This is a genomic window from Acinetobacter baylyi DSM 14961 = CIP 107474 (genome assembly GCF_000368685.1).
Classification (GTDB): Bacteria; Pseudomonadota; Gammaproteobacteria; order Pseudomonadales; family Moraxellaceae; genus Acinetobacter; species Acinetobacter baylyi.
This window is the reverse complement of sequence record NZ_KB849626.1, coordinates 347,818-463,160: the sequence shown is the minus strand read 5'-3', so window position 1 is coordinate 463,160 and position 115,343 is coordinate 347,818. Positions and strand designations below refer to the sequence as shown.

General features: G+C 41.1%; 118 protein-coding genes, 3 tRNA genes and 3 pseudogenes (1 of these 124 running past the window's edge). 43 read left to right on the top strand and 81 right to left on the bottom strand.

The features are described from left to right. A protein-coding gene (locus F952_RS06405) for an MFS transporter (protein ID WP_004924224.1) crosses the window boundary here: on the top strand, positions 1 to 1,074 show its 3' portion. The gene continues 213 nt to the left of window position 1, outside the view; 1,074 of the gene's 1,287 nt are visible here — the last part of the coding sequence; its start codon lies off the left edge, out of view; its stop codon occupies positions 1,072 to 1,074. Between the two features lie 263 nt (positions 1,075 to 1,337). Here F952_RS06405 and F952_RS06400 read toward each other — a convergent pair whose 3' ends face one another. Together F952_RS06400 and F952_RS06395 are read right to left on the bottom strand one after the other, a co-directional pair. Then, on the bottom strand, positions 1,338 to 1,979 hold the full coding sequence (locus F952_RS06400) for a fumarylacetoacetate hydrolase family protein (protein ID WP_004924219.1): 642 nt from the start codon (positions 1,977 to 1,979) through the stop codon (positions 1,338 to 1,340). Positions 1,980 to 2,013: 34 nt separating this feature from the next. After that, entirely contained in the window at positions 2,014 to 2,511 is a 498-nt protein-coding gene (locus F952_RS06395; protein WP_004924215.1) for a YcxB family protein, read from the bottom strand. 189 nt (positions 2,512 to 2,700) lie between these two features. Here F952_RS06395 and F952_RS06390 point away from each other — a divergent pair, with 189 nt between their 5' ends. Next, entirely contained in the window at positions 2,701 to 4,005 is a 1,305-nt protein-coding gene (locus F952_RS06390) for a hypothetical protein (RefSeq protein WP_004924212.1), read from the top strand. 84 nt (positions 4,006 to 4,089) lie between these two features. On the opposite strand, the gene F952_RS06385 is transcribed toward F952_RS06390, so the two are convergent. The 3 genes from F952_RS06385 to F952_RS06375 all read right to left on the bottom strand — a co-directional run bounded on the left by F952_RS06385 (position 4,090) and on the right by F952_RS06375 (position 6,118). After that, positions 4,090 to 4,166, bottom strand: a tRNA-Arg gene (locus tag F952_RS06385). A gap of 94 nt (positions 4,167 to 4,260) precedes the next feature. Beyond that, positions 4,261 to 4,596, bottom strand: coding sequence for a hypothetical protein (locus F952_RS06380; RefSeq protein WP_004924209.1), 336 nt, complete (start codon positions 4,594 to 4,596; stop codon positions 4,261 to 4,263). Positions 4,597 to 4,858: 262 nt separating this feature from the next. Further along, positions 4,859 to 6,118 carry a GAF domain-containing sensor histidine kinase gene (locus tag F952_RS06375; RefSeq protein ID WP_004924206.1) on the bottom strand — a complete coding sequence of 420 codons (1,260 nt, stop codon included), beginning with the start codon at positions 6,116 to 6,118 and terminating at the stop codon, positions 4,859 to 4,861. Positions 6,119 to 6,856: 738 nt separating this feature from the next. Between F952_RS06375 and F952_RS06370 the strand changes: the two genes are divergently transcribed. Continuing rightward, complete coding sequence (locus F952_RS06370) at positions 6,857 to 7,927, top strand: hypothetical protein (RefSeq protein WP_004924204.1); 1,071 nt, start codon at positions 6,857 to 6,859, stop codon at positions 7,925 to 7,927. A gap of 181 nt (positions 7,928 to 8,108) precedes the next feature. On the opposite strand, the gene F952_RS06365 is transcribed toward F952_RS06370, so the two are convergent. After that, positions 8,109 to 8,185, bottom strand: a tRNA-Arg gene (locus F952_RS06365). An 11-nt stretch (positions 8,186 to 8,196) separates the two neighbouring features. Continuing rightward, positions 8,197 to 8,286, bottom strand: a tRNA-Ser gene (locus F952_RS06360). 263 nt (positions 8,287 to 8,549) lie between these two features. Here F952_RS06360 and rnr point away from each other — a divergent pair. From rnr to F952_RS06345, 3 genes are all read left to right on the top strand, one after another. Then, positions 8,550 to 10,967: a ribonuclease R gene (gene rnr, locus F952_RS06355; RefSeq protein WP_212749854.1), complete on the top strand. Its 2,418-nt coding sequence runs from the start codon at positions 8,550 to 8,552 to the stop codon at positions 10,965 to 10,967. Between the two features lie 402 nt (positions 10,968 to 11,369). Continuing rightward, positions 11,370 to 13,409 (top strand): M3 family metallopeptidase, encoded by a 2,040-nt coding sequence (locus tag F952_RS06350; RefSeq protein ID WP_004924197.1) that lies wholly within the window; start codon positions 11,370 to 11,372, stop codon positions 13,407 to 13,409. Between the two features lie 35 nt (positions 13,410 to 13,444). Then, entirely contained in the window at positions 13,445 to 13,654 is a 210-nt protein-coding gene (locus F952_RS06345; protein ID WP_004924192.1) for a YheV family putative zinc ribbon protein, read from the top strand. A 44-nt stretch (positions 13,655 to 13,698) separates the two neighbouring features. Here the strand turns inward: F952_RS06345 and F952_RS06340 are convergent, their stop codons facing one another. The 5 genes from F952_RS06340 to F952_RS06320 all read right to left on the bottom strand — a co-directional run bounded on the left by F952_RS06340 (position 13,699) and on the right by F952_RS06320 (position 18,992). Then, positions 13,699 to 15,897, bottom strand: coding sequence for a TRAP transporter large permease subunit (locus F952_RS06340; RefSeq protein WP_004924188.1), 2,199 nt, complete (start codon positions 15,895 to 15,897; stop codon positions 13,699 to 13,701). A 159-nt stretch (positions 15,898 to 16,056) separates the two neighbouring features. Then, on the bottom strand, positions 16,057 to 16,638 hold the full coding sequence (gene rrtA, locus F952_RS06335; protein ID WP_004924185.1) for a rhombosortase: 582 nt from the start codon (positions 16,636 to 16,638) through the stop codon (positions 16,057 to 16,059). Positions 16,639 to 16,723: 85 nt separating this feature from the next. Further along, on the bottom strand, positions 16,724 to 17,809 hold the full coding sequence (locus F952_RS06330; RefSeq protein WP_004924183.1) for a hypothetical protein: 1,086 nt from the start codon (positions 17,807 to 17,809) through the stop codon (positions 16,724 to 16,726). A 546-nt stretch (positions 17,810 to 18,355) separates the two neighbouring features. Then, a complete protein-coding gene (locus F952_RS06325; RefSeq protein WP_004924179.1) occupies positions 18,356 to 18,742 on the bottom strand; it encodes a hypothetical protein in 387 nt (128 codons plus the stop codon). Then, positions 18,735 to 18,992, bottom strand: coding sequence for an FAD assembly factor SdhE (locus F952_RS06320; protein WP_004924176.1), 258 nt, complete (start codon positions 18,990 to 18,992; stop codon positions 18,735 to 18,737). The genes F952_RS06325 and F952_RS06320 overlap by 8 nt, the downstream gene beginning before the upstream one ends. A 188-nt stretch (positions 18,993 to 19,180) precedes the next feature. Here F952_RS06320 and F952_RS06315 point away from each other — a divergent pair, with 188 nt between their 5' ends. Next, the gene (locus F952_RS06315) at positions 19,181 to 20,353 is read left to right on the top strand and encodes an acyl-CoA dehydrogenase family protein (protein ID WP_004924173.1); all 1,173 of its coding nucleotides are present in this window, start codon (positions 19,181 to 19,183) and stop codon (positions 20,351 to 20,353) included. A gap of 64 nt (positions 20,354 to 20,417) precedes the next feature. Here F952_RS06315 and F952_RS06310 read toward each other — a convergent pair whose 3' ends face one another. The 30 genes and pseudogenes from F952_RS06310 to F952_RS06165 form a co-directional block, all read right to left on the bottom strand. Further along, complete coding sequence (locus tag F952_RS06310; protein WP_004924170.1) at positions 20,418 to 21,914, bottom strand: flavin-containing monooxygenase; 1,497 nt, start codon at positions 21,912 to 21,914, stop codon at positions 20,418 to 20,420. Positions 21,915 to 22,079: 165 nt separating this feature from the next. Then, the gene (gene rplQ / locus F952_RS06305; RefSeq protein ID WP_004924167.1) at positions 22,080 to 22,457 is read right to left on the bottom strand and encodes a 50S ribosomal protein L17; all 378 of its coding nucleotides are present in this window, start codon (positions 22,455 to 22,457) and stop codon (positions 22,080 to 22,082) included. An 18-nt stretch (positions 22,458 to 22,475) separates the two neighbouring features. Then, a complete protein-coding gene (locus F952_RS06300) occupies positions 22,476 to 23,483 on the bottom strand; it encodes a DNA-directed RNA polymerase subunit alpha (RefSeq protein ID WP_004924164.1) in 1,008 nt (335 codons plus the stop codon). Positions 23,484 to 23,501: 18 nt separating this feature from the next. Next, a complete protein-coding gene (gene rpsD, locus F952_RS06295; RefSeq protein WP_004924159.1) occupies positions 23,502 to 24,125 on the bottom strand; it encodes a 30S ribosomal protein S4 in 624 nt (207 codons plus the stop codon). 12 nt (positions 24,126 to 24,137) lie between these two features. Further along, a complete protein-coding gene (gene rpsK, locus F952_RS06290) occupies positions 24,138 to 24,524 on the bottom strand; it encodes a 30S ribosomal protein S11 (RefSeq protein WP_001040166.1) in 387 nt (128 codons plus the stop codon). Between the two features lie 19 nt (positions 24,525 to 24,543). Continuing rightward, positions 24,544 to 24,900 (bottom strand): 30S ribosomal protein S13, encoded by a 357-nt coding sequence (rpsM, locus tag F952_RS06285; RefSeq protein WP_004924153.1) that lies wholly within the window; start codon positions 24,898 to 24,900, stop codon positions 24,544 to 24,546. Positions 24,901 to 25,006: 106 nt separating this feature from the next. Beyond that, positions 25,007 to 25,123: a 50S ribosomal protein L36 gene (rpmJ, locus tag F952_RS06280; RefSeq protein WP_000867907.1), complete on the bottom strand. Its 117-nt coding sequence runs from the start codon at positions 25,121 to 25,123 to the stop codon at positions 25,007 to 25,009. 20 nt (positions 25,124 to 25,143) lie between these two features. Then, positions 25,144 to 26,463 carry a preprotein translocase subunit SecY gene (gene secY / locus F952_RS06275; protein ID WP_171056932.1) on the bottom strand — a complete coding sequence of 440 codons (1,320 nt, stop codon included), beginning with the start codon at positions 26,461 to 26,463 and terminating at the stop codon, positions 25,144 to 25,146. 45 nt (positions 26,464 to 26,508) lie between these two features. Continuing rightward, a complete protein-coding gene (rplO, locus tag F952_RS06270) occupies positions 26,509 to 26,949 on the bottom strand; it encodes a 50S ribosomal protein L15 (protein ID WP_004924144.1) in 441 nt (146 codons plus the stop codon). 3 nt (positions 26,950 to 26,952) lie between these two features. Continuing rightward, positions 26,953 to 27,129, bottom strand: coding sequence for a 50S ribosomal protein L30 (gene rpmD, locus F952_RS06265; RefSeq protein ID WP_004924142.1), 177 nt, complete (start codon positions 27,127 to 27,129; stop codon positions 26,953 to 26,955). Between the two features lie 6 nt (positions 27,130 to 27,135). Continuing rightward, positions 27,136 to 27,633 carry a 30S ribosomal protein S5 gene (gene rpsE / locus F952_RS06260; RefSeq protein WP_004657688.1) on the bottom strand — a complete coding sequence of 166 codons (498 nt, stop codon included), beginning with the start codon at positions 27,631 to 27,633 and terminating at the stop codon, positions 27,136 to 27,138. Positions 27,634 to 27,635: 2 nt separating this feature from the next. After that, on the bottom strand, positions 27,636 to 27,986 hold the full coding sequence (gene rplR / locus F952_RS06255) for a 50S ribosomal protein L18 (protein WP_004924139.1): 351 nt from the start codon (positions 27,984 to 27,986) through the stop codon (positions 27,636 to 27,638). A gap of 14 nt (positions 27,987 to 28,000) precedes the next feature. Next, positions 28,001 to 28,534 carry a 50S ribosomal protein L6 gene (rplF, locus tag F952_RS06250; protein WP_004924134.1) on the bottom strand — a complete coding sequence of 178 codons (534 nt, stop codon included), beginning with the start codon at positions 28,532 to 28,534 and terminating at the stop codon, positions 28,001 to 28,003. A 13-nt stretch (positions 28,535 to 28,547) separates the two neighbouring features. After that, positions 28,548 to 28,943 (bottom strand): 30S ribosomal protein S8, encoded by a 396-nt coding sequence (rpsH, locus tag F952_RS06245; RefSeq protein ID WP_004924132.1) that lies wholly within the window; start codon positions 28,941 to 28,943, stop codon positions 28,548 to 28,550. 12 nt (positions 28,944 to 28,955) lie between these two features. Beyond that, positions 28,956 to 29,261 carry a 30S ribosomal protein S14 gene (gene rpsN / locus F952_RS06240; RefSeq protein ID WP_004924130.1) on the bottom strand — a complete coding sequence of 102 codons (306 nt, stop codon included), beginning with the start codon at positions 29,259 to 29,261 and terminating at the stop codon, positions 28,956 to 28,958. 9 nt (positions 29,262 to 29,270) lie between these two features. Then, complete coding sequence (gene rplE, locus F952_RS06235; RefSeq protein ID WP_004924127.1) at positions 29,271 to 29,807, bottom strand: 50S ribosomal protein L5; 537 nt, start codon at positions 29,805 to 29,807, stop codon at positions 29,271 to 29,273. Between the two features lie 15 nt (positions 29,808 to 29,822). After that, a complete protein-coding gene (gene rplX, locus F952_RS06230) occupies positions 29,823 to 30,143 on the bottom strand; it encodes a 50S ribosomal protein L24 (RefSeq protein WP_004924123.1) in 321 nt (106 codons plus the stop codon). Positions 30,144 to 30,152: 9 nt separating this feature from the next. Beyond that, positions 30,153 to 30,521 carry a 50S ribosomal protein L14 gene (rplN, locus tag F952_RS06225; protein ID WP_004924120.1) on the bottom strand — a complete coding sequence of 123 codons (369 nt, stop codon included), beginning with the start codon at positions 30,519 to 30,521 and terminating at the stop codon, positions 30,153 to 30,155. A 90-nt stretch (positions 30,522 to 30,611) separates the two neighbouring features. Beyond that, positions 30,612 to 30,869 (bottom strand): 30S ribosomal protein S17, encoded by a 258-nt coding sequence (gene rpsQ / locus F952_RS06220; protein ID WP_004924117.1) that lies wholly within the window; start codon positions 30,867 to 30,869, stop codon positions 30,612 to 30,614. Beyond that, positions 30,866 to 31,063: a 50S ribosomal protein L29 gene (rpmC, locus tag F952_RS06215; protein ID WP_004924115.1), complete on the bottom strand. Its 198-nt coding sequence runs from the start codon at positions 31,061 to 31,063 to the stop codon at positions 30,866 to 30,868. Before rpmC ends, rpsQ begins: the two co-directional genes overlap by 4 nt. Further along, positions 31,063 to 31,476: a 50S ribosomal protein L16 gene (gene rplP, locus F952_RS06210; RefSeq protein ID WP_004924112.1), complete on the bottom strand. Its 414-nt coding sequence runs from the start codon at positions 31,474 to 31,476 to the stop codon at positions 31,063 to 31,065. The genes rpmC and rplP overlap by 1 nt, the downstream gene beginning before the upstream one ends. Continuing rightward, positions 31,416 to 32,232 (bottom strand): annotated as a pseudogene (rpsC, locus tag F952_RS06205) (30S ribosomal protein S3). Before rpsC ends, rplP begins: the two are co-directional and overlap by 61 nt. A gap of 1 nt (position 32,233) precedes the next feature. Continuing rightward, on the bottom strand, positions 32,234 to 32,563 hold the full coding sequence (gene rplV / locus F952_RS06200; protein ID WP_004754247.1) for a 50S ribosomal protein L22: 330 nt from the start codon (positions 32,561 to 32,563) through the stop codon (positions 32,234 to 32,236). A gap of 11 nt (positions 32,564 to 32,574) precedes the next feature. Then, the gene (gene rpsS, locus F952_RS06195) at positions 32,575 to 32,850 is read right to left on the bottom strand and encodes a 30S ribosomal protein S19 (protein ID WP_004775885.1); all 276 of its coding nucleotides are present in this window, start codon (positions 32,848 to 32,850) and stop codon (positions 32,575 to 32,577) included. Between the two features lie 13 nt (positions 32,851 to 32,863). Continuing rightward, on the bottom strand, positions 32,864 to 33,688 hold the full coding sequence (gene rplB / locus F952_RS06190; protein WP_004924105.1) for a 50S ribosomal protein L2: 825 nt from the start codon (positions 33,686 to 33,688) through the stop codon (positions 32,864 to 32,866). A gap of 11 nt (positions 33,689 to 33,699) precedes the next feature. Next, positions 33,700 to 34,020: a 50S ribosomal protein L23 gene (gene rplW, locus F952_RS06185; RefSeq protein ID WP_004924102.1), complete on the bottom strand. Its 321-nt coding sequence runs from the start codon at positions 34,018 to 34,020 to the stop codon at positions 33,700 to 33,702. Beyond that, positions 34,017 to 34,619 carry a 50S ribosomal protein L4 gene (gene rplD, locus F952_RS06180; RefSeq protein ID WP_004924100.1) on the bottom strand — a complete coding sequence of 201 codons (603 nt, stop codon included), beginning with the start codon at positions 34,617 to 34,619 and terminating at the stop codon, positions 34,017 to 34,019. Before rplD ends, rplW begins: the two co-directional genes overlap by 4 nt. 11 nt (positions 34,620 to 34,630) lie before the next feature. Then, a complete protein-coding gene (gene rplC / locus F952_RS06175) occupies positions 34,631 to 35,269 on the bottom strand; it encodes a 50S ribosomal protein L3 (protein ID WP_004924098.1) in 639 nt (212 codons plus the stop codon). A gap of 59 nt (positions 35,270 to 35,328) precedes the next feature. Next, complete coding sequence (rpsJ, locus tag F952_RS06170) at positions 35,329 to 35,640, bottom strand: 30S ribosomal protein S10 (RefSeq protein ID WP_004725677.1); 312 nt, start codon at positions 35,638 to 35,640, stop codon at positions 35,329 to 35,331. A 263-nt stretch (positions 35,641 to 35,903) separates the two neighbouring features. Further along, positions 35,904 to 36,635 (bottom strand): type 1 glutamine amidotransferase, encoded by a 732-nt coding sequence (locus tag F952_RS06165; RefSeq protein WP_004924096.1) that lies wholly within the window; start codon positions 36,633 to 36,635, stop codon positions 35,904 to 35,906. Positions 36,636 to 36,804: 169 nt separating this feature from the next. On the opposite strand from F952_RS06165, the gene F952_RS06160 reads away from it, so the two are divergent. After that, complete coding sequence (locus F952_RS06160; RefSeq protein ID WP_004924093.1) at positions 36,805 to 37,998, top strand: PLP-dependent transferase; 1,194 nt, start codon at positions 36,805 to 36,807, stop codon at positions 37,996 to 37,998. Positions 37,999 to 38,021: 23 nt separating this feature from the next. After that, entirely contained in the window at positions 38,022 to 39,560 is a 1,539-nt protein-coding gene (locus F952_RS06155; protein WP_004924089.1) for a helicase HerA-like domain-containing protein, read from the top strand. An 89-nt stretch (positions 39,561 to 39,649) separates the two neighbouring features. Here the strand turns inward: F952_RS06155 and F952_RS17125 are convergent, their stop codons facing one another. Continuing rightward, a complete protein-coding gene (locus tag F952_RS17125; RefSeq protein WP_004924085.1) occupies positions 39,650 to 39,778 on the bottom strand; it encodes a hypothetical protein in 129 nt (42 codons plus the stop codon). Between the two features lie 95 nt (positions 39,779 to 39,873). On the opposite strand from F952_RS17125, the gene F952_RS06150 reads away from it, so the two are divergent. The 5 genes from F952_RS06150 to F952_RS06130 all read left to right on the top strand — a co-directional run bounded on the left by F952_RS06150 (position 39,874) and on the right by F952_RS06130 (position 44,178). Continuing rightward, a complete protein-coding gene (locus tag F952_RS06150; RefSeq protein WP_004924083.1) occupies positions 39,874 to 40,773 on the top strand; it encodes a LysR family transcriptional regulator in 900 nt (299 codons plus the stop codon). An 85-nt stretch (positions 40,774 to 40,858) separates the two neighbouring features. After that, positions 40,859 to 41,623 (top strand): globin domain-containing protein, encoded by a 765-nt coding sequence (locus tag F952_RS06145; RefSeq protein ID WP_004924080.1) that lies wholly within the window; start codon positions 40,859 to 40,861, stop codon positions 41,621 to 41,623. Positions 41,624 to 41,726: 103 nt separating this feature from the next. Continuing rightward, positions 41,727 to 42,155: an RrF2 family transcriptional regulator gene (locus F952_RS06140; protein WP_004924077.1), complete on the top strand. Its 429-nt coding sequence runs from the start codon at positions 41,727 to 41,729 to the stop codon at positions 42,153 to 42,155. 84 nt (positions 42,156 to 42,239) lie between these two features. Next, a complete protein-coding gene (gene yihA / locus F952_RS06135; RefSeq protein WP_004924074.1) occupies positions 42,240 to 43,094 on the top strand; it encodes a ribosome biogenesis GTP-binding protein YihA/YsxC in 855 nt (284 codons plus the stop codon). A 136-nt stretch (positions 43,095 to 43,230) separates the two neighbouring features. Then, positions 43,231 to 44,178: a metal-dependent hydrolase gene (locus F952_RS06130; protein ID WP_004924071.1), complete on the top strand. Its 948-nt coding sequence runs from the start codon at positions 43,231 to 43,233 to the stop codon at positions 44,176 to 44,178. A gap of 85 nt (positions 44,179 to 44,263) precedes the next feature. On the opposite strand, the gene F952_RS06125 is transcribed toward F952_RS06130, so the two are convergent. Together F952_RS06125 and F952_RS06120 are read right to left on the bottom strand one after the other, a co-directional pair. Beyond that, a complete protein-coding gene (locus F952_RS06125) occupies positions 44,264 to 45,505 on the bottom strand; it encodes a dicarboxylate/amino acid:cation symporter (RefSeq protein ID WP_004924068.1) in 1,242 nt (413 codons plus the stop codon). Positions 45,506 to 45,586: 81 nt separating this feature from the next. Further along, on the bottom strand, positions 45,587 to 46,459 hold the full coding sequence (locus F952_RS06120) for an acyl-CoA thioesterase (RefSeq protein ID WP_004924066.1): 873 nt from the start codon (positions 46,457 to 46,459) through the stop codon (positions 45,587 to 45,589). A gap of 286 nt (positions 46,460 to 46,745) precedes the next feature. Between F952_RS06120 and plsB the strand changes: the two genes are divergently transcribed. Beyond that, positions 46,746 to 49,310, top strand: coding sequence for a glycerol-3-phosphate 1-O-acyltransferase PlsB (plsB, locus tag F952_RS06115; RefSeq protein ID WP_004924064.1), 2,565 nt, complete (start codon positions 46,746 to 46,748; stop codon positions 49,308 to 49,310). Between the two features lie 44 nt (positions 49,311 to 49,354). On the opposite strand, the gene F952_RS06110 is transcribed toward plsB, so the two are convergent. Continuing rightward, positions 49,355 to 50,344 (bottom strand): putative solute-binding protein, encoded by a 990-nt coding sequence (locus tag F952_RS06110; protein WP_011182733.1) that lies wholly within the window; start codon positions 50,342 to 50,344, stop codon positions 49,355 to 49,357. A gap of 131 nt (positions 50,345 to 50,475) precedes the next feature. Further along, the gene (locus F952_RS06105) at positions 50,476 to 51,291 is read right to left on the bottom strand and encodes an SDR family oxidoreductase (protein ID WP_004924059.1); all 816 of its coding nucleotides are present in this window, start codon (positions 51,289 to 51,291) and stop codon (positions 50,476 to 50,478) included. 23 nt (positions 51,292 to 51,314) lie between these two features. Here F952_RS06105 and recG point away from each other — a divergent pair, with 23 nt between their 5' ends. Continuing rightward, positions 51,315 to 53,360 carry an ATP-dependent DNA helicase RecG gene (gene recG, locus F952_RS06100; protein ID WP_004924056.1) on the top strand — a complete coding sequence of 682 codons (2,046 nt, stop codon included), beginning with the start codon at positions 51,315 to 51,317 and terminating at the stop codon, positions 53,358 to 53,360. After that, complete coding sequence (locus tag F952_RS06095) at positions 53,347 to 53,988, top strand: ComF family protein (protein WP_011182736.1); 642 nt, start codon at positions 53,347 to 53,349, stop codon at positions 53,986 to 53,988. Before recG ends, F952_RS06095 begins: the two co-directional genes overlap by 14 nt. Positions 53,989 to 53,991: 3 nt before the next feature. On the opposite strand, the gene F952_RS06090 is transcribed toward F952_RS06095, so the two are convergent. Together F952_RS06090 and F952_RS06085 are read right to left on the bottom strand one after the other, a co-directional pair. Next, positions 53,992 to 54,390 carry an NUDIX hydrolase gene (locus F952_RS06090; protein WP_171056891.1) on the bottom strand — a complete coding sequence of 133 codons (399 nt, stop codon included), beginning with the start codon at positions 54,388 to 54,390 and terminating at the stop codon, positions 53,992 to 53,994. Positions 54,391 to 54,408: 18 nt separating this feature from the next. Next, complete coding sequence (locus tag F952_RS06085) at positions 54,409 to 54,993, bottom strand: LOG family protein (protein ID WP_004924043.1); 585 nt, start codon at positions 54,991 to 54,993, stop codon at positions 54,409 to 54,411. 158 nt (positions 54,994 to 55,151) lie between these two features. On the opposite strand from F952_RS06085, the gene F952_RS06080 reads away from it, so the two are divergent. Next, a complete protein-coding gene (locus F952_RS06080) occupies positions 55,152 to 56,165 on the top strand; it encodes a magnesium and cobalt transport protein CorA (RefSeq protein WP_004924041.1) in 1,014 nt (337 codons plus the stop codon). 51 nt (positions 56,166 to 56,216) lie between these two features. Here F952_RS06080 and F952_RS06075 read toward each other — a convergent pair whose 3' ends face one another. The 8 genes from F952_RS06075 to dxs all read right to left on the bottom strand — a co-directional run bounded on the left by F952_RS06075 (position 56,217) and on the right by dxs (position 64,966). Further along, entirely contained in the window at positions 56,217 to 56,510 is a 294-nt protein-coding gene (locus F952_RS06075; protein WP_004924038.1) for an STAS domain-containing protein, read from the bottom strand. Between the two features lie 13 nt (positions 56,511 to 56,523). Beyond that, the gene (locus F952_RS06070) at positions 56,524 to 57,156 is read right to left on the bottom strand and encodes an MlaC/ttg2D family ABC transporter substrate-binding protein (protein WP_004924035.1); all 633 of its coding nucleotides are present in this window, start codon (positions 57,154 to 57,156) and stop codon (positions 56,524 to 56,526) included. Between the two features lie 18 nt (positions 57,157 to 57,174). Continuing rightward, positions 57,175 to 57,846 (bottom strand): outer membrane lipid asymmetry maintenance protein MlaD, encoded by a 672-nt coding sequence (gene mlaD, locus F952_RS06065; RefSeq protein WP_004924032.1) that lies wholly within the window; start codon positions 57,844 to 57,846, stop codon positions 57,175 to 57,177. Further along, a complete protein-coding gene (mlaE, locus tag F952_RS06060; RefSeq protein WP_004924030.1) occupies positions 57,846 to 58,622 on the bottom strand; it encodes a lipid asymmetry maintenance ABC transporter permease subunit MlaE in 777 nt (258 codons plus the stop codon). The genes mlaD and mlaE overlap by 1 nt, the downstream gene beginning before the upstream one ends. Next, positions 58,619 to 59,437 (bottom strand): ABC transporter ATP-binding protein, encoded by an 819-nt coding sequence (locus F952_RS06055; protein WP_004924027.1) that lies wholly within the window; start codon positions 59,435 to 59,437, stop codon positions 58,619 to 58,621. Before F952_RS06055 ends, mlaE begins: the two co-directional genes overlap by 4 nt. 379 nt (positions 59,438 to 59,816) lie before the next feature. After that, positions 59,817 to 61,727, bottom strand: coding sequence for a DEAD/DEAH box helicase (locus F952_RS06050; protein WP_004924024.1), 1,911 nt, complete (start codon positions 61,725 to 61,727; stop codon positions 59,817 to 59,819). A 378-nt stretch (positions 61,728 to 62,105) separates the two neighbouring features. Then, positions 62,106 to 62,936, bottom strand: a complete 831-nt coding sequence (locus F952_RS06045) for an inositol monophosphatase family protein (RefSeq protein WP_011182742.1) — start codon at positions 62,934 to 62,936, stop codon at positions 62,106 to 62,108. A gap of 116 nt (positions 62,937 to 63,052) precedes the next feature. Beyond that, positions 63,053 to 64,966: a 1-deoxy-D-xylulose-5-phosphate synthase gene (dxs, locus tag F952_RS06040; RefSeq protein ID WP_004924019.1), complete on the bottom strand. Its 1,914-nt coding sequence runs from the start codon at positions 64,964 to 64,966 to the stop codon at positions 63,053 to 63,055. A gap of 301 nt (positions 64,967 to 65,267) precedes the next feature. Between dxs and ribA the strand changes: the two genes are divergently transcribed. The 3 genes from ribA to F952_RS06025 all read left to right on the top strand — a co-directional run bounded on the left by ribA (position 65,268) and on the right by F952_RS06025 (position 67,342). Beyond that, positions 65,268 to 65,870 carry a GTP cyclohydrolase II gene (gene ribA, locus F952_RS06035; protein ID WP_004924006.1) on the top strand — a complete coding sequence of 201 codons (603 nt, stop codon included), beginning with the start codon at positions 65,268 to 65,270 and terminating at the stop codon, positions 65,868 to 65,870. A gap of 114 nt (positions 65,871 to 65,984) precedes the next feature. Further along, the gene (gene hemF / locus F952_RS06030) at positions 65,985 to 66,923 is read left to right on the top strand and encodes an oxygen-dependent coproporphyrinogen oxidase (protein ID WP_004924005.1); all 939 of its coding nucleotides are present in this window, start codon (positions 65,985 to 65,987) and stop codon (positions 66,921 to 66,923) included. A 212-nt stretch (positions 66,924 to 67,135) separates the two neighbouring features. After that, the gene (locus F952_RS06025; RefSeq protein ID WP_004924004.1) at positions 67,136 to 67,342 is read left to right on the top strand and encodes a hypothetical protein; all 207 of its coding nucleotides are present in this window, start codon (positions 67,136 to 67,138) and stop codon (positions 67,340 to 67,342) included. A 42-nt stretch (positions 67,343 to 67,384) separates the two neighbouring features. Here F952_RS06025 and F952_RS06020 read toward each other — a convergent pair whose 3' ends face one another. The 5 genes from F952_RS06020 to F952_RS06000 form a co-directional block, all read right to left on the bottom strand. Further along, complete coding sequence (locus F952_RS06020; RefSeq protein ID WP_004924001.1) at positions 67,385 to 68,029, bottom strand: MBL fold metallo-hydrolase; 645 nt, start codon at positions 68,027 to 68,029, stop codon at positions 67,385 to 67,387. A 15-nt stretch (positions 68,030 to 68,044) separates the two neighbouring features. Further along, on the bottom strand, positions 68,045 to 69,067 hold the full coding sequence (hemH, locus tag F952_RS06015; protein WP_004923997.1) for a ferrochelatase: 1,023 nt from the start codon (positions 69,065 to 69,067) through the stop codon (positions 68,045 to 68,047). Positions 69,068 to 69,125: 58 nt separating this feature from the next. Then, positions 69,126 to 70,163, bottom strand: coding sequence for a DUF4062 domain-containing protein (locus tag F952_RS06010; RefSeq protein WP_004923995.1), 1,038 nt, complete (start codon positions 70,161 to 70,163; stop codon positions 69,126 to 69,128). Between the two features lie 106 nt (positions 70,164 to 70,269). After that, positions 70,270 to 71,148, bottom strand: coding sequence for a glutamate racemase (gene murI / locus F952_RS06005; protein WP_011182746.1), 879 nt, complete (start codon positions 71,146 to 71,148; stop codon positions 70,270 to 70,272). A 46-nt stretch (positions 71,149 to 71,194) separates the two neighbouring features. Next, positions 71,195 to 71,806: a DUF1285 domain-containing protein gene (locus F952_RS06000; RefSeq protein ID WP_004923983.1), complete on the bottom strand. Its 612-nt coding sequence runs from the start codon at positions 71,804 to 71,806 to the stop codon at positions 71,195 to 71,197. 185 nt (positions 71,807 to 71,991) lie between these two features. Here F952_RS06000 and F952_RS05995 point away from each other — a divergent pair, with 185 nt between their 5' ends. After that, on the top strand, positions 71,992 to 73,704 hold the full coding sequence (locus F952_RS05995; protein ID WP_004923981.1) for an electron transfer flavoprotein-ubiquinone oxidoreductase: 1,713 nt from the start codon (positions 71,992 to 71,994) through the stop codon (positions 73,702 to 73,704). Positions 73,705 to 73,791: 87 nt separating this feature from the next. On the opposite strand, the gene F952_RS05990 is transcribed toward F952_RS05995, so the two are convergent. Continuing rightward, entirely contained in the window at positions 73,792 to 76,068 is a 2,277-nt protein-coding gene (locus F952_RS05990; protein WP_004923978.1) for a hypothetical protein, read from the bottom strand. A 237-nt stretch (positions 76,069 to 76,305) separates the two neighbouring features. Between F952_RS05990 and F952_RS05985 the strand changes: the two genes are divergently transcribed. Next, a complete protein-coding gene (locus tag F952_RS05985) occupies positions 76,306 to 78,129 on the top strand; it encodes an acyl-CoA dehydrogenase C-terminal domain-containing protein (RefSeq protein ID WP_004923975.1) in 1,824 nt (607 codons plus the stop codon). Positions 78,130 to 78,170: 41 nt separating this feature from the next. On the opposite strand, the gene F952_RS05980 is transcribed toward F952_RS05985, so the two are convergent. Beyond that, positions 78,171 to 78,821 (bottom strand): hypothetical protein, encoded by a 651-nt coding sequence (locus tag F952_RS05980; RefSeq protein WP_227499411.1) that lies wholly within the window; start codon positions 78,819 to 78,821, stop codon positions 78,171 to 78,173. A gap of 302 nt (positions 78,822 to 79,123) precedes the next feature. On the opposite strand from F952_RS05980, the gene F952_RS05975 reads away from it, so the two are divergent. Beyond that, entirely contained in the window at positions 79,124 to 79,393 is a 270-nt protein-coding gene (locus tag F952_RS05975) for a PspC domain-containing protein (protein WP_004923967.1), read from the top strand. Positions 79,394 to 79,461: 68 nt separating this feature from the next. On the opposite strand, the gene F952_RS05970 is transcribed toward F952_RS05975, so the two are convergent. Both F952_RS05970 and F952_RS05965 read right to left on the bottom strand, forming a co-directional pair. Then, a complete protein-coding gene (locus F952_RS05970) occupies positions 79,462 to 80,580 on the bottom strand; it encodes an HPP family protein (protein ID WP_004923953.1) in 1,119 nt (372 codons plus the stop codon). A gap of 85 nt (positions 80,581 to 80,665) precedes the next feature. Then, the gene (locus tag F952_RS05965; RefSeq protein WP_004923950.1) at positions 80,666 to 81,646 is read right to left on the bottom strand and encodes a CE1 family esterase; all 981 of its coding nucleotides are present in this window, start codon (positions 81,644 to 81,646) and stop codon (positions 80,666 to 80,668) included. 172 nt (positions 81,647 to 81,818) lie between these two features. Between F952_RS05965 and glyQ the strand changes: the two genes are divergently transcribed. The 4 genes and pseudogenes from glyQ (at position 81,819) to F952_RS05950 (ending at position 86,089) form a co-directional block, all read left to right on the top strand. Further along, complete coding sequence (gene glyQ / locus F952_RS05960; RefSeq protein WP_002044989.1) at positions 81,819 to 82,796, top strand: glycine--tRNA ligase subunit alpha; 978 nt, start codon at positions 81,819 to 81,821, stop codon at positions 82,794 to 82,796. Continuing rightward, entirely contained in the window at positions 82,796 to 84,865 is a 2,070-nt protein-coding gene (gene glyS, locus F952_RS05955) for a glycine--tRNA ligase subunit beta (RefSeq protein WP_004923947.1), read from the top strand. The genes glyQ and glyS overlap by 1 nt, the downstream gene beginning before the upstream one ends. Positions 84,866 to 84,994: 129 nt before the next feature. After that, positions 84,995 to 85,072, top strand: a pseudogene (locus F952_RS17170) (SEC-C metal-binding domain-containing protein); the annotation flags it as partial. A gap of 12 nt (positions 85,073 to 85,084) precedes the next feature. Then, positions 85,085 to 86,089, top strand: coding sequence for a hypothetical protein (locus F952_RS05950; protein WP_004923942.1), 1,005 nt, complete (start codon positions 85,085 to 85,087; stop codon positions 86,087 to 86,089). A 181-nt stretch (positions 86,090 to 86,270) separates the two neighbouring features. Here the strand turns inward: F952_RS05950 and F952_RS16850 are convergent. Together F952_RS16850 and F952_RS05945 are read right to left on the bottom strand one after the other, a co-directional pair. Beyond that, positions 86,271 to 86,555: pseudogene (locus tag F952_RS16850) on the bottom strand (YciI family protein). 67 nt (positions 86,556 to 86,622) lie between these two features. Further along, positions 86,623 to 87,525, bottom strand: a complete 903-nt coding sequence (locus F952_RS05945) for a DMT family transporter (protein WP_004923932.1) — start codon at positions 87,523 to 87,525, stop codon at positions 86,623 to 86,625. A gap of 108 nt (positions 87,526 to 87,633) precedes the next feature. On the opposite strand from F952_RS05945, the gene F952_RS05940 reads away from it, so the two are divergent. The 3 genes from F952_RS05940 to F952_RS05930 all read left to right on the top strand — a co-directional run bounded on the left by F952_RS05940 (position 87,634) and on the right by F952_RS05930 (position 89,637). After that, entirely contained in the window at positions 87,634 to 88,509 is an 876-nt protein-coding gene (locus F952_RS05940; RefSeq protein WP_004923931.1) for a LysR family transcriptional regulator, read from the top strand. Positions 88,510 to 88,587: 78 nt separating this feature from the next. Next, on the top strand, positions 88,588 to 88,977 hold the full coding sequence (locus F952_RS05935) for a hypothetical protein (protein WP_004923930.1): 390 nt from the start codon (positions 88,588 to 88,590) through the stop codon (positions 88,975 to 88,977). 168 nt (positions 88,978 to 89,145) lie between these two features. Further along, the gene (locus tag F952_RS05930; RefSeq protein WP_004923929.1) at positions 89,146 to 89,637 is read left to right on the top strand and encodes a hypothetical protein; all 492 of its coding nucleotides are present in this window, start codon (positions 89,146 to 89,148) and stop codon (positions 89,635 to 89,637) included. Positions 89,638 to 89,640: 3 nt separating this feature from the next. On the opposite strand, the gene F952_RS05925 is transcribed toward F952_RS05930, so the two are convergent. Continuing rightward, positions 89,641 to 90,603 (bottom strand): 2-hydroxyacid dehydrogenase, encoded by a 963-nt coding sequence (locus F952_RS05925; RefSeq protein ID WP_004923928.1) that lies wholly within the window; start codon positions 90,601 to 90,603, stop codon positions 89,641 to 89,643. 324 nt (positions 90,604 to 90,927) lie between these two features. Here F952_RS05925 and F952_RS05920 point away from each other — a divergent pair, with 324 nt between their 5' ends. Next, complete coding sequence (locus tag F952_RS05920; RefSeq protein ID WP_004923926.1) at positions 90,928 to 91,506, top strand: hypothetical protein; 579 nt, start codon at positions 90,928 to 90,930, stop codon at positions 91,504 to 91,506. Positions 91,507 to 91,590: 84 nt separating this feature from the next. Here F952_RS05920 and F952_RS05915 read toward each other — a convergent pair whose 3' ends face one another. Then, positions 91,591 to 92,856, bottom strand: a complete 1,266-nt coding sequence (locus F952_RS05915; RefSeq protein WP_004923924.1) for a hypothetical protein — start codon at positions 92,854 to 92,856, stop codon at positions 91,591 to 91,593. Between the two features lie 160 nt (positions 92,857 to 93,016). Next, entirely contained in the window at positions 93,017 to 93,865 is an 849-nt protein-coding gene (locus F952_RS05910) for an aldo/keto reductase (protein ID WP_026056917.1), read from the bottom strand. 210 nt (positions 93,866 to 94,075) lie between these two features. On the opposite strand from F952_RS05910, the gene F952_RS05905 reads away from it, so the two are divergent. Both F952_RS05905 and F952_RS05900 read left to right on the top strand, forming a co-directional pair. Beyond that, positions 94,076 to 94,846 carry a class I SAM-dependent methyltransferase gene (locus F952_RS05905; protein WP_004923921.1) on the top strand — a complete coding sequence of 257 codons (771 nt, stop codon included), beginning with the start codon at positions 94,076 to 94,078 and terminating at the stop codon, positions 94,844 to 94,846. 24 nt (positions 94,847 to 94,870) lie between these two features. After that, entirely contained in the window at positions 94,871 to 95,425 is a 555-nt protein-coding gene (locus tag F952_RS05900) for a hypothetical protein (protein WP_004923920.1), read from the top strand. A gap of 42 nt (positions 95,426 to 95,467) precedes the next feature. Here F952_RS05900 and F952_RS05895 read toward each other — a convergent pair whose 3' ends face one another. Both F952_RS05895 and F952_RS05890 read right to left on the bottom strand, forming a co-directional pair. Further along, complete coding sequence (locus F952_RS05895; RefSeq protein ID WP_004923917.1) at positions 95,468 to 96,028, bottom strand: hypothetical protein; 561 nt, start codon at positions 96,026 to 96,028, stop codon at positions 95,468 to 95,470. Between the two features lie 120 nt (positions 96,029 to 96,148). Beyond that, positions 96,149 to 96,619 (bottom strand): Holliday junction resolvase-like protein, encoded by a 471-nt coding sequence (locus F952_RS05890; RefSeq protein ID WP_004923915.1) that lies wholly within the window; start codon positions 96,617 to 96,619, stop codon positions 96,149 to 96,151. 120 nt (positions 96,620 to 96,739) lie between these two features. Between F952_RS05890 and F952_RS05885 the strand changes: the two genes are divergently transcribed. The 4 genes from F952_RS05885 (at position 96,740) to yccS (ending at position 101,856) form a co-directional block, all read left to right on the top strand. Further along, positions 96,740 to 97,384 carry a ParA family protein gene (locus F952_RS05885; protein WP_004923912.1) on the top strand — a complete coding sequence of 215 codons (645 nt, stop codon included), beginning with the start codon at positions 96,740 to 96,742 and terminating at the stop codon, positions 97,382 to 97,384. Positions 97,385 to 97,510: 126 nt separating this feature from the next. Beyond that, positions 97,511 to 98,623 carry an AI-2E family transporter gene (locus F952_RS05880; RefSeq protein ID WP_004923909.1) on the top strand — a complete coding sequence of 371 codons (1,113 nt, stop codon included), beginning with the start codon at positions 97,511 to 97,513 and terminating at the stop codon, positions 98,621 to 98,623. Positions 98,624 to 98,918: 295 nt separating this feature from the next. Then, the gene (locus tag F952_RS05875; RefSeq protein ID WP_004923906.1) at positions 98,919 to 99,530 is read left to right on the top strand and encodes an NAD(P)-dependent oxidoreductase; all 612 of its coding nucleotides are present in this window, start codon (positions 98,919 to 98,921) and stop codon (positions 99,528 to 99,530) included. 175 nt (positions 99,531 to 99,705) lie between these two features. After that, positions 99,706 to 101,856 carry a YccS family putative transporter gene (gene yccS / locus F952_RS05870; RefSeq protein ID WP_004923901.1) on the top strand — a complete coding sequence of 717 codons (2,151 nt, stop codon included), beginning with the start codon at positions 99,706 to 99,708 and terminating at the stop codon, positions 101,854 to 101,856. 53 nt (positions 101,857 to 101,909) lie between these two features. On the opposite strand, the gene craA is transcribed toward yccS, so the two are convergent. Then, on the bottom strand, positions 101,910 to 103,139 hold the full coding sequence (craA, locus tag F952_RS05865) for a chloramphenicol efflux MFS transporter CraA (RefSeq protein ID WP_004923900.1): 1,230 nt from the start codon (positions 103,137 to 103,139) through the stop codon (positions 101,910 to 101,912). Positions 103,140 to 103,625: 486 nt separating this feature from the next. Between craA and F952_RS05860 the strand changes: the two genes are divergently transcribed. Together F952_RS05860 and F952_RS05855 are read left to right on the top strand one after the other, a co-directional pair. Continuing rightward, positions 103,626 to 104,246: an NAD(P)H-dependent oxidoreductase gene (locus F952_RS05860; protein WP_004923895.1), complete on the top strand. Its 621-nt coding sequence runs from the start codon at positions 103,626 to 103,628 to the stop codon at positions 104,244 to 104,246. Then, a complete protein-coding gene (locus tag F952_RS05855; RefSeq protein ID WP_004923892.1) occupies positions 104,243 to 104,560 on the top strand; it encodes a putative quinol monooxygenase in 318 nt (105 codons plus the stop codon). Before F952_RS05860 ends, F952_RS05855 begins: the two co-directional genes overlap by 4 nt. 95 nt (positions 104,561 to 104,655) lie before the next feature. Here F952_RS05855 and F952_RS05850 read toward each other — a convergent pair whose 3' ends face one another. The 4 genes from F952_RS05850 to F952_RS05835 all read right to left on the bottom strand — a co-directional run bounded on the left by F952_RS05850 (position 104,656) and on the right by F952_RS05835 (position 109,513). Then, a complete protein-coding gene (locus F952_RS05850) occupies positions 104,656 to 106,203 on the bottom strand; it encodes an anti-phage dCTP deaminase (RefSeq protein WP_004923889.1) in 1,548 nt (515 codons plus the stop codon). Between the two features lie 380 nt (positions 106,204 to 106,583). Continuing rightward, complete coding sequence (locus tag F952_RS05845; RefSeq protein WP_004923886.1) at positions 106,584 to 107,390, bottom strand: SDR family NAD(P)-dependent oxidoreductase; 807 nt, start codon at positions 107,388 to 107,390, stop codon at positions 106,584 to 106,586. A 243-nt stretch (positions 107,391 to 107,633) separates the two neighbouring features. Beyond that, the gene (locus F952_RS05840) at positions 107,634 to 108,005 is read right to left on the bottom strand and encodes a hypothetical protein (RefSeq protein WP_004923884.1); all 372 of its coding nucleotides are present in this window, start codon (positions 108,003 to 108,005) and stop codon (positions 107,634 to 107,636) included. A gap of 98 nt (positions 108,006 to 108,103) precedes the next feature. After that, positions 108,104 to 109,513 carry an FAD-binding oxidoreductase gene (locus F952_RS05835; protein WP_004923881.1) on the bottom strand — a complete coding sequence of 470 codons (1,410 nt, stop codon included), beginning with the start codon at positions 109,511 to 109,513 and terminating at the stop codon, positions 108,104 to 108,106. A 267-nt stretch (positions 109,514 to 109,780) separates the two neighbouring features. Between F952_RS05835 and serA the strand changes: the two genes are divergently transcribed. From serA to F952_RS05820, 3 genes are all read left to right on the top strand, one after another. Further along, positions 109,781 to 111,013: a phosphoglycerate dehydrogenase gene (gene serA, locus F952_RS05830; RefSeq protein WP_004923879.1), complete on the top strand. Its 1,233-nt coding sequence runs from the start codon at positions 109,781 to 109,783 to the stop codon at positions 111,011 to 111,013. Between the two features lie 92 nt (positions 111,014 to 111,105). Beyond that, complete coding sequence (locus F952_RS05825; RefSeq protein ID WP_004923876.1) at positions 111,106 to 111,993, top strand: EamA family transporter; 888 nt, start codon at positions 111,106 to 111,108, stop codon at positions 111,991 to 111,993. Between the two features lie 78 nt (positions 111,994 to 112,071). Continuing rightward, complete coding sequence (locus F952_RS05820; protein ID WP_004923873.1) at positions 112,072 to 112,956, top strand: EamA family transporter; 885 nt, start codon at positions 112,072 to 112,074, stop codon at positions 112,954 to 112,956. Between the two features lie 15 nt (positions 112,957 to 112,971). Here F952_RS05820 and F952_RS05815 read toward each other — a convergent pair whose 3' ends face one another. The 3 genes from F952_RS05815 to truB all read right to left on the bottom strand — a co-directional run bounded on the left by F952_RS05815 (position 112,972) and on the right by truB (position 115,258). Beyond that, complete coding sequence (locus F952_RS05815; protein ID WP_004923871.1) at positions 112,972 to 113,421, bottom strand: hemerythrin domain-containing protein; 450 nt, start codon at positions 113,419 to 113,421, stop codon at positions 112,972 to 112,974. Between the two features lie 148 nt (positions 113,422 to 113,569). Then, a complete protein-coding gene (locus tag F952_RS05810) occupies positions 113,570 to 114,340 on the bottom strand; it encodes a sulfite exporter TauE/SafE family protein (RefSeq protein WP_004923863.1) in 771 nt (256 codons plus the stop codon). Between the two features lie 12 nt (positions 114,341 to 114,352). Next, the gene (gene truB, locus F952_RS05805) at positions 114,353 to 115,258 is read right to left on the bottom strand and encodes a tRNA pseudouridine(55) synthase TruB (protein ID WP_004923859.1); all 906 of its coding nucleotides are present in this window, start codon (positions 115,256 to 115,258) and stop codon (positions 114,353 to 114,355) included. Positions 115,259 to 115,343 lie beyond the last annotated feature (85 nt).

The window sequence follows — 115,343 nt, the reverse complement described above, 5'->3', positions numbered from 1 at the left end:
TTTCATATAAGCCCAGGTACAAGTGCACTGGCATTGTCATTAACCACAGGTTTTCTGGCTTTTTCTATTGTGCTATCCAGTGCTTTCTCTCAAGCGTTGGGACGTAAAGGCTTAATGTTTGTTTCTATGGCATTGGCCGCACTACTCAATATTATCTGTGGCTGGGCACCCAACTGGCATCTACTTCTTATTGCGCGTGCGTTACAGGGCTTTGTCATTGGTGGTGTACCAGCTGTTGCCATGGCATGGATTGCTGAAGAAATTGAACCTGCACATCTGGGCAAAACCATGGGCTTATATATTGCAGGTACTGCTTTCGGTGGCATGATGGGCCGTGTAGGAATGGGTTTACTCACCGAATATTTTTCATGGCGAGTCGCATTGGGAATTCTAGGAACGTTGTGTCTGGTTTGTGCGATTGGATTTTTATGGTTACTGCCCAAGTCACAAAATTTTATTGCCAAAAAAGGTTTACAGCTTCGCTTTCACTTATCTGCATGGAAAAGTCATTTACATCATCCGCGATTACTGCGTATTTATATGATTGGTTTTTTGATTACCAGTATTTTTGTTACGCTGTTCAACTATGTGAGTTTCAGACTTTCAAATGCACCTTATCAGTTAAGCCAGACACAAATCAGCCTGATTTTTCTTTCTTATAGCTTAGGTATGATTTCTTCGTCTCTTGCAGGCTCACTGGTCGATAAGCTTGGACGTAAAGCGGCCATGTTGCTTGGCTTCGGATGTATGTTAATTGGTATTTTACTCACGCTATATACTGGATTATTTGCAATTATTTTAGGAATTGCCGCGATTACCACGGGTTATTTTATTGCACATGCCATTGCCAGCAGTAGCGTAGGACTTGAAGCCAAACAAAGTAAGGGTTATGCAACGGCGCTTTATCTTTTATTTTATTATTTAGGTTCAAGTATTATTGGTTCTGTAGGAGGGTGGTTCTGGCAATATGGCGGCTGGCATGCTGTCGTATATTTAACCCTGACCCTAGTGGTGATCGCAATGATGATTGTTTTATTCGCTCCAAAGTCTCATACAACTTCGATAGTACAATAACCCATTTAATAGAATACCTGATGATACGTATTTCTCATCTTGATCGTCTGGTACTGACTGTCGCGAGTATTAAGCATAGCTGTGAGTTTTAGTTGTTATCGAAGATGGTCCTATTTACCGAACAGGCGCTCTGGAAAACATCGTGACGATTTATATCCGTGATCCAGATTAAAATCTCATAGAGATATCCAATCATATAGACCTATAAAAGCAAAATGGCCTGTTAACAATACAGGCTATTCATGCAAAAACGGATCACAACATTATTCATGTACAAAGGTGTTCCACACAAATTGCTGGGTTTTACCATGAAGCGTCATTTTAAGCTGATCGCCGTGATGCAACGGCCCTACACCTGCTGGTGTGCCTGTCATGACCACATCGCCCGCTTCGATGCTAAATGCCTGACTAATATCACACAGGTATTCACCAATGCTTAAGAGTAGATATGCTGTATCGCCTTCCTGACGTAACTGATCATTGATATGAAAGGTATAGGTCACATGCTTCCAGTCTTCAATTTCACTCACATCAACCCAATCTGCCAATACACATGCACCATCAAATGCTTTACAACGCTCCCACGGATGCCCTTTACTTTTCAAGTCATCTTGTAAATCCCGCAAAGTCAAATCCAATCCCATCGTTACGGCGCCAATTGCAGCTAAAGCTTTTTGGGGGTCTGTTTCATTTTTAAGAGGCTGGTCAATTCGTAGAGTCAACTCACACTCAAAATGGCAACTGCCATGTTTGGTATTCCATTCAATGCCCTGTTCCAAACCAATTAAACTACTCGGTGGCTTAATAAACAGGACTGGACGATCTGAAATCGCATTGCCTAATTCTTTTGCATGTGCAGCATAGCTTCTTCCGATACAAATAATTTTTGATGGACGTGTATTCATCAGATTTCCTTTTATGCTGGTTTATTTTAATCAATTACGATTTAAAGGCATTTTCAAATTTGGTTTTATCCGAAGTATCAGCTAATGCGCGCTTCGGTACAATCACAACAGTACGATTTTTTAATTCAATCATATAAGTCAATTTTCCAACTGCGAAATGTGCAACATCGGAATATGTAAATTGCTGCTTACGTCCTGTGGCATAAATCTCAAAACGATCCTGATATAAATCAATCCCCTGTTCGCTTTTACCAAATTGATATTTTACAAACTGACGTTTGAACATCATGGGCAAAAACCAGTAACGCATTATAATTTGTAAAATCAGGAAAAAAACACCGAGGCCCACATAATATCGTCCGACACCATCCAGCCCCAAATAGAAACCCCAGATAATGATCGCAAGACTGATCACTGGCGTAATAAAACGCGTAAATAGTTTCTTCCCAAAAGTTGCCAGCGTAAAACCATCTTGAGATTCTTCTAAATTCAGGTGATAACGCACAGAAACGGCAGGTTTAAGTTCTGACATAAGGTGTTCAACATAGATGACTATTACGCCCAAAATAGTACACCACTTCAGTCCTTTTATTTAAGCGCTGATCACAAATGATGAATATTTTACAAATCATCAGCATTAATCGGGTTTTACATTAAATGGCTTTCTTTCAGCATGAAATGGTTTTAAATAAACCAATATTAAAAAATAAAGAGAACGTTTATGCGTAGCTTTGCCCATGGATGTGGCTTACTTTTATCCTTATTTATCTATACTTCTATCGCGCATAGCCAACTGATTGAATGGAATGATACTATTCCCAGCAGCCTGACTGTATTTCAACAAGATCCTCAGCAACTGGCCAGTCTTGCCCTAGACAATATCGTAATCTTTGCCCAGCCCTCGACCCAGATTACCTTACCCACTAAAAAAGATCATCCGAAACAAAATGTGCAGTTTGTCAGTGCCGCAGTGGTTTTACCTGTAAGTACGCAAGACCTTGCCAAAGTTCTCACCGACTATTCTCATTATGTTGGGCTCTTTCCCACCATCAAATCTGCCAAAGTTGAAGAAGCAAGTGCAAACGTAAGCCGAGTGAAATACAAAGTACAAATTCCAACGCCAATTCCAGTCCTTAACTTTAATGAAAATGTGACAATGCAACATCAACTAGGGAAAAATAGCTTAGCCAGCTTAATGATTGATTCACCTGTTCCTTACAGTATGGGAAAATTTGAATGGTTTAGTCTTGGGCCTCAAAAAACACTACTGACCCTCACACAGTGGAGTGATCTTAATCAGATCAAAGGATTTGTGCTTGGCAAAATACTCTCTACAATTCCAGATGTAAAATTGGGTGCTCCTGTGGCAAGTAACGTGTTTATTTTGGAGTCATTACAACAAAAATGGAAAAAACCTCAGATAAAAGTACTTAATATTCATCAGCTTCCATCTCCTCAACTCAGTCCAGCTCAGGTTCAGAAAATTAGTCAAATCAGCCGTAACACAGGGTATCCTGTATCATTTATTCAACCTATTTGTAGCGTGCCTTATCCGCATGGCACAGAGCCGATGCGCTTCACTACCAGCTATCAATATTACCCTCAAACACCTCAACAACTACAAAAATGGCTTCATCCAGATTCATTTCAAACTCTTTTTCCTCGTCAAATTAAAAAGGTCGAATTATCTTCAATGAGTACCCATGTTGAAGATGCGAGTTTTCGGGTCACTGTAGGTTTAGGAATCATTAATATTCCCTTTAATTTCAAAATGCGCTTTGAACAACCTGATGTCGGTCAGAGCGATTTCACCGCAACTGGTGGCGATCTACGCTTTGTGAAAGGCTCGATGCAAACTCTTGCTCAACCATCTGGGAGTTTATTTAAAATGACCAGTGCAGCGAAAATTGATGCAAAAGCACCATTTTTATTGCGCGCTATGCGCAGTTTGCCTTATCACGACATCCTGCCTGCGGCGAGCGGTAATACAATTTTTAGCTTAAAAATAAAAGAAAAAATGAAATAATATTGAAAGAAAAATAGATTATTTTAGGCACAAAAAAACCACTTACAATAAGTGGTTTCTTTTCAACTCTTATCGAGTTTAAATTGGTGCGCTCAGAGAGATTCGAACTCCCGACCCCTTAGTTCGTAGCCAAGTGCTCTATCCAGCTGAGCTATGAGCGCATCGTGAGGCGTATTATAGAGAAGTCTATGCAGATGTCCAGACTTAAGCTCAAAAACAATGATCAAATGTCTATAAATTCAGCATATTTAATCATTACTGAATAAGCAGTTTTTCACACATCATTATCGAGCTCCGAGCTTCGTTTTGCTCAGTCTGACCGAGTTGCTGAAATTGTGACCATACTTTACGGGCATAACGCTGCTTAAATTTAGGTTTTTGTAATGCATACTCTGGATAAGAATGTTTATGAATTTTATCCATTTCTTCTAGAATCTGTTTTTGATCTATTTGTTGTTGATTCTGAATAGCGAGACACAATAAGGCGCGATAATCTTCGTATTGAGCAGGTGAAGGCTGCCAGATTTTATACGCCATAAAAGTAATAATGACTATCACACAAGTGATCGCTATAGATTTAATTAAGGACATATAACAAGATCTTTTCAAATAATATCAAACAAAGCATGACAAACACTGAAGCCAGCCATGCTTATATTAATGTAAAACCAGAGATGTACGACAAACTTAGAGACTGAGAGAAAGCCCTGCCAAGCTGTGAATATAGGCTTAAAAAGTCAATGCTATGCTTTTTTAACAGCTAAACAGGTGAATTCACTTTCATGCTTTGAATACATACCTACTGATAGAACAGCATCCTATGTACTAAACATCGAAATCATGATGCTATCATTCACGCAATATTTTTAAAATCTGCATTTAATGCAGCTTTATAATCAACATTGATCGGAAGTTGAATAACAAAAGTACTGCCTACATCTTTTTCAGTTTTAACACTCAAACTCCCATGATTCTTTTCGATAAACTGTAAACACAATAGCAATCCCAAACCTGATCCCTTCTCACCATCAGTTCCTTTTTCACTACGAATCTGCTTACGTAAATTAAAGTTGTTGAAAGATTCGTCTGACATTCCCACACCGGTATCACGAACACTAATTTCGACATGATCTTGAGCCGTATGTGCAGTTAAATAGATTTTTCCACCGTGCGGCGTAAATTTAAGTGCATTGGAAATTAGATTCTGAAGAACAGACAACATCATGTTAAAATCGACAAAACAGTGTAAATCAGTCTCGATATCACATTCAATTTGAATGTTTTTTTTCTGTGCAACCGCCTGAAGAATTTCACAAACATCTGTCATCAATTCAGGCATATTAATCGATTGAGGATTGTAAACAATCGCTCCTCCTTCTGACATTGCCCATTGTAAAAGATTTTCCAGAAGCTTAAATGTCGCCTGTGCGGTACTACGCAAATAACCTGCAATATCCCGAATACCTTGCTCGTCTAATGTTTCAATTTCTGTTTCTAAAACATCAGAAAATCCTAAAATACCGTGAAATGGGGCACGTAAATCATGAGCAATAATTGAAAAGAACTTATCTTTACTTTCATTCAAATACTGTAGTTCTTGATTTTTCTTTTGAATTTCCAGATTGGATTTACGCAGTTCAAACTGCTGAACCACTTGCACAGCTAGCACGGACAATGCCTTATATTGATCTTCACTTAATGTACGTGGTTTTGAATCTACCAAACATAACGTTCCAAGATTAAATCCATCACTTGTCGTTAAAGGCGCCCCCGCATAAAAGCGAACAGCTAGCTCCCCTTGAACAATCGGATTATCATGAAATCGTTCATCTAGTAGCGTATCTTCAACAACAAAAATCTCTTTTTGTAAAATGGCATGACTGCAAATACTATATTTACGATCTACCTCGCCTCGTGGCACACCATGTGAAGACTTAAACCAGCTTCGGGTTTCATCAATAAGACTGATAATCGAAACTGGAGCATCACAAATTTTTGATGCAAGTTCTACTAAATCATCCAAACATTGCTCCGCCATGGTATCCAAAATATGATACTCACTTAAGGCATGTATCCGTCCCAATTCATTTTCAGGGAGTTCTGCTTCTATCATGATTAGTCCGATTAGGGTTGAGCCGAGTCAAGTTCGTATGAACCATGTTATTTATGTCTTTTATTTTTGCTAAAGTATTTAAGACGACTTCAACATTATTTGAATGTATTACAACGATTTATAAACAGTATGTATATATCAAATACGTAATAAAAGTAACTTTTTTTTACATTTATTTGCACAGGCACATGAATTTATTTCATTCAAAAATGAATAGACATTTTGTGATTTACTTTAGATAAGAGCTCAAATAAATAGCAACACATCGAAATATTAAATCCACCAACAACAAAATACGCAGCAGAACTACATTTAACGTACCCCACGCATCAATCAAAAACCTACAGTTCAAACATTTTTATTTTCAAAAAATTACATTTAAAAACAATTCTAAATTTATGAAACTGACCGAATTGACAAAAATTAATGACTACTAAATTTTCTTTTTCTGATTACTTCGATAAATTTAAGAAACGAAATACTGTCGAATATGCATAATTTTCCAACATATCGATTTATTTTATATTAACTGCACAACATTTCTTCCTTTATAAATTGACCTTTAAGACAAATCCTTAATGATTTTCGTAAAGTTGACTGTTTTAGTCTGATAAATAATACTAATTCATGGTTATAACAATAATCGAGATACCTATCTCAATAACCAGTTAAAACAAAATGAATCAAACATTTAATGAACAAACACGCAAAAAAATTCACAAAAGGAAAATTTAAATCATGTTACTAAAAAGCCTCGTTTCATCGATTTCAAAAGTTACTCAAGATCTAGGTAACGTTATTTCAACTCAGTCTGCGCTTTCCTCGGAAGGCTCCTTACAGCTTTCACTTACTTTATCTGCAACAGCCAATTCACTCATTAATAATCTAACATCTTCATCTTCAACAATAAAAACCATTATCGATGGCTTAACAGACAATTTACATAGCACCCCTTTAGAAACAGTCACAGACCTGTTGGGTGGACTCACTGGTGGTATCAGTACAGGAGATAATCCTCTTTCTGCCATTACCACACCCTTACAAACAGGTATTGATGTATTGCAGGGGGTTGAATCATTAAAAACCGATGTAATTAACTCCGCAATCGACACACTGGCAGATGCAGGAATTAGCATCTTGCCTCAGGCCGAACATCAGATTTCAACGCTTGCTGATTTAGGTACCCTCACTTTTGAAACCTCTCGTGATACCGTCAACGGTACACTTGATGCTGTTTCTGCTGTGGTTGATCTCAATCCTCAAGGGGTCAGTACCGCATTGACTGGTGTCGTGGGTACATTGGTTGAAAATGGTTCAACCGCTGCCAATCTATTGAGTGGTTTATCTGGTGGGCTCGAAGGTAATCCGCTTGAAACTGTCACCGATCTATTGGGTGGAATCACTGGTGGCACCAATGGTAATCCACTTGAAGCAGTTACCGATCTACTCGGTGGACTGACTGGCAATGTTGATACAGGGCTTTTAGATGATTTAACCGGATCATTTCATGGGCTGATCGATATTGGTGAAACACTGGTATTAGATAGTACAGAAATTGTTGCAGATGCATCACATGCTCTCCTCAATACCTTTGAAAGCGCAGCGGACAGTACAGTAAACCTCGTCTCGTCTTTGCTAGATAGCGTAACACTCTCTACAGAAGGTGCAAATAGCCAGCTTGGTGTTGTTAATGATCTGCTCAGCAATCTAACTTCATCGCTCAGCAATGTCAGCCATACTTATCAAGTACCAATCTCTGTTCCAAACGTATTGGATCAGCTTCTCGAAAATCAGTTATCTACAGTTTAAACTCACCCTAAACACAAACGCCGTCTATATGAATGTAGACGGCGTTTTATATGCTTAATTTTTTTAAAATCCAGATACAGACTAAAATGTTTATTTAGAACAAACCCATCACGTCAAAGCCCATTATTTACCCAAATAACAAGCACAAAAAAACCGCTATTAAGCGGTTTAATGTTCAAGTTGGTGCGCTCAGAGAGATTCGAACTCCCGACCCCTTAGTTCGTAGCCAAGTGCTCTATCCAGCTGAGCTATGAGCGCATTAAGTAAAGTGGCGGTGAGAGAGGGATTCGAACCCTCGGTACAGTTACCCGTACGCATCCTTAGCAGGGATGTGGTTTAAGCCACTCACCCATCTCACCGTAACGAGCCGCCATAATACAAACTAAAACTATTCACTGCAAGTCATGACCTCTAAAATTTCCGAGTTTTTTATCCAATCATCTATTTTTTAAACAAATTCACGTATATTTCAAAGTTTTTTCTGGTTATGAGTTGATAATATAGTCCAATGTTCCGAGATTTTCGGTTCGAACAGGCATAACACAATCTTGCAATCCATCACGTGCAGTCTGTGATTGTATGACGTATGCTAAACTTATCTTCTATTATGAAGCCAAATGAAATTATGAAAAACTGGATCGATCCTGAAGCAAAAGCGGAAGCTGAACGTTACGATAATCCTATTCCTAGCCGAACTCTTATTCTTACTACATTAGAACAACTTGATCTGCCACAGTCGCATGCCGAGCTGGTCGATCACTTTGATATTCATGATCAAAAAAGTATAGATGCTTTAAGCCATCGCCTGATTGCCATGGTACGCGATGGGCAACTGTCTAAAGATGGTTTTAAATTTCAGCCGATTGGTGAACAACCTACATTTGATGCAACGGTATATATCAATAATAAAGGTTTCGGTTCTGCACATATTGATGGGCAAAATGATTTGCTCCTGCCAGAACGTGAATTACGCCTAGTCTTTAATGGTGATCGTGTTAAAGTTCGTCAAACCTCAGTCGATCGTAAAGGTAAAGCTTGGGGCTTTATTACAGAAGTAACGCAACACCGCGTTAAGCAGTTGATTGGTAAACTGGCTGTGCACGAAGGTGAATATTTCTTGCAGCCAAGCGCGCCCAATGCACATCAGCCCATTCCTCTTGAAAAAGAACTTATTGAACATGCTCAGGCCAAGGTAGGTGAGAATTTACGTGTTGCGATTGATGATTATCCAACACGTGAAGAATTCTCGACAGGTCATATTATTCAGTCGATGTCTGATAAAGCCGATACGGAAATTATTATTCCACAAACCATTCTGGAATTTGGCTTACCTTATGAATTTCCAGAAGAAGTGGTGAAAGATGCCGAAAGCTTTAAAGAACCATCGAAAAAGGATATTGAAGGACGTATCGACTTACGTGATTTGCCTTTGGTCACCATTGATGGTGAAGATGCACGTGACTTTGATGATGCTGTTTATGCCGAAAAACGTTCAGGTGGCGGTTATCGTGTTGTGGTTGCAATTGCAGATGTCAGTCATTATGTACGTCTTGGTAAGCCTTTGGATGATGAGGCCCAAGAACGCGGTACATCCGTTTATTTCCCGCATTTTGTCTTGCCTATGCTACCAGAAGCATTATCCAATGGCTTATGTTCTTTAAATCCGCATGTTGATCGCTTATGTATGGTGTGTGATCTCAAGCTGTCACGTGCTGGACGGGTTATGAGCTACGAGTTCTACCCTTCTGTGATGCATTCAAAAGCACGCCTGACCTATACACAGGTCGGTAACTATTTTGATGGACAAACAGATGCCATTCCAGATGATAAAAATATTCAAAAGTCTTTAAATACGCTATTCCAACTCTATCAAACACTCAAAGGTTTACGTGCCAAACGTCATGCGATGGAGTTCGAAACCATCGAAACCTATATGACGTTTGATGAATTAGGTGGTATCAAGGAAATTCTGCCACGTACGCGTAATGAAGCGCATAAACTGATTGAAGAATGCATGCTGCTTGCCAATGTTGCAGCGGCAGAATTTTCCCTCCAGCATGATATTCCAATGCTGTATCGCGTGCATGAAGCACCAGAGTTTTCACGGATTCAAAAAGTGAAGGACTTTGTCAAACTACTGGGTTTACCTTTCCCAGATCAGCCGACTCAGGCAGATTATCAGCGCGTGATTGAAGCGACCAAAGACCGTATTGATGCACCAAGTATCCATGCAGTGTTATTGCGCTCAATGATGCAAGCTTACTACGGCGCCAAAAATGCAGGACATTATGGTTTAGCATACGAGGCTTATACCCACTTCACCTCACCAATCCGCCGTTATCCAGATTTGTTACTACATCGTGCAATCAAAGCTCATCTTCAACAAAAACCATATCCACTTTCTGGTGCAGCACTAGATGATGCAGGTGAACAATTTTCCCGTACCGAACGTCGTGCCGATGAAGCATCACGTAGTGTGACCACTTGGTTAAAATGCCATTATATGAAACAGCATCTTGGCGAAGAGTTTATTGGAATCATCAGTGCTGTTACCGAATTTGGCTTGTTTGTTACGCTTAAAGATTTATATGTAGATGGCATGATTCATGTCAGTCAGTTAGGTGATGATTTCTTCCTCTATGACCAAGCCAGTCAGAGCCTGGTCGGTCAGAATCGTGGCCAGATTTTTGGCTTGGGTGATGAAGTTAAAATCAAGGTTGCAGCTGTTAATCTAGATGAGCGTAAAATTGATTTCGAACTGATGCAGCAGATTACACATGCGGGGCGTGTCATTCGCCAGAAAGCACCGCGTAGCTCTAAGACTCAAGCAACAGAGCAAGTCTTTAATGTGCCAAGTGAAACCACCTCTACGCAAGAACGTGACACACGCAAAAAAGAAAAGTCAAAGAGCAAGCCAAGTTCTTATGCTAAAAAATCGGCAAAAAAATCTTCTCCTGCATCGGTCAGTAAGCCCGTAAAAGAGAAGAAAAAAGTCAAAGTTAAGAAGAAAAAATCAAATGCCAAACCTAAAAGTGAATGATCCAACTCAATCACTTTAGACGCATTTGAATTTAAAGAGATGACTGCCGTTTAATCATGAATTAGACGGCATTTTTATTAAGTTATGTTGATATCTAAATAATAATCACATGAATTTTAAATAAAATCTTACTATTTTCATTTATCTATATTCTGGTAAAAATCATCTATAACTTATTGGTCGTAAAAATGATTTACTCAGAGATGAGTATTTAGATAACAAATATCAATACACCCTAACCTCAAGAGAAAAATTGATTGATTTAAAAGCAAGACATCAACCACCTTGCGTTGTTAAAAGCCACAATCTTATAAATTTTAAAAAAGAAAAACAGGATTGCTTGATTTCCACATCCAGAACCCTTACATCTAATGATAAGTTTAAAATTTGATGACAAGCACAATGACCTTAGAAAAAGCAACCTTACCTGTTCCACAGTTTGATCAGATTCAGCTTGATCAACTTAAACAGGACATCGAGAAAAGTATTCATGCAGGTCAAGCATTTCTCAATCACTTAGAACAAGCTCCGCAAGATTTCGCTTCACAGCGCAAAACCATTGAACAGCTTGATACGCTTGAAAACCAGATGAGTGAATCTTGGGGGGTACTTTCACATTTAAATGCAGTCATGAATAATCCCCAAACACGTGAAGTGTATCAGGAGTTATTACCTCACCTAAGCGCCTACTATACGCAACTTGGGCAACATACCCCGCTTTATCAAACTTATCAGCAAATTCATGATAGTACCGAATTTTCAAGCTTATCGGCTGCACAACAAAGTGCCATTCGTTTAGCTTTGCGTGATTTTAAACTTTCGGGTGTGGCACTTGAAGGCGATGCAAAAAAACGTTATGCCGAAATTTCAGCGCGTTTATCACAGTTGTCTTCAGACTTTTCTAATCACGTACTCGATGCCACACAAGCTTATTTCAAGCCATTAAGTGAAGATCAACTCAAAGGCTTGCCACAGAGCAGTATCGAACTGTTAAAACAATATGGTCAACAACGTGAACTGGATCAGCCCGTTGCAACACTAGATATTCCTGCTTATCTGGCAATTATGACCTACGCAGAAAATCGTGAGCTACGTGAGACACTCTATAAAGCATATACCACACGTGCTTCCGATGAGTCTGACCACAAAGAATATGACAACACGGCGATCATGGAAGAAATTCTAAGCCTGCGCCAAGAAATGGCTCAGCTCCTTGGATTTGATAATTTTGCCGAATATTCTCTTGCCAGTAAAATGGCTCCAGATGTTCAAACTGTACATGATTTTCTGGTCGATCTGGCAGAACACGCACGTACGCCAGCATTAAAGGAAATCAATGAACTGAAATTGATTGCCCAACAAGATGGTGTTGAGCAACTACAACCGTGGGATAGTGGTTATTATTCAGAAAAGCTCAAACAGCAACAATTTAATCTGTCACAGGAAGCATTAAAACCTTACTTCCCTGCACCTAAAATTATTCAGGGTCTATTCCAGATCGTTGATCGCTTATATGGTGTTCAGATTGTAGAACGTGAAGCACCGCTCTGGCACCCTGATGTTCATTATTATGAACTTGAAGATCAAGGAAAAGTCATTGCAGGATTCTACTTTGATTTGTATGCACGTAGTGGAAAACGTGGTGGAGCATGGATGAGCGGTTTCCGTTCACGCATGCAAACGGCACAAGGCCTACAAAAACCAATTTGCTATATGGTATGTAACTTTACCCCGCCTGTCGGTCAACAACCTGCTTTGCTCACACATGATGAAGTCAATACTTTATTCCATGAATTTGGTCATGGCTTACATCATATGCTGACCGAAGTGGATAATATTTCAGTTGCAGGAACACATGGCGTGGCATGGGATGCCGTCGAGTTGCCAAGTCAGTTTATGGAGTTCTGGACATGGGATAAAGACAGTCTCGACCTCTTAAGCGAACATATCGAGACGCATGTACACCTACCAGAAGAGTTACTTAACGCTTTACTTAATGCACGTTTTTTCCAGTCTGGTATGCAAACCTTACGTCAAATTGAATTTGCATTATTTGATCTCACTATTCACGCCAAAAACCCAGCATTGAACAGTAGTGGCATTCAGAATGTTTTAAATGATATCCGCACACAGTTTGCAGTATTGCCAACCGCAACATATAACCGTTTCCAACATAGTTTTAGCCATATTTTTGCAGGGGGCTATGCAGCAGGTTACTACTCTTACAAGTGGGCAGAAGTATTGGCAAGTGATGCTTTTGATCGCTTTGAAGCAGAAGGTATTTTTAATACACAAACTGGTGCTGAGTTCCGCAAGGCAATTTTAGCCGTAGGAGGTAAAGATACTGCACTGGATGCCTTCGTCAACTTCCGTGGTCGCGAACCCAAAATTGATGCCTTGTTGCGTCATCAGGGTTGGACGAATGACCATCAAAACGCTTAGACTAAATGGCATTAATGAATAAGGATGAAACAGCCATGAAACGCAGATTCATTGCAGGCGCGAAATGTCCAAAATGTGGTGCAATGGATCGGGTAGTTATGCTGACGACTGCTGAGCACGAGTGGATTGAATGTATTGAGTGTGATTATACAGAGAACAGACCGACTCATATCGAAGCGCCAGATGTACCTACGGTAGCAGATGAAGTGGGTGTCATCCAGTTTAAACCCCGATCTAAATCATAAAAATAAAAAAAGCACCTTTGGGTGCTTTTTTTATATCGTAATCGCTATGAATACCAACCGAACATTTTAAAGATGTACGGTGCAAAGGTCACAATCATCAAGGCTGGGAATAACACCATAATCGGTAACAACCAGCGTTCATAACGGTAATAAAAACTGGTGTACTTTTCTTTGGCCTCCTGATCGGCAGCAGAAACCTCTTCATCTCCGACTGATAGCCTGGTCAGCAAATGGTTCAATGCAACTGGCGGCGTCACATAGCCCAGCTCAAAGGCAACCAACACAATCATCCAGAAATGAATCGGATGGATTCCATTTTCGTAGGCAACAGGTGCAATCGTTGCTGCCACCAAAATCACTGCCCCAAATGGGTCAGTACACATTCCAATCAGCGCAAGCAACATCGCAATAAAGAACAATGAAATTGTAATACTGCCCAAGTGAGTTGGTAAATATTCAACGATTTCTGTGCGTTCAATTAGGCCACCGACACTGGCAGATAAAGCCATTAAAATAATTAATGCCCCAATATGTCCCACTGTTTCTGCGGTAGCAAAATGCATTGACTTGGCAAAACCACGACGATATTGCGTACTTTGTGCACCATGTTCACGTAAAAATGGAGAATTCTGTTCATGCTCCTTGATCAAGGATTCATGCTCAGCCATGACTGGAGTCGATTTAGGCTGTTTTCCAAGTTTGTCATAGAAAATAATCGCAATCAGAATCAGTGGTAGAATCATGGGCGCGGTGAATTCATTCATGCCAGTATCTAGTGCATATTTGTAGAATACCAGTACCACAACTGTGATCAACACGTAAGGAATCACTGGCACACAGGCACGTAGCATCTTTGGCACAGCAATCCGTGGCGAATTCACACGGAATTTAGTCTCTGCCAGAAGTAACGAAACCCCCAAGAAAATAAATGCCGTTAGCCAGAAAACATAAAAACCATGATCGAATAACTCATCAGAAGTGACATGACGGCTATCAAGCATGGCAATCAATACCACCAATAGACATGGACGAATCACGACACCTAAAGAACCTGACATTGCCGAAACCGCCAATGCATACTGACGACGTGCGCCAGAATTCCAGACCTCTTTATAAATAATCGCACCCGCCGCGATCACGAAAATTCCTGAAGCGCCAGTATATGCAGTTGGAATTGCAGCCGCCAATAAGATTAACCATGTTAGTGTTTCTGGTGCCAGATTCCATGGACGTAAAATATCCAAGAACAGATCCATTACACGGGTTTGGGTCAGCAACATCCCTGCCCAGATAAACAACGCCAAGTTCAGGAAAATACCTGAGAACTCCACAAGAATACCCAGATAGATCCCCTGACCCATTGGATAATCCATAAAGAAGGTAAAAGCCAGACCTGTCAAAATCGACATGAAAGCGTAGAGCGGCACACTAAGTAAGGCCAGACCGAAATTGCCTCCTGGCTGTGCAGTCTTAGGAATTCTAAACAACTGAAATACGCTAATCAGCGTTAAAGCTGCAAATAGAGTAATCCAAAGCCAAGAGATCACCAAGGTTTCTGTCGTTGCTGTAACGCCAGAATGAATTAATGAACGATACTGGCTGATGGTTGACATCGTCAACAGGCCATTACCAATGATCATCGCAACAGAATAAACAATAAAATCAATTTTGGTTTTTGGGCTACGCAACCCAATATGATGAATTTTTAGGCTTGCTGTAATCGCAGCAAAAAACACCATGATCAGCAGGAAAATCGTTCGGTTTTCACTTCCGAATTTAAAAATTGCAAAAAAACCAGTTTCTAATGTGCGATAAGCCCGTAGTGTTGGATGTTTATCCAGATGCGCAATCGCTTTATCATAAAACTGATATTTTTCTTCACACAGTTGTTGTGCCGCCATCAGAGAAGCGCGAACATCCTGTTCAGATGCTGCACCAAAGAAATCAGCAAACTCATCATTTTTGTTTGCCTTCATTTGTTGCTGTACTTGGGCATCAATATTGGGATGGCGTTCGCAGGTTGGTTTTTGTGGTTCTGCGCGCAGGAAGGAATATTGCATTCCTGTGGTCTGATCACCATAGAGTTGCTCACCCATTCGCAGCAACTGCCCATGAATCATTTCACCTGTACCAACAATTAACGTCAGTAACAGTAAAATCAGGATGGCAAATGTCGAAATCCATTCATTCCAGATATAACCTAGAAACCCTAGGCCAGATCTTTGTTCTTGATTTTCTTGCATATCTGTTCCACTTTTTTGATTTTCACATTTATCTATCAATAAATATGATGTCCTTGGCAATCGGTTGATACCTTTCAGCCATTCTTTTATTGATGTATCTTTGCAATAAACGACATAGTGAAAGAATGACTTGAATCATTTTTTTCTAGGTTTATTTTGTCAACTTACTCTCACTTTGAGTTTAATCCAGCATAAATAGACAGATCCCGCCAAAGCACCACTCAAAGCCCCGAGCAAATGTGACTCTATCAATACAGGACTTCCTATCAATTGAGCTGTGCCTGTATTTCCAAATGTATTTTCCCAAACGATCTTGGCGATGACCAAACCTAGTACCAAACCTGCAAAGTTTCTTTCTTTTTTATATTTAAGAGAAACTAAAGCAACAGCAACATATAGACCATGCAACACACCAGAAAAACCTGCATATGCACTGATATATGGCATAAACCAATAGAAACCCAGGCTAATGATCGGAGAAATACATAAGATTAAAATTAGCAATTGCCAATTTTTGCTCTGTGGAAAAATAAATGGCAAACAAGCAAATGCCAGCATATTTAATACAAAATGCATCCATCCCACATGCACCCAATGCGCTGTCCAAAACCGCCAGAACTGTTGTGGTAAATCTTCTCGCCAATAGATAAAGCGATCAGAGAAGACTTGCATACATGCAGAAATCGAGGCACACCATGCAATAAAAATAATTCTCGAAATGAGAAAATGATCTTTATTCATTTAGTTCATCTCCCTATTACATCGTGTGCCCCGCCTTACGATCATGATGATTTTATGAGCGTAAAACTATGTTCTACTTTATTTTTTATTTTGCAGCTGTCTTGTCTGATGCAGCGGGTTCACTGGCAGCCCCACCATCAGAATTAAATAAATCCTCAAGTTCTGATGATTTATTCTGCTCATCCCAGAACGTGCTCATACCACCATCCTCTGTACGAATACCAGTATGTTCAGTCCAATAGCGATCAGAGATACCTTGAATCATGACACCAGCCATAGCATCCAATAGCTTGAAGTCTGGATTTACAGGTTTGTCATCTGCACGCGACGCATCGTAGGTTTTTAGGGCATCTCGAATTTTTGAATCATCGCCACTTGCCTGAGCAGCAACCGCATAAAGTGCATGTGAGAGACGCACACCCTTTTGTTCACCAATTTGTACAGATTGTTTCAAGGTGACATAAGGATCTGGCTTGCCATCCCCTGCACCAGGCAGAAGAGTCCAGATCACAGCACGAGTCGCATTGGGTACGCCCCAGTATTTATTGTTATCCAGACACGTCATACTGCGTTCCACAATACCTGCGATATCTTTGGGTACGTTGACTGCACCACCAGAATTAATATCGTTCGTCACGGCCTGTAAACCGCTGATCAAACCTAACATATAGATGGTCTGGTCCAGATCATTACGCATGGTTGGACAAGAATCCCCCAAGTGGTATTTGTATTTGGTTTCCCAACGTTTGGCAAAAAGTTGATAACCTGAGTATTGACGCTCAGCTGCAACAGCCGCCCAACGTTTTTGCTCGATTCGGGCATCTTGTGCTTCCGAAACCTGACCTGCTTTAGAGGCACGCAGGTAACGCAACTCTTGTTCTAAGGCCTGATTTTCAGCACACATCCCTGAAGCAGCGTAAAGCAAAACAGCCATGCGTGTCGGATCAGCACCCATATCTTTAGTTGACATCACCACAGGCGTCAAGCTACTTCCAGAATTACAAATCATATCGACATCATCCATTTTCAGGATCGGAGGGACGATATGATTTTCACCAAAGTTTAACGCGATATTGGCACCGGATTTAATCACATATGAACATCCGGATAATACAGATGTTGTAATCACAGCAACGGTCAATCCTCGACCGAGTTTTAGCAAATTCGACATTGTCTCAATCCTCGAGGTAATTTTATTTTTCCTTTTCGCTGTACATTAGCAGATGGGTTATTCCAATAAAAGAGTAATTACTCTAATTATAGTTTTATACTTTGACATAAATAAATAACAAATGATTGGCACTTTCAACAGAAATACATAAATTTTAGGCAAAAAAAAGTAGCATTGCGACGGTTCAGCACATGCTACTTATAAACTGGTAAAATCTAGAGCCTCAATGAAGCTGTCGTTGTTGTATATAATCCTTGAGTACAGTTCCCACGCGTCCTACGATCACTACGAATAAAAACGCAATGACTGGAAACAACCATGTTGGAATATCGACCATTTTCGGCCTCCTTCACACCTAGCGTTGTTGGTAAGATCACTTTAGCGGAGAAATAAGATTGAATCAGAAAAAATTGTCCAACAATTCTCATTTTTTAATTTTTTTATGCATTTTGACCAGACAATATATCTAATTGAACGATTATTTTTTTTAAATTATTGATATTAAAAATATTAAATAAAATATCTTTTTTTAAGATTGTTTAACAATCAGAGTAGTTTAGTCATGACTTTTAATCGTTTCCATTCTTGTTGACTCACCTGATCACACCAAATGATGAGCGATAACGATGGATTCTGACTATAAATGATCATATAAATCTGATGATCAATTAATCGATCAAGCTGAAACGAATAGACTTTTTCTCGCTCAACATACTGTAAAGACCATGTTTTTTGGTCAAGCTGTTCAATGGTATTGATTTTTGGTTGTCTACAAAAAAAGAAATAGCCAATCAATGCAGAAACACAAATAGCGCACCAAATCCAGAAATTGAACAGCCACCACATCATACACAGCATCACCAATAAAAGCGTGAGCTGAAACAAAATAGCAAGCTTACTCTGTTTCAGCTGGAAGCGAAGCTGATTAGCCATGCACATAATGCTTGAGTTTCTGAATCAATTGCTTTAACTCAACCTGTGGTGGTTCACTTACTTCCATAAACCAGTCCAGTAAATCAGGATCTTCCTGTGCAACCAATTCAGCAAATAAGGCTTTTTCTGATGCTGGCGCTGTTAAATAATAGTTTTTAACGTAAGGATCAAAATAAACATCAATTTCTTTTAAACCACGTCGTGCACGATAAATTACTTTCCGCTCTTCTAAAGTCAATTCTTCAGACATCTCAACTTCTCTCTCTATTAAAGCGTAAATAGTTTAACCGAAGCACATTCAAAATTTGAATTGATTTTAAAGTTATTGACCGAATTCATCATTTAAAGATTTGAATTGAGCATTCTTCACATTGTGTCAACCACCTGAATTCGCTTTTACTGCAATCATATCTCAAACAAAAAATAAAGGACCGATACATGCAATCTGGAGCTATTCGCCCAATCGACTCTATGCTGGGACGCAATCTATTTTCAGAAGAGCATCATGCTTTTCGTGATACTGTCAGAAAATTTTATGAAAAAGAAGTGGTTCCCAATATTGAAAAATATGAAGCACAACAACATGTAGATCGTGATTTATGGAACAAGGCTGGCGAATTGGGATTATTGTGTACCACTATGCCCGAGCAATATGGTGGCTCTGGGGTAGATCGTCTTTACAGCATGATTTTAATTGAAGAACAAGCCTATGCGATGGATTCAAGTACAGGCTTTTCTTTACACTCCGATATTGTGGCCAATTACATTCATAATTTTGGTAACGAAGAACAAAAACAAAAATGGTTGCCTAAAATGGCAACGGGAGAAGTCGTGACAGCCATTGCGATGACAGAACCAGGAACAGGCTCAGACTTGCAAGCAGTACGAACCAGCGCTGTACTTGATGGCGATGAATATGTCATCAATGGCTCTAAAATTTTTATTACCAATGGCTATCTGTGCGATATGGCGGTTGTAGTATGTAAAACAGGAAATACAGACAAAGGCTCTGCCAATTTATCGTTGATTATTGTGGAAGCTGATCGCGCTGGATTTAATAAAGGCAAACCTCTTAATAAAATAGGAATGAAAGGTCAGGATACTTGTGAACTTTTCTTCGATAACGTCCGCGTTCCGAAAGAGAATCTTCTTGGTATGGAAGGTATGGGTTTTATGATGCTAATGAAGGAGCTGGCATGGGAGCGCATGTTAGTTGCAATTATCTGCCAAGCTGGCGCTGAAGCAGCATTTGCACATACTGTACAATACACCAAAGATCGCAAAGCATTTGGCAAACCAATTGGGACTTTTCAAAACACGCGCTTTAAATTGGCCGAGCTAAGAACCGAGATTGATTTTTGTCGTGCCTATTTAGATCGATGTATGCAACTACAACTTGAAGAACAACTCGGCATTGATGCTGCTGCTGCCGCTAAATATAAAATTTCAGATATGTTTTCGAAAGTTGTAGATGAATGTTTACAGTTACATGGTGGTTATGGCTATATGCTGGAATATCCGATTGCACGTGCCTATATCGATAATCGTGCGAATCGTATCTATGCTGGCACCAATGAAATTATGAAAGAATTAATTTCTCGAACCCTTTAAAAGTTAAGTTTTCATAAACAAAAAAAGGAGCTTTGTTTAAGCTCCTTTTTTTGTTTAGCTCAAGTTAGGATACTAATTTGGGTTTTGTTTTACGCTCAACCGTGTCTGTTTTCTTGTCAAAGTGTAGTACACCATCATCAAAACGAGCATTTTTAAGTGCTTTACGATCAGCTAGATAATTATTGGTCACTTTCCAAGGTGCATGCTTACCCTGTTTTGGCATCACATTGGCAGCACGAGCAATATAACCTGAGGTTAAACTCCCCATAACCGTATCTTCCATCAATTCAGTTTGATCACCTTCAGGAATTACCTCGTCATAACCCTGTTTATCCATATAGTTTAATAAACGACAAATATAATCTGCCGCTACATCGACCTTTAATGTCCAAGAAGCATTGATATAACCAATGATCATCGCCATATTTGGTACATCACTGACCATCACCCCTTGATAAAGCATCGATTTAGATGTATCTAAAGGCTGACCATCAATTGTGCCTTTAATTCCCCCTAAAATCTGGATCTCTAAACCAGTCGCGGAAACCACAATATCAGCATCAAGATGTTTACCAGATTTCAACTGAATACCTGTCTCAGTAAATTTCTCGATCTGATCGGTTTCAACGCTTGCTTGTCCAGAGCGCAAAATCTTAAATAAATCACCATCTGGCACAACGCACAAACGCTGATCCCATGGGTTATAGCTTGGTGTAAAGTGTTTCATATCCACTTTACCTTTCAATTGCATCTCAATCGATTTCAATAAGAATTTGCGTACCAGTTTAGGCTGCTTTTGTGATAAAGTATAGATACCACGCTGTACACCGATATTGCGGGCACGTGTGAGTTTATATGCAAGATCCTCAGGTAAAACTTTGCGCATTTTGTCATAGACAAAATCAATCGATGGAATCGATGCGATATACGTTGGAGAACGCTGCAACATCGTGACATGTTCTGCCCCACCTTTCGACATTGCTGGAACTAGAGTAATTGCAGTAGCTCCACTGCCAATAATCACAACTTTCTTACCAACATAATCCAAGTTTTCAGGCCAATGCTGTGGATGAATAAATTGTCCTTTAAACGCATCTTTATTTGGAAAATCAGGCTCAAAACCTTGATCGTAATTGTAATAGCCCGTACAACCCACAATAAAATTGGCGATCCACGTCTGTTTTTTCTGCGCGGCATCTTCGATTTCTACATACCATTTTTTAGATGCAGTATCATAGTTTGCAGCCAGTACACGATGTTTAAAATGAATTTTCTTTTTTAAATCATATTCATCAACAACTTCACTCAAATAGCCTTTAATTGACGAGCCAGAGGCCAATACATTTGGACTTTGCCACGGTTTAAAATTAAAACCAAAAGTCGACATATCAGAATCAGAACGAATCCCAGGATAACGAAACAAATCCCAAGTCCCACCAATATTTTCACGACGCTCAATAATCTCGAACTGGCGTTGAGGGGCATCTTTAGAAAGATGTGCAGCAATCCCAATACCCGAAATCCCTGCACCTACAATTAAGATATCAATGTGCTTTTCCATATTGTTTTTATAACCTTGAGAACAATTCTATTTTATTAAAACACAAATTTGACAATACACAATGTCAAGTTTAATCCATTTATCGGTTTTTTATGTCAGTACAGGACAAAATCACAGGCATAAAAAAAGATCGGTATTAAACCGATCTTTTTCTGAATAAGAATCTTATTCTGCTGAAGTGTTTACTTCGCGATCTACAAGCTCTACGTAAGCCATAGGTGCTGCATCACCAGCACGGAAGCCCGCTTTAAGAACACGTAGATAACCGCCGTTACGTTCTTTGTAACGAGGGCCAAGTACGGTAAATAATTTACCTACAGTTGCAGCTGAACGAGTACGAGCAAACGCTAAACGACGGTTTGCTACAGTATCGTTTTTCGCTAGAGTGATTAAAGGCTCAGCAACACGACGTAATTCTTTTGCTTTAGGCACAGTTGTTTTGATTAACTCGTGCTCAAACAATGAATTCGCCAAGTTTTGGAACATCGCTTTACGATGGCTGCTTGTACGGCCTAATTTCACACCACTATTACGATGACGCATGGTGATAGTCCTACTTAATTAACGGCTGCGATAGGCAAAGCGATCGTCCATGCGTAAACTAGCAGGTGGCCAGTTTTCTAAACGCATGCCGAGTTGCAAGCCTTTCGAAGCTAAAACATCTTTAATCTCAGTCAACGATTTTTTACCTAGGTTTGGAGTTTTTAACAACTCAACTTCAGTACGTTGAACAAGATCACCAATGTAGTAAATATTTTCTGCTTTCAAACAGTTAGCAGAACGAACAGTAAGCTCTAGATCATCTACTGGACGAAGCAAGATTGGGTCAACTTCTTCACGAGGTTCTTGAGCCACTGGAGCTTGATCTTTCTGAAGATCAACAAAAATTGCAATTTGTTGTTGCAAGATTGTTGCCGCTTTGCGGATTGCTTCTTCAGGATCTACAGTTCCATTGGTTTCAAGATCAATGACCAGTTTATCAAGATCGGTACGTTGTTCTACACGCGCATTTTCAACGGTGTAAGATACACGTTTGATCGGGCTATAAGAAGCATCTAACTGTAGGCGACCTACCGGACGAGTTTCTCCTTCCGGGAAACGCGAGTCAGAAGTTTCATAGCCACGACCTTGAGATACTTTTAGGCGCATTTTGATTGAGCCTGAAGCACTCAAAGTACCAATAAGATGTTCTGGATTGACCACTTCAACATTATGAGGCAAACGAAGATCAGCGGCAGTAATGTCGCCTGGCCCTTGTTTCTCCAATGTCAAATATGCTTCATTTTGATCGAACAGCTTAATAGACAATCCTTTAAGGTTCAGCAAGAGCTCGACGATGTCCTGCTGCAAGCCTTCTAAAGTACTGTACTCGTGCTCGACGCCTTCTATTTCAACTTCAACCACAGCAGCGCCAGGCAAAGAAGACAATAGAATGCGACGTAAAGCATTACCTAGAGTGTGACCAAAGCCACGCTCTAAAGGTTCCAGAATCACTTTTGCCGAGGTCCCGCTCACCGCTTCGACCTTGATCGCTTGCGGAGTTAGAAACTCGTTTGCAGTACGCGTCATTTATTGCTACCTCAAGGATTATTTAGAATACAATTCTACAATCAAGCTTTCGTTGATTTCAGCAGGCAAATCAGAACGATCTGGCGCAGCTTTGAACGTACCTTCAAGCTTAGAATGATCGACATCCATCCAAGCAGGAATACCACGTTGAGCAGCTAATTCAATTGCGTTTTTAATACGTAATTGTTGTTTAGCACCTTCATGCACTGCAATCACATCACCCGCTTTTACTTGAATAGACGCGATGTTTACACGACGGCCATTTAAAGTAATAGAACGGTGACTTACCAACTGACGAGCTTCTGCACGTGTAGAACCAAAACCCATGCGATAAACGACGTTATCGAGGCGGCTTTCAAGCAATTTCAACAAGTTTTCACCTGTTGCACCTTTAACACGAGCTGCTTCTTTATAGTAATTACTAAATTGACGCTCTAACACACCGTACATACGACGTACTTTTTGTTTTTCACGTAATTGTAGTGAATACTCAGATTGCTTACCGCGAGCTTGGCCATGTTGACCAGGCGCTTTCGCATGTTTTTTAGTTTTGACGTCAAATGGTTTAACGCCAGATTTAAGCTGCAGGTCTGTCCCTTCGCGACGAGAGAGTTTGCATTTTGGACCAATATAACGAGCCATGAATGTTTCTCCTTACACGCGACGTTTTTTAGGTGGACGGCAACCGTTGTGAGGGATTGGAGTCACATCGGTAATGCTGTTGATCTTATAACCCACTGCGCCTAATGCACGAACCGCAGACTCACGACCTGGACCAGGACCTTTTACAAGGACGTCTAGGTTTTTCAAACCGTAATCCAAAGCTGCTTTACCAGCAACTTCAGCAGCTACCTGAGCAGCAAACGGAGTTGATTTACGTGAACCACGGAAGCCTTGTCCACCTGAGGTGGCCCAAGCCAATGCATTACCTTGACGATCGGTAATCGTAACAATGGTGTTATTAAAAGACGCGTGAATGTGTGCAACACCTTCAGAGACGGTACGGGTGACCTTCTTGCGTGTGCGAGTATCTTTAGCCATCTTTTAGCTTCCAGAAATCTTACTTTTTAATCGGTTTGCGCGGACCTTTACGGGTACGTGCGTTAGTTTTGGTGCGTTGTCCGCGGACAGGCAAGCTGCGACGATGACGAAGGCCACGATAGCAACCTAAATCCATTAAACGTTTAATGTTCATGGAAATTTCGCGACGTAAGTCACCTTCGGTTGGAACCTTAGCAACTTCTGCACGAATCGCATCAAGCTGAGCATCATCCAATTCACGGATTTTTGTAGTTGGACCAATACCTACAGCAGCTAAGATACTCTTAGCAGTGTGGCGACCAACACCAAAAATGTACGTGAGGGAGATAACAGCATGCTTGTTATCCGGAATGTTTACACCGGCAATACGAGCCATTCACTTTCTCCAAAAAGGCAGTAGATAATCAACCGCCCCACAAAAAATCTTTGAGGGGCGGATATTAACCTAATTAGCCTACTGAAATCAACAGGTCTTGATCAGATTAACCTTGACGCTGCTTATGACGAGGTTCTGCGCTACAAATTACGCGAATAACCCCATTACGACGGATAACTTTACAGCTACCACAAATTTTCTTTACAGAAGCTTGTACTTTCATGATGAAACCTCTAAGTGCGCTTATCCCTTAGGATGAGCAGTCGTTTTTCTCATTAACGATTGATTATCATATTGATGCGAGGTCAAATGTGCTTGCAATTGGGCCATAAAGTCCATCACCACAACCACTACAATCAGTAAAGATGTTCCACCCAAATGGAATGGAATACCAAACGAATTTTGTAGGATCATTGGCATCAAACACACAACCGTAATATAAATCGCACCAATAAACGTCAAACGATTAAGAATATGATCTAAATAACGAGCCGTTTGCTCACCTGGGCGTATACCAGGTACATATGCACCGCTACGTTTTAAGTTTTCTGACACTTCTTTCGGACTAAATACCAATGCCGTATAAAAATAACAGAAGAAAATAATTAACGTACCAAAGAGCATTAAATACAACGGCTGTCCAGGCGATAACACGAGTGCCAAATCTTGCAAGCTACGCTTTACAATACCCGCATTTGGATCTGCACTACCTAGCCATTGCCCCAAACTCGCTGGAAATAATAACAGTGAGCTGGCAAAAATAGCTGGAATAACCCCTGCCATATTAATTTTTAATGGCAAATGAGTTTGCTGTGCAGTAAATATCCGACGACCTTGTTGCTTTTGTGCGTAGTTAACAGGAATACGACGTTGTGCTTTTTCAATAAACACAATTGCCGCAAGTACCGCGAGTGATAATAATGCAAATACGACAATTCCAATTAAACTGCCCTGTCCATTTTGAACAGATGTAAAAGCCTGAATCACTTGGTTCGGTAAACCTGCAACAATTCCTGCAAAGATGATCATGGAGATACCATTACCGATACCACGTTCGGTAATTTGCTCTCCCAACCACATCAGGAACATTGTTCCAGCAACCAAAGAGGTTACTGCTGGAATATAAAATGCCAAGCCTGAAGTCAAGGTAATGCCTTGACTGATCAGACCAGCACACATCCCCACACCTTGCACAAGCGCAAGTAATAAGGTGCCATAACGCGTGTACTGATTAATTTTACGTTTGCCTTGCTCGCCTTCTTTCTTCAAAGCTTCTAGCGAAGGAACCACTGTAGACATCAACTGCACGATAATCGATGCAGAGATATACGGCATGATTCCCAATGCTAGAATTGACATACGTTCCAATGCACCGCCAGAGAACATGTTAAATAAACCCAAGAAAGTACCTTCATTGGCTTTAAAAAAACGTGCTAGCGCTACATTATCAATACCCGGCAACGGAATATGCGCTCCTAGTCGAAAGACCAACAATGCGCCAATCAAGAACATTAATCGGCGAATAATTTCACGGTATTTCACATGAAATGGCTGTCCTTTCATCATGTTGACATGACCTGAAGAACTAGGAGACATAGACACTCGGCATTACTCCTCGACTTTACCGCCAGCAGCTTCGATTGCAGCTTGAGCGCCTTTAGTCAAAGCAACACCTTGCACAGTAAACGCGCGAGTTACTTCACCAGAAAGAACAACACGTGCACGAACTTGGTCACGACGAACAACGTTCGCAGCTTTCAAAGTTTCAAGGCTAACGATTTCGCCTTCCACTTTGTTGAGTTCAGATAAACGTACTTCAGCAGTTTTCAAAGCGATTTGACTAGTGAAGCCGAATTTAGGCAAACGACGATAAATCGCAGTTTGACCGCCTTCAAAGCCTGGACGTACACCACCGCTCTTACGTGATTTTTGACCTTTGACACCACGGCCACCAGTCTTACCAACGCCAGAACCAATACCACGGCCCAAACGACGGTTGTCACGTTTTGCACCTTCTGCAGGCGCAAGCTCATTTAAACGCAGAGTCATGGTTTACTCCTCTACACTAACCATATAGTAGACTTTGTTGATCATACCACGGTTTGAAGGAGTATCTTGTACTTCTACCGTATGACCAATACGACGCAGACCTAAACCTTGTAGGCAAAGTTTGTGATTTTTCAAACGATGCGATGCAGATTTGATCTGGGTAACTTTAATCGTTTTCATGATTGATTACCCTTGAATTTGTTCTACTGAAAGACCACGTTTTGCAGCAACTTTCTCAGGAGAAGTCATATCACGCAAACCTTTAAAAGTCGCGTTTACTACATTCGCAGCATTCGTAGAACCATAACATTTAGCAAGTACGTTATGTACACCAGCAGCTTCAAGAACGGCACGCATAGCACCACCAGCAATTACGCCAGTACCTTCTGAAGCAGGTTGCATGTACACACGGCTTGCGCCATGACGAGCATTCACAGGGTGTTGTAGAGTCGTACCCGCAAGGTCAACTGTAATCATGTTACGACGAGCAGCTTCAAGTGCTTTAGAAATAGCAGCTGGAACTTCACGTGCTTTACCACGACCAAAACCTACACGGCCATTTCCATCACCCACAACAGTTAATGCTGTGAAAGAGAAAATACGACCACCTTTAACAACCTTGGCTACACGATCAACGGCAACCAGCTTCTCAACGAGACCTTCGTTTTGTTCAACTTTCGCCATGATTAGAACTCCAAGCCGCCTTCACGGGCAGCATCAGCCAAGGCTTTGATACGACCATGATATTTAAAACCAGAACGGTCAAATGCAACTTTAGTAACACCAGCTGCTTTAGCACGTTCAGCAATTAAAGCACCTACTTTAGTAGCCGCTTCAACGTTACCAGTAGTACCACTACGCAATGATGTATCCAAAGTAGAAGCTTGCGCTAAAACTTTGCCACCATCTGCTGAAATAACTTGTGCATAGATGTGACGCGGCGTGCGGTTTACACACAAACGAGTCGCACCCAATGCACGGATGTGCAAGCGTGTGCTTTTCGCACGACGCAAACGGGATTGTTTCTTTTCGTTCATAAGAACCTCGCGCCTTATTTCTTCTTAGCTTCTTTACGAAGAACAACTTCATCCGAATAACGAACACCTTTACCTTTATACGGCTCTGGTGGACGGTATCCACGGATTTCTGAAGCAACTTGACCTAGTAACTGCTTGTCTGCAGACTTCAAAATAATTTCAGTCGCAGTTGGAGTTTCAGCAGTTACACCTTCAGGAAGGCTGTAATCGATTGGATGAGAAAAACCAAGGTTAAGGTTGATACTTGTACCTTTAACCGCAGCTTTATAACCTACACCGATCAGTTGTAACTTACGTTCGAAGCCTTCGCTAACACCTTTAACAAGGTTGTTTAGCACAGCGCGAGCAGTACCAGCTTGCATCCAAGCGTCTTTAGACTCTTTAACTGGAGCAAGTTGAAGTTTACCTTCTTCCTGTTTAAGCTCGACCAGCGCATGCAGGTTGAAAGACAATGTACCTTTAGTGCCTTTCACTTCGACCTGCCGGCCGTTCTGAGTAACTGCTACACCATTCGGCACAGTTACTGGGGCTTTAGCCACACGAGACATGAGGAATCACCTATTAAGAAACAAAAGCAATAACTTCACCACCGATACCTGCAGCACGTGCAGCGCGATCAGTCATGATGCCTTTGCTTGTAGAAACAATTGCAATACCCAAACCTTGCTTAACGCTCGGAATTTTATCTTTACCGCGATATTGGCGAAGACCAGGACGGCTTACGCGCTTCACAGTTTCGATAACTGGTTTGCCTTCAAAATATTTTAAAGTCAAAGTTAAAGTCGCTTTAGCTTCTTCTTGAGCAACTTCAACGTTAGAAATATAACCTTCTTGTTGAAGTACATTTGCAATTGCAACTTTTAACTTAGAACTTGGCATAGAAACAGTTTGTTTCTTCGCCATTTGTGCGTTACGAACACGTGTTAGCATGTCGGCAACGGTATCTTGCATACTCATCTGTATCGCCCCTTACCAGCTTGCCTTAACAACGCCTGGTACATCACCCTGCATTACTGTGTCACGTAGTTTATTACGGCTTAAACCGAACTTACGGAAGTAACCATGAGGACGACCAGTCAAACCACAACGGTTACGAAGACGCACAGGAGATGCATTACGTGGCAATGCCTGTAATTTCAACATCGCATCAAAACGCTCTTCGTCAGTTGCATTTACGTTTGCAATCGTTGCTTTTAATTCAGCACGTTTTGCAGCGTATTTAGCAACAGTTTTTTCGCGTTTTAATTCGCGATTAATCATACCTTTCTTAGCCATATCGACCTCTTATTTGAACGGGAAGCCGAATGTACGCATAAGCGCACGGCCTTCGTCATCGGTGCGAGCAGTAGTAGTGATAGTAATATCCATACCACGAATACGATCAATCTTGTCAAAATCGATTTCAGGGAAAACGATTTGCTCTTTCAAACCCATCGAGTAGTTACCACGACCGTCGAAAGATTTCGATGAGAAACCACGGAAGTCACGGATACGAGGGATTGCGATTGAGATCAAACGGTCCAAGAATTCGTACATTTGTTCGCCACGTAAAGTAACTTTACAACCGATTGGCCAACCATCACGGATTTTGAAACCTGCGATTGATTTACGTGCAAGTGTAACCACTGGTTTTTGACCAGCGATCAATTGCATGTCTGCTACAGCACCATCCAATAATTTCTTATCAGTTGCAGCTGCACCAACACCCATATTTAGAGTGATTTTTGTAATGCGAGGAATTTCCATCACATTCTTAATGCCAAGTTCCTGTTGTAACTTAGCTTTAAGTTCTTCATTGTAACGTGTTTTAAGTCTGGCCATTGCCGTTTCAACCTATTACTTCGCTACCGCCACTGATTCACCATTTGACTTATAAACACGAGTTTTCGCGCCATTTTCGTCAACTTGGTAACCAACACGGTCAGCCTTTTGGGTTGTAGCATTAAAAACTGCCACGTTTGAAATATGAAGCGAAGCTTCTTGAGTAACGATGCCGCCTTCAGCGCCAGTTACACGATTCGGCTTTTGATGCTTCTTCACTAAGTTAAGGCCTTCAACCTTAACGCGGTCTTCAGAAACAGACAGAACAGTACCCTGTTTGCCTTTTTCTTTACCTGCGATCACGATAACCTGATCGCCTTTTTTAATCTTAGCCATGATTGCCTCTTATAGAACTTCAGGAGCCAATGAAATAATTTTCATGAACTGTTCAGTACGAAGTTCACGAGTCACTGGTCCGAAAATACGGGTGGCAATCGGAGCTTTGTTGTTGTTTAACAATACAGCTGCATTGTCATCAAAACGGATTACAGAACCGTCTGGACGACGAATACCGAACTTAGTACGTACTACAACAGCATTCATCACGTCACCTTTTTTAACACGGCCACGTGGAATTGCTTCTTTAACAGTAACTTTAATAATGTCGCCAACAGAAGCATAACGACGATGTGAACCACCTAGTACTTTGATACATTGTACGCGGCGTGCACCACTATTGTCTGCTACGTCGAGCATACTTTCGGTTTGAATCATTGCCCTACTCCAAAACCGAGCAACACCGGTCGCAATTTCGAAAGGCTCAAAGAGTACTCGAAATTGACCGATGATGCAACAAGAACGTAATTACTCAGCAGCTACTTCAACTACTTCCACTAAAGTCCAAGCTTTAGTTTTAGAAATTGGGCGGCTTTCTTTGATGGTCACTAGGTCGCCAAGTTTAGCAACATTGTTCTCATCATGAGCGTGTAATTTTGTTGAACGGCGGATTGATTTGCCATACAACGGGTGTTGAACGCGGCGTTCGATAAGGACAACAATAGATTTGTCCATTTTGTCGCTTACGACTTTGCCGGTTAACGTGCGGACTGTTTTTTCACTCATTGTCCGTTCCCCTGTTTTTCGGTAAGGAGTGTCTTGATACGAGCAATGGTTTTACGAGCAATTTGCACTTCGTGCGATTTACCCAATTGACCAGTCGCTTTTGCCATACGAAGACGGAATTGGTTAAGCTGTTGCTCATCAAGCAAAGCTTTCAACTCTTCTACCGACTTTTCACGTAGATCTATAGTTTTCATTACATTACCGTCCGAGTCACGATAGTGGTTTTAAACGGAAGTTTAGCAGCGGCAAGCTTAAATGCCTGAGTTGCCAACTCATCGTTCACACCTTCAATTTCGTACAGGATCTTACCTGGTTTGATCTCGCAAACCCAGTATTCCACATTACCTTTACCGTTACCCATACGTACTTCTAATGGTTTTTCGGTAATTGGTTTGTCTGGGAATACGCGGATGAAGATTTTACCACCACGCTTAATACGACGGCTAATGGTACGACGCGCAGCTTCGATCTGACGTGCAGTCATACGACCACGTTCAGTCGCTTTAATCGCAATCGAACCAAATGATACTGTACTACCACGATGTGCTAGACCAGTGTTACGGCCTTTTTGCACTTTACGGAATTTGGTACGTTTAGGTTGCAACATGGATTATTCTCCCTTGTCAGCAGCACGGTCTGAACGACGACCACGACGCTCTTGACCTTCACCACGACCACGACCGCGTTTAGCTGGACGTTCTTCTTGTGGTGCAGGGTTCATGACTTGTTTCATGCCACCTAAGATCTCACCACGGAAAATCCAAACTTTAACACCAATCGTACCGTAAGTTGTTTCAGCACGCATAGTTGCATAGTCGATGTCTGCACGAAGTGTATGCAAAGGTACACGACCTTCACGATACCATTCGGTACGAGCAATCTCTGCACCACCTAAACGGCCAGAAACTTCAACTTTGATACCTTTCGCACCAGCACGCATTGAGTTTTGTACCGCACGCTTCATTGCACGACGGAACATTACACGTTTTTCCAATTGAGAAGCAATTGCTTCAGCAACTAGACGCGCGTCTAAATCTGGACGATCGATCTCATTGATGCTTACTTGCGCAGGAACACCCATGATGTTGGTAAGTTCGCGCTGTAATTTTTCAATATCTTCGCCTTTTTTACCGATCACGATACCAGGACGAGCAGTGCTAATAGTAACTTTAGCAGCGCCTGTTGGACGTTCGATAAGAATATTGCTCACCATCGCGCTCTTAAGTTTTTTAGTTAAAAACTCACGAACTTGAAGATCTTTAAGCAAGTATTCAGCGTATTGTTTCGGATTCGCATACCAGTTAGCGTTATGACGTTTCACAACACCTAGGCGGATACCGATTGGATGAACCTTCTGACCCATATCAAACCCCTACCTTAACGGTGATGTGACAAGTACGCTTAGTGATACGATCTGCACGGCCTTTAGCACGTGGCATAATACGTTTAAGGCTGATGCCTTCATCAACGTAAATCGTAGACACCTTAAGGTCATCAACATCTAAACTGTTATTGTGTTCAGCATTTGCAATTGCAGATTCCAAAGCTTTTTTCACCAAAACTGCAGCTTTTTTGTTGCTGAAGTTTAAAATGTTAAGCGCGTGAGCAACAGATTTGCCACGGATTAGGTCTGCAACCAAACGTGCCTTTTGTGCCGAGATAGCGGCACCGCGTAATTTAGCAGTTACTTCCATCATGACACCTATTAACGTTTAGACTTCTTGTCAACACCGTGACCACGATAGGTACGAGTTGGCGCGAATTCACCGAGTTTATGACCAACCATATGCTCAGTTACAATTACTGGAACATGGTTACGACCATTGTGAACAGAAATTGTTAAACCAACAAAGTCTGGAAGGATCATTGAGCGACGAGACCAAGTTTTGATCGGCTTACGGTTGTTCGCAGCAACAGCTGCTTCAACTTTAGCGAACAAATGCGCGTCGACGAATGGACCTTTTTTTAATGAACGAGGCATTAGTCAGATTCCTTTACTTGACGCGACGATCGCGAATAATCATCTTAGTCGTACGCTTATTGGTACGTGTCTTGTACCCTTTCGCTTTTTGACCCCACGGGCTTACAGGTTGAATACCTTTGTTACGCCCTTCACCACCACCATGCGGGTGATCTACTGGGTTCATCGCCATACCACGAACGGTAGGACGAACACCACGCCAGCGCGACGCACCAGCTTTACCCAATGAACGAAGGTTGTTTTCTTGGTTAGAAACTTCACCAATTACAGCGCGGCATTCAACATGGATTTTACGCATTTCGCCTGAACGTAGACGAACAATCGCGTAAGAACCATCACGACCCAACAACTGAACAGAAGTACCAGCAGAACGTGCTAATTGAGCACCTTTACCGATTTTAAGTTCAACGTTGTGAAGTGTAGAACCGATTGGCATGTTACGAAGTGGCAAGCAGTTACCTGGACGAATTGGAGCATCGTTACCAGACTGTACTTTATCACCAGCGCGAAGGCCTTTAGGTGCGATGATATAACGACGTTCACCGTCAGCATACTTCAACAATGCGATGTGTGCGGTACGGTTAGGATCGTATTCAATACGCTCTACAACTGCAGGAATACCATCTTTGTTACGTTTGAAGTCTACAAGACGGTAATGCTGCTTGTGACCACCACCAACGTGACGAGTGGTAATGTGACCGTTGTTATTACGACCACCAGTACGTTTTTTAGCTTCAACCAATGCTGCAAAAGGCTTACCTTTGTGAAGGTGGCTATGAACCACTTTTTCAACAAAGCGACGCCCTGGAGACGTTGGTTTGCATTTTTGAATAGGCATAATTTTCGTCCTTATTCCGCTGCGCTTTCAGCGGTATCGCCCAAGTCAGCCATTTCAACATCTTGGCCAGCTTTCAGGGTGACGTATGCTTTTTTAACATCAGAACGACGTCCTAATGTTTTACCAAAGCGCTTAGATTTACCTTTAGTGATCGTCGTGTTTACTTTAAGCACGTCTACACCAAAAAGTTTTTCAACTGCTTTTTTGATTTCAAGTTTAGTTGCATTAATATCAACTTTGAACACTTGAACACCAGCAGTTTCACCTAAAACTTGTGCCTTTTCTGAGAAGACTGGTCCTTTTAGGACTTGATAGATACGTTCGTTGTTCATCCGAGTTCTACCTCAATTTTCTTAGCAGCAGCTACAGACATCACAACTTTATCGAACGCGATCAAGCTAACAGGATCGATTGCAGTTGCATCAACCACATCTACATGTGGAAGATTACGTGCTGCAAGATATAGATTCTCATCTACAGCATCAGTCACGATTAATGCACGAGCAGCATTCAAGTCGTTCAGTTTAGCAAGCAATTCTTTAGTTTTAGGAGCTGCAACAGCAAACTCTTCAACCAATACAAGACGATCTTGGCGAACAAGTTCAGCTAAGATACATTGCATTGCACCGCGGTACATTTTACGGTTTACTTTTTGAGACCAGTCTTGTGGACGAGCAGCAAATGTTTTACCGCCGCCAACCCAGATTGGGCTACGAATAGAACCAGCACGTGCGCGGCCTGTACCTTTTTGACGGAATGGCTTCTTACCACCACCAGATACTTCTGCACGAGATTTTTGAGCACGAGTACCTTGACGACCACCAGCTAAGTAAGCGGTAACCACTTGATGCACAAGAGCTTCGTTAAATTCACGTCCAAAAGCAACTTCAGACAACTCAACAGCAGAGCCGGAAACAGTTTTTAAATTCACGTTATTTCCCCTCAGGCCTTGATCGTAGGACGAACGATAACGTCGCCACCAGTAGCACCAGGAATCGCACCTTTAACAACGAGAACTGAACGCTCTGCATCGATAGATACAATTTCAAGACCTTGTACTGTTACGCGTTCGTCACCTAGGTGACCGGCCATTTTTTTGCCTTTGAACACGCGTCCAGGAGTTTGGTTTTGACCTGTAGAACCTAAAACACGGTGAGAAACTGAGTTACCGTGAGTCGCGTCTTGGGTACGGAAGTTCCAACGCTTAACACCACCCTGGAAACCTTTACCTTTTGATTGACCAGTTACGTCAACAACTTGACCCACTGTGAACAAATCAACACCAATTGTACCGCCAATTTCACGGCCTTCAAGCTCAGCTTCAGTTACACGAAACTCTTTAACCAAACGACCAGCAGCAACACCCGCTTTCGCAAAGTGACCTTTCTGAGCATTGGTTACGCGAGATTCGCGACGTTCACCAGTTGTAACTTGAACAGCTTGATAACCATCAGTTTCAAGCGTTTTAATTTGAGTGATACGGTTAGGATCAACCTCAATCACTGTAACAGGCACAGAGACGCCGGCATCTGTAAAGATACGGGTCATACCGCACTTGCGGCCGACTAAACCAATAGCCATGTGTGTAACCTCTAAAAAAGCAGCTTAATTAATGCCAGGCACTAATTAACCCGAAAGCCTTAACCCAATGCGATCTGAACATCAACACCAGCTGCAAGATCCAACTTCATCAACGCATCAACAGTTTTGTCTGTTGGTTGAACGATGTCGATCAAACGTTTATAGGTGCGGATTTCGTACTGATCACGCGCATCTTTGTTCACGTGCGGTGAAGTAAGAACGTTGAAGCGTTCGATGCGAGTAGGCATCGGGATTGGACCACACACTTGTGCGCCAGTACGCTTAGCGGTTTCTACGATCTCTTGAGAAGATTGATCAATCAGACGATGATCAAAAGACTTAAGACGGATACGGATTCTCTGGTTAGACATACCAGTAAACTCCAAGCCAAAATATATAAAGAATCACCATTGACGCACCTCACCTAGTGGTAAGTGTCAAAGGCAGTGAAAATCACTAAGGTCACGATCGATGCCGCGACTGTCATGCATTTACTACACTCTTGGTAGCAAATGCCCCATAATTTGGGGTGGCTCATTATAACGATTGTTTAAGTCTTATGCAATTCTATTTCACATTTTTTTAAGGATGATTGCTGTTTTTATTTTTCTAGCGCTCATCTAAAGTTTTCTGGTTACGATGCTTCAAGTACGTACTCTATGGCTTGATTAAGTAATTGGTTACCTTCTTGAAAATAGGTTTTATTGGTTTTTTTTAATTCTGCCAGTGAAGGCAACACATCGCCTTTAAATACTTCAATTTGATCATCATTGTCTAAAAACATCTCTAATGTTTGAGGTGTGATTTCAGGATGAAACTGAAAACCTAAAACATTTTTTCCTATCTGGTACATTTGATTTCGACACATTTGGTTTTCTGCCAAGTGAACAGCACCTTTGGGAATTTCAAAACACTCGCTATGCCACTGTAATACCTTGAGTTGATCGGGCAACTGAAAACAGTTTTCAGGAATGTTTCTCACGCGTTGAACGGTTGTCCAGCCCAATTCGTAATACGCACTATGACTCACTGCTGCACCTAATGCATTGGCAATAAGCTGCCCGCCCAAACACAACCCAATCGCGGGTTTACCTGACGCCAAATAACGTCTAAGCCAACGTTTTTCAATCTTGAGCCAAGGATAATTGGCTTCATCGTTCACGCTGATATTTCCGCCCATGATAATCAATAGATCCACATCTTCGATATGTGGAAGTGCTTCAATTTCGAGAGGCAGGTCAACAGGTAATGCAAAAAACTCTGTCGCTGTAATCTTTGCGTTATGTGACTTTAGAAAATCATAACAACTTCCGAATCCTTCACCAGCAATGTGCTGAAAATAATGCACTTTTAAATGCGATTTCATGTAAGGCAAACCTATATTTTTGTTAGAATCACCTACTTCCTTTGCAAGAATGAAGCCAACTTAAATACAAATAACGACTTTCAAAAAAAAATTAACAAATCAGACTAAAACTGGCGCAATCATTTATTTTTTTTTACATTAGTCAAAATTCCATTTAGATATTTGCACCATGTTAGATGATAAAAAACCACAAACTTCGTTAATTCATGCGCCAAGAAAAGCCCCACAATACATTCACAGCATTCAACCTCCCTTGTTTCGTGCATCTACCATTATTTTTCCTACTACAGCGCACCTTTTTGATCGGCATTGGAGCGATCCTTATGATTATAGTTATGGAACACATGGCACACCCACAACCTTTACTTTAGGTGATCAATTGGCTGAAATTGAAGGGGGACAATATTGTTTACTTGCACCGAGCGGCTTATCTGCAATTAATCTGGTCAATTCAACTTTTCTAAGTCATGGCGATGAAGTCTGGGTACCAGATAATATCTATGGCCCGAACATGGAACACCTAAACAATTTGCGACAACGCTATGGCATTCAAGTTCGTATCTACAATCCAATTGATGCAGAATCGTTTATACCTTCAGAGAAAACCAGGCTACTCTGGCTTGAAGCTGCTGGTTCAATTACGATGGAGTTTCCTGATTTAATACAACTTGTTCGAAAGGCACAGGCAGCACAGGTACTCACAGCATTAGATAATACCTGGGGTGCAGGATTGGCCTTCAATGCCTTCGACTTTTCTAATGAGCATCTATCAGTCGATATAACCGTACATGCTTTAACAAAATACCCAAGCGGTGGCGGTGATATTTTGATGGGTAGCGTCATAACACGCGACAAGAATTTGTATCAACAACTCTTTAAAATTCATGCCAATCAGGGAATCTGTGTGTCGGGCGACGATACCGCACAAATTATTCGCAGCTTGGCGCATATGCGTCTGCGCTATCAGCAGCAAGCTGAAAATGCACAGAAACTATTGGAGTGGCTTCAACAACAACCGCAATGTATTCAGGTTTTACATCCCGCCGCATCAAATAGTCCTGGACATGATTACTGGAAGAGCATCTGTAAAAATGGTCAAAGTGCTGGATTGGTGAGTGTGATTTTTGATCCAAAATATGATTTGGCTGCAATCCGTCGCTTTTGTGATGCCCTAAACTTGTTTAAATTAGGTTTTAGCTGGGGTGGTCCTGTGAGCTTGGTCATGCTATATGACTTAAAACAGATGCGAATATTGAACAATACACATTTACAACAAGGCTTACTGGTTCGATTTTGTGTAGGACTGGAAGATCCAGAAGATTTAATACAAGATATTCAAAACGCACTACAACAACTCGAATAGAGACAACAATACAGGAACAGCTTATGGGTACACCAATCATCATTGCAAAAAAAACCAATGATATTCAACAGGATATTATTTTACATTCTGAATTTGCCAATCGTCATGGTTTGATTGCTGGTGCAACGGGCACTGGTAAAACGGTGACGTTAAAGGTGATGGCCGAGAGTTTTTCACGGATTGGTGTGCCGGTATTTTTGGCCGATGCCAAAGGGGATGTGTCCAGTATTGCCAAAGCAGGTAGTGATAATCCTAAGTTTGATGCACGAATAAAATCATTGGGTATAGAGAGCATTCCGTTTGCAGCATCTCCAACTATTTTTTGGGATTTATTTGGTGAGCAAGGACATCCTATCCGTACCACTATTTCAGAAATTGGCCCACTCCTCCTTGCCCAAATGCTGAATCTTAATGATACCCAAGAAGGCGTGTTATCGGCGCTATTTAGAATTGCCGATGATCAGGGATTGTTATTGATCGATTTTAAAGACTTAAAAGCGATGCTGAGTTATGTCAGTGAAAATGCAGCTGACCTCAAAGCAGAATACGGCAATTTATCACCTGCCAGCATTGGGGCGATTCAGCGTAATTTACTCGCATTAGGCGATCAAGGTGGTGAACAATTTTTTGGAGAACCAAGTCTGAATATTCTTGATTTTATTCAGACTGACAGCAACGGCCATGGTTACATTAATGTATTGGCCGCAGATAAACTCATGAATACGCCAAAACTGTATGCGACTTTTTTATTATGGATGCTTTCAGAATTATTTGAACAACTACCTGAAGTAGGTGATTTAGACAAACCTAAACTGGTGTTTTTCTTTGATGAAGCCCATTTGCTATTTGATAATGCCAGCCCTGCCCTACAACAAAAAATTGAACAAGTAGTACGTTTGATTCGCTCCAAAGGTGTTGGTATTTACTTTATTACCCAGAATCCGCTGGATTTACCTGAAAGTGTCTTAGGGCAACTGGGCAATCGAGTACAACATGCGTTACGCGCCTTTACCCCTAAAGATCAAAAAGCGGTGAAAACAGCAGCAGATACCTTTAGAGCCAATCCAGAATTTAAAGTGGACCAAGCCATTACCGAACTGGCGGTGGGTGAAGCTTTAATTAGCTGTTTGGATGAGCAAGGCACGCCGCAAATAGTAGAACGTGGTTGGGTCATGCCGCCCTATTCTTCGTTTAGCCCACTGAGTCCTCAAGAACGACAAGCATTCATGGCACAAAGCATTGTAGCTGGTGTGTATGAAAATGCGGTGGATCGAGACAGTGCTTATGAAATGCTGCAACGAAAAGTCAATGAAAGTACAGCGCAGCAGCAGGCACAAGCTGAAGCAAAACAACAAGAGGCCAATGCCAAACAGCAAGCAAAAGAACAAGAGCGCTTAGCACGAGAGCAGCAAAAAGCCGAAGAAAAGGCCCAACGTGATCGAGAAAAACTGACTCAGGATGTGATTGGCACTTTTGCAAAAAGTGCGGCACGAACTCTTGGAGGTCCGACAGGTCAGAAACTGGTACGAGGCTTGTTAGGTTCTTTATTTGGAAAGCGCTAAGTCGTCGCGTATGCAGAGCTTCTTTAATAAGGAGAGATTCTCATTAAAGAAGCTTTTTTTATTTTCACTATCTTATGTGGATAGTTAAATTAATCCGTGTATTGAAGTGTTGACTCATTTGAAGCATCTCGATGTGTCTTGAGTACATGTCTGTCATATTGATTTACCAGTAAGAAAACAATCAATACCAAAGCCACCACTAGAAGTTTATTGCGCATGCGATTGTCCTAAAGCTTTTCTTAGGAGCTAGCATATAAAAACCTTTTGATCTCATCTAATATAGAAAAATCCCCCATCTATCTCATTTTTAGATATGTCAACTTTAAAGCAATTCCGCTATTTCGTTACTATTGTAGAAACTGGAAGTTTCATTGCTGCTTCTGAACAATTATTTATTGCTCAATCCGCTTTGAGTAGACAGATGATGTTGCTTGAAGATGAGCTTGGCTTTCTAATTTTTGATCGAAGTGAGAAAAAAATAAAGTTGACCACTGCGGGGGATCAATTTTATCGAGATATCAAGAAACAACTTTCAGCGCTTCAAAATACAATTCTCTCCGCTCAGAATCTTGCTAAGGGTAAAGGACGAATCTTTAGAATTGCGCATTCGAGTAGCGTAATACTCAACCAAGATAAACTGAAGCTATTTAAGCAGTTATGTATTGAATACCAGATCGAGATTGAAATTGAGACACTCGCTTCAGAATTACAGGTTGAAGCTATTGAAAATGGTAGCTTGGATATCGGATTTATCCGTCCACCTGTTTTAGCGTCTCTCGAACATCTAAATCATCAAACTGTTTACAGCAGCAAGCTTTGTGTTGCGGTATGCATGGAACAACCAGCATTAAATCAACAAAAAGTGAAACTGTCTGACTTAAAAGATATTCCTTTTGTTTCAATGCCACATAGTGACCGTGGAGGTTTGAGTTATTTAGCTGCCAATTTATGCTTAAGTCATGGTTTTTCACCGCAACCTGCATTGATTCGTTCCAGAAAAATTACTCAACTCCAGTTAGTTTCACAAAACCTTGGCATATGCATTGTGCCTCAAGATTTTGAAAGTGTACTTCCTAATAACGTGCGTTTAATTGAACTCGATCATGAATCACGTTTTTCTCCTGTAGTTTTGCTATGGAAAAAAGAAACCGACTCACTACTGCAATGCTGTGTCGAAGAGATATTTAAATCTTTCTATGATTCAAAAGCTTAAATCAAAGTATTAAAGATGCATTGCAAATACATCTTATAAAATGTATTTTGAATATATCTTATAAAGCCAGACAAAAGGTCTCGCCATGACACCACAACAAATTGAACTCGTAAAATCTACCGTACCTGTACTACGCGAACATGGCGTAACACTCACCAGCTATTTTTATAATCGCATGCTCAACAATCACCCTGAATTAAAAAATGTGTTTAATTTAGATCATCAAAGCACAGGGCGACAACCTCGTGCGCTGGCCGCCGCAGTACTGGCTTATGCTGAACATATCGAACAACCTGAAAAATTAGCCAAAGCAGTTGAACGGATTACCACCAAGCATGTCAGCCTAAATATCCAGCCAGAACAATATGCAATTGTGGGTGAAAATCTTCTACATTCGATTAGTGAAGTATTGAACGTACCGTTCGAATCAGAATTGATTGAAGCGTGGAAACAGGCTTATTTACAACTGGCAGATATTTTAATTGAGGTAGAAAAAGAGAAATATCATCAACTTGCCAAACAGGATGGCGGCTGGACTGGCTGGCGTAGCTTCAAGATCATTGCAATTCAAGAACAATATGAAGGCAAATGTTTTAAGATTTCAGCAACAGACCAACAGGCTATACTCGCTGCAACGTTAGGAGAATATATCTCTGTGAAAGTGCATGTGCCAGAAAAAGAACTCGATCAGCCTCAACAATTTAACCTGAATACTACGCAAGCTGATGATCATTATGAGTTTGTGGTTAAACCAGAACCTGCACATAGTGACTATGATGTCGCAAATATTTTACTAAATCATTATAGTCTAGGTGATGAGGTGATGGTTTCTGCACCCATTAGAAACTAATTTCAGTTTTTATGATCTGATCATCATCAAAATATGGCTTGGAAGTTTCTTTAAAGATACTTTCAAGCTAAGATTATTTTTTGAATCATGATCTTTGCTCTCTATGCAACTGAACAAATTTACAGATTATGCCTTACGGATTCTGATGTATGTCTCGCGTCCAAGTGAAACACCTTACACAATTGCAGATATTGCCAATGACCTGCGCGTCTCACAGAATCATTTAGTCAAAATTGTACATTTTATGGGAAAGCAAGGATGGATTATTACCACACGTGGTAAAGGCGGTGGATTAAAACTCAATCCTAAAGCGCTCGATTTAAAATTAGGTGATATTGTACGATCCCTACAGGGCGATCATCAAATCGTAGAATGCCATACGCCACCTTGTGTATTACGCTCCCACTGTGGTCTTAAAGGCATTTTAGATCAGGCACTTGAGCAATTTTATCAATCACTTGATCAATATCAACTTAAAGATGTTCTAAGAGCACCTCCTACCTATTCACCCATTGCTTTTCTTTCACTTTAAACAAAATCAATCACTCAGATTCGCTTGATGTAACGACTTCCTTTATAATGCTCTGTGTATTTATTGATTAAAAAGTTAAGCTCTATGCATCGCTATGCGAAATCCAAAGACACCAAAGCCAAACTCGCACCTAAACAAAAAATTAGTTACGAGAAAAAAGCTGATCCTGCGATTACAGAGTATTCAGTCAAATCACTGAATTGGTTGCGTAAAGCTGAATTTTTAATGAGTGCCCCAAAGTTGTCGTTATGTGTGGAAGACACAGGCTATGAAATTGCTTTTGCGGGACGCTCTAATGCAGGTAAATCTAGTGCGATTAATAGCCTGACCAATCAAAAACAACTTGCACGTGCCTCTAAAAAACCTGGTCGTACGCAAATGATTAACTTTTTTAGTTTGGGCAACCCCGATCAACGTCTGGTGGATTTACCAGGTTATGGTTATGCAGCCGTTCCAGAAGACATGAAACGTATCTGGCAAAAAGAATTAGAAAATTACCTTATTCATCGCCAAAGCTTACAGGGCTTGGTTTTGCTCATGGATATTCGTCATCCTTTACAACACTTTGATACCATGATGTTAGAGTGGGCGCATTCACGTAAACTGTTTGTTCATATTTTACTGACCAAAGCCGATAAATTAAATCGTGGCCCAGCCAATCAGGTATTATTGGATGTAAAACAAACTTTGAAAAAAATGAAGCTGAGTTTTTCGATCCAACTGTTTTCATCTTTGAATAAACAAGGGCTAGAAGAACTCGCCTCAGTTATGGCAGGTCGCTTAAACTATACCTTAGACAAAACTTTAGACTTTGATCTTGATGCAATTCCTGAAGCAACTGAAGATGATCTGAATGATGAACTCATGGATCAAGATGAAACATCTGAATTCAATACTGAAAATATAGATGACCATCTGGATCAAGAACCAAAAATATAAATAAAAAAGCCTTGTCTAACAAAATTCATCACATATTGACACTCGAATGTCCTAAATTGCTAATAACTATTTAGGACATTTTTTTATACTTAAATCATAAAGTGTGAAATCACCAAAGAAAAATTAGGACATTGTGATGAAGTTACTTGCTAAATTAAAGCGCAGTCGGATTGGATCGTCTATTCAATATCACATCAAACCACGTAAAGTGAAATTTGAATGGCAAGAAACCCCTGTCGACTGGATTCCAAATCAGCCATTTGCCAGCTACTTTATTAATGAGATTAACAATATTCTTCCAGCAGGTGAGTTTTGGTTTTGTCGTTTGTACAATCGTGTTTTACCCAGAATCACAGATGAAAAATTAGCTGAAGATGTTCGTGCTTTTATTCGTCAAGAAGCGATGCATGCTCAAGCACATGTTTCGGCGAATAAAGAATACTTAACTGTGCGTAATATTGATATTCAGCGTAATCTTGACATTATGGATTTCTTGTTTGGAAAGTTACTCGCAGATCAACCACTTGGTTTTAAAATACCTAAAGCCCTTGATCATCAATGGGATTTATTCCGCCTAGGTATCGTGGCCACTGTTGAACACATGACCTGTGTATTAGGCAAATATGCGCTGTACAACAAAAAATGGGCAGAATTGGGTGCAGATCCCAATATGCTTGATTTGGTCAAATGGCATGGTGCTGAAGAGATTGAACACCGTACTGTGGCTTTTGATCTTTATCGTCATTTAGGCGGTGGTTATATTTCTCGTTATTATCAAAGTGTGATCGTAATTGCTGCCGTATTGGGCTTATGGGTTGATGGTGCTGCACATATTATGGGGCAAGACCCACGTTATGCAGAGAAACAGCCTGCGGTCTATAAACCTTGGATTTGGCGCGAATGGGCAAGTATCGCACAATCAGATAATCGCTTAATGCCACACCCTTTATGGTTGGTTTCACAGCAACTGGGGTATTTAATGCCTTGGTATGATCCAGTACATGAAGCTAAAACAGAAGATGCGCTTGCTTATTTGGATCAATCCCCTGCGGCAAAACGTGCATTGCCTAAAGTTGCAGCATAAAGCGGTTGTATACTCAAATCCAATAAAAAGCAGGATTAGTCTCCTGCTTTTTTGAGTCATTTTTTTAGAAAAAATGATAAAAAAATTACTCAGTTGAACTTTCTATTACTTTGATATTTCGGTCAACAACGACACTAATCATCATATCCCCCTGCACATTCACCACCGTACGTACGGTATCTAAAATTCGATCTATGGGGAGTAAAATCGCAATCGCTTCTGCGGGTAAACCAACCGACTGCAATACCATAATCATGGTCACCATACCTGCACTTGGAATACCTGGTGCACCCAGTGAGGCAATCATCGCAGTTAAACATACAATCAGTTGTTGGGTTAGGCTAAGATCCAGCCCCACCAGATTGGCAATAAACAAAGCAGCAGCAGCTTCATAAAGTGCCGTGCCATCCATATTTAACTGCGTTCCTAAAGGAATGACGAAACCAGCCGTTTGTGGGCGAACCTTTAGATTTTCCTGCGCACATTTCATACTTAAGGGCATGGTAGCCGAGCTCGAACTGGTTGCAAATGCAGTAATCAGAGCCAGTCGCGTGCCTTTGAAAAAGGTGATTGGATTCATTTTGCCAAAGATCCACAATAACAGTGGCAAGACCACTGCACCATGAAAAATCGTCGTGCCTGTCACCACCAAAGCAAATTCTGCCAAGCTACCTAAAATTTTTAAATCTTCTGTTGCAATCAATTTGGCCAGTAAAGCCAAAATACCCAGTGGCGCCAATTTCATAACCCAACCGACCAACATCATCATAATGTCAAACAGTTGTAAACTCAGTATGCGTACCGACTGAAAACGTTCGCCGCCTTTAATCAGTGCTGCACCTATCAATAAAGCAAAGACCACAACCGCCAGCACATTCCCTTCACTAAATGCTTTAAATGGGTTAATGAGCGTATTTTGAATAAAATTGGTAAAAAATGCAGACGGTGATAAGGTATCAGGAGCTTGATGTTGACTCATGGCTTCACTGAAAATAGCAATATCCATGCCTTTACCCACACCAAACAGATGTGCACAGCCGATACCTAAAATCAATGCAAACGTTGTGGTGACAAAACAGCAAAGTGCGGTGATCTTCCACACTCGGCCAAACTGACCACTTGCCTGTAAATTGGATACTCCAACCACGATTGAGGTAAAGATCAATGGCACCAATAGCATTTTCAGCAAGCCAATAAAAATGCTACTGATGATTCCAAGCGTATATAGACTGGTACTAAAAAATGCGGTCTGAGGATAAAGATTCAAGATAAAACCGAATCCAATGCCCAAAATTGCCGCAATTAAAATTTGCGTATTTAAGCTCATATTTAAGTCGATTCTTTTATTTGATTAAGTGCAATATGACATGACCCAGATCAAGAATCGAGTTTTATTTATAAGCTGAAATTACTGTGTTTCAATTTCACGAAGGCGCATTAAACCTTCTTGTACGGTGCTACAAACCAATAATCCATTTTGCCACATTCGCCCAAAGTTCAAACCTCTTGAGCCAGCACTGACCGTGGCATCCATGTCGTAGAGCATCCATTCATCTGCACGTAACGGACGATGAAAATAAATGGTGTGATCTATACTGGCACACTGCAAACTCGGTGAAAGATAGCTTAAACCATGCGGTTTAAGTGCTGTTGTCATTAAAGTAAAGTCTGAATAAAAAGCAACAATAGACTGGTGTAGCGCAATCTGGTCAAACGCTTTTCCGATCTTGTCATGGGTACGGATATAGTGGGCGTTAGTCGGTGCTTGAGGTTGAGGCTGAAAGGGATTAACTGGCTCAACTGGACGAATCTCTATGTGGCGTTCACGCATAAAACTGGCACGTACATTTTCAGGTACAAAATCAATCAGCCCCAGTTTTAACTCCGCTTCAGATTTAAGCTGCTCAGGTGCAGGATAATCAGGCATATCATTTTGATAGTTAAGCCCTTCTTCTGGTGATGCAAAAGAAACCATCGCAGAAAAAATAGTACGTCCATGCTGAATAGCGCGAACCTGACGACTCACAAAACTTTTACCATCACGTAAAGGATCTACTTCATAAATAATAGGGGCGTTAACATCGCCACCATAGAGAAAGTAAGCATGTAATGAATGTGCAGGACGATCTGTCGTATATGACGCAGCTCTTAATGCTTGTCCAAGAACCTGACCACCGAATACGCGCTTCCCCACCAGATTTCGGCTCATCCCGCGATAGAGGTTCTCTTCCAGCTTTTCTAGAGATAAAAGTTCAACCAGTTCTTGGGTTAGTGTATTCATGGAATGCCTTTTCTATGTCAAAATTAAAAATGAGCGCGATATCGAATGAGTTGCGATCTTTGAACTATTTTGCCATAAATTCAGAATTTCATATCCTGAATAAAATGACAGATAGTTCACAGTTTTTCTTGCCAATTGTCATTAAAAATACGATTTTTAACGATTAATGCTAGCACTTAAGCGCTAATTTAGCAGAAAATAGCGCATCGTTTTTGCAAATCAATTCATCAAAAGATACACGTCTTTATTTTCAGCAGTGTGTCTGGTTGTTTGAGTAGGAGATTTTATGTCCCAGCGTGGCTTCGGTCAGATGTATCGACGGCTTTCCAGTAAGTTACTTGACCTTGTGGTAACTCCACATGTTCTTGGGGAAATCCCTACTGAACCAGCACAGCATTCAAATGCTACAACACCAGATTCAAAAAAAATCGTGTGCTATGTTTTGCAGAATTACTCGCGTAGTAATGCCTTGATCGTTGACAGTGAAACTCGTCGTCTCGATTTAAAACCTGCACTTGATCCTTTGGTTATAGCTGAGCATCAGGAAAAAGCGTCTGTTTTATTTTTGCAGCATCACGATGAGCGTAATCTGCTTAATCCGCCACCTCATGCTTTTCCGCCTCGTTTGTTGCGATTGATTGAAGTTTTGGAAAAGCATCCTGAATATGATATCGAGCTGGTTCCCGTGACGGTTCTTTGGGGACGTGCACCAGATAAAGAAGACTCATGGGTTAAGCTTTTATTTACTGATACTTGGGCAACACCAAGCAAGATCAAGCAGTTGGTCAATATCGGTTTACATGGTCGTCAGTCCTATCTTGAGTTTCATGAGCCACAGTCCTTGCGTCATTTGGTCGATTATGCCAAAACGCATTATCCGAATTTGTCACCAGCGACCTATATTATTAGTACGCTCAATGATTATCTGGATCGTCAACGTGAAGTCGTATTGGGCCCAGATTTATCTGACCGTCGCAATGTGATGGAATCATTGATCAAGTCACGCGATGTTCAGGATGCAATTCGTCGTGAAAGTATTCGTGGCAAAATCAGTATGCTGGAAGCCGAGCGCCGCGCGATTGGTTATTTAAACGAAATCGTGTCGGACTATTCGCATTCTGCCGTACGTTTTGCCGATATGGCACTGACTCGTTTATGGACACAGCTCTATGATGGTGTTGAAGTTCATAATTTTAGTACAGTGCGCGAACTGGCCAAAGATTACGAGATTATTTATACCCCGTGTCATCGCAGTCATATCGACTATTTGCTGTTGTCCTATGTCATTTACAAACGCGGCTTGATGGTTCCGTACATTGCAGCGGGTGACAATCTTAACTTGCCATTCGTTGGTCAGCTATTGCGTGGTGGTGGTGCATTCTTCATTCGACGTTCTTTCCGTGGTAATGGCTTATATACTTCGGTTTTTAAAGAATATCTATACAGTATTTTGTCACGTAACACGCCGCTTGAATATTTCATTGAAGGCGGACGTTCACGAACTGGTCGTTTACTTCCACCTAAAACTGGCATGCTGGCCATGACCATTCACGGTCATTTACGTGGTCGTGCTAAACCAATTGTGTTTTTACCGACTTATATCGGTTATGAACGCCTCATGGAAGGTTCAACTTACGTAGGTGAAATGCAAGGTAAACCCAAAGAAGCTGAATCAGTGGTAGGAATCTTAAAAACCTTACGCAAGATTGAGCGAATTTTTGGAAAGGTCCATGTTAATTTCGGTGAGCCTGTTTTTTTAGATGACATGCTTAAGGCACATGGTGCCGACCAGATGAAAATCGAGAAAAATGACGATCCACTGCCAAATGAAGTTTCATTGGCAATTAATAGCTCGGCACACGCAATTCTGGAAAATATCAACCGCGCAGTGGTGATTAATCCTGTGTCGTTGCTCTCTTTGATTCTATTGGCAACCTCCAAGCATACGCTGGATGAAGAACTTTGCATCAAACAACTGGACGCATATCGCACGCTTATGGCGAAACAGCCTTATGATGAGCGTAGTCAGGTCACCTCTCTTTCAGGCAAAGAAATCATTGCTTACGGTTTGAAGTTAAAACTGATCAAACGGGTTCAGCACGCGCTTGGTGATATTATTGCAATTGAAGACAATCAGGCTGTTTTACTGACCTACTTCCGTAACAATATCCTGCATGCATTTGTATTGCCATCTCTGGTGGCCTCACTGGTTGAACATAATGGCAAGATCACCCGAAAAGATCTGCATAATGTCATCCGAACGCTGTATCCATTTTTACAAGCCGAATTATTCCTAAAATGGAAGCATGAAGCGCTTAATCAACACATTGATCGTTATGTCGATGCATTGGTTGAATCTGGCTGGATTGAGCTGGATCAAGATGGAGACTTAGTGAGCCTAGCGCCAAATTCTGAAGAGCATAATCAGCTTGTAATTCTGGCTGCACCTGTAAAACAGAGTCTTGAGCGTTATTACATGACCTTGGCACTTATTGCACAGCGTGGTTCAGGTAATATTTCCGCCAAGCAGGTTGAAGACCTCAGTCATTTGCTGGGACAACGTCTATCTGTTCTTTACGAATTTAACTCTCCTGAATTTTTTGATAAAGCACTCTTTCAAAGTTTCTTGAAAGTTCTCACGCAACAAGGTTATATCCGAACCAACAGTGAAGGCTCAATTGAGTTTGATCGTCAGTTTAGCAATATGGCACAAGGTGCCAAACTGGTGCTTGATGAAGCGACGCTCCAGATGTTGCAGCACATTACTACATTTAGTGATGACGAACTCAAAGCTGCACTTGAGGCCATGGCTTCACAACAAGCGAAACGTCGCTTACGCAAGAAAAAATAATTTTTAAATCACTACTCAATAAAGGTCACCACGGTGACCTTTATTTATGAGCGAAACTGGCACTCAAAATAACGCGGTTCATCCATACAGCGTAAACGGCGAATTAGCTTTACGAAATGAGGATCATAGTATTCAGACTGGATAAATCGCTGTCGAACTCTTGCCAGCATCATGTCATAGGCTTGTTTTTCCTGATAAGACACATCCATCCAATAATAAGCAGATAAACTATTTTCCCAGCGTATCGCCTGATTAATCAAACTCGCACTATGCAACGAAAACCAATTTCGAATATATTGTCCAAAACTCTTGGGATAATTATTTTGTCGAATAATGACGTTCATCGCAGTATAAGCCAGTGGAAAATTTACGACACGAATTGGTTTACCAAACTCATTCTCCAGTTTATAAGGCAGTAAGCCATAAATTGGTGCTGGTAAAATATCAATTCGATTCTCCTTAAATGCTTTGATGGCACTTTCAAATTCAATCGTAACAGGCTGTGCCCCTACTGCTTTGACTAACGCAATTTGAGGCATATCGTCTTTTAATACCCCAATTTTTTTATTCTTCAAATCACTCACTGTATTGATGTCAGTTCCTTTTAGTACCATATATGCCATACCCAGCGGCAGCATGCCCACAGCCTCATAGTCATTCTGATACATATAAGGGGTTAAATCAGCATTTCCCAACAACTGCATAAAGCTTTTGGCCGTTTGATTACTGGATATGAATCCAACGCCCGAAGTACTGGCCATAAAACGATTATATTTTCGGGTATTAAAATTGGATGCAATTAATCCTGAACATTGTTTTTGATCAAAGCGAAGTATCGCTTCTTTTTCTGATTGATAGCTTTTGATCTGGATTTTGATGTGCTGCGACAACGCATAATTACCAATCTCTTTGGCACGACGCGTAATGTCACCCTGCGTACCTACTGGATCATAGATACACCAGATCTGATCTGCAGACCAACTGAATGAATAACAGTACAGTAGCCCAAAAGCCATGAGTATTTTTTTGAACATATCTTTGATCTTATTGTTTATGATTATCAAACTATGTGACACATATCACAATTTATACTACTTCTTTTGATTCGACTATGTGTTCTGCGCCTCCGTGCTCAGTCATTCAAGTCAAGTTACTTAGAATCAGCTCATGTATCTACCGAGCGAAGTAAGTTGCCGTATATTTCAAAACAATCTTCTGCTTGTAGCTCAAATCCTGTAGTTAAAAAGTTAACTGGTACAATCCTCTTTCCTGTCACACTATCAGATTGCAAAACCAGTTGAGGTAAAGCCAACTGCTTTTGAAACCATAAAATAATTTCATGTAAAGGATACGGATGTCCATCACTGATTAAATAAGATGGCTGACAGCATGGCATTTGCGTCATGAATGCCAGAAAACGAGCTAAATCTTCAATATGAATACGATTACTGTAGTGAATAACTGGATATTCAGTTGTGTTTTTTGCCAGCTTGACCATTCTGCTGATCGAATTACCATAAATACCACTCGGACGAATGATCGTGCAATGTTCTGCAAATGCATTTTGCCAAGCTTCTTCCATTTCAAGTAAATACGCACCCTGCTGATCGACAGGTTTCGCTATAGTTTGATCATTAACGATCTCACCCGCTTGCTGTTGACCATATACCCGTGTTGAAGAGACAACAACAACGCGCTTTACAGGATGTGTAGCCAATGCACGAGCAATAGGTTGAACACTATCTAAATAGGTGTGCTTGTAAGATTGGGCATCACTATTTTCAGGTGCAAGTAAAACATACACCCAATCTATAGGTGAACACTGATCCAAATTGAGCTGATGGATGTCCTGTGTCAAATGAGTAACAAAATCTTGTGGCTTGGGATGGCGGCTTACCGCAGTAATTTGATGGCCTTGTGCAAATAAATGTTTAGCAATACGCTGAGATGTTTTACCATAGCCAATAAATAAAATATGCATCGGACATCCTGATTTGGGGGGACATGACTTCAGTCCATCATTTGCAAGGCGTTGGAACTGCCGCAGCCAGCTTGCTCGAAAAACTTAATATCTTTACCACAGATGATTTGTTGTTTCATTTACCACGCGATTATGAAGATCGTAGCACGGTTATTGCAATGAACCAACTGATGGTTGGGCGAAGCTATTTGCTTGAAGGTGAAATAAAATCACTCGATTTCCCAGCAGGTAAACGCAAATCTGTAGCGGCCTTACTGCAAGATGATTGCGGAAAAGTCACCTTACGCTTTTATCATATTTATAAGGGTTTGACCGATAAACTTAAATCTGGGCAACGGCTACGGGTGTTTGGTGAGGTTCGTGTTGGTGCACGTGGCTTAGAAATGTATCATCCTGAAATTCAGGTTATTCACGACTATACGCCACTTCCTAAAACCCAGCTCACGGCCATCTACCCAAGTACCGAAGGTTTAACCCAACCCAAATTACGCGAATATATCAAGCAAGCGCTCAAACAGTATAGCGATAACCTACCTGAATTACTCCCCAAACAATTTACCAATGGTTATGTCTTAAAAGAAGCGCTGCACTATATTCATGAGCCACCGCTAAATGCCAATATGCAACAACTGGCTTTAGGTTCACATCCTGCTCAGCAACGTCTGATTTTTGAGGAACTGGTCGCACATCAGATTAGCTTACTTACTCGACGTGCTTATATTCGTCAGATTGCCTCACCAAAATTTGAACCCAGCCAAACTTTAGCAAAAGCATTACTGGCACAGCTTCCTTTTCAGATGACAAGCGCTCAAAAACGTGTTTCAAAAGAAATTGCGCATGATCTTCATCAATCACAACCTATGCTCAGATTGGTACAAGGCGATGTAGGTGCGGGCAAAACCTTAGTCGCTGCAATAGCCGCCTGTCATGCGCTGGAAGCTGGCTGGCAAGTCGCATTGATGGCACCTACCGAAATTTTGGCCGAACAGCATTATCTTAATTTTAAACGCTGGTTTGAACCTTTAAGCATTCAGGTCGGCTGGCTTTCTGGCAAGCAAAAAGGTAAAGCTCGCACTCAAGCCGAAGAACTGATCCGAACTGGACAAGTCCAACTGGTCATGGGTACGCATGCACTCTTTCAGGATAACGTCGAGTTTGCCAAGCTGGGGCTGGTCATTATTGATGAACAGCATCGTTTTGGTGTTGATCAACGCTTGGCTCTTCGCAATAAAGGCGTAGACCACTTCACCCCACACCAGTTGGTAATGACAGCAACTCCCATCCCACGAACACTTGCAATGAGTGCCTATGGTGATTTAGATACTTCAGTGATTGATGAATTACCCCCTGGCCGAACGCCAATTCAAACGGTGACGATTCCACTAGATCGGCGCGAAGAAGTCATCAATAGAATTGCAAGCAATTGCCTTGAAGGTAAACAAGCTTATTGGGTATGTACTTTGGTTGAACAGTCCGAAACGCTGGATGCTCAAGCCGCAGAGGCCACCTATCAGGAAATACGCTCACGTTTTCCAGAACTTAAAGTTGGACTTGTACACGGCAAAATGAAAGCCGAAGAAAAACAGAATGTCATGCAAGCCTTTAAAGACAACCAGCTACAACTCTTAATTGCCACAACGGTAATTGAAGTAGGTGTTGATGTACCCAATGCATCAATCATGGTCATTGAAAATGCTGAACGATTAGGGCTATCTCAATTACATCAACTGCGGGGTCGGGTGGGTCGTGGTGCCAAAGCCAGCTTTTGTGTGCTGCTGTATAAGCATCCACTGTCACAAAATGGGCAAGAGCGTCTTTCTATATTAAGAGAAAGTAACGATGGCTTTGTCATTGCCGAAAAAGATTTAGAGTTACGTGGCCCAGGTGAATTATTAGGAACCAAGCAAACAGGTGATATGAATTTTCGTGTTGCAAAGTTAGAACGTGATGATCATCTATTGGTGCAAGCACATTATGTCGCCGAGCAAGTGTTAAAAGATCATGCTCAACAGGCAGAGGCTTTATTAAACCGCTGGCTGCCAGACGCCCCCCGATATGCTTATGTCTAATTTGCTTGCAACCACACTTCAATGGCTTAAAAAAGAGTGCGTCCCCTGCCCATTATGTGAATTAAGTCCGCAGCAAAAACAGCAGATACTCTGTAAGGATTGCTGGCAGGAACTGCCGTGGTTTAAAGATTACGTTACACGACATGAGTTAAATATTCTGGCAGCCTGCGAGTATCGCTATCCCATCGACCAGATTGTGCAGCAATTTAAATATCATGATCGTCTGCATTATCAAAGTCTGCTGAGCAGTCTTTTGCTCACATTGCCATTGCCCCGGGTTCAGGCCATTGTACCTATGCCAATTTCTGAAAAACGTCTGATTGAACGGGGCTATAATCAATCACTCTTACTGGCACAGAGCATAGCCAAACACCTGAATGTACCCGTTTGGCAACCTGTAGAACGTTTAGCACAACATTCGCAAAAAGGACTTTCGCGATTAGAGCGGATTAGTCAGATCGATGAGCAGTTTATTGTGCGACAGCCTGTTAAAGAGCGCTATCGACGCGTGATGATTGTGGATGATGTTGTCACGACAGGCAGTTCAATCCATGCCCTGACACATGTATTACAAAACCTTGGCTGTGTGCATATTTATCCGGTGTGTATTGCAGCAGTTTTTGATTAGAACTTATTCAGTACACGCCAAACTTTTACACCAAGGTAAAACAATTTCGCGGGTTAGTGGTGCAAGATGTGTATCTTCATCATCAAACTGAATCCACTTCATTTCGGCAATTTCTGCCGAAATATGGGGTATTTCACGAATCGCAACATGATACACATAGGCGATTAACTGATGATCAGGCTCATTGGCTGCCTGAGTTTCAAAACGCCCAACAAAGGACAGAATCTCACAACTACAGCCAATTTCTTCCTGAATTTCACGACACATGGCCTGTTCAGCACGCTCATCAGCTTCAAGTTTACCGCCAACCTGCATAAACGCCTGAGTATTATGTTTACGAACCACCAATACCTGTCGATCTTCATTTAAAATAATTGCGGCAGCCACTGTAATAGTGTTCAAGATCATTTCCCCGAACGATCAAGGATGAACTTTGGCATGATCCCCCCATTTTGGTGTAGGCGCCAGATAATGCTCAAACTGATTCAGAATAATTTCAATATCATCAGAGGCGATCAGCTTTTCTGCAAAACGTGATTGGGTAAAACCGTAGTCGACAGTCCCTTGAATCATTTTCAGTAAATCATCGTAGAACCCTTTGATATTCAAAAATCCACATGGTTTTTGGTGAATACCCAGCTGTGCCCATGTCCACTGCTCAAAAATTTCTTCCAAAGTCCCAGCGCCACCAGGTAAAGCAATAAACCCGTCCGAGAGTTCTGCCATTTTGGTTTTACGTTCGTGCATATTTTTTACGACATGCAATTCGGTCAGATGTGGATGAGCCAACTCACGATCAACCAGCGCTGTTGGTATCACACCAATCACATGCCCACCTGCCTGCAAAGCACTGTCTGCAACAACACCCATCAAGCCAGAACGCCCACCACCATACACCAGTGTTTTACCTTGTTCGGCAATGCGTTTTCCAGTACTTTGAGCAGCCTGAATAAAGACCGGATCTGTACCAACAGCAGAACCACAGAAAATACAAACAGAATTCATAAATTTTTTTACCATTTTGTTAATTTGTCATGCTTACAAAGTAAGCTTTAGGAAAAATTTTTTCGAAATTAACCGAACAACAAGTGTTTTTGGTCAAATCCTTGTCTAAAATACACGCATTCATTTACCCCCGTACTGCGCAAGGGAGAAAAGACACTATGCTTGAAGCCTTTTATGCCACAGAGCGCGGTAGTCTGGAAGATGCCACCATCAACGGTGGTTTTGATCTTCATCCAGAACTGGTCTGGATTGACCTGATTTCACCCTCCCCAGAAGAACAGCAATGGATACTCGATGCTTACGATCGAAACCTCCCAACACTGAAATCTCTTGAAGACATTTCCTCATCTGCCCGATTCTACCGCGATGATGATGGAATTTTGCATATCAGCACCTATTTTTTAACGAAAAATAAAAACTATCAAGTAGATGGTGATACAGAAGAATCCAGTAATATTTTAGCGATGGTTCAAACAGTTGCATTTATCTTGCATAAAGACCGTCTATTTACTTTGCGTAGTGAAAAACTAGTGGCCTTTCGTGCCTTTCGTGCTCGCGCCCGACGTAATGACTATGATATGGATTATAAAGATCCCACTTGGATTTTACTTGGACTGCTTGAAGCCAAATTAGATGAGCTTGCGGATATCCTAGAAGATATCCATAAAGATCTGGAAAAATATTCCACCGAAGTACTTAATAACCATCATCGTGAACAGATTCTTGATCTGGATGACATGATTACACGACTGGCACAACAAGAAGACGTTCTAGGTAAAGCGCAGCTCTGTCTGATCGATTTACGTCGTGTACTGACCTTTTTAGCACGTCCACGCGCGTTAGGTAGTCATATTTATGATGCGGACATTCGAGAGCTTAGTGAAGATGTTCGCTCACTGGTCGAACATGATGCCTTCTTGTTTCAGAAAGTTCGCTTCTTGCTCGACACCACGTCGGGATTTATTAACACCGAACAAAACGATACGATTCGTCGCTTCTCGATTTTACCTAGTATGCTTGCGCCACCAATGTTGGTGGCCAGTATTTATGGAATGAACACCCAAGAACTACCCTTTGCACATGGCACCATGAGCTTTTTAACTGTTGCAATGATTATTATCGTGTCATTTGTGGGTCCAATGATTTATTTCCGCTGGAAGAAATGGGTTTAAACTTTTGATAAAAAAAGCACCGAACCTCGGTGCTTTTTTATTGGTAGCTTACTAGCGATGAAGTAGCGTCAGGTCATCTTGTAAATGACAGGACTGAATAATTTTCAGCATTTTTTCAGGCACATTTTCAAAATGTAAACCTTTCGCATTCGGCGTCTGACGCAGCCATTGCACTAAGACTGCAAGGGCCAGCGTACTGCCGTGCTGTAATTCACTCAGATTAACGACTAATGGAAATTGCTGATGTTGTTGAATCAATCGTAAACCATCTTGATAGACCGTTTGCGCATTGTCAAAATCAATTTTCCCAGACAGCAGCAATTGCTGATTAATAATTTTAATCACCAGAAACCTTCATTTATTTTTTGTTTACCGCAGCATCCGCATCTGGTTTAAAGTTTGCAATGGCTTTATCCAGATTGCCACCATTACGTTTTACAGTTGCAGCAAACTGATTGCGGAATTGCAAGCCTAAGTCGATGCCAGACACATTGATATTACGGATTTTCCACTGGTCACCCTTATCTGTGAGCTGAAAAGCCACAGGGATTTTTTCACCATTGTTGGTAAAATCCAAAGTAACGACAGGATTCTTACTCCCTGTTTCTTTATAAGGACGAATGCTATAAGACTGATTGGTATACTTGGCAAAAGCCGAACCATAGTTTTCAATCAGGGTTTCACGAAAATTATTTTCAAACTGTGCACGCTGTGCTGCGGTACTGTTCTGATTGGTCGCATAAGTTCCCATCACAATACGGGTAAACGACTGCGAATCAATGTAAGGATCGAGATTTTGACGCACAATGGCTTTTACAGCAGCAGGGTTATTTTGTAATTTAGCATGATCTGTTTTTAAGCGAGTGATCAGACCATCCGCAACACGCTTAATAAACGCAGGTGGTGCCTCAGTGGGTGCAGCAAAAGCAGTACCTATCAGCATGCTAGATAATACACTTACTGTAAGCGTTTGCTTTAATAATGTTTTCATTGACATAACTCCTAAAATTTACTCAGTGAAAGAAGGTTCTTTATCTTCAGATGATGAAGACTGAGCCGCTGTTCCAGTTGAGTTGTCTGATGATTTACCTGCACCACCAGTAATAAATTTACTAATTAAATCTTCGAGATCCATCGTACCTTGTGTATTGGTAATCGCATCACCACGTTTGAGATAGTTCAAGCCACCGCCAGGAACAATCTTCAGGTACTTTTCTCCCAATAAACCGTTAGTCGATACCATAATGTAAGCATCTTCATCGATACTGGTAATGGATTTCATGTTATCGATCAGTTGCTGTTCCATGACTTTTTGTTTCGCTGGTTCAGCAGACTTATAATCAGAACTGTAATGTAGTTCTTCTAGTGCATTTTGCTCTACCGTTTTTAACTGTTTTGCATTAAATGTAGTCAGTTTGCCATCTAGGTCAAAAGTGACTGTAGCTAAACGTGTGACAGGATCGAGTGTAATTGCATCTACTCGACCAATCGTAACACCACTCATCGTCACTTTAGCACGGGGTTTTAAACCATTCACGTTATCAAATTGTGCAGTCATGGTATAAGGATCACTGAGATTTGTACCTGCCAATCCACTGACTTTCATTGCTAAAAAGAACAAGGCGACGCCGAAAATAATGACAAAAATTCCTGCGGCCAGCTCACTTGTACGTGATTTCATTAAATACCTCCGAACATGACCGCAGTCAAAACAAAATCTGATCCCAATACACACAAAGAAGAATAAACAACGGTACGTGTCATTGAAGTTGCAATGCCCTCAGGTGTCGGATCACAGGCATATCCTTGATAAACTGCAATCCAAGTACACACTAAGGCAAATACAATACTTTTAATAATGCCATTGACCACATCGTGTCCAAACTGAACATTACTTTGCATACCGCTCCAGAAAGATCCTTCATCCACGCCAAGAAAATCCACACCTACCATTTTGCCGCCTAAAATTCCAATCGCGGCAAAAATCACGGTGAGCATGGGTAGGCTCACAATACCTGCCCATAAGCGCGGTGAAACGATCTGCTTAAGCGGATCAACACCAATCATTTCCATACTGGCCAGTTGTTCACTTTGCTTCATGGAACCAATTTCGGCAGTTAAAGCAGAACCTGCCCGTCCAGCAAATAGTAAAGCAGCAACTACAGGTGCCAACTCACGCAGCAGCGTAAGTGAAACCATTGTACCCAGCATCGCTTCACTGCCAACATTGACCAGAATGGAATAGCCTTGCAGGCCAATCACCAGACCAATAAACAAGCCTGAAACAGTGATAATCAATAAGGACATCACACCGACACGATACATCTGATAAATAAAGCGCCGAAACCCACCCGTAGAGGGCATCGAAAATAAAATCTGTAACAACATGAGGGCGGCAACACCGATCCCTCGAACACGTTCAATCACCAGCCGGCCTAACCAGGCAATCGCATTCATGGATATACCTCGTTATCTAAATAAGCGCGTTGACTAAACTGATATTCAACAGGTCCTTCCTCTGAACCCGTCAGAAATTGTTTCACAAATGGGGAAGCATGTGCTTGAAGCTGCTCTGGCGTTCCCTCACCCTGAATTTTGCCTTCCGCTACAACATAAATATAGTCGGCAATCGACAATGTTTCAGCGACATCGTGTGACACAATAATTGTGGTTAAATCCAGTGCTTCACGTAACGAACGAATAAGTCGCGTTAAAACACCTTTGACAATTGGATCTTGGCCAGCGAAAGGTTCATCATACATAATCAGATCAGGATCCAGTGCAATAGCACGCGCCAGAGCCACACGACGATTCATACCACCAGATAACTCGGTTGGCATGAGTTTTTCGGCACCACGAAGACCTACCGATTCCAGTTTCAATGCCACCAGTTCCGCAATCAAATGCTCAGGCAATTGAGTATGCGCACGAATTGGGAAAGCAACATTTTCATATACCGACATATCTGTAAACAACGCACCACTCTGGAACAGCATTCCCATTCGGGCACGTGCAGCAAATAGCTCATGACGGGTCATGTTGGCAATGTTTTTACCATCTAATAATACTTCGCCAAGATCTGGCGTTAACTGCCCACCGATCAAACGTAGCAATGTTGTTTTACCTGTACCAGATGGTCCCATAATCGCAGTAATCTGACCACGTCGAATAGACAAATTTACGTTGTCATAAATGACGCGATCTCCTCGATTAAAACTCAAATTTTGGACTTCTATTAAAGCCTGAGTTGTTGATGGAGTTGGATTATTCATAGCAGAGTATATTCCTGCATATTTCTAAGCTCGCATAATATAGCACTGAATCTTTAGAGAATTGTTATTATTTTGGCAACGCTCTGTTTTGTAAAAGTCGATTAAAAAGTTTTAATATTGAGATTGGTTTTAATCATTAATCTACATAAAGACGATATGAAAAATAAACAACATTGCACAGTATAAGTACAACGCTCAGATAAGGAAGCCCAAGATAAAATGGCATTCTACGATATATAAGATGCCTTTGAGTGGTACGCTCTTTAATGCTCATTTCTACGATACAATTTGAACTAATTATCATATTGTACTTATTTTAAATATATTAATCACAATAAAAAAGCCGACATTCGTCGGCTTTTTTATATATCACTCAGAATTAACGATCGTTCTTACGGCGACGGTCGCCAGACTCACGATTGAAAAATTCTTCTTGTGTCGCGCGACGTGGACGATCTTCGCCACCAAAGCTACGCTTTGGACGGTCATCGCCAAAAGAACGTTGTGGACGATCACCAAAGCCACCTTCACGACGTGCTGGACGATCACCGAAATCACGTTTTGGACGATCACCGAAGCTACCTTCACGACGTGGCGCTGGACGATCACCGAAATCACGTTTTGGACGATCACCGAAGCTACCTTCACGACGTGGTTTGTAATCTACACGATTACCACGGTTGTCGTCATTAGAATCGAAACGTGGCTTATCATTGAAACCACCTTCACGACGTGCTGGACGATCACCAAAATCACGTTTTGGATGGTCTTCAAAGCCACCTTCACGACGTGGGCGGTCTGAATTAAACTCGCGACGCGGACGGTCTTCACCACCAAAGCTACGTTTTGGACGGTCTTCAAAACCACCTTCACGACGTGGGCGATCAGAATTAAACTCGCGACGTGGACGATCTTCGCCACCGAATGCAGGACGTTCACCACGTGGTTTATCATCGAAACTACGTTTTGGACGGTCATCACGACCACCATCACGACGTTTGAAATTACTTTCGCCTTCAAAACGACGACCACCACCGAAACCACCGCGACCACCGTCACGACGACCACCACCATTACCACCGCGACCACGACCACCACCATCACGACCAGAACGTGCAGGAGGTGGAGATGGCTCAAGACCTTCAATTTCAGATACGCTTAAACGTGCTTCTAAATAGTCTTCAAGCGCACGAATTTTACCGCGCTCACGATAAGTTGCTAGTGTAATCGCTTGACCAGTACGGCCTGCACGACCAGTACGACCAATACGGTGTACATAGTCTTCGTGTTTCATTGGCAAGCCAAAGTTGATCACGTGAGAAATGGTTGGTACATCTAGACCACGTGCTGCAACGTCAGTTGCAACCAGGATTTTAGCTTTACCTTCACGAATACTGCGTAAACGACGGTTACGTACAGTTTGTGGCATCGCACCATGTAGTGCAACCACTGAATGACCAGCTTCAGCAAGCTCTTCAGCGAGCATATCTGTATCTTCTTGTGTGCTTGCAAACACCACTGCTTGATCCATGCTTTCATCACTTAACCAATGAGTCAGCAATTTTTTCTTGTGCTCAAAACCATCAGTCCAGTGTAAAGTCTGGGTGATGTCAGTGTTGGTTGAATGACCTGTTTCAATGGCAATACGCATTGGATCTTGCATCATGCATTCTGCAAGACGAATAATACGATCTGCAAATGTTGCAGAGAACATCAAAGTTTGTTTACGGTTGGCAGCCAACTCGCTAATCGCTTCAAGATCTTCAGAGAAACCAAGATCCAGCATACGGTCTGCTTCGTCTACGATTAAAGCATCAACTTTATCTAATTTAATTTGACGACGATTGACCAAATCAAGTAAACGACCTGGGGTTGCAACAACAACCTGAGCGCCTTTTAATTGCTGGATCTGTTTTGCAAATGGCATACCACCCATAATTGCAGCAATACGAACACCTTTCATGTGACGTACAAGTGCAATCGCGTCCTGACTCACTTGCTGAGCCAATTCACGCGTTGGTGAAATGACAAGAATATTCGGTTGAGTCACTGCACGCATACGTTCTTTAAATGGAAGGAACGTGTCTTGACCAGCAAGTGAATGTAATGTTGGCAGCAAGAAAGCTGCAGTTTTACCAGAACCAGTTTGGCTTGAAACTAAAAGGTCTTTACCTTCTAAAGCTGCAGGAATCGCTTGTTCTTGAACAGGTGTTGGGCTAGTAAAACCAAGATCCTGTAGTGCTTGTTGTAAAGATTCATGTAGAGAGAAATCGGCAAAATTTTTGCTCATAGAGAGTTTCACCCTGATGGGTGCTCCATTTTAATAAATACAAATATGGACATCGACAAAAGGCGGCACGGCATCTTAGGCTGAATAATTTGAAATTCAGCAGCAATCCGAATAACGACGATGTAGACTATACGCACGCATGATTACGGCCGGAACCTGAAGAATCGCTGAGCGATTTGGGCGCAATGAATGGTCCTCTCTATGGACGGCGTGCGCATACAATGAATAGAACAGAATGTTCAGGTAATGAACGGAAATTTAAGTGCGTGGCGAGAGTATAACAGAAAGTTTTAAAAAGTCACCTTTTTTAATTGGTTTTTACCAAAAATAAAAGAGCAACCTTTTAGGCTGCTCTTTTTGTTTAACTTTTGAGGCGTTTTACTTTGCCATCTCGCCCCAAGCTGGAACAACGGTTTGCATCAATGGTTTTAACATTTTCATTGAGCATGCCAGAACCTGACCGTTTTCATAAGACTCATTGCCACCGCGTGAATCTACCACAATGCCGCCCGCTTCTTTTACAATTAGCTCACCTGCAGCAATATCCCACGGTTTCAAGCCAATTTCAAAGAAACCATCAAAACGACCTGCAGCAACATATGCCAGATCCAAAGCAGCAGAACCTGCACGACGGATATGCGCACCTGCTTTTGTCACTGCAAGAAGCGAAGCAAAGTGCTGCTCTGCATAAGAAACGATTTCGCCGTTACGTTGTGCACGATATGGGTGACCTACCGCTAAAAATGCATTTTCAAGATGATCACGTACATTGACACGAATACGGCGCTGATTCATCACCGCACCACGGCCACGGCTTGCAGAAAACATTTCATCACGCACAGGGTCATAGATCACACCATGCTGGGTGACACCTTTATGTTGAACTGCGATCGAAATACAAAAATGCGGGAAGCCATGAACAAAGTTTTGTGTGCCATCTAAAGGGTCAATGACCCAACACCAATCTGCATCGTGGCCTTTACCTTCTTGAAAACCAAACTCTTCACCCAAAAAGCTGTGATTTTTATAGCTTTTACGCAAAGTATCCATTGTTAATTGTTCTAGGTAGCGATCAACACGTGTCACAGGACCCTCAATGCCTTTTTCTTCAACTTGTAGATCGAGCTTATGACGATTTTGATGTGCTTTTAAAAGCTCTTGACCAACTAACTGAGCTGCACGCGCAGCCATAACCACCATAGGTTCCATTGAACACCCACTACAAATTTGAAGATTTTGACAAAGAATAATGCATAAAAGCGCGCTAATTCTATCAAATCAACGCGCCTTTTGGTAAAAAATATTCGTTTTTTTAAAGCAGCCAACTAAACAGCCTGAACAATCCTTAACCAAACCTTTTCTATCGAAGCTTGAATACCTTCTGCGTCAAGACCACAATTCTTGAGCATTTGCGTATGCGTAGCTTGTGCCATAAAGGTATCGGGCAAGCCAAGATTAAGCGTTGGTTTCATAATTTGTGCTTTGGCCAGATATTCATTGACCGCGCTACCTGCACCTGCCATTACTGCATGTTCTTCTATAGTCACAAAAAGCTGGGTCCGCTCCGCAAGATCACGAATGATTTGTTCGTCTAGCGGCTTCACAAAGCGCATATTGACGACTGTAATTCCAATATCATGAAGCTGCGCCAACTGCTGTGCAGCCTCCATAGCAACTGATACACGGCTACCAAAAGCTAAAATTGTAATGTGTTCATCATGCTCTGGATGACATTGTAAGACCATCTCGGCTTTACCAATTTCAAGCTTGGTCAGCTCCTGCTGGATCTCCACACCCAAGCCTGCGCCACGAGGATATCGTACGGCTGCTGGACCGTTAAAGTCATACGCCGTATGTAGCATCTGACGACATTCATTTTCGTCTTTAGGCGCCATAATTACCAGATTTGGAATGGTCCGCATATAAGCATAATCATAAGCGCCCGCATGTGTTGGGCCATCCTCACCGACCAGTCCAGCACGATCAATGCCAAATGTTACATCCAGATTTTGCAAGGCAACATCATGAATCAACTGATCATAACCACGCTGTAAAAAGGTCGAGTAAATTGCAACGACAGGCTTTAACCCTTCACAGGCCATTCCTGCGGCCAAAGTAACTGCATGTTGCTCAGCAATTGCAACATCAAAAAAACGCTCAGGATACTGCTTGGCAAATTTGACCATGCCAGAACCTTCACACATTGCTGGCGTGATAGCCAAAAGACGATCATCTTGCGCAGCTTCATCACACAACCACTGACCAAAAACATCTGAATATTTTGGTGGTGATTTTTTTACGGGTGCAATTGATACAGGCGTAATTTTGGTGATTGCATGATACGTAATTGGGTCTGCTTCGGCAGGTTCGAAGCCCTTGCCTTTTTTGGTATAAATATGGATTAAACGTGGGCCCTGACGTTTTTTGAGCGCATTGAATACATGCACCAGATGTTCAACATCATGACCATCGAACGGACCGAAATAATCAAACCCAATCGCTTTAAACAGGTTATCTGCCGCATCGGTTGCAGATTGATGTAAGCGAGAGTTATAGGTCCACTTTGGATGAGGCTGAACATAGGCTTCGCCATGTTCATCAATATTGACTAACTGACCTTTTTCCCATATGGCAGCAAGATGCCTAGCAAAACCACCTGTACTACATGAAATAGACATATCATTGTCATTCAGCACCACCATAAGATCGGCATCATGGGCAACGGCATCATTCATGGCTTCAAATGCCATACCTGCTGTCATGGCACCATCACCGACAATGCACACGACTTCGCATGGATTTTGCTGATAGCGACGAGCCAAAGACATACCTAAACCCGCTGAAATTGCAGTCGAGGAATGCCCCACCCCAAAGGTATCAAACACCGACTCTTCACGTGCGGGAAAAGCAGCTAGGCCATGTTGAGCACGAATCGTCATTAACTGTTCACGACGGCCTGTAAGCACCTTATGCGGATAAGCCTGATGACCCACGTCCCAGATCAAACGATCATGTGGCGTATTAAAGCAGTAATGCAATGCAACAGTGAGTTCAATCACGCCCAGATTGGCACCAAAGTGCCCCCCACTTTGACCTGCCGCATATAAAATAAACTGACGCAACTCATCGGCCACTTGTGTGAGTTGGCTTTGTTCGAGCTGACGTAATTGTTGAGGATGATCGATCTCATCTAACAATGGCGTAACAGGACGGTGAGTTGGAATTTCGGTATACAACATATGTGGCAAAGCCTTCTTAAGCCTGGCAAATCCTAAGCTGGGTAAATGGGAATCCGATCTTCAAATCGAATAAAATCACCTTCAATCAGCCACATTTCTAACGATGCAGTATTGAGCACATACAGGTATGTGCGTGTGGTGGCGTAGATTATCCTGAATAATCTCACAATTTATCAACTATTATCGTCCGCTTTCTACAAAAAAGAAAATGTTCTGTATAAATTCAGCATTAGAATTCTACCAATGTCCTAGCATTAAGCTATACTTTAGCCGATTTCCTTAACAGATAGATGAGTAATTTGTGGCTATTGAGTTTGTCGCGACGTCTAAACTTCCGACCAAGTTTGGTGACTTCAATATTTCTGTGTTCCAAGATCCAGTCACAGGCGAAGAACATGTTGCTCTGTCCAAAGGTTTAGAAATAGCACCAACAGGCCCAGTACTGGTTCGTATCCATTCAGAATGTCTGACTGGCGATGCTTTCGCTTCTCTGAAATGTGATTGCGGCCCACAGTTACAAGCGACTCAAAAGCTCATCAATGATGTGGGACAAGGTGTTATTTTATATTTGCGCCAAGAAGGTCGCGGAATTGGATTAACCAACAAAATTCGTGCCTATGCCTTGCAGGATCAAGGACACGATACAGTCGATGCCAACTTATTGCTTAATCTGCCTGCAGATGCTAGACGTTATGATATGTGCAGTATCATGCTCGATCATCTACAAGTGAAACAAGTAAAGTTAATCACCAATAATCCTTTAAAATTAAAGGCATTGACTGATTTAGGTATTAATGTGATAGACCGTGTTCCATTAACAGTCGGGAAAAATCCATTTAATGAACAGTATCTAAAAACAAAAAAAGAACGCATGGCCCATCTTTATCAAAAGGATGACTTCTAATTTCTTAACCCGATCACTCAGTAAGGGATCATAATCGTTAAAAATCCCTTACTTTTTTTATGGTTTTATGTTTTGATGTCATTAGTCCTTTCGCTCTTTCCCAAGAGGCTCATCATGCAGAACCCAACTTCAGCTGATATTCAACGCGTCCGTGAATTTCTTCTCGGTTTACAAGCCCGCATTTGCTCAAGCCTTGAACAGCAAGAACAACTTGGTGGCGGTACAGCAGAGTTCGTCATTGACGACTGGGAACGCCCAGAAGGCGGTGGTGGTCGTTCACGCGTTTTACAAAATGGCGAAGTGATTGAAAAAGGCGGTGTGATGTTTTCGCACATTAACATCAGTAAACTTCCAGCTTCTGCAACAGAACGACACCCACAAATTGCTGGCGCAAAAGCTCAGGCACTGGGGGTATCTCTCGTCATCCACCCTAAAAATCCACATATTCCCACTTCACATGCCAATGTACGTTTATTTGTCGCTGAGCCAGAAGGACAAGATCCAATCTGGTGGTTTGGTGGGGGCTTCGACCTCACACCGTTCTACCCAGATGAACAAGATATTAAAAACTGGCATCAGACAGCTCATGATCTTTGCCAACCGTTTGGAGAAGATGTGTATGCCGAGCATAAACAGTGGTGTGATGATTATTTCTATTTGAAACATCGTGATGAACAGCGCGGTGTGGGGGGTCTGTTTTTCGATGACCTGAATTGCTGGGATTTTGAAACCTGCTTCCAATATATGCAAGCTGTAGGAAATGGTTATCTTGAAGCAATTGTGCCTATTTTTGAAAAGCACCGTGATCAACCTTACACCGAAGCGCAACGTGAATTTCAGTTATATCGTCGTGGTCGTTATGTTGAATACAATCTGGTCTATGACCGCGGTACGTTATTTGGATTACAAACAGGCGGCCGTATTGAATCCATTTTAGTCAGCCTGCCAAATCTGGCAGGGTGGTCTTATCGTCCTGAATGGGATGCAGATTCTGCCGAAAAAAAGCTCACCGACTACTACCTTAAACCGCAGGACTGGTTAAATACACTGTAATATTCGCTTGCAAATGAGACTATTTCTTATTGATATAGTCTCTTGTCTATTTACAGGAATCGTTTATGCTTATTCTGGACGACTTCTGGCGCAGGTACGCGCAGTCATTACAAACCGCAGAAAGATGCTTACAGTGTAAACTGGCAATTTATGTCATGCTTATTTCACAAAGGTTTGTTTTACTCAATAAAATTTTTTGAATAGGCTTTCACATGTTTCACATCTTAGATCATCATCGCGGAATGCTATTCTGGATCATCCTTTCAGTTTTGGTCGTTTCATCTATTATTACCTTAGAGTTTGAAAATATTTACTCTGATGGTATCTCAATCTCAGTCAACGTATTGGCTGGATTTGGATTATTCATGCTCATGATCAAATTTGTGGTTGAAGAGCTCGAATCTATCTGTAATCCTTGAACCATCAAATCCTAATCCATAAGCATTTAATCTACACATACCCTAACCTGCTTTTCCTGCCACAAAAGGATTAAACTTTTTTTCATGACCAATCGTGCTCATAGGGCCATGGCCAGAAATAAACTGCGTTTCATCAGGTAAGCTAAAACATTCACGTTGAATTGAGTCAATCAATTGTTGATGATTGCCTCGAGGAAAGTCTGTACGTCCAATTGATCCTTTAAACAATACGTCTCCTGTCCATAACAGATGATATTCTGGGCTGTAAAACATGACATGACCTGGCGTATGCCCTGGTGCAAATCTCACCTCAAACTTTGTCTGTCCCAGCTCTAGTATTTCGCCACCTTCTAGCCAAGTATCAACCTGTACAGGCTGTGGAATCGGAAATCCGTAACGCTTTGACACATCCTGAATCATATCTAGCCAGAACTGATCATCTTTATGCGGACCAATCACAGGAACCTGCCAAAGTTTAGCTAATTCACCCACTGCTCCCGCATGATCTAGATGCCCGTGTGTCAACCACAATGCCTTGACCTTTAGCCCCATCGCTTCAACCTCCTGTTTAAGCTTAACGGCCTCTCCGCCTGCATCAATTAATACGGCTTCTTTTGATTCACTGTCCCACAAAATCGAACAGTTTTGGGCAAATGCTGTTACAGGAACAATTTTTACTTGCAACATCAAATTCTCCTTAAATTAATGTGCCGAATAGGCCAGACTGTAATTGAGTGCATCCAGATGTGCCTGTAACAATTGACGCAATAGCTCCAGATGCTCAACGGAAGTATTCAATGCTGGAATATACTGGTAACTTGTACCACCCGCCTCAAGAAACAATTCGGCATTTTGAATTTCGAGCTCTTCCAAGGTTTCCAGGCAATCTGCCGAAAATGCTGGACTCAAGATCTGTACCGATTTAATTCCATTGGCTGCCCATGTTGTCAACAATTCATCTGTATAAGGTTTGACCCATTCTTGTTTACCAAATCTGGATTGAAAACTGATCGCCCAATCATCAGGTGTAAGTCCAAGTTGTTTTGCGACCAATCGAGCAGTTTCACGACAACGATCTGCATAAGGATCACCCTTATCAGCATAAGGCTGAGGAATCCCGTGAAATGACATGAGTAATTTTTGAGGCTTGCCATGTTGTTGCTGAAATCGCTGCACACTACTGACCAGCGCCTGAATAAACACAGGATGGCGATAATAATCCTTAATAATAGTCAAGCCCGGTAAATGTCTTTGCTTGGGTATCCAGTTGGCAAATGCATCATAAAGCGGTGCGGTAGATGTAGCAGAATATTGAGGAAATAATGGCAATAGAATCACATGTTCCTGCGGTGATGCAGCCAGATCTTTCAAAATATGCTGAACCCCTGGATTTCCATAAGTCATGGCTGGAACAATATTGAGATCAAGCTGTGGGTAATGCGAAATTAACTGTCGCTTTAAAGCATCGGTTTGCGCAAACAGAATCTCACGCATTGGTGAATCTTGCCCCCATACACTTGCATATGCATGTGCAACACGCTTAGGGCGAAAAGGCAGCACAAAACTATATAGAATAATTTTCCAAAGTAATTTCGGAATTTCAATCACACGCTGATCGGAAAGAAACTGTTTTAGAAATGCTCTCACTGCAGATGCAGTGGGTACATCAGGTGTTCCCAAATTTGCCAAAATCACCGTAACTTTCGGTTTAGGGAAAATCGGCATATCGTGTCCTATTGCAAAAATCTATCATTGCATGAACTGTAACAGGTTTCAGTCAGATTTATAAATTGGAATATGAATTAGAATTTAATTGAAAATTTCGATTCTGTTGCTGAATATATGTTTCTAATATTTCATGTGCTTTGCTGGAGAGTTTCCAAAGCATACGATGACGTTCATCACGGTGAGCAGGCAGAATCCACTCATTTTGGCGCATTTGCAATTTGATGTGGTACAAATGCTGGACCTGAATCTGTGCACGCCCTACAGCATAAACCTGTGGCATAGTAATCCGAAGCTCAGCCAACGCTGTTTCATTTAAATAATCATTGAGACATTTTGCAAAACATTCTTCAGGCATGAGTGTTTTAAATACTTTTGACAATACATACAGAAGTTGGCCCCAATCTTCACTGCGTTCATGCTCCATTTCATGAACATAACCATCCTGATAGGCCTGAATCCGATATCGAAAACAATAAATGTCCTCCACAGATACATCACAGATCGCGACCATATCATGCTCGCATTTTTTTAACTCACGCTCTAATTGGTTAACTTTAGCGTTTAACGCGTCAATCCGATCTTGAAGAATCTGCATATTCTGGGGCCGAATCCAGCCCAACACAGGAAAACATTCCAGCATATGCAGCATATTGGCACGTACAATCAGCTCAAGATCACGCAAATCACGATAAAAAAACACTTGATCCACTTCATGCTGAAGCTGCTTACGAAAGTTGTTAAATTTTTCTTTGGCTTGTAGTGATGTTTCTTGTAGTTCATCAGGCCGATTTCTTGGATCGGCATGTATAAATACGATAATTGGTTTTTGTTTGGTGATTGCATAAATATATTCGAGATGCATATAGCTTACCCCAGATACAGAACAATCACCGTACTTACTTCCAAGTAAAATCACCACATAATCGCTTTCATCAATTTGGCGACGTGCAATTGCAGTACTCACAGGTGTACGATGCTCAACACACCAAGAGGAAAAACCTATTCCAATAAGTGTCTGGGCAACAATTCTACGCTCTGGAGACATGTCTAAACCAGATGTTGCAACAAAAACCTGATAACGCCGATCAAGCATGGGGTATTCCTTTTCCACCAATCAAGTTATGTTTCGCCATAATAAGTTTGCTTCATCTTCTTTTTAACAGGATTATTTCCTGAGTCAAACGATTTCAAGAATACGTTTAACTGATAGAAGCCTGAATTTTCTCAATCGTCCATGACAAATGAGGAAGCATGAGATGCTGGATCACTTTACCTGATGCCTCAACCTCTTGCCCACTGACATAACATGCTATTCTCAAATGACCTGTTCGTTTTTTTTCACATAACAATTGATGTTTAATCAAGATACGTGCGGTTTGCCTCGCCACAGGTGCGCCTGAGTCAATCAATGTTAAACGATTACCAAATAAATAATGAATGGCATCTTTGAGAAAAGGATAGTGCGTACAGCCAAGAACCAGATAATCAGCTCCTTGATCAATCACAGGAGTCAGTATCTGTCGGAGTAGATCCAGACACGGTTGACTCATTTGCTGCCCTGCTTCAATCAAAGGTACCAGTTCAAGACAAGTGACAGGAAGAACCTGAACCCCTGAAGGTAAGGCAAAATGATAAATGACGTCCTTGATCAACTGACCACGAAAGGTAGCAGGCGTGGCAAGTACAGCAACGACTTTGGACTGGCTTTGCAATACCGCAGGTTTCAATGCAGGAACCAGCCCGACAATAGGGAAAGATTCGCCATAATGCTCGCGTAAACCATCTAAACTAAAAGCAGAAGCCGTATTGCAGGCCACAACCGCCATTTTACAGCCTTGACGATAAAGCCACTCAATACCACGTGCCGTCAACTGACGAATTTCATGATCTGGACGAGGCCCATAAGGAACAAATGCAGTATCTGCATAGTAGACAATCTGTTCATTCGGCAAATAATTTGCAATTTCCTGAGCAATCGACAGCCCACCAATTCCCGAGTCAAAAATACCAATAGGCGCATCGGCTGTGGCTTTTGGCATTGGTTCAAGCTCTAGGGAAACGGGAAATATTGCAGTCATTTCAGCACTTCAAGTACAAGATTTATCTGAGCTTAAAGCTTAAACCTCAACTGTCTAATTGCAAGAGCAAATCACCACTTTTTAATACTAAAATGGCTTTTCCCTGTTCAGTTTCATCAAGCTCTCCTAACTCGACCAGATGATAAAAAACATGACGTTGAATCAAAGCATTAATACCAAAACGCACGTGAACATATGGACGACGCTCGCCCGCATAATCACGCATAAAGATAGGATGCTGATCATCCACCACCACAACATCCTGATTGGTCGTGGTCAATTGCAAATATAACTTGCCATCGATATCGACTTGATCGACCTGACTGACCAATAAAGGCTCATCTTCCACCTCAATTTCGATTTGCTCAACAGGTGTTTTCAGATAGAATTTGCCCTCCTCTTTCCAGAGTACGCTGGAAAATAGGTCAAGCAATGCCTGACGCTTGATCAATTGACCTTCGTGCCACCATTCTCCATTGGCTTTTACGGTCAAATCCATTTTGCCACAATGCTTTGGATGCCATTGGTCAAGAGGTGGGATTGACCTTTTGTGACTTTGCTGTACACCTTTTAAGTATTGTGCAATGTTCATTAAGTTTTTATCATCCACAGATGGTGTTTTTTCCACCGACTGTGCTGAATTATTTTGATTTACCATAGTTTATGCCTTGCTGACGAGAAAATATAACGACTCAGCCAATTGGCTAGATGAAGGTTTAAATCTATACTAGCCCAAACTATTAAAGACACGATCATCGGCTTGTGTCTAGACATTAAGAACACTCATGGCAGCACCGAATGTTGAATTACGGTTGCCACCCTTAGCAATATGAGGAGTCCTACATGGAACACATCGAACGCGAAGCGATGGAGTTTGACGTAGTGATCGTTGGTGCTGGACCTGCCGGTCTATCTGCTGCGATTAAAATTCGCCAACTCGCGATTGAAAATAATTTACCTGATCTGTCCGTCTGCGTCGTCGAAAAAGGTTCCGAAGTAGGTGCTCACATCCTCTCTGGTGCAGTGCTTGAACCTCGTGCCATCAATGAACTTTTCCCCAACTGGAAAGAAGAAGGTGCGCCGCTCAATGTCCCGGTGACTGAGGATAAAACCTATTTCCTGATGTCGGATGAGAAATCTCAGGAAGCACCGCACTGGATGGTGCCTAAAACCATGCACAATGATGGCAATTATGTCATCTCGCTGGGCAATGTGGTGCGCTGGTTAGGCCAGAAGGCGGAAGAGCTTGAAGTCTCGATTTTTCCAGGCTTTGCTGCTGCCGAGATTCTGTATCATGCTGATGGTACGGTTAAAGGCATTCAGACCGGTGATATGGGTATTGGCAAGGATGGCGAACCAACGCATAACTTTGCGCCAGGTTATGAACTGCATGCCAAATATACGCTGTTTGCCGAAGGTTGCCGTGGTCATTTAGGCAAGCGCCTGATCAATAAGTTTAATCTGGATCAGGAGGCTGACCCGCAGCATTACGGTATCGGGATTAAAGAGCTTTGGGAAATCGATCCTGCCAAGCATAAACCAGGTCTGGTGATGCATGGTTCTGGCTGGCCATTGTCTGAAACGGGTTCTTCTGGTGGCTGGTGGTTATATCATGCCGAGAATAATCAGGTGACTTTGGGCATGATCGTGGATTTATCATATGAAAATCCGCATATGTTCCCGTTTATGGAAATGCAGCGCTGGAAAACCCACCCACTGATCAAACAGTATCTGGAAGGTGGTAAGCGTATTTCTTACGGTGCACGTGCTGTGGTCAAAGGTGGCTTAAACTCACTGCCCAAGTTGACTTTCCCAGGTGGTTGTCTGATTGGTGATGATGCAGGCTTTTTGAACTTTGCGAAAATCAAAGGCTCACATACGGCCATGAAATCTGGCATGCTTTGCGGTGAAGCCGTATTTGAAGCGATTGCACGTGGTGTCGAAAAAGGCGGTGATCTAGCCATTGCCCGTGTCGTTGAAGGTGAAGATTTGTTTGATAAGGAGCTCACCGCCTACACGCAGAAATTTGATAAGAGCTGGCTTAAAGAAGAGTTACACCGCAGTCGTAATTTTGGTCCAGCCATGCACAAGTTTGGTTTATGGATTGGTGGTGCATTTAACTTTGTGGATCAGAACATTTTTAAAGTTCCATTCACTCTGCACGATCTTCAGCCTGACTACAGCGCACTGAAAACTCAGGATCAAGCCACCTTTAAACCGAATTATCCAAAGCCAGATGGCAAGCTGACGTTTGACCGTTTGTCTTCGGTATTTGTATCCAATACGGTACATGAAGAAAATCAGCCATCACACTTGAAACTGACCGATGCCAGTATTCCTGTGGCGGTGAATCTACCGAGATGGGATGAGCCAGCTCAGCGCTACTGCCCTGCGGGTGTGTACGAAATTGTGGATGAAGGTGAAGGCAACAAGCGTTTTCAGATCAATGCAGCCAACTGTGTGCACTGCAAAACCTGTGATATCAAGGATCCATCTCAGAATATCACATGGGTGACGCCTGAAGGTGGCGGTGGGCCGAATTACCCAAATATGTGATTTTAGAATAATTTTCATCTGCAAAATATTGCTTTTGCACTGACATAAAAAAACTGGATACAAGATCCAGTTTTTTTATGTCTAAAATTATTGATTCAATACTTGAACATAAACTTGCTTGAATAAATCGTAATCAATATATTCTAAATGCTCTTGTTGTATTCCTTGTAAAGACGTTTCGGTCAGTTTGCCATGACGGGCATCTACAAATACTCGACCCAATAGAATTGCGGTCTGAGCCAGTTGCTTACGCTGTATAGCATCCAGTTGATTATCTTTGTTAAACAGGTACACATATTGCTGCGCAAACAAGTGTTGGGGCTGACTTTTTAATTTCTGTTTTAGGGTGTTCCAATGCTGGCGCTCCTCTTTTGTTTGCATCGCCTGCATGACAATCCGATCTACTTCGTATCCCAGTTCATCATCAAATTGATCTTCGTATTGCAACTTATGCTTTTGTTGCAATTTTTCGATCACGACCAGACCTTTTGCATCAATCGTATTTATTTTTTCATCTGCATACCAATATGCATACACCCGCCCAATCTCATTTAAATCCTGAGGTGAGTAGCGTTTGACATATTCTGGAGATTCAGCACTCAACTTTGCAATAAATACGGCATTAAAGGTCTTTTCATAAGACCGCGTTTGATCATAAGTATGTTCAGCCAATTGATTTAACTGATCTTTCCAAGGCAAGGCCGATACTTTAGATGAATTTAAAACTGAATCTTGCTGTCCTAAACTCTTGCTTAGATTGCCAATCAATCCTTCAATCATCGACCCCTTGCTCACTTCTTTGAGTGATTTGGCTTGTTTTAACTGTTTAGTATCAATTGGCGTGGCATGACCATAATTTTGTATAAAAGTATCAGCGTGAAAATTCAGCTTTTTATGGCTGCTTTCCAACACATAAGTCGCACCATAATCTATTGTTACAGCACGACCTTGTGCATCAAGCCCTACATCCATGGTCATTGGGTTCATCGTTTTTTGTGCAGCAAGCGCCTGCTCAATTTCAGGAAGATGTTTCAACCATAATGTCTTAAACGTTTTGTCATCTACAAACTGATTCTGATCATACTGTGCAAATGTTTTTGCAAGTTGACTTTTGATAGCCAAAAGCGAAATGAGTCCATTTTGTTGTGTTTTAGACAATATATCTATCCCGTTTTGTTGCAGACACGAAGTGACGTCACCTACGGCAATAGATTGATTTGAGGCTCTTAGTGCTTCGCAGTCCTGTGCACTAAATCCATTTTCAGCAACAGTATCGGATTGATCCTGTACAGATTCAGGCTCAGCGTGTGCAACCTCCTCTTCTGATGCATCAGTATCTTGTAAATTGAGTTTTTGATTCAGCAAAGTGTAAAGTGTTAAAGCAGCAGCATTGGCTTGATCTTCTGGTGCAAGCACATTCTCTGAATCTTTATGTTGCGTTTGAATCGCGGTTGCCTTGTCTTCTGCCCATTTTTCAAGAGGGTTTTGCTGAATGCCGAGAATGGATTGCGTAAAATATTTTTGGTTTACTTGCTCAAACATGCTGGCTTGTAACAACAATGCTTCAATTGTGGTATTTAAACGAACTTTCTCTACCACACCTTTTGCCTGATCAGCTTTGCTCAGACTCAGTCTTTGAAATTGTTCTGGCTTGGCAAGCGTATAACTCACGGCTGTGGATGCTTTAAGATATTCTGCAAACTTCTTAACATCAACATTTTTGAATTGATCTGAATACTTAGAAAAATCAATATAAGCAAGACTATCCTGACTATCTCGATTGACCAGATAAGGCATAACTGCAAAATAATTGGTATAAAAGCGATAATCTTTAAAATCCAGAATCATAGGCACTTTGGCCTGAACGAGCAAGGTCGGCTTTTCATAACGTGCTGTAAGGTTAAAACTTCCAATCCGCTCCCGATAGTGAATTGAACCATCATATTTAAATTGAAGATCATTCAAAATATTCAGCAAGGTCTCTGCCATCTTTTCAGCGCGCGATGAACCTAGTCCCGCTGAATCTTTCTGTTTGGCAATGGCTGTATAAAGGGCTTGTTTATCTTGAGCACTCAATTTAATTTTTTGATCTGCTAGAAATTGATCAATCTTTTTTTGTACATCTGCATCCAAAGCGGCATGAGCTGTTTTTTGGTTGTGCTGTGCTGCTGGATTTAAAGAATCTACCTGTATATTAAATTGACCGCTATAGTCATAGCCTGGATAGTCATACATGGCGTTTAGACCAGAAACTACTTGCTGATCCAGTGACTTATGCGCTGGATTGGTTTTAATGACATGCTGGGTACATGCTGAAAGGCTGATTCCCAATAAACAATATGTTAAATATTTTAGACGTATCATTACGCATTACACCTTTAATATAGTTATAGTTTCAAAGCAAGGATGCTGTTTTTTGCATCAAACCAAAGGACTCCGACTTTAACAGAAAAAAATACAAAGCATAAACCGACTTTGATCTTAATTCGCTTTTCTGACATTTTTTTCAAAGCACTTTATCAATGTATTTTTGATGCCGAGTAGGAATAATCAAATCATGAATAGAGCCCATCTATATAAAACAATTTAGGAATAAAGACTATGCCAGCGTATAAAGCCCCGCTCCGTGATATTCGTTTCTTAATGAATGAAGTATTTGACTATTCTGCTCACTATAAAACATTGTCCAATGGTGAAAATGCAGATCCAGATACCATTGATATGATTCTTGAAGGTGCAGCAGATTATTGTGAAAATGTACTTTCACCACTGAACCAAACAGGTGATGATGAAGGTTGTCATTTTGAGAATGGCGAAGTTCGTACACCTAAAGGCTATAAAGAGGCGTATGACCAGTTTGTGCAAGGTGGCTGGCAAGGTCTGTCTTATCCAGAAGAGTTTGGTGGTCAAGGCCTGCCGATGTCGCTCAACCTGATCAAATCTGAAATGATGGGGACAGCCAACTGGGCATTTACCATGTATCCAGGCTTAAGTATGGGCTGTATGAATACCATTATGCAGTTTGGTACAGATGACCAGAAAAATACCTATATGCCACACCTAGTTGCAGGGACATGGTCGGGTACCATGTGCCTAACCGAACCACAATGTGGTACTGACTTAGGACAAGTCAAAACTAAGGCAGAACCACAAGCAGATGGAACCTACAAGATTTCAGGGACCAAAATCTTTATTTCTGCGGGTGAGCATGATTTAACTGAAAACATTATTCATATTGTTTTAGCACGTCTTCCAGATGCACCTGCGGGTACACGCGGTATTTCATTATTTATTGTTCCAAAATTTATTCCAACCCAGGATGGCGGTGTCGGTGAGCGCAATACCGTCGCTTGTGGATCCATTGAACATAAAATGGGAATCAAAGCCTCTGCCACTGCGGTCCTTAATTTTGATGGTGCAACAGGTTATCTGATTGGTGAAATTAACAAGGGTCTGCATGCAATGTTCACCTTTATGAACACTGCTCGTATTGGTACAGCAGTTCAAGGGATTGCACATGCAGAGCTGTCTTATCAGGGTGCATTACCTTACGCCAAAGAACGTATGTCAATGCGCGCACTTTCAGGTAAAAAAGACCCAGATAAAGTCGCAGATGCGATTATCCACCATGCCGATGTACGCCGCATGCTATTGACTCAAAAAGCAATTGCTGAAGGTGGTCGTGCCATGATTTATCATGCGGCTCAGCTTGCAGATAAAATGGCAGATGCGCTCATTATTGGTGATCAAGCCAAATTTGAAGAATATGATGACAAACTTGGGTTCTATACCCCTATTTTAAAAGGCTTTTTAACAGAACTCGGTTTAGAAGCAGCCAGCCACGGTATGCAAGTGTTTGGTGGTCACGGATATATTAAAGAATGGGGCATGGAGCAAATCCTACGCGACGCTCGTATTGCAACGCTTTACGAAGGAACTACAGGGGTTCAGGCGCTCGATTTAATTGGACGTAAAGTACTTCTTTCTTCAAAAGGTAAAGTGGTTCGTGACTATACTGCCGAAATCTTAAAATTCTGTGGTCGCCACGCACGTAATAAATACTTACGCCGTTTTGCGTGGGATTTAACCAAGCTATGTGCACAGTGGAATACCTTGACCGTTCGTATCATGCTAGCCGCCCGTAAAGACCGCGATATCGTATCTTCTGCTTCTGTCGATTATCTCATGTTCTCAGGTTACGTCATGCTGGCTTATTTTTGGGCACAACAGGCCGTTATCGCGTCTGAAAAACTAGAAGCGGGTGATGGTAAAGAAACACCAGAATTCTATAAAGCCAAAATTAAAGTGGCAGATTTCTATTTCGAGCGTCTGCTTCCACGTACCCAAGGACATGCCGAAGCCATGGTCAATCCTTCACGCACCTTAATGTCATTGCAATCTGAACATTTTAGTTTTGATTACTAATCTGTTACACGAATAAAAAAGAGCACCTTGCGTGCTCTTTTTTATTCTTCATTGGTGGCTTTTTTAAGTACATACTCATACTTAGGCAAAGGATAGTCCTGATCAAAATATTGTCTATTTTCATCACGATTACGGTCAATTGTTCTAACAAGATTGAATTTCAAGTCATGATCAGGTTCTATTTGGTAATAAACCTCAACGCCTTCTTGTAAAGCAATGACGATTTCATGCTGATGCTTATCAAAATCCCAGCGATCCTGACGATAAATGTTTTTTGCTTTGATGCTGGATTCAGACGCAAGACGCCCCAGACCTATTATCGTCTGATGAGCTGTGCCATCCGCCAACAAAGTCAAAATATATTCTGCATCGCTTTGATCACATACGTTAAGAGAATCTTCACAGGACATTTGAAAATGATAACGCCCCACATAAGCTAATGCTTCTTTAGAGAGCTTAGGCTGATTTGAAGATGGATGTTGTGTTTCAGGCAAAGTCGCCTGCCCTGCAACATCAGACAATTTCTTACCCGTATCAGTAGTTGAAACTTCAGAATGATGGATGTGCGGATTAAAATGCTCAGAGGTCGAATGCCCCATATCACAGGCACTTAAATTTATACCCAGCACACTCAGATATATCAATTTCGGCAGTTTAATCTGCTGTGACGATGAAAAAAAATTCATATTCATATCACAAGGTACCATTTAACAGCACAAGGCAAGGATATTTCAAAATTCAATGCCATGGAGAGAAAAATAAAAATTGGCTAAAACAATCAGTTTGTTCAATGAAACAAACTCAATATAACGTCCATTGTTTAAAATTGGTGCAATTCTAAAATATATCATGGTGAATTATGGGTTTCACTTACATAAATTAACTTTTTTATTGGTAATGTGTCTTTAAAAATAGCTTGCTTGCCCCATCCATATAAATATACAGACATGATATTCAACAAGGTTTGTATATTTTATCTGAGGAGATTATTTAAATGGCCAATGCGGGTTTATATCGTTCAAACCGACAACATATCATCGCCGGTGTGATGGGCGGTATTGCTGAACGTTTTGGTTGGAATGCAAATTTATTACGACTTATTTTTGTTGTGGTTTCAGTCATGAGTGCTGCTTTTCCAGGGATTCTTGTATACCTGATTCTTTGGCTAGTGATTCCCAAACGACCACAGCAACTTGAATATCAAGCGATGAAAGGATATGAACATCCCGTTCGTACTGTTCATGAAGATCATCAACGCCGATAAACACCAAACCTTTTGACCGCACTTGGTCGCTACGGTTGTTACCCCCTAAGCTCAACCGTAGCTTTTTTTTATTGAGTAGAATGCTCTATATTCAGATTGATCAGTTGTTGCTGTAAAGCTGCAATCATATCCGCACGACTAATTATTCCAACTAATTTTTCCTTCTCAAGTACAGGAATATAATTAAAGGATTTTTCTACAAAATAAGGCACCAGATCCTGAATAGGCTGTTCTGGGTTGACGGTCACAACTTTCCGATTCATGATTTGCTTCACCATAAATTCCCAAGGTGCTCTCGGATCTGCCGCACGTTTAAACCATTCCACCACATCGTACAATGCGAGTGTGCCTACAAGCTGTTGCTCTGCATCAATAACGGGTAAACTCATTAAATTAACATGCTTGAATTTATCTAATGACTGATGAATATCATCCTCCTGATACAGGGTGATTACATCTTTAGTCATAATATCCCGACAGACAAAATGAATAACCCGGCGCTCGTTAGCAAGCTCCTGTGCTTCCAGAATAATTTTTTCCAGATCATACTGGCTAATATCAAGTAGCTCCGTTTGTTCATTTAAAGCACGCTGAATATCCTGTGGCTGAATGCCTACTTTTTGAGTAGGTGTCGGATCTTTTGAACGGCTATTTATCTGCTTGGGATAAGGATAATGACGTCCCATTAAACGATTGAAACAAACGGCAAAAGCCAACAATAATACAGAATTGAGTAAAACTGGGTACAACACAAAATAATAGCCCAATTGGTGAATAGCCTTGCCACCCAGTACCGCCGTAATCGCAACTGCACCACTCGGCGGATGCAATGAATCTGTACTCATCATCAGAAAAATCGCCAATCCCACAGCCAGACTAAATGCAGTGGTTAAATCTGGAATCCACATGGCACAGCTCACACCAATCAGACCTGCCAATAAATTTCCAACGATCACATTCCAGGGTTGAGCCAGGGGACTTGATGGCACAGCAAAAAGTAAAACAGATGATGCCCCCATTGGCGCGATATACCATACGTTGAGACCACCGAGCACAGACCAGCTGATCCATGAGGATATAGCAAGACCAAGTAATGCTCCTACAGCGCAAAGAAAACGCTCTTTGAAAGAAAGCACTTTAAAGTTGGGTTTTAAATCTGAAAACCAGTCCTGTTTTATAAGATTCACATCTCACCTAGGTGTAATTTTTCTGACCAAGTGTCGGTAGTATATGCAAACTAATCTTAAAATGTATTTAAATTATATCTTCATCTTAGTGTGTAGAATAAGAATCAGGTCGTGAAAATCCTTTAAAGAAATTCCAGATTTGCTCAGAAGCGTCAATTCTTTCATAACGGTTGCTGGACGTTGGCCAAACATGTTTACCTTCTAGTAAATGGTAAACGAGCAGTGGAGCCTTACAATGCTGACCCGACTCAATACTTAAATATGCATTGATCTGCTGCTCCAACATTGACTTACATTGGTTGGTATTTTTCCAGTAATTTAAGGTATAAGACAAAGGTTGAAATGGTGCATGCTGTGCCCTTGCCACAAATCGAATTGAACTGATCCCGCCTTGTACAGACACAACAGGATCACGTTCACCATGAATAATCATCATGGGAATGGGTATAACCTTTAAACCTCTGGGTTGACCCTCAAACATTGCGCCTGAAACAACGGCGACAGCTGCCAGTTGCGGACTTAATCTATTGGCAAGCTGATAAGTCAACATACCACCATTTGAAAACCCTGTAACATAAATACGTGTTTTATCAATTGAATAATGCTGCTGCAACTCGGCAATCAACTGTTTGATAAATTCAATATCATTGACCTGCTGTTGCATGGCTTCACCACAACACCCTTCGCTGTTCCATACGCCCTTTTGATCGGAAGGCCCGACGCCTTGAGGTGCAACCAATAAAAATTTATGTTGTTGGGCTTGATCTTGAAAACGTTTAATCATTTGTGTGGCATTACCACCACCGCCATGCAAAGCAATTACGACAGGCAGATTTTTGTGATCAGGTGCTGGATTATAAATTTGATAAAAACGCCGAATATGGTCTACGATTAATGCCTGGTGCTGAATATTTAACTGACGATATTTTAATGACTGTTCAATCCTTTTAACGATTTGATCTTGAAACAAGCCCGCTTCTACGGCTGTTGAAAACAGATTTATCGATAAAAATAACGGCACAGTCCATCGATTTAGACGCTTATATTTTGACTGCCAAGAAAACATAACAAATGACCATCGCATTATTTTTATTTCACAATATATGCGCAAACCATCAAAAAGAAATAAAGCTTTTTGATATTTTTTCTTGCTGAGGAGTACATAGAACCTTTGCCACTCTCCTGCAAAATCCTTATACTTGAACGCAATTTTTCTCTGATTTTTTAATGGATGCACCATGAGTCGCGCCATATCGCATATTGATACATTTCAAGGCTTAATTCTTGCCTTACAAAATTACTGGGCCGAGCAAGGCTGTGTGGTTCTCCAGCCTTACGACATGGAAATGGGCGCTGGAACATTCCACACCGCAACATTCTTACGTGCCTTAGGGCCTGAAACATGGAATGCGGCGTATGTTCAACCTTCACGTCGTCCAAAAGATGGGCGTTATGGCGAAAACCCGAACCGCCTGCAGCACTACTATCAGTTTCAGGTCGTACTTAAGCCAAACCCAGACAACATCCAACAGCTTTATCTTGATTCTTTAAAAGCCATCGGGATTGATACGCTTACCCATGATATTCGTTTCGTAGAAGACAACTGGGAATCTCCAACACTTGGCGCTTGGGGCTTGGGCTGGGAAGTTTGGTTAAATGGTATGGAAGTCACTCAGTTCACTTACTTCCAACAAGTCGGTGGTGTTGAATGTTACCCAGTAACAGGTGAAATCACTTACGGTTTGGAACGTCTTGCCATGTACCTTCAAGGCGTTGACTCGGTGTATGACCTTGTTTGGACCAAAGGCCAATTTGGTACTGTGACTTACGGCGACGTATTCCATCAAAATGAAGTTGAGCAATCGACTTATAACTTTGAATATGCGCCAGTTGAAAAACTATTTGAACTGTTTGATTTTTACGAATCAGAAGCAAACCGTTTAATTGAAGCAAAACTTTCTCTTCCTGCTTATGAGCAAGTTGTTAAAGCGTCTCATACCTTTAACTTGCTTGATGCACGTGGCGCAATTTCTGTGACTGAGCGTCAGCGTTACATTTTACGTGTACGTACTTTAGCGCGTGCTATTGCACAAAGTTATGTACAAGCGCGTGCAGAGCTTGGCTTCCCAATGGCAGAACCACATTTGCGTGATGAAGTATTGGCACAGTTAAAAGCACAAGCTGAAAGTGAAGCAGCAAAGGCGGAGAAAAACTAATGAGCAAACATACTGTTTTATTCGAACTTGGCTGTGAAGAACTTCCACCAAAAAGCCTGAAAACTTTACGTGATGCATTACAGGCAGAAACGGTAAAAGGCTTAAAAGATGCAGGTTTAGCATTTGCATCAATTGAAGCTTATGCAGCGCCACGTCGTTTAGCGCTTAAAATTGTCGATGTAGACGGCGCACAAGCGGACACACAGAAGCGTTTTGATGGCCCTGCTGTTCAAGCTGCGTATGATGCTGAAGGCAAACCAACCAAAGCTCTTGAAGGCTTTATGCGTGGTCAAGGTATTACCGCTGATCAAGTTTCAACATTCCAAGCAGGTAAAGTTGAAAAAGTTTGCTATTTAAAAGATGTGAAAGGTCAAACTCTTGATGCTTTACTTCCACAGATTTTACAGACTGCATTAGACAATTTACCAATTGCTAAGCGTATGCGCTCTGCGGCAAGCCGTACCGAATTTGTACGTCCTGTAAAATGGGTAGTATTACTTAAAGATGATCAAATCATTGAAGCAACCATTCAAGACCATCAAGCAGGTAACGTGACGTATGGTCACCGTTTCCATGCACCTGAAGCTGTAACTTTAGCGCATGCAAATGACTATTTAGCGGCTTTAGAAAAAGCTTACGTTGTTGCGAACTTTGAAAAACGTCAAGCAACCATTCAAGAACAAGTGAAAAAGTTAGCTGATGAAGTGAACGCGACTGCGATTGTTCCAGCTGACTTACTTGATGAAGTAACAAGCCTCGTTGAATGGCCAGTTGCTCTTCGTGCAAACTTTGAAGAGCGCTTCCTTGCTGTTCCTCAAGAAGCACTCATTACAACGATGCAAGACAACCAGAAGTATTTCTGCTTGATCAATAGCGAAGGTAAATTACAGCCTTACTTCATTACTGTTTCAAATATTGAGTCTAAAGACCCGACTCAAATTATTGAAGGTAATGAAAAAGTTGTTCGCCCTCGTTTATCTGATGCTGAATTCTTCTTCTTACAAGATCAAAAGCAACCGCTTGCATCTCGTAAAGAAAAATTAGCAAACATGGTATTCCAAGCACAGCTTGGTACGCTTTGGGATAAATCAACACGTATTGCTAAACTTGCTGTTGCGTTGTCTCCGATCACTGGTGCAAACCCAGCAGACGCTGAAAAAGCAGCCTTACTTGCTAAATGCGATTTAACTTCTGAGCTTGTTGGTGAGTTCCCAGAACTTCAAGGGATTGCGGGTACTTACTACGCACGTATTGAAGGCGAAAACACTGAAGTTTCAGAAGCTTTAGGTGAGCAATATTTACCAAAATTTGCGGGTGATGTTTTACCAAAAACCAAAACAGGTACAACGATTGCCCTTGCTGACCGTTTAGATACGCTTGTTGGTATTTTCGGTATTGGACAAGCACCGACAGGTTCTAAAGACCCATTTGCCCTTCGCCGTTCAGCAATTGGTATCTTGCGTTTAATCATTGAAAATGAGCTAGACGTAACCATTGAAGAATTGGTTAATCTTGCACTTCAAGGCTATGGCGATATCGTGAAAGACCACGACAAGACTCTTGCTGATGCGGTTGCATTCTTGGAAGGTCGTTACCGTGCCAAGTACGAAGACCAAGGCGTTGCGGTTGACGTACTTCAAGCGGTTCAAGCACTTGCACCGAAGTCTCCACTTGATTTTGACAAGCGTGTAAATGCTGTTAACCACTTCCGTGCGCTACCTGAAGCTGCCGCACTTGCTGCTGCGAACAAACGTGTTGCGAATATTCTTGCAAAAGAAGCGGCACCAGAAGGTTCTGTGGTTGAAGCAAACTTGGTTGAAGATGCTGAAAAAGCATTATTCGCTGAACTTCAAGCAGTTACCCCTGCTGTTGAACCATTACTTGCAGCAAAAGATTATACTGCTGCACTTTCTAAGCTTGCAGCACTTCGCGCGCCGATTGATGCATTCTTTGATGGTGTAATGGTTATGGCAGATGATGCTGACCTAAAAGCAAACCGTTTACGTTTATTGGCTCAGTTGCGTCACTTGTTTACTGTTGTGGCTGATGTGAGTGTGTTGCAGGGTTAAGTATTTATAATACTTGATCTTTAAAATAAACCCCGCTATAAAATTAGTGGGGTTTTTATTTAAATTTTTATAAAGTTAATATAATTATGAATTCAGTAGCATTTAAAATGAAAACGCTACTTAGAAGTAATAAGCTATACTTCAAGTAACTCTAGAAATGAGGAATGTTGGTGCGACTCTGGGAAAAAATTTAAAAACTGTCATTTAGATAGAGAAAAAATGGTCCCATTAACCATACAAGAGGAACAAGTTCATCTTAAAAAAATAGATAAGGATTTAAAGTTATGCTTATTTAATCAATTTGATAATAATTGCTCGAATGGTATTATTAAAGCTCATTCTGTTTCAAAAGAACTATTTTTACGAAAAATTTCAAGAAATAATAAAGTCTATAATCCACAAATGGATACAATTAAATATAAAGTAAATATGAAAGATATAGGCGTTAATGAAGCTTCTGTTTTTTATGGCTTCTGCAACAAGCATGATACCAACCTTTTTAGCGACTTTGAAACAGGAAAATTTACAGCTTCTAGCAGTCAACTACTTAAATTAGGCTACAGAGCACTCTGCTTAGAAATATTTAAAAAAATTAAAGTTATTAAAAAGTTTTCATTTTATAAAGAAAATATGGATAAAGGAAAAAATTTACTTGATCAATATCGAATTCAAATGAGTTCAAATAAAGAAATTGCATTTAATAAAAACTCTTTGATTAAATTAGAAAAAATTCAAGCTCTACTACACAGTGATATTATTGAAAATACTTCAGATAAAATGAAGCATTGCTTAATAACCTTAGAAAACCCACAAAATATTTTATGTAGCTCAATGATTAGTCCTGAGTTCAACTTAAATTTAGAAAGATTGCAAAAATTAGACAACACAACTAATGCGAAAAATTTATTTTTGAATAGCTTTATTTTTGATGATATTGGATATGTATTAATAAGCTGGCTTGCAGAAGAAGATGAGTATGGTAAAATTTTCTCCAATTCTATATTTTCTGAATCACATTTAATAAATCATAAACTTATAGCACTTATCCTAATGTATACAGAAAATGTATTTATTACACCTTCATGGTGGGATAGTTTACCTGATGAAAAAAGAAATCATCTTAAAAAATTAATAGAATATGTAGAGGGTTTCGAAAGCAATGTCACTTTAAATATCCAAGATCATCTAGAAGCACTACAATATTTAACACATAAGTTTTTATAATTTATTTACTAAACCCTATTACTCTAGAACTTTTTTATTTTAGGTAAGGATTAACTTTATAGCATTTATATGAGATTACTGTATAAGTTTTTTCTCTACCTATTTATATTTACAATATCTCATTCTAATACAATATATATCAATAGGATGAGATCGGCATACAAAATTCCTCACTTAAAAATCAAACAAGCTTTTTAATTTCTTCTAAACTTTTTGATGGCTCAAACCACATAAAATCATAATCCGCCACCTCATGAATATAAAACGGATCATTTTTCATGATTTCTTCAGCTTCTTGAATCGAAGAACTTAAAACCAAAATCACCCCACCTACTCTATTTTCTCGATGTCCTGATGCCAAAAATTACTTCTGTTCATAGTAATGATCTAAAAAGGCAATGTGCTCTTTGAGTACAGCATCAACTTCGGCTAACGGTTTTTTATAGGTCAAGGTAACAACAATCATTTCATTCTCTTAAAGGAAATAGTACATGACATAGCGTTAAGCTACAGATCATTTAATGATCTGTAGCTTATTTGATAGTACGCCGATTCCCCCAATTCATCCACACCAAACTCCCCACAATCATCACACCACCGAGCAGCACAATCATGGATGGTTTTTCATTTAAGAAAACAACTGCCAAACTCATTGCGACAATCGGCGAACAATATAAAAAATTCGATGCAATCGTTAACGGCATATTTTTAAGTACATATCCCCACAGTACATAAGCCATCGCACTTGGAAAAATACCCAATAAAACAATCGACATATTGGCTTGCCAAGTAGCATGTAAAATTTCACTAGGCAAATGAGCACTATAAAATAGTAAAGGAATAGTCCCGAACCAGATGATGTAGCACATCATGCTCAATGCATCATAATTTAAAGCAAATTTTTTATATAAATTAAAGTACAGACCCCATGCAATTGCGGCTAACACAATCATTAGACTGTAAGGGCTCGGTACACCAAAACCATGATCTCCACTGACCACTAACACGGCGCCGCCAAGTCCCAATAAAATACACAACCACTGTTTGAAAACGATTTTTTCCTTAAACAGCAAAGCTGAAATAATAAAAGTAAATAAAGGAATAGATTGACTCAAAATACTAGATGCGACTGCACTTACATATTGCTGCCCTGTATTTATAAGCAAATGATGCAGAGTTACAGAGAAAAAACCTAATACAGCAAGCGCAGGAGCATCTTTCCACTTTAAAGGTTGAATGCCTTTTTTCATGACCAAAAGCAGTAAAAAAAACGATGCAATCAAAAAACGAAGCAAGGCAATATGCTGCGGTGTATATGAGTGCAAGGCATTATGTACACCAATAGGTGAATAGCCCCAACAAAAGACAGTCACTGCAATACATAAATAGAGCTTAAATGCGGGAGGCTGAGTTTCGGCAGCAAGAGAAATTGCCATGTTAAATCTGCACTAGTGAAATGGAACACTTTCATCATATGCACATGGATAGTTAAATAAAATTAACTTATATTGAGTCAAATATTCATTAAAAGTGAATGATAAAACATGGATATCACTCAGTTAAAAATGTTCCAAACCGTGGTTGAATGCGGAACAATGGCTAAGGCATCAATGCAACTACATTGCGTACCATCCAATATCACAACGCGTATTAAACAACTTGAAGAAGAACTAGGATCACCGCTATTTTATCGGGAAGGTAAAACACTCAAACTGACACCATCAGGTGAAATTTTTCTGGAATATTGCCATAAGATTTTAGCCTTATGTGATGAAGCAAAACGTAGTATCCACCCTGATGCACCACCTTCTGGCCCACTCAGAATTGGCGCGATAGAATCCTCAGCCAGCACCCATTTACCACGCCTTTTGGCACAGTATCATCAGCACTATCCAGATGTTTCAATTCAAATTATTACAGGAACGTGGAAACAACTGTTACTGGATGTCAGCCAGCATAAACTGGATGCGGCCATGGTGGCTGGTGCAATTGATTTTCCATGTTTAAATAAGGTTGAAATATATCAGGAAAATATGGTGCTGATTGCACCTGCATCAATGGGTATCATCCGCAATCAGGAAGATTTGATCAACAAAGAAATCTTTATGTGGACTGAAGGCTGTCCTTATCGTGCAGCATTGGAAACATGGCTAAAACTCAAACATATTTCACTACCGATAACCAGTATCACCAATTACGCCACTATCATAGGCTGTGTGAGTGCAGGTTTAGGTGTATCTCTGATTCCAAAAAGTATCTATGCACAATATAAAAATCTTCCTCAATTGTGCAGTTATGAGTTTGATCGTCTGGCCACTATTCCTGTTCATTTTTTCTGGCATCAGAAAATTCTAAATCATAAAGCCCGAGATGCCTTTCTTAAGCTCTTGACGCTCGAATTTTTAGAAAAAAATCAATGAAAATTACCATTTTGATTTTATTCTCAAGTCAAAAATTCGCTATACTCAAGAAAATACACAACAAGATAGACTGACAATATGAAACTAAAAACACTTGCTCTTAGCGTATTCAGCGGCTTAGTCATCAGTGCATGTTCGAGTAATCCCCCACTACCAGAAACAACTGTAGGTGTTATCGAAGAAGTCACCAATATTAAAGCCTTTCCAGATACCCGAAACAATAAAGCCAAACTGATTAAGCTCAATGAACAATGTATTATTGAATTTACAGGGGTCATGGATGCGGGTCGTGCCCGTGAAAACTGGACATTTACAGGAAATACGCTGATCTCTGCGTCGTCTATTATTATGGCTAAAGATGGCACTAGTTCTGCTCGAAACTTTGATTTATATGATAAAGACGTTCAAACCAACTTCTTGTCATTACGTGACAATTTCAAGAAAGAAAACGTCGCACTTTGCCAATAAACTGTTCATTTAGCCCTTGGTTTTCCAAGGGCTTATTCTTTTTATTTTGTCCATGACTGTATCTTGGTTGTAGCAAGCTGTAACGATTGTAATGCGCTGGTTTTTTATTTAACAAGATCCCGCTAAGATAATGCTTATCTTAAAATGAACAAATAAAGGATTCTGCTCATGCTCAAGCATTCTATTTTAGTGATGTCATTTAGCATGCTTTGTGGTGTAACCGCCCTCAATGCCAGTGCAGCCGAAACCACGCCTTCAAATCCTGATCAACCCAAAACCATGCCATATGGTGATAATCCAAATATCTTTCGAGTACTGACCTACAAAACAGGGCAAAGTATTTCGCGACTAGGAAATTCCATTCAACGTGGTGCTGAAAAGTCATCCAACAAGATAAGTGAAAAATGGCAAGACACCAAAGAATTTGGAACAGAACAATCTCAGGTGGCCAAAGAAAAAGCGGGTGAAGCGAAAACGTTTACCGAGCAAAAATGGCAACAAACCAAAGATGCTGTCGTCGGTACCAACGGCGGAACGGTACCCATCGAACAAGGAACTTTGAGTCAATCATCTCAGGCGACCAACAACTTGGTTCCACAAACATCGAGTGTTACACCATCGGCGACAACGACTCCACTGCCTGAAAGTGCCAACCCTTAATTCTTAGGCATTGACCTGACGTATGGTCTGACCAATACTAAACGCTTTTGCATTTTCAGCCAGTTGCTCAACCATACGTTGTCGAGACTGAACACTTCCCCATGCCGAATGTGGGGTAATAATCAGATTGGGTAATTTTTCATCAAGCAAAGGATTGCCGTTTTTTGGTGGTTCGATACTCAAAACATCTGTCGCGGCCCCTGCAATTCTCCCCTGCTTTAGAGCATCGAGTAAAGCTTGTTCATGCACGATGCCACCACGTGCGCAGTTAATCAGAAATGCACTTGGCTTCATGAGTGCAAAAGCGTGAGCATCAATTAAATGCTGAGTGTGTTCAGTCAATGGGCAATGTAAACTCAGGAAATCTACCTGTGGCAGAAGTGCTTCAAGCTCCAAGCGGTCTTCATGTTTTGGACGCTGAGGCAAATTGGCAATGAGTATTTTCATACCAAAGGCTTGAGCTAAACGCGCCACCTCTTTCCCAAGCTCGCCATATCCAACAATCCCGAGTGTTTTTCCAGATAATTCAATAATTGGATAATCCAAAAAACAAAACTGTGATGCCTGCTGCCAACGCCCTTGTGCTACAGCATGGTCGTAACGCAGCAGCGAGGTCGCAAGAGCCAGCATTAAGGTGAGCGTATGTTGAGCCACCGAAGCTGTCCCGTAGCCCTGACAGTTACATACCACAATGCCCTGTGCTTTGGCAGCCCTCAAATCAACATTATTGGTACCTGTTGCAGAGACCAAAATCAGTTTGAGCTTGGGAAGCCGTGTTAATGCTTCGGCATTAATAACGACTTTATTGGTAATTGCGACCTGAACATCCTTTAAACGAGGGATAACCTGATCTGGAGTACTCGCAGAATAAAGCTGTAGATCATTAAAACATGCTTGCAACGGACTAAAATCCAGATCATTCATGTCTAGCGAACCGTAATCTAAAAATGCTGCATTCAAACTCATCTTCGACTCTTTTGTAAATTTATGAAGAAAATAACGTCTGCTCTTTATTTGCTGGCAAACTTTGTTCATACATAGATCATGACTATCCGACTGAAAATACAATGCGTCAAGCGGATTTTTATTTAGCTATAGAATTTGCATGAGGATTAAAAATCGTATTTTTCTGTTCTTCATGATTTCTCCGCAAGTTTGATCATGCTGTTAACTGCTTGTAATTTTTTTGATTTATTTCACACAACATCAAAATTTTTGCATATGATACGGCTGTCGTTCACCTACTATGTCATGTTCATCACGTAGGTGGATTTACAAAAGGATAGAAAAATGAAAATGATGAAATCTGCAATTTTAACCGCAAGTATTCTTGCTTCTGCTACCGTATTTGCAGGCAATGCCTCTGTCGATGTCGGCGCCAATGCACAAGTAGAATCTGGTGGCCTCTTGAACCGTATCGGCAGTGGGGTAAAAAATGGCGTGACCGATACTGCGCATGCTGTTCATTCAACCGCTGTTAAAGCCACTGATGCAACTGTGGATGCAGGTAGTCATGTCGCACACAAAACACACGACTTCGCTGTTGATGCCAAAGATAAAACCGTCAATGTGGCAGAGAAAGTCGGAGATAAAAGCGAACAGGCTTGGCAAGATACCAAAAGTGGAACCAAAAAAGCAGTAAACGGCACTGAAAAATTTGCTGCTAAAGAAAAGGCCAAAGCTGAATCGCATTGGAATACCAAGAAGAAACAGTCTGAAGCTAAACACCATGCTAAAGCCAAAACAGGCGTAAACGCAAATACTCAGGCAGGTATCAAAGTGGGTTCAGTAAATGCCAATGCAGGTGTTGATGCCAATGTATCACCACGTAATGTAGGTGTTAAAACGCAAGTCGGCGTGGGTCAGTAAGCCATTAGCAAAGTATTGGATTTATTGATCTGATCAACATAAAAAAGGGACGATTTTTCGTCCCTTTTTTATTTAAATTACGCTTTATTGTACTGCATGAAACTTTGCTTCATCGTTGACTGACCCTTCAACAAAGCTGCATAAACCATGCTCGTCACTGCTTAAATTTAAGTTTTTATAACTTAAAACATAATAGTCTGGGTATTTCTTAATCACAATTGGACTCATATCTGGCGTCAATGTTTCATGTTCTTTAAACAGTTTGGTGACACGACGGTCATTCATCACCACCAGATAACGTTCGCCATTAATCTCAATCTTGACCAGTCCACTCATTTTGGCTTCAACAGCAATCAGATATTTATTATTACGAAGCACAGCCTCTTGCGGATAACACTCAATCTTATGGCTAATTAAATTAAAAACCACCTGATTGGTATAATGATCCTGCAAATGATTATTGGTCGCCTGCGACAGATTGACTTTAATGCCCAGCTTTTGCAGATCCTGCTCTGTCACCTGACGACGATTCAGCATAACGCGAGTAATCAGTTGCTTAAGATTGGCATCCAGATACTGATCATCCAGATGAAGATCATTACTGCGTAAAATACGCCCCAGAGCTGCGCTGTGACGCGACATTAAATTATTAATGACGGTACGATAGTAGAACTTACTGTTCTTTTTGACACTGCGCATCTGCTGATAAAAATAGCGCTGCTCTAATGGATGCCGAATAAAATCATTGAGCAAACTAGAACTTGCCAGTACCGATAACGCTTCATGCCCAGTAAATGGAAGATGCAATGTCATGAGCTGCGGTAAGATCTTTTTAATCTTGCGATAATGCTCGCGGTCCTCGTGATAGTAAGGATCATACACAATAATATATTCTGCCTGCTCCGATACATCCTGAGTCTGGATCTGCATATCCCGATGGATATTTACATCAAAAAACTCGGCATAACGACGATCTTCAACTTCCTGTGGATCAATCGTATATTGCGGTACAAATGCAATCACACGATTCATTTTTAATAAGCCTGAATATTTAATTGCAGCATAACCGCCCATTGAACCGCCATACCCTACAATTCTGGAAAAGTCAGCTAAAATAGGAGCAACCTGTTGCATCATGTTTTGCATTGAGGCTTCGGGAAACCATGATTTTAACTTGGGCATAATGCCAAGCACGTTGTAATCATATTTCACCAAAGATTTCTCGGCATTGATGGACAAACCTTTGGCACGGGTAATCAGATCACCAAATGAAATGACCAGCTCGCTCGAACTGCCTTTGAGAAAAATGACACGGATGTGATCATCTTCAAAAATTATTTGTTTATCCATGGAGGCACCGAAAAATTAAGACCAATGTTCATTTTGCATTTATGCAAGCAAATGCACAGAATGGCTAAATCGCTTATTCTATAAGGGTATTGTAGATAAAACAGGGCAAAAGATGACACATTGTGAAAATCTTGCCATTGATGCCCGATTTTGTGTTGCGTTAAAACTCTTCATAAACTGCTGGATCCTGATTGCGAATCCGTCCGTCAGCACATGTTAAGGCATTAATTCGCTGGACTTGATCATCCGAAAGGCTAAAATCAAAAATCGCCTGATTGGCCATTTGATTCTGATCACTGGCTGCTTTTGGAATTGGAATCACCCCCATCTGCACTTGCCATCTTAAAACCACTTGTACCACTGTACGAGACGTCTCCTGAGCAATCTGTTTTAACACAGCATCATCTAAAATTGCCTTTGCTCGTCCAAGTGGGCTCCATGCCATCGTTATGATCTGCTGAGACTCATCATATGCTCTTTGCTCGGCCTGATTAAAATAAGGATGTAACTCGACCTGATTGATCACAGGAATAACTCCTGTTTCACGGCGTAAGGTTTCGATGTGCTTGGGTAAAAAGTTGCTTACGCCAATCGAACGGATATAACCTTTTTTCTGAGCATCAATTAAAGCTTGCCATGCTTCAATATATAAACCCTGTTGTGGATTTGGCCAATGAATTAAATACAGATCCAGATAGTCAAATTGCATACGGTATAAAGATTCTTCAATGGTTTCCATTGCTTTATCATAAGCATGATGTCGACCTGGCAACTTTGAAGTGATAAAGATCTCATCTCGTAACAGACCCGACTGCCGTACCGCTGCTCCTACAGCACCTTCATTTTCATAATTAAACGCAGAATCCAGCATGCGATAGCCATGCCCTAAAGCCCGAAGCATCGTGTCTACGCCCTGCTGACCTTTTAATGTATAAGTTCCAAATCCTAATGCAGGAATTGAATGTCCGTCGTGAAGGATTAAATCTGGAATATTTTTTTCTATGCTCATGGGATTGGTCTGCGCCGTCTCTATCTTTAATTTTGGTTCTATCATGCCATGAACCGTCTGCTAACCCCAGTAGTCTTTGGATATCACGCTGTGAAGAGGCCTGTCAATTTGTATTAAAAATGCTATTTCACACGATACTGATCCTGATATTTCTATAATAGGATAATCAATATGTCTATTTTTATGGTCTTCAATAAAGAGTAGCCAACCATGAATCAGGTTCATCATGCTGCACAACAGGGTTTTAGCCAAGCCGCAGAGCTATATCAACATGCTCGTCCTAATTATCCTCAAGCGGTGGTGGAGTGGCTAAAGCAAGACTTACGATTAAACAAATATTCAAAGGTTGTTGATTTAGGCGCAGGCACAGGCAAATTTCTACCCTACTTAAAACAAGTCACCACTGACATTGTGGCGGTAGAACCGGTGCATGAAATGCTGCAACAATTACAGACCGCACATCCTGATATCAAGGTGCTTCAAGCACAAAGTACCAATATTCCACTTGAGTCAGAAAGCATTGATGCTGTGCTCTGTGCGCAATCATTTCACTGGTTTGCCAATATTGAAAGCTTAAATGAAATTTATCAATTACTAAAACCTTCAGGGCATTTGGGATTGATCTGGAATCAGCGTGATGAAAATATTGACTGGGTAAAACAAATAGCCGACATGCTAATGACCTTCGAGGGAGATACGCCACGCTATCATAGTGGTGAATGGAAAAAGGCTTTCGAACACCAACACTTATTTAAGCTTGAACATGCGCGTGTTTTTTCACACGTACATACAGGAACTGTCGAGCAGGTCGTAAGCCAACGCCTACTTTCAACCAGCTTTATTGCCGCAATGCCTGAAGCACAGCAACAGCAACTCAAACAACAATTTGAACATATTGTCTTTGAATGTACAGGTAAACAACCCACTGATCAGATTGATTTCCCTTACATTACTTATGCATATGATTTTAAAAAAATATAAATAAAACCGACACAGGATACCCTTATGAGATACAAATTCAAACCCGTCACATTGGCTATGGTCATCGGTTCGGCACTGATGTTAACTGCCTGTCATAAAAATCAAGAAAAAACGGACACCGAACAAACAAGCTCCCAGCAGCAAAACACCATGAAAGAGTTACAAACGCCACCAGTCAAAACCTTTGCTGCCACACCAGAAGATGCGCATGATGTTGCGATTCTGGAAGATTTTGATCGTCGTTTTTCAGAGATGAATGATGAAATGGAAGCGGAGCTGGTCAAGATGCAAAAAAATGGTGACTTGACCGCAGAATTTGAACGTACCCGTAAACGAGATACCGTACATTCTGCCATGCAGATGCTAAAAGCCCTCGATTTAAAAACCGAACAAGGCCGTTATATTCAGGGGTTGTTTTATCAATACTGGGAAAATCAGGCTAAAATTTATCAGAACACAGATACCAGCTCAGCTGCTAGTCAAACTTCAGCCTCACCCACTACGCAAGGACTCGGTGATTTCTTACATGCTCAAGAGCAGCTCAGACACTGGAAAAGCAGTTTGACCCCTAAATCCTAAAAATATACGAGGATGACCTGAATCAAATCATTAAGTTTCAGGTCATATTTTCTCGCGTTCAATCCATTGGATAGAATTCACCCGAAATACCTCGCAGGCACCATCGCCAACACCACCAGGTGAGAGTGAAGATGTCCAAACCAGATTGTTATCTTTAATTTCAACCAGATCACCTTTCAAACGAACCAGATCACCCCGCTTGACTTGAGTAATTTGTTTGGCAATTTCGGGACTGGCAGGAATAATATGCATGTTCGACACGAGCTTAAGAGCTTGCGCAGGTGGAACAGGTACAGTTCGCATACTCCAGTTTAAGTAACGATCGTATTGATTAATCTTGATTTGTGAAGCGATATCAGGATGTGCGAACAGTCCCCAACTTACTGCGTAATCAATGGGTGAAAATTTGGCTTGCTCGTCATGCTGATACTGTTTAGAACCCAAAATACGGAAATCACCATAAAAAGGCTTTAATACAGAAATAGACTGCCCTTTGGCCTCTGGCGCGAGTCCTCGGGCAATATTATATTCAATTGAGTTAGATGCACTGGCTTGCCCAAACCATAGTGCAGCACATAACCCGATCATTAAGCGCTTGTGCATAGTATTCCTCAACTTTTTAAAACATGTCGCTTTGCCATTTATATTAATAAAATACTAAGTAGCGTTTATTGAAAAAACAGCATATTTTAGTAACAACATGACGTAATTTCGTGGAAGGTTTTAGGTATCATCAAAATCAATCCTGAGCGTTTCAAAACGAACACGTCCCGCACGAATCGCTTCGGCAATGGCTTGCTGCCCTTTGGTTAAACGGGCTTGACCACTTTTAATATCGATTAACACGACATCAATATCTTCTGCTTGTCCCTCGCCATCTCTAAAATCGGTATAACCATCAAATACAATATAATCGACAGGATCACCCAAAAATTTAGCGTCGCTGGGGAGATAGCGAAATTCTGGCAATATAGGCGCAAGCTGTTCTGCCATTTTACCTTTGAGTACAGCACGACTGGTATTTACACTGCGCTTCTGTGCCGCCATTAATGCCTGCTGATGCTCAAGTTCCAGTTCGGCAATATATTGTTCATACTCGGCCTTGATCCGACCATTTCGACTGTTTGAGAGGATCAAGGTCGTGATCACCACCCCAATACACGCCCCAATCAGCATTGCCATCCAGATCGACATCGTTCTTCCTATTGTAAATTTTGTCTCCCACTTTAAATAAGCCAAACACTTTTGTCATGTGTAACCATAAGCAGCAAAAAAAATGCTAATCTAATTTGGGATTTAGAGAACCAGGCAGGCATGAAAACGATACTTATAGCAAATCAAAAAGGCGGTTGCGGCAAAACAATTACAGCGATCACGTTAGCTTCAGCATTGGCAAAAAAAGGCTATAGTGTGGCACTGGCCGATGCAGACAATCAGAAATCAGCTCGACAATGGCTAAAACAACGACCAGATACAGCGGTTGCAATTCAAAGTCTGGACTGGCGTCATGAAAAATCGGTAGGTGAAGCCCCTAAAGGACTGGATTATTTAATTATTGATGCACCAGGTGCACTTTCTGATGATCAGGCCCAGCAACTGATTAGTGAGTCACACGCCATTGTCACTCCATTGCAACCTTCTTTTTTTGATATCGACAGTACCAAGCGTTTTCTAAAGGACATTCACGATATTAAGCGGATTCGCAAAGGTAAAGTGGATATTTTGTTACTTGCCAATCGAATGAAACCGAATAGTGCCAGCAATAAAGATATTCAGCAATTTTTTGAAAAAATCGAGCAGAGCCCTATTGCCTCAATTTCTGAACGCAGCGCATATAGTCAACTGGCAATGCAAGGTTTATCTATTTTTGATAAAAGCCAGAAAAACTTTTTACAGATGCAAGAGCAATGGCAACCACTACTTGATGCCTTGGTTGATGACCCGTCTAAATGGTTTTAAATTTCTGATTTTAAAACGATAACATGATGTAACTTTGACTACGTAATAAAACCAACTGATGATTTGCCAGTGTATATTTTTCAGTTAATATGATTTGGCCCTGTCATTATTCATTTAGAGAGTTCTGTGCAACAATACGCGCCAACCATACAACGAGCTTTATTATTTGGATTATTAATTATCCTGCTACTTCTTGGTTTCCATATCCTGAAGTATTTTATTGTTCCTGTAGTGTGGGCCGCGATTATTGCTTATATGACCTGGCCAATTTATATCGGTATTCAACGTTTTTGCGGAGAAAATCGTCCCAATCTGAGTGCAACCCTCATGATCAGCCTGATTATTCTGGTCATTGGTATTCCACTAACTTTTGCCGTATTTATGCTACAACATGAGGGACGTAATCTATTTATTGAATTACAGCAGCAGATTTTCTCTGGACATTTAAGCGCACCTGATTTTATCCGCGAGCTCCCGCTAGTGGGCAATGAAATCACCCGTATACTCAATGAAATCAATACCAATCCTAGCAATCTCACTCAAAATTTATCATTGTGGATTCAAAGCCACATGGGTTATGGCCGCTTTGTACTCAGTGAGATCAGTAAAAACCTAGTCAAGCTATGCTTTGCTTTGCTGTCATTATTCTTTTTCTACCGAGATGGACATACCATTTTGAATCAGGTCAGTAAGGCACTCGAAATGGTCATTGGCCCGCGTATTCACCATTATATGGATACCATTTCAGAAACTACTCGTGCAGTTGTGTATGGTGTAGGACTGACCGCAGTCGCACAGGCGATTCTGGCAGGACTCAGTTATTTCGTTGCAGGTGTCCCTAATCCAATGGTGTTAACCATTGTAACCTTTTTATTGGCACTGATTCCTTTTGGTACCCCACTTGCCTATACCTCTGTGGCTTTATGGTTATTTTCGCAAGGCCAAATGATGGGGGCAATTGGTGTCATGCTCTGGGGCGTATGTATTGTCAGTACTTCAGATAATGTAATTCGTCCCCTGGTCATTTCAGGTGCAACTCAAATTCCATTTCTGCTTATTATGTTTGGTGTGTTGGGAGGATTAGCAAGTTTTGGTTTGGTCGGACTATTTATTGGGCCAGTGATTTTAGCCATTTTACTTGCGATCTGGCGTGAATGGCTGCATGAAAATATTGAACCTGAACCAGTGCCCAAAGCGACCCTGATCTACGATGATTTGGATGACCAGACCAAGCTTTAAGTTTTTAATCGCTTAAATCATATGAATAATCACCACTGTGGATAGGCTTCTAGTGATCCACAGATTTTCAATTTTAGTTCGTTTTTCTATTTCTGGTCTGCCCATATCACCCTATATAGACCTTTTTATTTCAAGGTTTTTCTACAAATTCCGATCATTGGTTATCGAATTGCTACTTTGTATTACATCTCAAGGACATAAACTGAACGCTAATTACATGAGGTGCTGTCATCATAATTTACATGATCCAATTTCAACATGTTATGAATCACAACAATAGCTAGAGGAATAGAGAATGAAGATTGCACTCATTGGCGCAACAGGTATGGCAGGTTCACGTATTTTAGAAGAATTGGTCTCACGTGGTCACTATGTCAAAGCACTTGCACGGGACACCCATAAAGTAGCAGACACCGAACGCGTGATGGCGGTCGACATTGATCTCAATGATCACGATGCCTTGGTTGAGGCATTAAGAGGACAGGATGCTGTAATCAGTGCAGTGCGCTTTCACGGATTAGATGCGAATGCCTTATTTAATGCAATTCATGACTCTAAAGTAAAACGTTATCTGGTTGTAGGGGGTGCAGGTAGTCTGCATGTACCCCATCAAAACACTCGCGTACTCGATAGTGAAGACTTTCCAGAGGCTTACAAACCAGAAGCTGAAGCAGCCGCACACTTTCTAGATAAGCTCAAAGAGAAAGATGATCTGGATTGGACCTTTATTTCTCCTTCTGCGGAATTTGGGCCTGGAAAACGTACAGGCGAATTCCGTTTAGGGAAAGATGAACTTCTGGTCGGTGAAGAAGGGAGTAAAATTTCTGCCGAAGACTTTGCTGTAGCATTGGCCGATGAGCTTGAACATAATAATCATATCCAGCAACGTTTTACTGTAGGTTATTAAACTTAAATAATAACCAAAGGGCTGGCTCCTTGCAGCCCCTTACCTCCAGAGATCTCAGACAATGAGATCTCTTTTTTTTATTTAATTTCTTAAATCCTTTTAGCTGCTAGATTGACAGTGCCGTCAAAAAAGCTCACCCTAAATTTATAATTATTCAGATTATGATCCTTAATTTATGAATAACCGCTTGAGATGGTTTAATCATTATAATTTTAATTCGACCACTGTTTATTGCTTGCAGATTTTTATTGTCTTGTCAGGAACCACATTAGGATTACGTTACCTCGGACATCATGAACTGATCATTCCTGTTACTTTAGGCGCCATAGCGACCGCACTGACAGATTTTGATGATCGCCTCAGTATTCGCCTACGTAATCTGGTTTATGTGAGCTTTCTATTTTTTGTCGTGAGTAGTGTTCTAGAGTTTCTTTCGCCGTACCCTTTTCTATTGATCATCTATTTATCTTTATCCAGTGGTTTTCTGATTTTATTGGGCTCACTCGGGCAGCGCTACGCCACCATTTCTTTTGGCACGATTTTACTGTCGATTTATACTTTATTCGGTTTGGGAGAATATCAAGTTTGGTATCAACAACCGCTATATTTCGTTTATGGCGTGATCTGGTATGGGCTGACCTCGATTATTTTTTATATGATCAAACCCACACTCGCAGTGCAAGATAATCTATCACAGATTTTTTCTGCGCTCGCCAAACTGTTAAATAGCAAATCTAAATTATTTGATCCAGACAATCATGAAAATGTAGAACAGTTACTATTTGATTTATCCCTGGAAAATGCCCAGACCGTTCAGCGCCTAAATACAGCCAAAGCCTCACTTCTGACACGGTTAAAAGCTTCGCGGGTCAATCAGAACAGTATTTACTGGTTACATCTTTATTTTGTGGCACAGGATATTCATGAACAGGTCAGTGCCAATTATCTTCATTATGAACAGATTCAGGATAATTTTAGCCGTAGTGATCTGATTTTTCGTATTCAAAAAAATATCCGTTTGCAAGCGATCGCCTGTGAAACCTTGTGTCAGTGTATTTTGACTCATCGTCCCTACCAACCCGCACCAGAATTATCACAGGCACTTGATCAGCTTGAACGCTCAATGCAGGACTGGATTAGAATGAACCCTGACAATATTGAAGTGAAAAATCTTCGGCTCATTTTAAACAATCTGCATATTATTGATGATCAACTGCATAACCTGAACGATATCCAGTACACCTATCCTGCCCGCTTTCAGCAGCATGTTGATAATCTAAATCTACTGGATGATGACATTCACGGGATTAAGGATCTATGGCTTAAATTTAGACAGCATCTTCATCCAACATCCGCATTATTTCGACATGCTGTGCGGATTGCTTTTGTATTTGCCGCTGGCTCCCTGATCTCGCTTTTGCCCTTTGCAAAAAATGGCTATTGGATTTTACTCACGGGTTTATTTGTGTGTCAGGTAACTTATTTTGCGACCAAAAGTCGGCTTAAATTACGCACATTTGGCACCTTACTGGGTGTAATTTTAGGGATTCCGATCCTGTATTTTGTACCCAGTGTCGAAGGTCAGCTCATGATCACGGTGATCTGTGGTGTATGTTTTTTCTATTTACGCCAGAAGAAATATGCCCTTGCCACATCCATGGCAACCCTAATGGTATTGCTGATTTTTAATCTGAAAGGATCTGGCTTTAATATCATTTTGCCACGAATGATGGATACTTTACTTGGCTGTGGTATTGCGTGGTTTGCCGTCAGTTTTATCTGGCCTGACTGGAATTTTAGAAATATCTCAAACAATATTCGTAATAGCACACAAGCCAGTCTGGATTATTTCGATGCCGTGGTGCAGCAATATGACGCTGGACGAACCAACAGTATGGATTACCGTCGTACACGGCGTTTGGCACATAATGCCCAGATCGAACTCTCTAGCATGATTTCAAGTTTAAGTGCCGAACCTTCGCCCAACCCGCAACTGATTCATTATGCATTTCGCTATTTGGTCTACAGCCATAGCCAATTGAGCTATATCTCTGCTTTGGGGAGTCATCGTGAAAAAATTGGAGATCAGTACATTCTTGATTTAATGCGCTGGTGTCTAAATACGCTAAAACAGGTTCTTATAGAGCAACGGACATTATCTAAAACAGACATTAAAATTCGTCTACAAGAAATTTACGATTTGGCTGCACGTGAATCCACATCCGAATATTTTATGCTGATTTTAAAGCAGATCAGCCTACTGTTAGAAACACTCCCTGAACTGGTAACACTGCGTCGCCAACTCCTTGAAAAAGAGATTCGTTAATCCGTCGATATGTCTGGCGCTTTCCGTCCAGACATATCAGAGCTTCAAACAGATTAGAACTGATCATGTGTATGACGGATTGCCATTTCCTGTTTAAGCATCAGTCGTGGCAGCAAAAACCAGAGTGTAATCAAGACCACACAAGACAGACTAAATGCCAGCACATGAAAATGCACATACAGCTCACGTACCAGTTCAATCATGATAAAAAAGCTAAACATTAAAAGCATCGAGACCGCAGCGGCAACTGTTCCCTTGGCAACTGGGGAAGACATCAATGCAAAGCGGTAAATAACCGAAAAACTAATCCCTTCACCAAAACTGATCAGCGTCATGCCAACCAAGAGGCAAACTGCCAGATAGTCTTGCCAGATTGCGCCCACCAGCAAAACCAGTGTTCCTACGAGCATAATCGGTAAGCCCATTAAAATGGTTTTTCCAAGCGGAAAACGATCTATGATCTTGATGAGCACAATATTTCCCAGAATTAAACCCATAAAAATAGGAAACTGCGCCAGACCATATTGCACACTGCTAAATTTAAGTTCATCGACCAACATCACGGGGGATAATGCAATCCAGAGCATCAGTGGCATCCCGACCAGTGGCAGCCCCAGACTTAAGCCAAGAAAGCGTTTATCCAAATAGATCTTTTTAAAATCATCAAATAGATACACGAAAGGCTGACGGGTCACACTGTGTTGCTGACTTGGCATTTTGGCTTTAAGGCCAAACCAACTTAAACCAGCCAGAGTCGCAATTGCAACGAACCCCCAATGCCAAGATACATAATCAATGAGAAAAGCACCCAAGACGGGGCCAAGTAATGGCGCAAGTAACGAGATATTTGCCATTAAAGCCATGACTTTAATCGCATCACGCTCCTCAAAGGTTTCCTGAATTGCCGCATAACCGACCGCAGTAATCACACTTAAGCCAATGCCTTGTAAAAAACGTAATGCCAAAAATTGTGCCATATTGTGTGTCAGTAAAATCAGAAGACAGCACAGCGCAAAAAATAGCACACCAAATAGCAGTACACGTTTACGCCCAAGACGATCAGACAATGGGCCGAGTAACCAAGCCACACATGCACCACCCAGCAAATAAAAGGACATCGAAGAAGGTGCCCAAGTGGCACTCACAGCAAAATCCTGAGTAATGGCCAGCATGGCAGGCTGAATTAAATCGTTTCCGATGTATACCGCAAACTCGAATAAAACCAGAGCCAAAGGAAACATTAACGTTGTGCGGTTTAATGTTGTTGTTCGAACATTTTGCATTGTGATCTACTAATCAATATTGGGGAGTCATGGCTTGAGCATATTTTTGATGAACAATGCCTCAGCCTGATGACAAGCACCAAGGAAAAAGAATTGATTTTAATTAGGCTGATTCAACCAGCAAAAACACCGTATTCACAGGGTGTATAAGTTTGAAAGGAGACATCACAATCTGTGATGATAAATGTAATTGATCTAGACTGCTGAGTCAGGAGTAAAATAGCATTTTTTGATTTATACGTCGACGCCAAAATACTGTGTTGTAGCTCAGTTGTTTATTTCAGATTTATGATTTTTGATATCTGTTGTGCATAACTAAAAAGTTATCCACATTTTAAGCCGAGAGTAACCTTATTTATGCAATATCTTGATTATTTAATTCAATCATTCATGATTTTATATCAATAATCTTTTGCATATTGCTGCATTTTTTAAATAGTTTCATCTGACTATACTGCCCATAAATCCACTTCTAATCTTACTTTTATGAGCAATATTCTAATTGTGAATGGCGCAAAAACCTTTGCCCACTCAAAAGGCGAACTTAACGATACCCTCACCACATTTGCAGAAGAATTACTCAGCGAGTTGGGACATCAGGTTGATGTTTCACGTGCCGATACCAATTACAATATTGAGGCAGAAGTAAAAAAGTATCTTTGGGCAGATGTGGTGATTTATCAAATGCCAGGCTGGTGGATGGGTGCGCCATGGACAGTCAAAAAATATATCGACGATATTTTTACAGCAGGACATGGCTCGTTATATGCAAGTGATGGACGTAGCCGTGCCGATCAAAGTAAGAAATATGGCTCAGGTGGTTTGATTCAGGGCAAAAAATATATGCTTTCGCTTACCTGGAATGCACCACTTGCAGCATTTGATGATCCAGAACAGTTTTTTCATGGCGTTGGTGTAGATGGCGTCTACCTGCCCTTTCATAAAGCTAATCAGTTTTTAGGCATGCAAGCATTGCCAACATTTATTGTCAATGATGTAATCAAGATGCCGAATGTTGCTGAGTATCTGGCGATGTATCGTCAACATTTACTTGAAAATTTTAGCCAAAAGAATGTATCTCACTCGAAACTGGAGAATATCGCATGATTACTGTGATTGCAGAAATACGTACTCACACTGGTGCAGAGCATCGTCAACAGGTTTTAGCTTCATTTGAGCAAATTTTACCTCAAGTTTTGGCTGAGGTAGGTTGTTATCAGTATCAGCCCCTGATTGATGCACCTGCGGAGGCCAGTTTCCAACGCGTTGATTATGACTCGATCATGATGTTTGAACAGTGGGAAAGCGTGGCTCATTTGCAAGCACATCTACAAACCGCTCATATGCTGGCACATCAAGAGCGCGTCAAGGATCATGTCGCGAGTGTAGATATCCGAATTTTACAGGACACAACCGCCTAATCGTACTGCTCACTATTGTTCCGGGCAGATCTTCATTCCCTGCTCTGAACAGTCTGATGGTGTATCTTTCAATGCAACTCAATCAAATCATCAGATTAAAAGGATTTCTTTAACATCGATTGTTCGATTTCCTGCTCTAACTCACGATGAGATAAATAATACATCGGTAGTCTAAGCTCGGCTGTTTTCGCATTCCAAGACAAAACATAACCCTCTTTGCTTTTGCGTTTTAATTTGCGTCCACTGCCTAAAGACATGGAAAACAAATTGACAAAACTACGCGCTCCAACTCCCACAAAAGGCTCAAAAATTAGTTTGTTTTGCTCGGTATATTCTTGCCCTTCCCATTTCTGGGTAATTGAATCTTCATGCATCATTAAGGCTTTACTCTTGGGATAAGGCTCTACAAATACCACCTTTTCAATCCCTGCCGATATAATATGCTTGGCACAGTTATGACACGGAAAAGTCGTCACAAATAAAGTCGCACCCTGAGTAGAAATATTGCTCCGGCTACAACTGAGCAATGCATCCATTTCTGCATGTACCACCCGACCATATTCGGTAATTTTTTTAATTTTGCTTTCTTTTAAAATCTGATGAATCTGGAGCTTCAAAGGCGTGGTACGCTCGGCATCGACAGATTGATCAATCGCATTGGCCAATTGCTGAAATAAGTCATCAATGATTTTATTTTTCTCGATGGTATTTGCATCAAATCCACGCATGTAATCACGCCCAGACTCCAGATCTTTGACCTCTCCTGTGTTTTCATCGAAATACGGCCAATATGTTCCCCCCTGAAACTTGGGCACATCATTTGAGCCAATTGCCAAAATAGTATTATTACGTGCAATGACTGCACCCACTTGTCGCGATAAATCTGCAGAGCGCACACTTGCGGTAAAGGACATATACGTCGCAAATTCATTAAACGTGGGAGTAATGTAAGGATCTGCAAACAGAATTCTTAAGAAGCGAAAACACGATGCTCGTAATTCTTGCTGCGAACCAAGAGATTGCTCAGAATAATGCTGATCAAATTTTAAAAAATAATCTGCAAGATGAAAGGCTTCACTGGTATGTTGCCCATAGTCATTGGCCTCACCTTCATCACGTTCAATCAGGATTTTGGCGCTTTCTGGACGAATGGCATAATCATGAATCAAGGTATTTTCACGTGCTTTTTTCGACTCATATAACGATAACTGGAAAAAACCCGTACTATAAATTTGTCGTAATGCCTGAACTTCTGATTCATGTTTTAAAGAGTCGATAATGAAGGCAACACGTCTTTGATTTGCATCTTGCGCTGGATGTGCTTCCTGCCAGTCTTGACGACGTTTTGCAATCAGCCTTGCCACCTCAAGTGCAAGAAAGTCGGTATCGTGCTCTCGTCTTAATTCATTGCCTTTGTCCATATAACGATAAATACGTTCAAAGGCATCCATCGGCGTAGATGACTGCTCAATGTATCGAGCCAGAATATCTTTGGAAATCGTGATTACTTCGACATCATAAGCAAATTCGTTGTGTAACAAATCCATCAATGTACTGGTTAAGACATTTAAACGACTTCCGACAGCGCCCACTAGCCCAATGATGAGTTCATGACTGACTTTTTGTATTTGCTCTAGCAACATGATCTCCAGCAAATCAATTGAGATATCAATGTATTCTAACGGTTTTATTTAGAAAAATATGTTGCTCAGGGTTATTTAAATATGAGTTGTATTAATAACGCGATCATTTGGACGATAAAACCCAACCATCTAGTATCTTAAGAACATTTTTCATTAGATATGTTTGATCGGGATATATATTTGAAAAAATAAAGCACTCAAAATACTTTTGAGTATTCTGAAAATAGCAGAAAAGATTTGACTTGAGATTTATGTTAATCGTTGCAATTTAAAGTGCGCAAGGGAGCAAGAAATTGATCAAGCTATTTTATGATCAACAGATATATTCATAAAGCCTAAATATTGAAGAAAATTTTAACAATCAAGTATATACATAGTCACTATTTAAAAGGATTCATTAATTTCCCTAAATTATATTGAAGATTCAATGGTAAATGTCTGGATGTTGAGATAATGATCTTATTAATTAATCCTGGGATACACACTGGATGACCTTTCATAACAGCATGCCAACCTTCTAAAGCAACTTGATCAGGAGCTTGCCATAAAAAGTTTGGAACCTTACTCACTTGTTTATTCGTCCCCATTGTATTGTGAAATTCGCTTCTCGTGAAACCAGGGCATAATGCCGTTACGTTTATTCCTTTAGGCTTAAGCTCCATGTCTAAAGATTGCGAAAAATTCAAAACATAACTTTTTAATCCTGTGTACAACAGACTTTGAGTTGGTGGAAGATATGCTGCACCCGATGAAACATTAATAATTCTGCCCCAACTATTTTTTTCCATTAGAGGCGCTATCAAATAACATAGTTCGGTTACTGCAATCGACATTACATTCAGTTCTTTAGAAAGTTGCGACCAATCAGCTTCTAAAAATTTATAATTACCCGAAAAACCCGCATTATTTATCAACACAGAAATATTTAAATTATTTGTTATTATATATTCCAAAACCTTTTTAGAGGCATTTTCCTCTGATAAATCAATGCTTAATACATTGCATTGAGTATCATATTGTGTTGATAGAGTTTTTGCTAAATCATTCAATTTATTTATATTTCTTGCTATAAGTAAAAGATTGTAACCCTTTTGTGCTAGAAGGCTTGCGAAAGCCAAACCGATACCTGAAGAAGCACCAGTTACGATTGCTGTAGCGTTTTTTATCTGCACGGAATTTACTTGCATATCAATCTACTTTTTTAAAAATATTTACTTATGATTATTACTTGCTATCAGATGAAAGAAAATTGCAATTACGCTCTTAACTCTAAAAATTTGGAAGAAATGATCATTAAAAAGTTAAATATGAATTCCTAGCTTTAATAGAAAGCTGTAGAAGGCCAACAAAATTCAGCAACAAAAAAGTGCATCCGCAAATGCACTTTGAGTAGCAGTATTCGATCTCATCCAATGTTCACGCTTTTATATTTAAGAACACAGCGCTGTCTGAAATCCTTTGCTCTTTTTACCGCGAGCACACTGATAACTCTGTTGTTTATTTTGCAACTGCCATGTTTCATCATTCAGCTTAAATAGATACTCGGTTTTGATGGCAGACACAGAATCATCCATCAAACCTGTTTGAATGACGGTAATTTTAGAAGCCGTGGGTGATTCTGCACGATTAAATACTTGCTGGATTGAAGTATTTTGATGTTCTCTACTAATTTCAGGCTGTGCTTTTAACACTTGTTGCAGCGGTGTTTCACCCTCTTTTTTGAAGGACATTAATTTTGTGGTGGTCGCACACCCTGTCATTAATCCCAAACATAATCCTGAAATTGCAAGTAAACGTAACATCTCTTTCACACATCAAAAAACAAAAAGGCGTAGCTTTATGATGCTACGCCTTTTTCAGTTACACTGTAGTAACTATGTAGTCCTCGGCATGATTTATATTATAAATCAAAGAGTTTCCCTGGGTTCATAATTCCTTTCGGATCAAATGCCAGTTTGAGGGCTTTCATATATTCAATTTCTTCTGGCGAGCGCGTATATTCAAGATATGGTTTTTTAGTCATGCCTACACCATGCTCTGCCGAAATTGATCCATTATATTTTTTTACGGTATCAAATACATACTTATTCACTACCTGACATTTGGCAAAAAACTCATCTTTGGTCAAATCTGCAGGTTTGAGAATATTTAAATGCAAATTACCATCACCAATATGACCAAACCAGCAAATCTCAAAGTCAGGATAGTTTTCCTGCACAATTGCATCAATTTCTTGAATAAATGCTGGAACATGCGTAATCAACACTGAAATATCATTTTTATATGGAATAAACGGTGCAATTGACTCAGAAATATCTTCACGCAGACGCCACAAGCTTTCGACCTGATCCAGACTCTGGCTCATCACGCCGTCAAGTACCCAGCCTTGTTCCATACAGTGTTCAAAAATCTGCATGGCTTTGTCCATAATCGGCTCATACGGTGCTTCAAACTCAAGTAGCACATAAAATGGGCATTGCGTTTCGAATGGACGTTGCACATGACCATGATCGAGTACTTTTTGCATGGCAAGTTCGCCAAAGAACTCAAATGCCGTTAAATCAATATCCTTTTGGAATGCATGTAATACAGGCATGACTGCTTCAAAATCTGGAACACCCAGTACCATCACCTGTAGATTCTGTGGTTGACGCTCCAGTTTGATTTCAGCTTCCGTGACTAAGCCCAATGTCCCTTCACCACCAATAAATAGATGCTGTAGCGCATAACCTGTTGCATTTTTGATCATGCCTTTATTCAGACGCAGGATATCACCTTTACCCGTCACAACTGTCAGACCGAGCACCCAATTACGGGTCATGCCATATTTAATGACCTTAATACCACCTGCATTGGTGCCAATATTTCCACCGATCTGGCTTGAACCTGCCGAAGCGAAATCGACTGGATAATACATGCCTTGCTCTTCGGCATAGCGCTGTAATTGTTCGGTCACCACACCTGCCTGTACACGCACCATACGATCTGCAGGAAAGAATTCCAGAATTTGGTTCATCTTGTCCATGCTGATCACGATTTCACGATTGGCAGCCACAGCACCCGCAGAAAGGCCAGTACGACCACCCGATGGTGTAATCGCAACATTAAACTGATTCGCAAGTTTTACAATCGCCTGCACTTCTTCTGTGGTCGAAGGAAAAACGATGACTGATGGGTTTGGATCAAAATGCTTGGTGTAATCTCGCCCCCAATTTTCAAGACTATCGGTGTCGGTTTTAATGCGGTTTTCACCAACAATAGCTGTTAACTGGGTAAGTAACTCAGGTGTTAAAGCGACTGGAGCATTCATCGTTTACAGGCCTAGCAAGAAATAAACAGGAGGATTGAGGGAATCTAGATTTATTTTACATGTAAGCAGTCGCAGGATAAAGCTTCTGATTCAGATAGAACGCCAATCACATGAATTAAATGACCAATCACAGCCCAAACCCGATTGTCAATAATCTGAAATTTATTCCATGATGTCAGTCATATCTCTTATTTATAATGGATAAACATGCAGCACGAGTTGTGATATGATATCGCGACTAAATTTGGCCTTTGTAGCGGAGCCGTAATGAGCCAACATCTATCACTACCTAAAGACAAAATTCGTTTCTTATTGTTAGAAGGCGTTCATCAAAACGCAGTCGACACTCTAAATGCAGCGGGTTATACCAATATCGATTATCGCAAGACAGCACTGGATGGCGATGCGCTGAAAGAAGCCGTCAAGGATGCTCACTTTATTGGTATTCGCTCCCGTACTCAGTTGACAGAAGATGTCTTTGCAGCTGCGAACAAGCTCATCGCAGTAGGTTGTTTCTGTATCGGAACCAATCAGGTAGATCTAAAAGCAGCAATGGCACGTGGTATTCCTGTATTTAACGCGCCTTATTCAAACACCCGTTCAGTTGCTGAACTGGTGCTTGCTGAATTGATCCTTCTTCTGCGTCGTGTACCTGAAAAATCTGCAGTCTGTCACCGTGGTGGCTGGGACAAATCTGCTGTAGGTTCTTATGAAACACGTGGCAAGACATTAGGTATTGTTGGTTACGGCTCAATTGGCTCACAACTTTCAGTCTTGGCTGAAAGCTTAGGCATGCACGTCATTTATTACGACACAGTCACTAAGCTTCCAATGGGTAATGCTCGCCAAGTGGGTTCTTTGGATGAATTACTTGCAACTGCTGATGTTGTGACGTTGCATGTACCAGATGTTCCATCTACACGTAATTTCTTCAAGAAAGAACAATTTGCCAAAATGAAAGAAGGTGCGATCTTCTTGAACGCGGCACGCGGTACGTGTGTGATCATCGAAGACTTAGCAGATGCGTTGAAATCAGGTCACCTTGCAGGTGCTGCGGTAGACGTATTCCCGAAAGAACCAAAAGCCAATGGTGAAGAATTTATTTCTCCATTACGTGGTCTGGACAATGTGATCCTGACACCTCACGTGGGCGGTTCAACCATGGAGGCTCAAGCCAATATCGGACTTGAAGTTTCAGAAAAATTTGTGGCTTATTCTGATAAAGGTATGACCCTATCTGCGGTCAATTTCCCAGAAATTGCACTACCATTGACTGAAGGCAAGCACCGTTTATTGCATATTCATAAAAATATTCCAGGTGTATTGTCTAAAATCAATAATCTATTTGCAGAACAAAATATCAATATCTCTGGTCAAAGTTTGATGACTAAAGGTGATATCGGTTACCTGATCATGGATGTAGATGCATCTGCTTCTCAAGAAGCACTTGATATGCTCAACCAGGTTGAAGGTACTATTCGCGTTCGCGTTCTGTTCTAATTGATGCATCTCGAGAAAGCCACAGACCGTCTGTGGCTTTTTTATATCAACATGAATTAAGATGAACCAAATATACCTATTGTTCAAAAAAAATGTCGTCGTTCTCTAGCCCGAAATCACAATTACAGGCTGTGTTATTTCTGCTTGTCGCCATGATCAGTGTACAAAGTAGTGGTTCTTTGGCCAAAGTCCTTTTCCAAAGCTATCCTGTACTCACTGTGTCGGCCATGCGATTATTTTTTGGAGCAATCATACTGGCGATTCTTTTTCAGGCATGGAAAATCCAATGGCGAGCAATCCGCTGGAAAGCCATTGTCAGTTATGGTTTTGCGCTGGCAGGTATGAACGCACTGTTTTATCTTTCACTCGAACGTTTGCCTCTGGGTATTGCGGTTGCTTTTGAGTTCATTGGTCCTTTGAGTGTTGCATTGTATTATGCCCGCCAGAAGTACGATTTTATCTGGGTCAGTTTTGCGATTCTTGGTTTACTGCTGTTATTTCCATTTCAGCAGGCTAGTCATGGACTTGATTTGACAGGTATAGTCTTTGCAGTAGCCGCAGGTGCGTGTTGGGCCATGTATATTATTGCAGGTCAGAAACCTTCAGGTATTTCTGGTAACCATACAGTTTTTTTGGGTATGACTGTAGGAATGCTGATTCTGCTTCCAATTGCACTCTGGATGGGGGCTATTGATCGTGTATTTGAATTGCCTCATATCTTTTATTTTATTGCTTTGGCCATTTTAGCCAGTGCCTTGCCCTTTTCACTTGAAATGCTAGCGCTTAAACGTTTGACTGCGCTGAGTTTTGGTACGCTTATGAGTCTAGAGCCTGCGGTTGCCGCATTTTCAGGCTTTGTATTTTTAGGAGAAAAACTGATGTGGAATCAATGGCTGGCATTAGTCACGATCATTATTGCCTCAGTAGGCTGTACAATCACCACACAGCTTGCCCGTCAGTCCAAAGCACATCAAAACTAAAGTTTAATCTTTATAATATTCAACAAATATTGAGAACGTTTTATTTCGCATAATGCGGTATTTTCTGGATGAATCGTGATGTCTAATGCGCCATTTGTTGCAGTTTTGGCCATGTTATTGTCGATGACGTGCTATCAAATTAGTGCCTCATTTGCCAAACAGCTTATCGCAACGCTTGATCCACTGAGTGTGACTATTCTCAGGCTATGCTTTGCCTCTGTTCTCGTTTTCATCATGTTCCGTTCATGGACAATTTTATCCAAACTTTCGACCCTGAAATGGCACAATCTACTCTGTTATAGCGCTGCACTCTGTGTAATGAACGTTTTGTTCTATATGTCTTTGGGCAAATTACCACAAGGCATTGCGGTTGGGCTGGAGTTTATCGGTCCTTTGGGATTGGCTTTGCTCTCTATTCAGCAACGACGCGATTATATCTGGGTATGTTGTGCAATCTTGGGAATTGCCTTAATGGTGCCATGGCAACAAACCACCTCCACGGAGTTTTCAATCACTGGTGCAGCTTTTGCATTAGGTGCAGGATTCTGCTGGGCGCTTTATATTTATTATGGACATAAAGTGGTTCGCCAGAATATTGGTATGCATGCACTGACCATCGCCATTACACTCTCTGCACTCGTCTTATTGCCCATTGGTTTGGTGCATCAGCCAGATCATGTTTTAAATCCTGAGTCTTGGTATAAAGCACTTATCATTGCCATATTAGCGACTGTGATCCCTTATGCAATGGACTTGTTTGTCTTAAAAAGACTCAGCAAAATGAGTTATGGAACCTTATCCAGCTTGTCTCCAGCATTAGCAGCTCTAACAGGGCTTGTTCTACTGCACGAGCAGATCAGTTTTTTGCAATGGATCGCGCTAGGCTGCATTATGCTGGCATCGGTGGGAGTCACGTTTCGCGCCAAAACCGAAAATAATTTAAATAGCAATGAATCGGCTTAATCTACTTAAGTTGGTTTAAGTCAATTCAGGGTTTTTGTATTTTGCATACTCTTTTAAGTATTGCTTCCCTAACTTTTCCTTTTCTGCATCATCCAGAATTTTACCTGCCTGTTGAAAAAACTTGTGTTCTTCTTCTTCTAAATGGTGATGGACCTTCTCGCTGAGCTGTTTAGCAATTGCCAGCCAACTTGGGCTACTCATATCAGTCTGCTCAAGTTGTTCGACCAATTCATCCATTTCATGATGTTCAGACAAAGCATGACGGGTAATATCCAGACCTGTATCATTAAACATCAATGGAATATATAAATAACGATCCTCTGCGACAGAGTGTGCCCACAATTCATTTTTTAATGCCTGAAAGAGTTGCTCTCGTTCTTCACTATGACCGCTGGTTTGAATCAAGCGTTCTGATAATGTACGCTGCTGGTCATGACTTTCACGTAAGGCTTCAAAGATATTCATGATTTATTCCTATTATGGCTATTCTTTTAGTGGCTAAACAAGAAAAAAGAGCACTCCACATATGGAATGCTCTTTTAGTTTATTTTGTTTTGTCTGAGAGAATAGATCATTCATGTCAATGATCTGTATCAAAACGTTGTTAGGTGCTTTAACCCGTTACAAAGATTTGATAACCAATCCGGCAAATCAGAACAGAGACTAAAATCAAAAAAATGACACGTACAAAACCACTACCATATTTTAAAGCAACACGGACACCCACCACCGACCCCACCACATTAGCAACTGCCATTATGAAGCCAATCTGAAAGATGACATGACCTGTAGGCGCCAAAAAGCTGAGTGCAGCCAGATTGGTCATGAAGTTACCAATTTTTGACAAAGCCGATGCATGTAAAAAATCGACATTGAGAAAGCGAATAAAAAAGAAGATAAAGAAACTGCCTGTACCAGGGCCAAAAATTCCGTCATAAAAGCCAATGAGCAGGCTTCCAATCGCTGCAAGTACCAAGACTTTTGGCGTAATCTTTAAGTCAAAATGAACCTGACCAAAGTTTTTCTTAACTAGGGTATAAATTGCAATCACGATCAGCATGACAAAAACAAACGGTTTCAACACTGATTGCGGAATCATCGATAGACATGCAGCGCCCAGAAACGAACTGATTAGCGCACAAACCGCAATGACGGCCAGCAATTTCCACTGAAGTTTCACTTTGCGAACAAAGGTATACGCTGCCGATGCTGTACCAAAAATTGAAGATAACTTATTGGTTCCAATAACGGTTGCAGGAGACATTTGTGGAAACGTCCCCATAATCGCTGGAATTTGAATTAATCCTCCGCCTCCTACTGCCGCATCAATTGCACCTGCACAAAACGCAAAAAAGATTAAGCTAAGAAGAACTTCAATTTCCATCTAATGTCATGCCTATAAATTTAAAAGACGTTTCGGCACCAATCTTTTTTTATCTGTGATTTCAGCAAGTCCTAAACAACGTTCACCCTCAAATACCAGAACTTCTGGTACTGCATCGTGGTCAATATTGCTTTCTTGTCCATTGCAGAAATATTTAAGACGACCTTCTGGAATTTGAACCTGTGGTAAATAATCGACTGGTGCGTAGGGCGCCAATAATAGCATATCCCGCTCTGTTTCATTCAGTTGTTCTAAATATTCAAGGGTATATTCAGGTACAAGTTCAAAATGTCCAGTCTGTACACGATGCAAGGCAGTTAAATGCCCACCACAGCCTAATGCCTCACCAATATCTTCACCCAATACGCGAATATAAGTGCCTTTAGAACATGTCACATCTAACGTTAGGCTTTCTGTATCAAAATCGACAAGTTTGAGAGCATGAATTGTGACTGGGCGTGCTTCACGCTCAATCTCAATTCCTTGACGTGCCAATTCATATAATGGGCGGCCATCACGCTTTAAAGCAGAATACATTGGCGGAACTTGCTGGATATCGCCGCGAAACCCATCCAATACCAATTCGAGCATGTCACGGGTGAGTGGTGGGACTGAACGCGACTGTACAACTTTCCCTTCAACATCACCTGTAGTCGTCACTTGTCCCAGTTTGACCACGGTTTGATAACGCTTGGTCGAGTCAAGCAAATAATGTGAAAACTTGGTCGCCTCCCCTAAACAAATCGGCAATAAACCAGTCGCCAGTGGATCAAGTGCACCTGTATGACCAGCCTTTTGCGCACGAAACAACCAGCGGACTTTTTGAAGTACACCATTTGAGCTGAGTCCCAAAGGTTTATTCAAAAGAAATACACCACTCACAGGGCGTCTCGATATCTTGCTGGATTTTGCAGTCATAATGTGCTCTACATCAAATAAATTAAATATAATGTTAAAAAATTCATTCATCCGTTTTTGTATTATTTGTCCAAAGTTATGCTAT

What these genes read in the sequence shown, in the direction of transcription:
- F952_RS06400 (WP_004924219.1), bottom strand. Translation starts at nt 1,979, where the DNA reads ATGAATACACGTCCATCAAAAATTATTTGTATCGGAAGAAGCTATGCT.
- F952_RS06395 (WP_004924215.1), bottom strand. Translation starts at nt 2,511, where the DNA reads ATGTCAGAACTTAAACCTGCCGTTTCTGTGCGTTATCACCTGAATTTA.
- F952_RS06390 (WP_004924212.1), top strand. Translation starts at nt 2,701, where the DNA reads ATGCGTAGCTTTGCCCATGGATGTGGCTTACTTTTATCCTTATTTATC.
- F952_RS06380 (WP_004924209.1), bottom strand. Translation starts at nt 4,596, where the DNA reads ATGTCCTTAATTAAATCTATAGCGATCACTTGTGTGATAGTCATTATT.
- F952_RS06375 (WP_004924206.1), bottom strand. Translation starts at nt 6,118, where the DNA reads ATGATAGAAGCAGAACTCCCTGAAAATGAATTGGGACGGATACATGCC.
- F952_RS06370 (WP_004924204.1), top strand. Translation starts at nt 6,857, where the DNA reads ATGTTACTAAAAAGCCTCGTTTCATCGATTTCAAAAGTTACTCAAGAT.
- F952_RS06350 (WP_004924197.1), top strand. Translation starts at nt 11,370, where the DNA reads ATGACCTTAGAAAAAGCAACCTTACCTGTTCCACAGTTTGATCAGATT.
- F952_RS06345 (WP_004924192.1), top strand. Translation starts at nt 13,445, where the DNA reads ATGAAACGCAGATTCATTGCAGGCGCGAAATGTCCAAAATGTGGTGCA.
- F952_RS06340 (WP_004924188.1), bottom strand. Translation starts at nt 15,897, where the DNA reads ATGCAAGAAAATCAAGAACAAAGATCTGGCCTAGGGTTTCTAGGTTAT.
- rrtA (WP_004924185.1), bottom strand. Translation starts at nt 16,638, where the DNA reads ATGAATAAAGATCATTTTCTCATTTCGAGAATTATTTTTATTGCATGG.
- F952_RS06330 (WP_004924183.1), bottom strand. Translation starts at nt 17,809, where the DNA reads ATGTCGAATTTGCTAAAACTCGGTCGAGGATTGACCGTTGCTGTGATT.
- F952_RS06325 (WP_004924179.1), bottom strand. Translation starts at nt 18,742, where the DNA reads ATGGCTAATCAGCTTCGCTTCCAGCTGAAACAGAGTAAGCTTGCTATT.
- F952_RS06320 (WP_004924176.1), bottom strand. Translation starts at nt 18,992, where the DNA reads ATGTCTGAAGAATTGACTTTAGAAGAGCGGAAAGTAATTTATCGTGCA.
- F952_RS06315 (WP_004924173.1), top strand. Translation starts at nt 19,181, where the DNA reads ATGCAATCTGGAGCTATTCGCCCAATCGACTCTATGCTGGGACGCAAT.
- F952_RS06310 (WP_004924170.1), bottom strand. Translation starts at nt 21,914, where the DNA reads ATGGAAAAGCACATTGATATCTTAATTGTAGGTGCAGGGATTTCGGGT.
- rplQ (WP_004924167.1), bottom strand. Translation starts at nt 22,457, where the DNA reads ATGCGTCATCGTAATAGTGGTGTGAAATTAGGCCGTACAAGCAGCCAT.
- F952_RS06300 (WP_004924164.1), bottom strand. Translation starts at nt 23,483, where the DNA reads ATGACGCGTACTGCAAACGAGTTTCTAACTCCGCAAGCGATCAAGGTC.
- rpsD (WP_004924159.1), bottom strand. Translation starts at nt 24,125, where the DNA reads ATGGCTCGTTATATTGGTCCAAAATGCAAACTCTCTCGTCGCGAAGGG.
- rpsK (WP_001040166.1), bottom strand. Translation starts at nt 24,524, where the DNA reads ATGGCTAAAGATACTCGCACACGCAAGAAGGTCACCCGTACCGTCTCT.
- rpsM (WP_004924153.1), bottom strand. Translation starts at nt 24,900, where the DNA reads ATGGCTCGTATTGCCGGTGTAAACATTCCGGATAACAAGCATGCTGTT.
- rpmJ (WP_000867907.1), bottom strand. Translation starts at nt 25,123, where the DNA reads ATGAAAGTACAAGCTTCTGTAAAGAAAATTTGTGGTAGCTGTAAAGTT.
- secY (WP_171056932.1), bottom strand. Translation starts at nt 26,463, where the DNA reads ATGAAAGGACAGCCATTTCATGTGAAATACCGTGAAATTATTCGCCGA.
- rplO (WP_004924144.1), bottom strand. Translation starts at nt 26,949, where the DNA reads ATGACTCTGCGTTTAAATGAGCTTGCGCCTGCAGAAGGTGCAAAACGT.
- rpmD (WP_004924142.1), bottom strand. Translation starts at nt 27,129, where the DNA reads ATGAAAACGATTAAAGTTACCCAGATCAAATCTGCATCGCATCGTTTG.
- rpsE (WP_004657688.1), bottom strand. Translation starts at nt 27,633, where the DNA reads ATGGCGAAAGTTGAACAAAACGAAGGTCTCGTTGAGAAGCTGGTTGCC.
- rplR (WP_004924139.1), bottom strand. Translation starts at nt 27,986, where the DNA reads ATGAACGAAAAGAAACAATCCCGTTTGCGTCGTGCGAAAAGCACACGC.
- rplF (WP_004924134.1), bottom strand. Translation starts at nt 28,534, where the DNA reads ATGTCTCGTGTGGCTAAAGCCCCAGTAACTGTGCCGAATGGTGTAGCA.
- rpsH (WP_004924132.1), bottom strand. Translation starts at nt 28,943, where the DNA reads ATGAGTATGCAAGATACCGTTGCCGACATGCTAACACGTGTTCGTAAC.
- rpsN (WP_004924130.1), bottom strand. Translation starts at nt 29,261, where the DNA reads ATGGCTAAGAAAGGTATGATTAATCGCGAATTAAAACGCGAAAAAACT.
- rplE (WP_004924127.1), bottom strand. Translation starts at nt 29,807, where the DNA reads ATGGCCAGACTTAAAACACGTTACAATGAAGAACTTAAAGCTAAGTTA.
- rplX (WP_004924123.1), bottom strand. Translation starts at nt 30,143, where the DNA reads ATGGCTAAGATTAAAAAAGGCGATCAGGTTATCGTGATCGCAGGTAAA.
- rplN (WP_004924120.1), bottom strand. Translation starts at nt 30,521, where the DNA reads ATGATTCAAACCGAAAGTATGCTCGACGTAGCAGACAATAGTGGTGCA.
- rpsQ (WP_004924117.1), bottom strand. Translation starts at nt 30,869, where the DNA reads ATGAGTGAAAAAACAGTCCGCACGTTAACCGGCAAAGTCGTAAGCGAC.
- rpmC (WP_004924115.1), bottom strand. Translation starts at nt 31,063, where the DNA reads ATGAAAACTATAGATCTACGTGAAAAGTCGGTAGAAGAGTTGAAAGCT.
- rplP (WP_004924112.1), bottom strand. Translation starts at nt 31,476, where the DNA reads ATGTTGCAACCTAAACGTACCAAATTCCGTAAAGTGCAAAAAGGCCGT.
- rplV (WP_004754247.1), bottom strand. Translation starts at nt 32,563, where the DNA reads ATGGAAGTAACTGCTAAATTACGCGGTGCCGCTATCTCGGCACAAAAG.
- rpsS (WP_004775885.1), bottom strand. Translation starts at nt 32,850, where the DNA reads ATGCCTCGTTCATTAAAAAAAGGTCCATTCGTCGACGCGCATTTGTTC.
- rplB (WP_004924105.1), bottom strand. Translation starts at nt 33,688, where the DNA reads ATGCCTATTCAAAAATGCAAACCAACGTCTCCAGGGCGTCGCTTTGTT.
- rplW (WP_004924102.1), bottom strand. Translation starts at nt 34,020, where the DNA reads ATGAACAACGAACGTATCTATCAAGTCCTAAAAGGACCAGTCTTCTCA.
- rplC (WP_004924098.1), bottom strand. Translation starts at nt 35,269, where the DNA reads ATGGCTATTGGTTTAGTCGGCCGCAAGTGCGGTATGACCCGTATCTTT.
- rpsJ (WP_004725677.1), bottom strand. Translation starts at nt 35,640, where the DNA reads ATGTCTAACCAGAGAATCCGTATCCGTCTTAAGTCTTTTGATCATCGT.
- F952_RS06165 (WP_004924096.1), bottom strand. Translation starts at nt 36,635, where the DNA reads ATGAAATCGCATTTAAAAGTGCATTATTTTCAGCACATTGCTGGTGAA.
- F952_RS06160 (WP_004924093.1), top strand. Translation starts at nt 36,805, where the DNA reads ATGTTAGATGATAAAAAACCACAAACTTCGTTAATTCATGCGCCAAGA.
- F952_RS06155 (WP_004924089.1), top strand. Translation starts at nt 38,022, where the DNA reads ATGGGTACACCAATCATCATTGCAAAAAAAACCAATGATATTCAACAG.
- F952_RS17125 (WP_004924085.1), bottom strand. Translation starts at nt 39,778, where the DNA reads ATGCGCAATAAACTTCTAGTGGTGGCTTTGGTATTGATTGTTTTCTTA.
- F952_RS06150 (WP_004924083.1), top strand. Translation starts at nt 39,874, where the DNA reads ATGTCAACTTTAAAGCAATTCCGCTATTTCGTTACTATTGTAGAAACT.
- F952_RS06145 (WP_004924080.1), top strand. Translation starts at nt 40,859, where the DNA reads ATGACACCACAACAAATTGAACTCGTAAAATCTACCGTACCTGTACTA.
- F952_RS06140 (WP_004924077.1), top strand. Translation starts at nt 41,727, where the DNA reads ATGCAACTGAACAAATTTACAGATTATGCCTTACGGATTCTGATGTAT.
- yihA (WP_004924074.1), top strand. Translation starts at nt 42,240, where the DNA reads ATGCATCGCTATGCGAAATCCAAAGACACCAAAGCCAAACTCGCACCT.
- F952_RS06130 (WP_004924071.1), top strand. Translation starts at nt 43,231, where the DNA reads ATGAAGTTACTTGCTAAATTAAAGCGCAGTCGGATTGGATCGTCTATT.
- F952_RS06125 (WP_004924068.1), bottom strand. Translation starts at nt 45,505, where the DNA reads ATGAGCTTAAATACGCAAATTTTAATTGCGGCAATTTTGGGCATTGGA.
- F952_RS06120 (WP_004924066.1), bottom strand. Translation starts at nt 46,459, where the DNA reads ATGAATACACTAACCCAAGAACTGGTTGAACTTTTATCTCTAGAAAAG.
- plsB (WP_004924064.1), top strand. Translation starts at nt 46,746, where the DNA reads ATGTCCCAGCGTGGCTTCGGTCAGATGTATCGACGGCTTTCCAGTAAG.
- F952_RS06110 (WP_011182733.1), bottom strand. Translation starts at nt 50,344, where the DNA reads ATGTTCAAAAAAATACTCATGGCTTTTGGGCTACTGTACTGTTATTCA.
- F952_RS06105 (WP_004924059.1), bottom strand. Translation starts at nt 51,291, where the DNA reads ATGCATATTTTATTTATTGGCTATGGTAAAACATCTCAGCGTATTGCT.
- recG (WP_004924056.1), top strand. Translation starts at nt 51,315, where the DNA reads ATGACTTCAGTCCATCATTTGCAAGGCGTTGGAACTGCCGCAGCCAGC.
- F952_RS06095 (WP_011182736.1), top strand. Translation starts at nt 53,347, where the DNA reads ATGCTTATGTCTAATTTGCTTGCAACCACACTTCAATGGCTTAAAAAA.
- F952_RS06085 (WP_004924043.1), bottom strand. Translation starts at nt 54,993, where the DNA reads ATGAATTCTGTTTGTATTTTCTGTGGTTCTGCTGTTGGTACAGATCCG.
- F952_RS06080 (WP_004924041.1), top strand. Translation starts at nt 55,152, where the DNA reads ATGCTTGAAGCCTTTTATGCCACAGAGCGCGGTAGTCTGGAAGATGCC.
- F952_RS06070 (WP_004924035.1), bottom strand. Translation starts at nt 57,156, where the DNA reads ATGAAAACATTATTAAAGCAAACGCTTACAGTAAGTGTATTATCTAGC.
- mlaD (WP_004924032.1), bottom strand. Translation starts at nt 57,846, where the DNA reads ATGAAATCACGTACAAGTGAGCTGGCCGCAGGAATTTTTGTCATTATT.
- mlaE (WP_004924030.1), bottom strand. Translation starts at nt 58,622, where the DNA reads ATGAATGCGATTGCCTGGTTAGGCCGGCTGGTGATTGAACGTGTTCGA.
- F952_RS06055 (WP_004924027.1), bottom strand. Translation starts at nt 59,437, where the DNA reads ATGAATAATCCAACTCCATCAACAACTCAGGCTTTAATAGAAGTCCAA.
- F952_RS06050 (WP_004924024.1), bottom strand. Translation starts at nt 61,727, where the DNA reads ATGAGCAAAAATTTTGCCGATTTCTCTCTACATGAATCTTTACAACAA.
- F952_RS06045 (WP_011182742.1), bottom strand. Translation starts at nt 62,936, where the DNA reads ATGGAACCTATGGTGGTTATGGCTGCGCGTGCAGCTCAGTTAGTTGGT.
- dxs (WP_004924019.1), bottom strand. Translation starts at nt 64,966, where the DNA reads ATGTTGTATACCGAAATTCCAACTCACCGTCCTGTTACGCCATTGTTA.
- hemF (WP_004924005.1), top strand. Translation starts at nt 65,985, where the DNA reads ATGCAGAACCCAACTTCAGCTGATATTCAACGCGTCCGTGAATTTCTT.
- F952_RS06025 (WP_004924004.1), top strand. Translation starts at nt 67,136, where the DNA reads ATGTTTCACATCTTAGATCATCATCGCGGAATGCTATTCTGGATCATC.
- F952_RS06020 (WP_004924001.1), bottom strand. Translation starts at nt 68,029, where the DNA reads ATGTTGCAAGTAAAAATTGTTCCTGTAACAGCATTTGCCCAAAACTGT.
- hemH (WP_004923997.1), bottom strand. Translation starts at nt 69,067, where the DNA reads ATGCCGATTTTCCCTAAACCGAAAGTTACGGTGATTTTGGCAAATTTG.
- F952_RS06010 (WP_004923995.1), bottom strand. Translation starts at nt 70,163, where the DNA reads ATGCTTGATCGGCGTTATCAGGTTTTTGTTGCAACATCTGGTTTAGAC.
- murI (WP_011182746.1), bottom strand. Translation starts at nt 71,148, where the DNA reads ATGACTGCAATATTTCCCGTTTCCCTAGAGCTTGAACCAATGCCAAAA.
- F952_RS06000 (WP_004923983.1), bottom strand. Translation starts at nt 71,806, where the DNA reads ATGGTAAATCAAAATAATTCAGCACAGTCGGTGGAAAAAACACCATCT.
- F952_RS05995 (WP_004923981.1), top strand. Translation starts at nt 71,992, where the DNA reads ATGGAACACATCGAACGCGAAGCGATGGAGTTTGACGTAGTGATCGTT.
- F952_RS05990 (WP_004923978.1), bottom strand. Translation starts at nt 76,068, where the DNA reads ATGATACGTCTAAAATATTTAACATATTGTTTATTGGGAATCAGCCTT.
- F952_RS05985 (WP_004923975.1), top strand. Translation starts at nt 76,306, where the DNA reads ATGCCAGCGTATAAAGCCCCGCTCCGTGATATTCGTTTCTTAATGAAT.
- F952_RS05980 (WP_227499411.1), bottom strand. Translation starts at nt 78,821, where the DNA reads ATGAATATGAATTTTTTTTCATCGTCACAGCAGATTAAACTGCCGAAA.
- F952_RS05975 (WP_004923967.1), top strand. Translation starts at nt 79,124, where the DNA reads ATGGCCAATGCGGGTTTATATCGTTCAAACCGACAACATATCATCGCC.
- F952_RS05965 (WP_004923950.1), bottom strand. Translation starts at nt 81,646, where the DNA reads ATGTTTTCTTGGCAGTCAAAATATAAGCGTCTAAATCGATGGACTGTG.
- glyQ (WP_002044989.1), top strand. Translation starts at nt 81,819, where the DNA reads ATGAGTCGCGCCATATCGCATATTGATACATTTCAAGGCTTAATTCTT.
- glyS (WP_004923947.1), top strand. Translation starts at nt 82,796, where the DNA reads ATGAGCAAACATACTGTTTTATTCGAACTTGGCTGTGAAGAACTTCCA.
- F952_RS05950 (WP_004923942.1), top strand. Translation starts at nt 85,085, where the DNA reads ATGGTCCCATTAACCATACAAGAGGAACAAGTTCATCTTAAAAAAATA.
- F952_RS05945 (WP_004923932.1), bottom strand. Translation starts at nt 87,525, where the DNA reads ATGGCAATTTCTCTTGCTGCCGAAACTCAGCCTCCCGCATTTAAGCTC.
- F952_RS05940 (WP_004923931.1), top strand. Translation starts at nt 87,634, where the DNA reads ATGGATATCACTCAGTTAAAAATGTTCCAAACCGTGGTTGAATGCGGA.
- F952_RS05935 (WP_004923930.1), top strand. Translation starts at nt 88,588, where the DNA reads ATGAAACTAAAAACACTTGCTCTTAGCGTATTCAGCGGCTTAGTCATC.
- F952_RS05930 (WP_004923929.1), top strand. Translation starts at nt 89,146, where the DNA reads ATGCTCAAGCATTCTATTTTAGTGATGTCATTTAGCATGCTTTGTGGT.
- F952_RS05925 (WP_004923928.1), bottom strand. Translation starts at nt 90,603, where the DNA reads ATGAGTTTGAATGCAGCATTTTTAGATTACGGTTCGCTAGACATGAAT.
- F952_RS05920 (WP_004923926.1), top strand. Translation starts at nt 90,928, where the DNA reads ATGAAAATGATGAAATCTGCAATTTTAACCGCAAGTATTCTTGCTTCT.
- F952_RS05915 (WP_004923924.1), bottom strand. Translation starts at nt 92,856, where the DNA reads ATGGATAAACAAATAATTTTTGAAGATGATCACATCCGTGTCATTTTT.
- F952_RS05910 (WP_026056917.1), bottom strand. Translation starts at nt 93,865, where the DNA reads ATGAGCATAGAAAAAAATATTCCAGATTTAATCCTTCACGACGGACAT.
- F952_RS05905 (WP_004923921.1), top strand. Translation starts at nt 94,076, where the DNA reads ATGAATCAGGTTCATCATGCTGCACAACAGGGTTTTAGCCAAGCCGCA.
- F952_RS05900 (WP_004923920.1), top strand. Translation starts at nt 94,871, where the DNA reads ATGAGATACAAATTCAAACCCGTCACATTGGCTATGGTCATCGGTTCG.
- F952_RS05895 (WP_004923917.1), bottom strand. Translation starts at nt 96,028, where the DNA reads ATGCACAAGCGCTTAATGATCGGGTTATGTGCTGCACTATGGTTTGGG.
- F952_RS05890 (WP_004923915.1), bottom strand. Translation starts at nt 96,619, where the DNA reads ATGTCGATCTGGATGGCAATGCTGATTGGGGCGTGTATTGGGGTGGTG.
- F952_RS05885 (WP_004923912.1), top strand. Translation starts at nt 96,740, where the DNA reads ATGAAAACGATACTTATAGCAAATCAAAAAGGCGGTTGCGGCAAAACA.
- F952_RS05875 (WP_004923906.1), top strand. Translation starts at nt 98,919, where the DNA reads ATGAAGATTGCACTCATTGGCGCAACAGGTATGGCAGGTTCACGTATT.
- yccS (WP_004923901.1), top strand. Translation starts at nt 99,706, where the DNA reads ATGAATAACCGCTTGAGATGGTTTAATCATTATAATTTTAATTCGACC.
- craA (WP_004923900.1), bottom strand. Translation starts at nt 103,139, where the DNA reads ATGCAAAATGTTCGAACAACAACATTAAACCGCACAACGTTAATGTTT.
- F952_RS05860 (WP_004923895.1), top strand. Translation starts at nt 103,626, where the DNA reads ATGAGCAATATTCTAATTGTGAATGGCGCAAAAACCTTTGCCCACTCA.
- F952_RS05855 (WP_004923892.1), top strand. Translation starts at nt 104,243, where the DNA reads ATGATTACTGTGATTGCAGAAATACGTACTCACACTGGTGCAGAGCAT.
- F952_RS05850 (WP_004923889.1), bottom strand. Translation starts at nt 106,203, where the DNA reads ATGTTGCTAGAGCAAATACAAAAAGTCAGTCATGAACTCATCATTGGG.
- F952_RS05845 (WP_004923886.1), bottom strand. Translation starts at nt 107,390, where the DNA reads ATGCAAGTAAATTCCGTGCAGATAAAAAACGCTACAGCAATCGTAACT.
- F952_RS05840 (WP_004923884.1), bottom strand. Translation starts at nt 108,005, where the DNA reads ATGTTACGTTTACTTGCAATTTCAGGATTATGTTTGGGATTAATGACA.
- F952_RS05835 (WP_004923881.1), bottom strand. Translation starts at nt 109,513, where the DNA reads ATGAATGCTCCAGTCGCTTTAACACCTGAGTTACTTACCCAGTTAACA.
- serA (WP_004923879.1), top strand. Translation starts at nt 109,781, where the DNA reads ATGAGCCAACATCTATCACTACCTAAAGACAAAATTCGTTTCTTATTG.
- F952_RS05825 (WP_004923876.1), top strand. Translation starts at nt 111,106, where the DNA reads ATGTCGTCGTTCTCTAGCCCGAAATCACAATTACAGGCTGTGTTATTT.
- F952_RS05820 (WP_004923873.1), top strand. Translation starts at nt 112,072, where the DNA reads ATGTCTAATGCGCCATTTGTTGCAGTTTTGGCCATGTTATTGTCGATG.
- F952_RS05815 (WP_004923871.1), bottom strand. Translation starts at nt 113,421, where the DNA reads ATGAATATCTTTGAAGCCTTACGTGAAAGTCATGACCAGCAGCGTACA.
- F952_RS05810 (WP_004923863.1), bottom strand. Translation starts at nt 114,340, where the DNA reads ATGGAAATTGAAGTTCTTCTTAGCTTAATCTTTTTTGCGTTTTGTGCA.
- truB (WP_004923859.1), bottom strand. Translation starts at nt 115,258, where the DNA reads ATGACTGCAAAATCCAGCAAGATATCGAGACGCCCTGTGAGTGGTGTA.